This is a genomic window from Traorella massiliensis (genome assembly GCF_900104665.1).
Taxonomy (GTDB): domain Bacteria; phylum Bacillota_I; class Bacilli_A; order Erysipelotrichales; family Erysipelotrichaceae; genus Traorella; species Traorella massiliensis.
The window spans coordinates 480,948-563,444 of sequence record NZ_LT629968.1; the positions used below are offsets into that span (position 1 = coordinate 480,948).

Annotated in this window: 72 protein-coding genes, 3 rRNA genes, 1 pseudogene and 1 other annotated feature (1 of these 77 cut by a window edge); of the genes and pseudogenes, 55 read left to right on the forward strand and 21 right to left on the reverse strand. The window is 34.2% G+C overall.

What is annotated here, in order from left to right; translation table 11 throughout:
- The 6 genes from coaE to nagB form a co-directional block, all read left to right on the forward strand.
- Nucleotides 1-328 carry the 3' portion of a dephospho-CoA kinase gene (gene coaE, locus BQ5367_RS06880; protein ID WP_071441862.1) on the forward strand. The gene continues 275 nt to the left of window position 1, outside the view, so the window shows 328 of its 603 coding nt (coding positions 276-603); its start codon lies off the left edge, out of view; its stop codon occupies nt 326-328.
- Nucleotides 321-1,484 (forward strand): DnaD domain protein, encoded by a 1,164-nt coding sequence (locus tag BQ5367_RS06885; protein WP_071441782.1) that lies wholly within the window; start codon nt 321-323, stop codon nt 1,482-1,484. Before coaE ends, BQ5367_RS06885 begins: the two co-directional genes overlap by 8 nt.
- Complete coding sequence (locus BQ5367_RS06890; RefSeq protein ID WP_071441783.1) at nt 1,484-2,392, forward strand: ATP-binding protein; 909 nt, start codon at nt 1,484-1,486, stop codon at nt 2,390-2,392. Before BQ5367_RS06885 ends, BQ5367_RS06890 begins: the two co-directional genes overlap by 1 nt.
- A 59-nt stretch (nt 2,393-2,451) precedes the next feature.
- The gene (pfkA, locus tag BQ5367_RS06895) at nt 2,452-3,414 is read left to right on the forward strand and encodes a 6-phosphofructokinase (RefSeq protein ID WP_071441784.1); all 963 of its coding nucleotides are present in this window, start codon (nt 2,452-2,454) and stop codon (nt 3,412-3,414) included.
- A gap of 18 nt (nt 3,415-3,432) precedes the next feature.
- Nucleotides 3,433-4,848, forward strand: a complete 1,416-nt coding sequence (pyk, locus tag BQ5367_RS06900; protein WP_071441785.1) for a pyruvate kinase — start codon at nt 3,433-3,435, stop codon at nt 4,846-4,848.
- Nucleotides 4,849-4,991: 143 nt separating this feature from the next.
- Nucleotides 4,992-5,714 (forward strand): glucosamine-6-phosphate deaminase, encoded by a 723-nt coding sequence (gene nagB / locus BQ5367_RS06905; RefSeq protein WP_071441786.1) that lies wholly within the window; start codon nt 4,992-4,994, stop codon nt 5,712-5,714.
- An 87-nt stretch (nt 5,715-5,801) separates the two neighbouring features.
- Here the strand turns inward: nagB and BQ5367_RS06910 are convergent, their stop codons facing one another.
- Together BQ5367_RS06910 and BQ5367_RS13925 are read right to left on the reverse strand one after the other, a co-directional pair.
- Nucleotides 5,802-7,469 carry a diphosphate--fructose-6-phosphate 1-phosphotransferase gene (locus BQ5367_RS06910; protein WP_071441787.1) on the reverse strand — a complete coding sequence of 556 codons (1,668 nt, stop codon included), beginning with the start codon at nt 7,467-7,469 and terminating at the stop codon, nt 5,802-5,804.
- A 69-nt stretch (nt 7,470-7,538) separates the two neighbouring features.
- Complete coding sequence (locus BQ5367_RS13925) at nt 7,539-7,664, reverse strand: hypothetical protein (RefSeq protein WP_268874440.1); 126 nt, start codon at nt 7,662-7,664, stop codon at nt 7,539-7,541.
- Between the two features lie 104 nt (nt 7,665-7,768).
- Between BQ5367_RS13925 and BQ5367_RS06915 the strand changes: the two genes are divergently transcribed.
- The 10 genes from BQ5367_RS06915 (at nt 7,769) to BQ5367_RS06955 (ending at nt 16,754) form a co-directional block, all read left to right on the forward strand.
- On the forward strand, nt 7,769-8,197 hold the full coding sequence (locus BQ5367_RS06915) for an Hsp20/alpha crystallin family protein (protein ID WP_071441788.1): 429 nt from the start codon (nt 7,769-7,771) through the stop codon (nt 8,195-8,197).
- Between the two features lie 170 nt (nt 8,198-8,367).
- Nucleotides 8,368-9,378 (forward strand): ABC transporter substrate-binding protein, encoded by a 1,011-nt coding sequence (locus BQ5367_RS06920; RefSeq protein WP_071441789.1) that lies wholly within the window; start codon nt 8,368-8,370, stop codon nt 9,376-9,378.
- A gap of 14 nt (nt 9,379-9,392) precedes the next feature.
- Complete coding sequence (locus BQ5367_RS06925; RefSeq protein ID WP_071441790.1) at nt 9,393-10,463, forward strand: ABC transporter ATP-binding protein; 1,071 nt, start codon at nt 9,393-9,395, stop codon at nt 10,461-10,463.
- Nucleotides 10,460-12,133, forward strand: coding sequence for an ABC transporter permease (locus tag BQ5367_RS06930; RefSeq protein ID WP_071441791.1), 1,674 nt, complete (start codon nt 10,460-10,462; stop codon nt 12,131-12,133). Before BQ5367_RS06925 ends, BQ5367_RS06930 begins: the two co-directional genes overlap by 4 nt.
- Nucleotides 12,134-12,395: 262 nt before the next feature.
- Nucleotides 12,396-12,923, forward strand: coding sequence for a GNAT family N-acetyltransferase (locus BQ5367_RS06935; RefSeq protein WP_071441792.1), 528 nt, complete (start codon nt 12,396-12,398; stop codon nt 12,921-12,923).
- A 199-nt stretch (nt 12,924-13,122) separates the two neighbouring features.
- Nucleotides 13,123-13,884, forward strand: a complete 762-nt coding sequence (locus tag BQ5367_RS06940; RefSeq protein ID WP_071441793.1) for a response regulator transcription factor — start codon at nt 13,123-13,125, stop codon at nt 13,882-13,884.
- A gap of 31 nt (nt 13,885-13,915) precedes the next feature.
- Nucleotides 13,916-14,170 (forward strand): Ku protein, encoded by a 255-nt coding sequence (locus tag BQ5367_RS13930; RefSeq protein WP_268874441.1) that lies wholly within the window; start codon nt 13,916-13,918, stop codon nt 14,168-14,170.
- A gap of 19 nt (nt 14,171-14,189) precedes the next feature.
- The gene (locus BQ5367_RS13935) at nt 14,190-14,693 is read left to right on the forward strand and encodes a Ku protein (RefSeq protein WP_268874444.1); all 504 of its coding nucleotides are present in this window, start codon (nt 14,190-14,192) and stop codon (nt 14,691-14,693) included.
- On the forward strand, nt 14,693-15,583 hold the full coding sequence (locus BQ5367_RS06950) for an ATP-dependent DNA ligase (protein ID WP_071441794.1): 891 nt from the start codon (nt 14,693-14,695) through the stop codon (nt 15,581-15,583). The genes BQ5367_RS13935 and BQ5367_RS06950 overlap by 1 nt, the downstream gene beginning before the upstream one ends.
- 55 nt (nt 15,584-15,638) lie before the next feature.
- Nucleotides 15,639-16,754 carry a CAP domain-containing protein gene (locus BQ5367_RS06955; protein WP_071441795.1) on the forward strand — a complete coding sequence of 372 codons (1,116 nt, stop codon included), beginning with the start codon at nt 15,639-15,641 and terminating at the stop codon, nt 16,752-16,754.
- 116 nt (nt 16,755-16,870) lie between these two features.
- Here the strand turns inward: BQ5367_RS06955 and BQ5367_RS06960 are convergent, their stop codons facing one another.
- On the reverse strand, nt 16,871-17,806 hold the full coding sequence (locus BQ5367_RS06960; protein ID WP_071441796.1) for a hypothetical protein: 936 nt from the start codon (nt 17,804-17,806) through the stop codon (nt 16,871-16,873).
- A 232-nt stretch (nt 17,807-18,038) separates the two neighbouring features.
- On the opposite strand from BQ5367_RS06960, the gene BQ5367_RS06965 reads away from it, so the two are divergent.
- The 14 genes from BQ5367_RS06965 (at nt 18,039) to BQ5367_RS07030 (ending at nt 33,537) form a co-directional block, all read left to right on the forward strand.
- Complete coding sequence (locus BQ5367_RS06965) at nt 18,039-19,019, forward strand: LCP family protein (protein WP_074022002.1); 981 nt, start codon at nt 18,039-18,041, stop codon at nt 19,017-19,019.
- A gap of 268 nt (nt 19,020-19,287) precedes the next feature.
- Complete coding sequence (locus tag BQ5367_RS06970) at nt 19,288-21,147, forward strand: polysaccharide biosynthesis protein (RefSeq protein WP_071441797.1); 1,860 nt, start codon at nt 19,288-19,290, stop codon at nt 21,145-21,147.
- A gap of 147 nt (nt 21,148-21,294) precedes the next feature.
- Nucleotides 21,295-21,810 (forward strand): antiterminator LoaP, encoded by a 516-nt coding sequence (gene loaP, locus BQ5367_RS06975; protein WP_071441798.1) that lies wholly within the window; start codon nt 21,295-21,297, stop codon nt 21,808-21,810.
- A gap of 80 nt (nt 21,811-21,890) precedes the next feature.
- Nucleotides 21,891-22,505, forward strand: a complete 615-nt coding sequence (locus BQ5367_RS06980; protein ID WP_071441864.1) for a sugar transferase — start codon at nt 21,891-21,893, stop codon at nt 22,503-22,505.
- The gene (locus tag BQ5367_RS06985; RefSeq protein WP_071441799.1) at nt 22,502-23,287 is read left to right on the forward strand and encodes an NAD-dependent epimerase/dehydratase family protein; all 786 of its coding nucleotides are present in this window, start codon (nt 22,502-22,504) and stop codon (nt 23,285-23,287) included. The genes BQ5367_RS06980 and BQ5367_RS06985 overlap by 4 nt, the downstream gene beginning before the upstream one ends.
- Nucleotides 23,277-24,200, forward strand: a complete 924-nt coding sequence (locus tag BQ5367_RS06990; protein ID WP_071441800.1) for a glycosyltransferase — start codon at nt 23,277-23,279, stop codon at nt 24,198-24,200. The genes BQ5367_RS06985 and BQ5367_RS06990 overlap by 11 nt, the downstream gene beginning before the upstream one ends.
- Nucleotides 24,201-24,210: 10 nt before the next feature.
- On the forward strand, nt 24,211-25,197 hold the full coding sequence (locus BQ5367_RS06995; RefSeq protein ID WP_161940476.1) for a glycosyltransferase family 2 protein: 987 nt from the start codon (nt 24,211-24,213) through the stop codon (nt 25,195-25,197).
- A gap of 14 nt (nt 25,198-25,211) precedes the next feature.
- Nucleotides 25,212-26,216: a glycosyltransferase gene (locus BQ5367_RS07000; RefSeq protein WP_071441801.1), complete on the forward strand. Its 1,005-nt coding sequence runs from the start codon at nt 25,212-25,214 to the stop codon at nt 26,214-26,216.
- Nucleotides 26,217-26,221: 5 nt separating this feature from the next.
- A complete protein-coding gene (locus BQ5367_RS07005; protein WP_071441802.1) occupies nt 26,222-27,736 on the forward strand; it encodes an O-antigen polymerase in 1,515 nt (504 codons plus the stop codon).
- The gene (locus BQ5367_RS07010) at nt 27,729-28,829 is read left to right on the forward strand and encodes a glycosyltransferase (protein ID WP_071441803.1); all 1,101 of its coding nucleotides are present in this window, start codon (nt 27,729-27,731) and stop codon (nt 28,827-28,829) included. The genes BQ5367_RS07005 and BQ5367_RS07010 overlap by 8 nt, the downstream gene beginning before the upstream one ends.
- Before the next feature lie 2 nt (nt 28,830-28,831).
- Nucleotides 28,832-29,935 (forward strand): non-hydrolyzing UDP-N-acetylglucosamine 2-epimerase, encoded by a 1,104-nt coding sequence (gene wecB / locus BQ5367_RS07015; RefSeq protein WP_071441804.1) that lies wholly within the window; start codon nt 28,832-28,834, stop codon nt 29,933-29,935.
- A gap of 12 nt (nt 29,936-29,947) precedes the next feature.
- Nucleotides 29,948-31,138: a polysaccharide pyruvyl transferase family protein gene (locus BQ5367_RS07020; RefSeq protein WP_071441805.1), complete on the forward strand. Its 1,191-nt coding sequence runs from the start codon at nt 29,948-29,950 to the stop codon at nt 31,136-31,138.
- A complete protein-coding gene (locus BQ5367_RS07025; protein WP_071441806.1) occupies nt 31,135-32,121 on the forward strand; it encodes a nitroreductase family protein in 987 nt (328 codons plus the stop codon). Before BQ5367_RS07020 ends, BQ5367_RS07025 begins: the two co-directional genes overlap by 4 nt.
- A 12-nt stretch (nt 32,122-32,133) precedes the next feature.
- Nucleotides 32,134-33,537 (forward strand): lipopolysaccharide biosynthesis protein, encoded by a 1,404-nt coding sequence (locus BQ5367_RS07030; protein ID WP_071441807.1) that lies wholly within the window; start codon nt 32,134-32,136, stop codon nt 33,535-33,537.
- Nucleotides 33,538-34,012: 475 nt separating this feature from the next.
- Here the strand turns inward: BQ5367_RS07030 and BQ5367_RS07035 are convergent, their stop codons facing one another.
- The 14 genes and pseudogenes from BQ5367_RS07035 to BQ5367_RS07090 form a co-directional block, all read right to left on the reverse strand.
- The gene (locus BQ5367_RS07035; protein ID WP_071441808.1) at nt 34,013-35,176 is read right to left on the reverse strand and encodes a Fic family protein; all 1,164 of its coding nucleotides are present in this window, start codon (nt 35,174-35,176) and stop codon (nt 34,013-34,015) included.
- Nucleotides 35,177-35,348: 172 nt separating this feature from the next.
- A pseudogene (locus BQ5367_RS14015) lies at nt 35,349-35,498 on the reverse strand (hypothetical protein); the annotation flags it as partial.
- Between the two features lie 600 nt (nt 35,499-36,098).
- Nucleotides 36,099-36,740, reverse strand: coding sequence for an RloB family protein (locus BQ5367_RS07040; protein ID WP_161940477.1), 642 nt, complete (start codon nt 36,738-36,740; stop codon nt 36,099-36,101).
- Complete coding sequence (locus BQ5367_RS07045; RefSeq protein WP_071441810.1) at nt 36,733-38,001, reverse strand: AAA family ATPase; 1,269 nt, start codon at nt 37,999-38,001, stop codon at nt 36,733-36,735. Before BQ5367_RS07045 ends, BQ5367_RS07040 begins: the two co-directional genes overlap by 8 nt.
- Before the next feature lie 392 nt (nt 38,002-38,393).
- Nucleotides 38,394-38,570, reverse strand: a complete 177-nt coding sequence (locus BQ5367_RS13505; RefSeq protein WP_154667084.1) for a hypothetical protein — start codon at nt 38,568-38,570, stop codon at nt 38,394-38,396.
- Nucleotides 38,571-38,582: 12 nt separating this feature from the next.
- Entirely contained in the window at nt 38,583-39,653 is a 1,071-nt protein-coding gene (locus BQ5367_RS07050; RefSeq protein ID WP_071441811.1) for a glycosyltransferase WbsX family protein, read from the reverse strand.
- A 20-nt stretch (nt 39,654-39,673) separates the two neighbouring features.
- The gene (locus BQ5367_RS07055) at nt 39,674-40,687 is read right to left on the reverse strand and encodes a glycosyltransferase family 2 protein (RefSeq protein ID WP_071441812.1); all 1,014 of its coding nucleotides are present in this window, start codon (nt 40,685-40,687) and stop codon (nt 39,674-39,676) included.
- Nucleotide 40,688: 1 nt separating this feature from the next.
- The gene (gene wecB, locus BQ5367_RS07060) at nt 40,689-41,825 is read right to left on the reverse strand and encodes a non-hydrolyzing UDP-N-acetylglucosamine 2-epimerase (protein ID WP_071441813.1); all 1,137 of its coding nucleotides are present in this window, start codon (nt 41,823-41,825) and stop codon (nt 40,689-40,691) included.
- A gap of 3 nt (nt 41,826-41,828) precedes the next feature.
- The gene (locus tag BQ5367_RS07065; protein ID WP_071441814.1) at nt 41,829-42,971 is read right to left on the reverse strand and encodes a polysaccharide biosynthesis C-terminal domain-containing protein; all 1,143 of its coding nucleotides are present in this window, start codon (nt 42,969-42,971) and stop codon (nt 41,829-41,831) included.
- Nucleotides 42,968-44,830, reverse strand: a complete 1,863-nt coding sequence (locus tag BQ5367_RS07070; protein WP_071441815.1) for a glycosyltransferase — start codon at nt 44,828-44,830, stop codon at nt 42,968-42,970. The genes BQ5367_RS07065 and BQ5367_RS07070 overlap by 4 nt, the downstream gene beginning before the upstream one ends.
- 1 nt (nt 44,831) lies before the next feature.
- The gene (locus BQ5367_RS07075) at nt 44,832-45,875 is read right to left on the reverse strand and encodes a nucleoside-diphosphate sugar epimerase/dehydratase (RefSeq protein ID WP_074022003.1); all 1,044 of its coding nucleotides are present in this window, start codon (nt 45,873-45,875) and stop codon (nt 44,832-44,834) included.
- On the reverse strand, nt 45,868-47,064 hold the full coding sequence (locus tag BQ5367_RS07080; protein ID WP_071441816.1) for a glycosyltransferase family 4 protein: 1,197 nt from the start codon (nt 47,062-47,064) through the stop codon (nt 45,868-45,870). Before BQ5367_RS07080 ends, BQ5367_RS07075 begins: the two co-directional genes overlap by 8 nt.
- A complete protein-coding gene (locus BQ5367_RS07085; RefSeq protein WP_071441817.1) occupies nt 47,061-47,927 on the reverse strand; it encodes an NAD-dependent epimerase/dehydratase family protein in 867 nt (288 codons plus the stop codon). Before BQ5367_RS07085 ends, BQ5367_RS07080 begins: the two co-directional genes overlap by 4 nt.
- Complete coding sequence (locus tag BQ5367_RS07090) at nt 47,924-48,538, reverse strand: sugar transferase (protein WP_071441867.1); 615 nt, start codon at nt 48,536-48,538, stop codon at nt 47,924-47,926. The genes BQ5367_RS07085 and BQ5367_RS07090 overlap by 4 nt, the downstream gene beginning before the upstream one ends.
- A 416-nt stretch (nt 48,539-48,954) precedes the next feature.
- Between BQ5367_RS07090 and BQ5367_RS07095 the strand changes: the two genes are divergently transcribed.
- Genes BQ5367_RS07095 through BQ5367_RS07115 form a run of 5 tightly spaced genes read left to right on the forward strand, consistent with a single transcriptional unit; the run spans nt 48,955 to nt 59,385 of the window.
- Nucleotides 48,955-49,560, forward strand: coding sequence for a hypothetical protein (locus tag BQ5367_RS07095; protein ID WP_071441818.1), 606 nt, complete (start codon nt 48,955-48,957; stop codon nt 49,558-49,560).
- Nucleotides 49,557-56,234 (forward strand): SpaA isopeptide-forming pilin-related protein, encoded by a 6,678-nt coding sequence (locus BQ5367_RS07100; RefSeq protein WP_071441819.1) that lies wholly within the window; start codon nt 49,557-49,559, stop codon nt 56,232-56,234. The genes BQ5367_RS07095 and BQ5367_RS07100 overlap by 4 nt, the downstream gene beginning before the upstream one ends.
- Nucleotides 56,235-56,249: 15 nt before the next feature.
- Nucleotides 56,250-57,818 (forward strand): isopeptide-forming domain-containing fimbrial protein, encoded by a 1,569-nt coding sequence (locus tag BQ5367_RS07105; RefSeq protein ID WP_071441820.1) that lies wholly within the window; start codon nt 56,250-56,252, stop codon nt 57,816-57,818.
- Between the two features lie 18 nt (nt 57,819-57,836).
- Nucleotides 57,837-58,712, forward strand: coding sequence for a class C sortase (locus BQ5367_RS07110; protein ID WP_071441821.1), 876 nt, complete (start codon nt 57,837-57,839; stop codon nt 58,710-58,712).
- The gene (locus BQ5367_RS07115; protein WP_071441822.1) at nt 58,696-59,385 is read left to right on the forward strand and encodes a class C sortase; all 690 of its coding nucleotides are present in this window, start codon (nt 58,696-58,698) and stop codon (nt 59,383-59,385) included. Before BQ5367_RS07110 ends, BQ5367_RS07115 begins: the two co-directional genes overlap by 17 nt.
- Before the next feature lie 11 nt (nt 59,386-59,396).
- On the opposite strand, the gene BQ5367_RS07120 is transcribed toward BQ5367_RS07115, so the two are convergent.
- On the reverse strand, nt 59,397-60,257 hold the full coding sequence (locus tag BQ5367_RS07120; RefSeq protein WP_071441823.1) for an arginase: 861 nt from the start codon (nt 60,255-60,257) through the stop codon (nt 59,397-59,399).
- Nucleotides 60,258-60,385: 128 nt separating this feature from the next.
- Between BQ5367_RS07120 and BQ5367_RS07125 the strand changes: the two genes are divergently transcribed.
- From BQ5367_RS07125 to BQ5367_RS07145, 5 genes are all read left to right on the forward strand, one after another.
- Nucleotides 60,386-61,321 (forward strand): tyrosine-protein phosphatase, encoded by a 936-nt coding sequence (locus BQ5367_RS07125; RefSeq protein WP_071441824.1) that lies wholly within the window; start codon nt 60,386-60,388, stop codon nt 61,319-61,321.
- Nucleotides 61,314-62,108 carry a Cof-type HAD-IIB family hydrolase gene (locus BQ5367_RS07130; RefSeq protein WP_071441825.1) on the forward strand — a complete coding sequence of 265 codons (795 nt, stop codon included), beginning with the start codon at nt 61,314-61,316 and terminating at the stop codon, nt 62,106-62,108. Before BQ5367_RS07125 ends, BQ5367_RS07130 begins: the two co-directional genes overlap by 8 nt.
- A gap of 76 nt (nt 62,109-62,184) precedes the next feature.
- Complete coding sequence (locus tag BQ5367_RS07135; RefSeq protein ID WP_071441826.1) at nt 62,185-62,478, forward strand: helix-turn-helix domain-containing protein; 294 nt, start codon at nt 62,185-62,187, stop codon at nt 62,476-62,478.
- A gap of 19 nt (nt 62,479-62,497) precedes the next feature.
- The gene (gene rdgB / locus BQ5367_RS07140; RefSeq protein WP_071441827.1) at nt 62,498-63,082 is read left to right on the forward strand and encodes an RdgB/HAM1 family non-canonical purine NTP pyrophosphatase; all 585 of its coding nucleotides are present in this window, start codon (nt 62,498-62,500) and stop codon (nt 63,080-63,082) included.
- Nucleotide 63,083: 1 nt separating this feature from the next.
- A complete protein-coding gene (locus tag BQ5367_RS07145; RefSeq protein ID WP_071441828.1) occupies nt 63,084-63,584 on the forward strand; it encodes a tRNA (cytidine(34)-2'-O)-methyltransferase in 501 nt (166 codons plus the stop codon).
- Nucleotides 63,585-63,717: 133 nt separating this feature from the next.
- Here BQ5367_RS07145 and BQ5367_RS07150 read toward each other — a convergent pair whose 3' ends face one another.
- Complete coding sequence (locus tag BQ5367_RS07150; protein ID WP_071441829.1) at nt 63,718-63,963, reverse strand: DUF3892 domain-containing protein; 246 nt, start codon at nt 63,961-63,963, stop codon at nt 63,718-63,720.
- Between the two features lie 108 nt (nt 63,964-64,071).
- On the opposite strand from BQ5367_RS07150, the gene BQ5367_RS13510 reads away from it, so the two are divergent.
- From BQ5367_RS13510 to ftsW, 5 genes are all read left to right on the forward strand, one after another.
- Complete coding sequence (locus tag BQ5367_RS13510; protein WP_154667085.1) at nt 64,072-64,218, forward strand: hypothetical protein; 147 nt, start codon at nt 64,072-64,074, stop codon at nt 64,216-64,218.
- Nucleotides 64,219-64,228: 10 nt separating this feature from the next.
- Nucleotides 64,229-64,678, forward strand: coding sequence for a RidA family protein (locus BQ5367_RS07155; protein ID WP_071441830.1), 450 nt, complete (start codon nt 64,229-64,231; stop codon nt 64,676-64,678).
- 39 nt (nt 64,679-64,717) lie between these two features.
- The gene (locus BQ5367_RS07160) at nt 64,718-65,215 is read left to right on the forward strand and encodes a competence protein ComK (RefSeq protein ID WP_071441831.1); all 498 of its coding nucleotides are present in this window, start codon (nt 64,718-64,720) and stop codon (nt 65,213-65,215) included.
- Nucleotides 65,216-65,231: 16 nt separating this feature from the next.
- Nucleotides 65,232-66,095: a YitT family protein gene (locus BQ5367_RS07165; protein ID WP_071441832.1), complete on the forward strand. Its 864-nt coding sequence runs from the start codon at nt 65,232-65,234 to the stop codon at nt 66,093-66,095.
- 71 nt (nt 66,096-66,166) lie between these two features.
- On the forward strand, nt 66,167-67,252 hold the full coding sequence (gene ftsW / locus BQ5367_RS07170) for a putative lipid II flippase FtsW (RefSeq protein WP_143052362.1): 1,086 nt from the start codon (nt 66,167-66,169) through the stop codon (nt 67,250-67,252).
- Between the two features lie 7 nt (nt 67,253-67,259).
- Here ftsW and BQ5367_RS07175 read toward each other — a convergent pair whose 3' ends face one another.
- On the reverse strand, nt 67,260-68,462 hold the full coding sequence (locus BQ5367_RS07175) for a PucR family transcriptional regulator (protein ID WP_071441834.1): 1,203 nt from the start codon (nt 68,460-68,462) through the stop codon (nt 67,260-67,262).
- A 106-nt stretch (nt 68,463-68,568) separates the two neighbouring features.
- On the opposite strand from BQ5367_RS07175, the gene baiCD reads away from it, so the two are divergent.
- From baiCD to BQ5367_RS07205, 6 genes are all read left to right on the forward strand, one after another.
- Complete coding sequence (gene baiCD / locus BQ5367_RS07180) at nt 68,569-70,497, forward strand: bile acid Fe-S flavoenzyme BaiCD (protein ID WP_071441835.1); 1,929 nt, start codon at nt 68,569-68,571, stop codon at nt 70,495-70,497.
- 259 nt (nt 70,498-70,756) lie between these two features.
- Nucleotides 70,757-71,830 carry an undecaprenyldiphospho-muramoylpentapeptide beta-N-acetylglucosaminyltransferase gene (gene murG / locus BQ5367_RS07185; RefSeq protein ID WP_071441836.1) on the forward strand — a complete coding sequence of 358 codons (1,074 nt, stop codon included), beginning with the start codon at nt 70,757-70,759 and terminating at the stop codon, nt 71,828-71,830.
- Between the two features lie 5 nt (nt 71,831-71,835).
- Nucleotides 71,836-72,744: a UDP-N-acetylmuramate dehydrogenase gene (murB, locus tag BQ5367_RS07190; protein ID WP_071441837.1), complete on the forward strand. Its 909-nt coding sequence runs from the start codon at nt 71,836-71,838 to the stop codon at nt 72,742-72,744.
- A complete protein-coding gene (locus tag BQ5367_RS07195; protein WP_071441838.1) occupies nt 72,726-73,505 on the forward strand; it encodes a cell division protein FtsQ/DivIB in 780 nt (259 codons plus the stop codon). Before murB ends, BQ5367_RS07195 begins: the two co-directional genes overlap by 19 nt.
- 54 nt (nt 73,506-73,559) lie before the next feature.
- Nucleotides 73,560-73,919, forward strand: a complete 360-nt coding sequence (locus BQ5367_RS07200) for an Asp23/Gls24 family envelope stress response protein (RefSeq protein WP_071441839.1) — start codon at nt 73,560-73,562, stop codon at nt 73,917-73,919.
- 7 nt (nt 73,920-73,926) lie between these two features.
- Nucleotides 73,927-75,555 (forward strand): DAK2 domain-containing protein, encoded by a 1,629-nt coding sequence (locus BQ5367_RS07205; RefSeq protein WP_071441840.1) that lies wholly within the window; start codon nt 73,927-73,929, stop codon nt 75,553-75,555.
- 55 nt (nt 75,556-75,610) lie between these two features.
- On the opposite strand, the gene trpS is transcribed toward BQ5367_RS07205, so the two are convergent.
- Complete coding sequence (gene trpS / locus BQ5367_RS07210; RefSeq protein ID WP_071441841.1) at nt 75,611-76,600, reverse strand: tryptophan--tRNA ligase; 990 nt, start codon at nt 76,598-76,600, stop codon at nt 75,611-75,613.
- 30 nt (nt 76,601-76,630) lie between these two features.
- Nucleotides 76,631-76,830: a binding site (T-box leader), on the reverse strand.
- A gap of 94 nt (nt 76,831-76,924) precedes the next feature.
- Here trpS and spx point away from each other — a divergent pair.
- From spx to rrf, 4 genes are all read left to right on the forward strand, one after another.
- Nucleotides 76,925-77,362 (forward strand): transcriptional regulator Spx, encoded by a 438-nt coding sequence (gene spx, locus BQ5367_RS07215; RefSeq protein WP_071441842.1) that lies wholly within the window; start codon nt 76,925-76,927, stop codon nt 77,360-77,362.
- Nucleotides 77,363-77,644: 282 nt separating this feature from the next.
- Nucleotides 77,645-79,180 (forward strand): 16S ribosomal RNA (locus tag BQ5367_RS07220).
- Nucleotides 79,181-79,409: 229 nt separating this feature from the next.
- Nucleotides 79,410-82,301: ribosomal RNA gene (locus BQ5367_RS07225) — 23S ribosomal RNA — on the forward strand.
- Between the two features lie 53 nt (nt 82,302-82,354).
- Nucleotides 82,355-82,468, forward strand: a 5S ribosomal RNA gene (gene rrf, locus BQ5367_RS07230).
- Together the 16S, 23S and 5S rRNA genes form the textbook arrangement of a ribosomal RNA operon.
- Nucleotides 82,469-82,497 lie beyond the last annotated feature (29 nt).

An 82,497-nucleotide genomic window follows, 5' to 3' on the forward strand; every position in this document is an offset into this window, starting at 1 on the left:
CATGCATCCTTTGATCTTAAAACGTTTAGAAGGTATCAGATCTTCTTTGAAGACAATTGCTTTTGTAGAAGTTCCTTTATTATATGAATTGGGATGGGAAAAATATTTTGATTGTGACTGGCTGATTGTCGCAAATGAAAAGATGCTGGTTGAGAGATGTCTTATGTATCGTCAGATGGATGAAAAAGCTGCTCTTGCACGCATTCAGGCACAGATGAGTGTTGATGATAAGAAAAAAAAGGCAAAGGTGATCATTGAAAACAATGAGGATCTAGAGAGTTTATATCGAAAGATCGATGATCTTTTAGAAAGGAGCGAATATGAGTGAAATGAAGTATCAGATCGAACAGATCAAATCAATTGATTCTGAAGAACTGGCAAGTTTTGCGATTCTTTATGCTCCTTTGATGAAGCCTCTTTCCTATCAGTTTTATCTTTTGATGAGCGGTATTTTAGAGAGCCATGGCAGAATTAAAAATGCCCGTTTTTTCTGTGAAACATTGCACTGTACTCCCTTGGAACTGACAACTGCAAGAGAAGAACTGGAACGTTTCATGCTTATCAGAACATATCAGAGTGAAGATCAGAAAAGTTTGATCATTCAGCTAAGACCGATCAAACGTGGTTTTAAGTTTTTAAATCATGAAGTCTTAGGACGTTATTATCTGATGAAAATGGGCTCAAAAGCTTATCAGTTTGCGCTTCTATGTTTCAAGGATCCAGCTCTTTCACTTGAGGGATATGAGGATATCAGCAAGCCATTCCAGGCATCTGATATGAGCGAATATTCAATGAAAGAAGAAAGTGAATTTCAAGTATATCGTATTCAGCGAAAAGAAAAGAAGGGCGGATTTGATACTGCTCGTTTCTTAAAAAAATGCAGTCGTCTCATTTTCCCAACGGATCAGCGAAATAAAGAAAACTTAAGTGTCATTGAGGAAATGGGAAGCTATTATCATGTATCTATTGATGATATGATTACTTTTGTCGGCAAGGCAACTCCTAGCAAGACAATGAAGTTTAACCCTTTGAAATTCAAAGAACTGGTACGCAAAAAATATTTACCTTTACAAGAAGAAAATGAAAATGAATATGATATCAATCCTGTACGTTTTCTTCAGAAAAAGCAAAATGGTGTTATGCCAAGCAATGCAGATGCACGTCTTCTTGAAAATTTAAGTGGGCAGTTTAAGTTAAAGGATGAAGTGATCAATATCATGATCGAACATATCTTAAATAAAAATGATAATCGTTTAGATAAGAACTATGTAGAGAAGATAGCGGGAACATGGGTCAGAAATGGAATTGATTCAGCTGAAAAAGCCTTTGAGGCTTGCCGTCCAAAGGAAAAGAAGAGCGTATCTAAAAAGAAGGTAGAGAGAAAGCTTCCAGAGTGGTATACACAGGAAGAAGAGGATTATGAAGCAGCCAGCGAGGAAGAAATTGCGGAATTTAAGAAAATGCTGGAGGAATTGGAGAAATAATGGAAGAGATCAAGTGGAATATTCAATTGAATGAACAGCAGGAAAAGACTCGTCAGGAAAATATTGCCTTTTGTTTGCATGATGCCTTTGTTTTAAATTTTCTTAAAGAAAATGGTTTGAATGAAAGCTTTGTAAAGGAACATTCCGCAAAGTTAAAACAATGGGCAGAAAATAAAGCGATTTGTGCAAAATGTCAAGGACTGGATCATTGTCAGTTTGATCATGGGAAAACCTTTGAAATTATGATCGATGATGGATTTTTAACACAAGTTTATAGTAAATGCCGATATTTGAAGGAAGAAGAAGAAAAAAGTCAATATTTGAAGAATTACCGTCTTTTCCATGGAAATAATGATATGAAGCTCAGAGATTTTTCAATGCTTGATATAAAGCGTAGTGATTCTAAGGAGCTTTTAGAAGTCAGTAAGCTTTTGATGCAAAGTGAACATGAGAGAAAAGGGATTTATCTGCATGGAAAACCGGGGATCGGTAAAACATTTTTAATGAACTGTATGGCGAATCTTTATGTGAAAAAAGGTAAAACGGTGGCTTTTGTTAATTCAGCGACATTGATCAGTGATCTTAAAAATGGTTTTGGAGTAAGTGGCATGGCAGAAACGACATTAAATGTCTTAAAAAACTGTGATGTCTTGTTTCTTGATGACATTGGCGGTGAAAGTATCAGTGCCTGGAGCAGAGATGAAATTTTAATGCCGCTTTTAAATGAGCGAATGGAAAAAAATAAGAAAACGTATTTCACCAGTAATTATAGTTTTAATGAATTAGAAGAACATTTTAGTATTGATTCTAGAGGGAATGTGGACAGGATCAAGGCCAATCGGCTCATGGAAAGGATTAAAGCGGTTTCAGCTGAAAAAAACCTGAAAGGTGTGAATCGGCGCTTGTAATTCGCTAGTAAATAGATGAAAATAATGGTAAAATAGCAACGTGCTAAGGAGATGAAGTTATGGTAAAGCGGATCGGGGTTCTTACTTCCGGAGGAGATGCTCCGGGAATGAATGCAGCAATACGTGCTGTCGTACGTGTTGCCAATAGTGCCAATATTGAAGTTTACGGCATCTATGATGGATACCGGGGACTTGTAGAAGGGTATATCGAGCCATTGACACGTTCAGATGTGTCAGATATTCTGGATCGTGGCGGTACGATTCTAGGATCAGCCCGTTTACCTGAGTTTAAAGATGAAAAGGTTCAAAAAGCTGGTATTCACCAGTTGAAAAAAAGAGGCATCGAAGCCCTTGTTGTTATCGGGGGAGATGGTTCTTATCGTGGTGCATTAGCTCTGAGTCAAGCGGGTATCAACTGTATCGGACTCCCGGGAACGATCGATAATGATATTTCCAGCACTGATTTTACGATTGGTTTTGACACAGCCTTGCATACTGTAGTTGAAGCTGTCGATAAACTGCGAGATACTTCCAGTTCTCATCATCGCTGTAGTGTAGTGGAAGTGATGGGCAATCGTTGCGGGGATCTGGCTTTATGGGCAGGAATTGCTTGTGGAGCGGAAATCGTCGTAACTGCACAGACAGGATTTGAAGAAACGGAAGTTCTTGAAAGATTAAAGGAATTTGATGTCGTAAAGAAAAAGCGCCATGCAATTGTGATTATTTCAGAGAAGATTACCGATGTAGATGCCTTTGCGAAAAAAGTGTCATTGAATACAGGTTTCTCAGGAAGGGCAACGGTACTTGGTCATGTGCAAAGAGGTGGAAGCCCTACGCCACAGGATCGTGTATTGGCTAGCCGTATGGGGGAAAAAGCAGTTGATCTTTTGATTCAGGGAATCGGAGGACAATGTGTAGGAATTAAGGATAATCAAATTATCTCAGTTCCTATTGAAGAGGCTTTAGATATTCCTCGTTCGAGCAGAAAGAAATTGCAGCAGCTTTTCGACCGACTTGTTTAGTGAGGAGAAAACAAAAACATGGAAAGAAAAACAAAGATTGTTTGTACGATTGGACCTGCTACAGAATCAGAAGAAATGCTTGTCAAGATGGCAAAGGCAGGTATGAATGTTTGCCGTCTGAATTTTTCACATGAAACTCATGAAGAGCATTTAGCTCGTATTAACCGTATCCGTAAAGTTGAAAAGGAGAGCGGTTGTAAGTTTTCAATTCTTTTGGATACAAAAGGACCGGAAATTCGTACAGGAATATTTAAAAATGGACAGGAATCTTATGCAAAGGGTGATATTGTAACTCTTTGTAAAGAAGAAATTGAAGGAACGAAAGAGAGATTCCATATTCAATGTCCGGAAGTATTTGATGATGTTGAAGAAGGCGGAACGATCTTGATCGATGATGGTAAAGTACGCCTGACAATTCTTGAAAAACATCCAGGTGAATTGGTTTGTCGTGTTGAAAATCCAGGAGTGATCAAAAACCGCAAAGGATGTAATGTGCCAGGTGTTAAGTTATCAATGCCTTTTATTTCTAAGAAAGATGAAAGTGATATCCGTTTTGCATGCCGTCAAAATCTTGATTTCATTGCTGCCAGCTTTACAAGAAGAAAACAGGATATCCTGGATATTCGTAAGATTCTTCAGGAAGAAGGTAATGACCGTATTCAGATTATTGCAAAGATCGAAAATCAGGAAGGTTATGACAATTTGGATGATATCTTAAATGTTGCTGATGGTATCATGGTTGCCAGAGGTGACTTAGGAGTTGACGTTTCTGTAGAGTTAGTTCCTATTTATCAGAAGATGATGATCAAGCGTGCAAATGAATATGGTAAGCCGGTTATTACGGCCACTCATATGTTAGAGAGCATGCAGAACAACCCTCGTTCAACTCGTGCAGAAGCAAGTGATGTTGCTAATGCTATTTTGGACGGTACAGATGCCATCATGCTTTCAGGAGAAAGTGCTGTAGGCAGCTATCCTTTGGAAGCTGTAAATACAATGGTACGTATTTCTACTGCTATGGAAGAAATTCTTCCTTATCGTGAACGTCTTGAAAAGGCGATTTCTACTTCTAGAAAGACAATTGAAGATGCAATTGGTATTGCAGCAGCAGACTCTGCTACTTCATTAGAAGCAGCTGCGATCATCTGCTTTACATCTAGTGGAAATTCAGTAAAACGTATTTCTAAATATCGTTCAAAATCACCAATTATTGCAGTATGCTTCGAAAGAGATGTTGAAAGAAGCTTGGCATTACAATGGGGTGTTACAACTTATTTAAGTGATGTTCAGAATACACAGCTGAATGAATGTGAATTGGCTCGTCGTATCGCTAAGGAACATGGCATCAAGATTGGTGAAACGATCATTTTAGTTGCCGGTTATCCACAGGGTACAGGTGCTACGAACACATTAAAAATCATTGAAGTACGATAAAACAAAAATAAACAAAAAAATATGTTTGAATTTGAATTAAAAAATCAAAATCAAACATTTTTTTATAATTATTAAAAAAATTATTTAAAAAAATATGTCATTTATACAAAGAATCTGTTATCCTAAAAGTGGAGGTAGCGAATATGAAAGTAATAGTAAAAGATAATTATGAAGAAGCGAGTTTAGAAGCATTTAAAGTAATGAAAGAGGTTGTGGTTAATAAACCAAATGCTGTTTTAGGTTTAGCAACAGGATCGACACCATTAGGACTTTATAAGAATATGATCGAAGATCATAAGGAAAATGGTACATCTTACAAGAATATCACAACATTTAACTTGGATGAATATGTAGGTATCGATCGTAATCACCCTGAAAGTTATTATACATTCATGAACAAGAATCTGTTCAGTGGTCTGGATATTCCAGCAGAAAATGTACACTTGCCTTATGGTGATAAAAAAGAAGACTGTGATGCTTATGAAAAAGCCATGGAAAATTACCAGGTAGATATTCAGCTTTTAGGATTAGGTGGAAATGGACATATTGGTTTTAATGAACCAGGTACTTCTTTTGATGAAACCACTCATATCGTAGAGCTTCAGGAAAGAACAAGAAAAGATAATGCCCGTTTCTTTGAAAATGATATCAATCAGGTGCCAACTCATGCGATCACAATGGGTATTGCGACAATCATGAAAGCGAATAAAGTATTATTGATTGCCACAGGTGAAAACAAGGCAGATGCAGTGAAGGCCATGATTGAAGGTCCAAAAGATACAAGCTGTCCGGCAAGTGCTTTACAGGATCACAAAGATGTTATTGTTATTCTGGATAAAGCGGCTGCCAGCAAACTTACAAAATAAGAATCTAAAAAGACTTATGGAAATCATCAATCCATAAGACTTTTTTTTAGCATGTAAAAAGGTGATCATAGCAATCACCTTTTATATTTATTCTAATGTACCTTTTTCTAAAGCAAGTGTCTTTGTTGTGATATCACATACTTCTGCTGGTCCATAGTACTGAATAGCACCCGGATAAACAAAGCAAGTATTTTCAGCCCATTCTTCACGGTGAGCTTCAAAATATTTAAATGGCTTACCTTCAAGTTCTACAAGAGCTTTTTTGATAACTGGCTTATCTTCACCATGTCTTCTTTCGATATTCATCATCTTTGTGATTGGCATACCACCGGCAACCCATTCACTTGCTGGCTTAGAAAGATTTGATACTTTTGATAAATAACCATTATAGCCATACTGAATCAGCATGAAAGCATTGTAGCCTAATGAGTAACAGTAATCAGCATCAAAGTTAGAAGGGAAAGCACATCTTCCTTCGTATCCTAAGAAATGATGTAAGGTACTGAACTTACCTTTATATGTACCGGCTTTCTTTCTCTCTTCTAATTTATCTTTAACTAAAGCTGAGAACAATTTTTCTGATTCGATCAAAGAAACCTGAACATTTCCATGAGGATCTCTTTCAAGGAATAATTGCTGCTGGATACTTACTGGCAGAATAGCGAAGACTTCCATTGATTCTTTTGTCAGACCTTTTTCAATGAAAGCATATTTATCATCCCAGGTAGGCAGGGCATTGAAAGCGTCAGCCTTGCTTCCGGCAAGAAGTTCATTGATTTCATGAATCAATACAGAGAATTCAGGTACAAATTCTACAACTCCTTCAGGAATGATCGCAACACCGAAGTTCATACCTTTAGCAGCTCTTTTTTCAACAGAGTCAGCAATGTAATCAGCAATCTGCGAAAGTGACATTTTCTTTTCTGCAACTTCTTCAGAAATCAGACAGATATTTGGCTGAGTTTCTAGCGCACACTCCAAGGCAACATGAGAAGCACTGCGTCCCATGACTTTTACAAAGTGCCAGTATTTCTTAGCCGAATTGGCATCTCTTTCAATATTACCAATGATTTCGCTATATGTCTTTGTAGCTGTATCGAAACCAAATGAACATTCGATATCTTCATTCTTCAAATCACCGTCGATCGTTTTAGGGCAGCCGATGACCTGAACACCTGTGTTGTGAGCTGCAAAGTATTCTGCAAGTACCGCAGCATTTGTATTAGAGTCATCACCACCAATGATAACGATTGCTGTAATACCATGCTTTTTACATACTTCCGCAACAATTGCAAACTGTTCGTTTGTTTCAAGTTTTGTTCTTCCTGAACCGATGATATCAAATCCGCCTGTATTTCGGTATTCATTGATATATTCATCATCAAAGATCAGATAATCATCTTCAATCAGTCCAATTGGACCATTTTTAAATCCATAAAGAATATTTTCTGGATTTGTAGCTTTTAAAGCATCATAAAGACCACAAATAACGTTGTGTCCGCCTGGGGCCTGTCCACCTGAAAGAATGACACCAACGACCTGCTTTTTAGCTTCAGAAGTATTCTTTCCTTTCTCAAAAGTAATTTCTTTTTTGCCATAAGTGTTTGGAAAAAGTGCTTTGATCTTATCCTGATCAGCAACACTTTGAGTTTCTTCGCCTTCCTTCACACAAATATCGGCAATACCATTACGAAGCATTCCCGGTAGTTTTGGAGAATACTCATATCTTGCTTTTTGCAGTGATGAAATTTTCATAATTCCTCTCCTTTTCTTATTCACATACATCTAAATTTTATGATATTTCGTTTAAAAAGTAAACTGTTTTTACATCTTAAATAAGAATAATAATAACCAATGTTCCATCATAGAACATGTATAAGGACAATAAATCAAAGGATGGTTAGATTTATGAACAAAATTATGACACATTGGACAATTTGTCGTAATCATTAGCAATCTCCTCTTGACAGTGCTAAAAAGATGACTATAATCATAAGTGTAATCAGGAAGAACATACTAGATTACAGAGATGATATCTAAAGGAGGCGTTAGTTATGTTACTACCTAGATTATTTGATGATGATTTGTTTGATGATGTATTTGATGACTGGATGCCAAGCAGGCATGTATTTGGAAAACATGAAAGAAACTGGATGAAGACGGATATAAAGGATGCAGGCGATTCTTATGAACTGGATATGGATCTTCCGGGATTCAAGAAGGAAGATGTCAAGATTGAATTGGAGAATGGATACTTGACGATCAGTGCGGATAAGAACCATGAAGTGGATGATAAGGATGACAAAGGCAACTATATCCGACAGGAAAGATATTATGGATCATGTTCGAGAAGCTTCTATGTAGGCGAGGATGTAACGCATGAAGATATCAAGGCACGATTTGAGAGTGGAGTCTTGCATTTGAACATTCCAAAGAAAGATCAGCCGAAGGTAGAGGAAAAGAAATATATTTCGATTGAGTAAGTCATTGACTTACTCTTTTTTTGTAATAAATTGAGAAATTATTTAAAATTCATATAGTATTTATCGAATTGTGTCGGATATTTCCATTTGTGATTGTTTTGTCGGATATGAATGCGGTTTCATATCGTTTAAACTTAAAGCATAAACATATATGAAAGGAAATAAACGATATGAAAAAATTATTAACACTATGTTTATCCGTAAGTATGCTTGCAGGGTTGAGCGCATGTTCGACACCGCAAGAAAACACGAGTCAGGAATTGGTGATATATTCACCGAATTCTGATGGTCTCATTGAAGCAACCATTCCATTATTTGAAGAGGAAACAGGGATTACGGTTCGTCTTCAGCAGGCAGGAACAGGCGAGCTGATTAAAAAACTTGAAAGTGAGAAAAATGATCCTATTGCTGATGTCATGTTTGGCGGAGCTCATTCTCAATTCATCCAGAATGCCGATTTATTTGAAGAGTATGTATCTGTGAATGACAAGAATCTCATTGAGAGTTATCAGAATACTTCTGGTTTCACGACAAGTTATGTCTTAGATGGCAGCGTATTGATCGTAAATAAGGATCTGATCGGGGATATTAAGATTGAAGGTTATGAAGATTTATTAAATCCGGCATTAAAAGGTAAGATTGCGACAGCGGATCCTTCCAGTTCATCAAGTGCTTTTGCACAGCTGACAAATATGTTACTGGCTCAGGGTGGCTATACTGATGAAGAAGCATGGAAGTATGTAGAAGAATTATTTGTCAATATTGATGGCAAGATTGAAGGAAGTTCGAGTTCAGTATATAAGAAGGTAGCAGATGGTGAAATGACAGTGGGTTTAACGTATGAAGATCCTGTTTTGACACTGATCAATGATGGTGCCAATGTGGATATCATTTATCCTGAGGAAGGTTCGGTATTTCTTCCAGCTACCAGTGCTATCATTAAAGATGCGAAAAATATGGAAAATGCCAAGAAGTTTATTGACTTTATTACAAGTCAGCAAATGCAGGATATCTATGGTACAGAAACGACCAATCGTCCGGTTTTAGAAAATGCTAAGACAAGTGATACGATGAAACCGATGAGTGAAATTCCAACATTAATCGAAGATATGGATTATATCAATGAACATAAGACAGAAATCGTTGATAGATTTAAAGATATCTTTGCTAGTATTAACTAATTGCGAGGTTTTAAATGAGTAAGATTAAAATTGAAAATGCATTAAAAAAATATGGAGATCACACAGTGATCTTTTCCCTTGATCTTGATATCAAAGATGGAGAATTATTTACTTTATTGGGACCTAGCGGATGCGGAAAAACAACTTTATTACGAATGATTGCAGGTTTTAATTCAATTGAAGGCGGGGATTTCTATTTTAACGATCAGCGTATCAATGATATGGAACCAAGCATGCGGAATATTGGAATGGTTTTCCAGAACTATGCGATATTTCCACATATGAGCGTTCGCCAGAATGTTGAGTTTGGTTTGAAACAGCGTAAGCTGAATCGTGATGAGATTACAGAAAGAGCAGATCGTTTTTTAAAGCTGATGCAGATCGAAGAATATGCAGATCGGATGCCCGAAAATCTTTCCGGTGGTCAGCAACAGCGTATCGCATTGGCAAGAGCTTTGGTCATTGAACCGGATGTCTTGCTGATGGATGAACCATTAAGCAATTTGGATGCGAAACTGCGTTTAGAAATGCGTGAAGTGATTCGATCTATTCAGAAAAATGTTGGAATAACCACTGTTTATGTAACTCATGATCAGGAAGAAGCCATGGCAATCAGTGATACGATTGCTGTGATGGATCATGGTGTCCTCCAGCAGATTGCCTCACCAAAAGAAATCTATCATCGTCCATCAAATGTTTTTGTGGCTACTTTTATTGGCAGAGTGAATATAATGGAAGGCAGCTATGATCATGATAAAAGAATCTTAAAACTTCAAGGGGGATTTGAAATGACCTATGAGGGTGATTTTGATTCACAGAATGTTTTGGTTGCGATACGTCCTGAAGAATTTGAGATAAGTCAGAAAGCAGAAGGTCTTCATGGAGTTGTAGAAGATGCGGTATTTTTAGGGCTGAATACTCATTATCATTTACGCTTGGATAATGGTGAGCGTATTGAAGTAATAAAAGTCAGTTCGATGAATGAAAATTATATGCTTGGTGAAGATGTATATTTAAAGATATTAAGTGAAAAAATCAATTTATTTAATGAGGATGGCAGTGTCAATCTGCTGATACGATCATGAAAGCGCTCTTTAAGCACAAGCTTGACAGCTGGGCACTGATCACACTTGTATTATTGCTTTTATATCTTATATTTATGGTCTATCCGGTGGGAAATCTATTGATTCAATCCGTTATTGATAAGACGACACAGGCTTTTTCCCTAAATAGTTTCATCAAATTTTTCTCAAAGCCGTACTATCTTTCAACTTTGTTTAATAGCTTTAAAGTATCGCTCATTGCTACCTTGCTTTCTTTATTAGTAGGAACACCTTTGGCTTATTTCTTTACTGCTTATCAGATCAAAGGAGCTAAGGTCTTGCGTATCCTGATCATTATTGCTTCTATGTCAGCCCCTTTTATTGGAGCTTATTCATGGATCTTGCTTTTAGGAAGAAATGGCGTGTTAACACAGCTGATTTATTCAATCAGCGGGATCATGCCTCCGGATATCTATGGTTTTACGGGTATCTTGCTGGTATTTACTTTACAGCTGTTTCCATTGATCTTTCTTTATGCATCAGGTGCTTTGAAAAATGTAGATCACTCGCTTATGGAAGCAAGTGAAAATATGGGTTGTACAGGGATCAAACGATTTGTTAAGATCGTATTGCCACTGATCACGCCTTCACTTTTAGCGGGTGCTTTACTGGTATTTATGAGAGCTTTGGCTGATTTTGGGACACCGATGCTGATTGGCGAGGGTTATCGAACATTCCCGGTTCTCATCTTTAATGAATTTTTAAGTGAAGTAGGTGGGGATGACAGTTTTGCGGCAGCGATTGCAGTTATAGCGATCCTGATCACTACCGCTGTCTTCCTTGTTCAAAAGATTATTGCCAGAAAGAAATCATTTACGATGAATGCCCTTCATCCGATCACTCCTAAAAAACTGAATGGGATCAAAAAGATATTTGTTTATCTGTTTAGTTATGGTGTTGTTGGCTTGGCGATCATGCCGCAATGTTATGTGATCTATACTTCTTTTATCAATACAAAAGGTATGGTCTTCCAAAGCGGATATTCTTTCGATAGCTACATTTCAGCTTTTGAGACCTTAGGTAATTCCATTCAGAATACAATTCTGATACCGGGCATCTCTTTGGTTATCATCATTCTGATGGCTGTGATGATTGCCTATCTGAGCGTTCGTCGTAGAAATGCTGCCACCTCGTTTTTGGATATCTTAAGCATGATTCCTTATATCGTACCAGGTACGGTAGCAGGCATTGCCCTTCTTAGTGCGTTCAACAGCGGTATCTTTGGTTCTGGTGTATTAGCCATCAGTGCCACGATGTCGATCATGGTGGTGGCTTTGGTTATTCGGCGTCTGCCTTATACGATACGAAGCAGTGTAGCGATTCTCTCACAGATTCCTATCAGCATTGAGGAAGCAGCGTTAAGTTTAGGAGCCAGTAAAATGAAAACCTTCTTTAGGATCACGATTCCGATGATGGCCAGCGGGATCATCTCAGGAGCGATCTTAAGCTGGGTAACGATGATATCGGAGCTTTCAACAGCCATCTTGCTTTCCACCTATAAGACGCAAACACTTAGTGTGGCAACCTATACAGAGGTGATTCGTGGCAACTATGGTGTTGCTGCTGCTTTATCAACGATTTTAACAGTATTGACGGTCATATCGCTATTGATATTTATGAAATTATCAAAAGGCGAAGATCTGTCGATTTAGGAAAGACAGAATCGAAAATAGCGTAGCCCGCAAAGCTATGCTTTTTTCCATTTTATAAAAATATTTGATAGTGATTTAATGAATCTTCATGCGTTGTGTAATCATAAATAGGATGATAAAATAGTTTTATATAGTTTTTATGGGAGAGTAAGATATGATTGATATATCACATATTATAAATATTTCAAACTGGGGTGGAAGAGAATAAAAGCCTGCTTCATTGATTAAACGGACGATAGAAATTTAAGGAGAATAATGAAGTATGGAAAAATTAGTTTTTAAGGCAATTACTGCCGATGATGAAAAAAAAGTATTTATAAATGAGGTTCAGGATGCTTTTCAAAAAGCTTATGTAAGAGAATTTGGAAAATACGATAAACTCGTTCTGCCTGTTGAAGATATTGAAGAATCTTTTGAAGCGAAAGGATCTGAAGCATATATCGTAGAAATTGATGGTGAAAGAGTGGGTGGAGTGATCATAGTAATTGATGAGATTACAAGATGTAACTCACTACCTCTTTTATATGTGAAACCAGGATTACAGAATGCTGGAAATGGATTTAAAATATGGCAATCTATTGAAGAATTACATCCTGAAACAAAAATTTGGGAAACTCATACCCCTTATTATGACAAACGAAATATTCATTTTTATGTAAATCGCTGTGGTTTTAAGATCGTAGAATTTTTTAATCCCAGACATAAGGATCCCCATCAAACTAAAGATACTGCTGGAAATATTCCACCGGAGAATAATTACTTTTTTCGATTTGAAAAAGAAATGAAGTAATAAATTTGTAATGTAAGTAAAAGCGTAATTGATTCATTCACTTACGCTTTTCGTTTATTTCTAAAGTTCATATTGGAAGATCGTGAATACTTTATGCATTATCTAACAAAAAAAGAACAATCAGTGATATACTTAAAAAAACGATACCTCGTATTTGTTTAACAAAATAATGAGATATTGAATAATTGCGAGGTAAAATATGTTTAAAATATTAATTGTAGAGAATAATGAATATCATCGAAAGAACTTGATGAGCATGATTGATGAACTAGGTAATTTTATGATGGTGGAAGCAGGTGATACTGATGAAGGTGTTGAAAAGATTCGAAAGATGAAACCGGATATTGTCATAAGTGATATTGACCTGTCATTACAAAACGGTTTAGAAATGTTTGAAAAGACAAAAGAATACAGTTATGGTGCTATTATCATAACGAGTGTTCAAAGCTTTGAACTGATCCAAAAAGCCCTTCAGACAGGAATCAGTGATTATCTTTTAAAACCTGTTAGTCAAAAACAGTTAAAAATGGCACTGGAAAGAGCCATCTTACAGCATCGACAGCTTTTATGTTATGAAAGAGCACTAGAAAAAGAAGTGATTATAGAGAAACATATTCAAGAACCTATGTTTCATACAAAAGATTTGCTGGTAGAGAAAATGCTTATTTATATTCATGATAATTATATGCATAAGATCGTCTTAAATGATCTAACAGAAGAGCTTCATTATAGTCAGACTTTATTGAATAAAAGATTTAAAAAAGTTACATCGATGACTTTTTGTGATTATTTAAATCGTTATCGAATTACAAAAGCAATTGAAATGATGAAAGAAGGTCAAAAATATATTTATGATATTGCTGCTGGCTGTGGCTTTCATGAATATAAATACTTTTCGGTAGTCTTTAAGAAATATACCCATTGTTCATTAAAAGAATTTATGCAGCAGATTGAAAATTAGAAAATCTCACATACTAATGGCGAGGTGAGTTATGGCAGCTGCACATAAGGGAGCTATCAGTTTTGGTTTGGTACATATACCCATTGAACTATATAAAACAACCCAGCCGAATGAAATAGCTTTTAATCAGTTATGTAAAGATACGCATGAACGTGTTCGATATAAAAAATATTGTCCTAGCTGTAGCAAGGAAATCAAAAATGATGATATTGTCAAAGGCTATCAGTATGAAAAAGATCGTTATGTCATCATGAGTCAAGAAGAGATTGATTCTTTAAAGGCGTAAAAAAGATCGTACGATTCATATTTTACATTTTACATCTCTTTCTGATGTCAGTGATTTATATTTTGAAAAGAATTATTATGCGATACCGGAAAAAAGTGCTCAGAAGGCTTATGAACTTTTATATAATGCTCTTCATTCACTTAAGGTCATTGCAATCGGTCAGTGTGTAATTGGCACGAAAGAGACCTTAGTGGCGATCATGCCTTTTGAGGAGGGACTTATGGTCAAAACACTGTTTTATGAAGATGAAATAGCAAAGATGCCTAAAGATATCGTCCATCCGAAAATATCAGCAGCAGAATTGAAAATGGCAAAGCAACTCATTGAAGCGATGAAAGAATCCTTTGATCCTTCGCTGTATCATGATTCTTTTCAGGAAAAGCTGAAAAATGTCATTGAGGCTAAGATACATGGTCAAAAAATCGTATCTGCAACGCCGATGGAAAAAGAAAGTGCTATTGATCTCATGGAGGCTTTAACGCAGTCGTTAACTGCGAAAAAGGCTGAGAAGAGAGCCCATTGATGAAACGTGATCTTTCAGTAATGCTTATCGGTCAGGAAAAAGAAGCTTTTGATAATGAGGAATGGATCTATGAATTAAAAATGGATGGAATTCGTGTATTAGCTTATATAGAAGATCATCAGGTGGATCTGCGTAATAAACGTAATCTTAAGCTGATTCAGAAATTTCCAGAAATGAAAGATCTGGGAAAATATGTTCAGAAAGACTGTGTACTTGATGGTGAACTTTATTATTATGATCATGGATGTATTGATTTTTCAAAGATTCAAAGAAGAGCGCTTCTGCATGATCCCTTCAAAATACAGATGGAAAGCCATCAAAACCCAGCGGTATTTACAGCTTTTGATATTCTCTATTATGATTCAGAGTATGTAATGGATCGTCCTTTAATGGAGCGAAAAAAGATATTAGAGAAGTGTATCAAGAAGGAGAATGCTCATTTCAGCCGTTCTCGTTATATACATAAAGAAGGCTGTTTACTTTATGAGAAGACGAAGGAAAAAGAATTAGAAGGTATTGTTGCGAAAAAGATGGATCGTCTTTATAAAAGTGGTAAAAGAACCAGAAATTGGATCAAGATCAAATATTTAAAAGATGATGATTTTGTGGTTGTTGGCTATAAAGTGAAGGAGTCTGGAATTTCATTGATTTTAGCTCAATATGATCAAGATGAGTTAATTTATATCGGTCAGGTGATGACATCGTTATCAAGACTGCCAAGGCATCAAGTAAAAAAAGAAGCTGTTTTTGATATATCAGATGTAATATGGCTGAAAGAGGAATTATGTGCCAGGGTAAAGTTTATGGAAAAAACTGCATCGGGTTCATTGCGTCAGCCGGTACTGGTGGATTTTGTTTATGATAAAAGGGCACAGGATTGTCGATTGTGATGAAATCGTAATCTTTTTTGTCTATGATCATGATAGAATAATGATGAGGTGAATCATGAAAAAAGGTATCAGTATATTTGTTGTGCTGTTATTATTAACAGGCTGTTTTCATTCCGAAAAGCTTCTTTTAAAAAATGAGCAGGTCATCTATGAATATGGTGAGGATATTTTTATTGATCCTAATGATTTTTTAGAGGAGCTGGATGAGGAAATCATTGATGAGATTGAAGTCATAAGCGAACAGGAAAATCTTATGATTGAAGATCAAAGACTTGTTTTGGCTGATGAGGAAGGAAATGAAAAAGAATATGTAGATGTGGGTGAGTATGATTTAAAATTTGTCTATGAAAATGAGGAAAAAGAGGTTAAGGTCGTTGTAGAAGATACGACAGCTCCTAATTTTACTGATTTTCTGGGTGAAATTAAAATTGAACAGAATGCCTTGAATGTTGATTTTAATAAATTTTTCAAATGTGAGGATCAAAGTGGGTGTACCTTTACCATTCAAAATGAGGTGGATCTTTCTACGATTGGTGAATATGAGTTAGAAGTGCTTGCGAAAGATGAGTATGGTAATGAAAATAAGGCTATATCAAAGGTCATTGTTGTTTCTTTGGATGAAGCACTGGCAGGAAATGTAACTTTGGACTTGGAGGGAACGGTTTATCAAAGTGAAGCTTTAGGTTTAAAAAAACAAGAATTGGCTGAAGCAAATAAACCTTCTTCTAATAATCCTTCAACAAACAATACTGTTCAAAAGCCAAGCACTTCACAAAATCAAAATAATGCTTCTGGTTATGCTGATAGTTATGCAAATGAAGTTTTAACCTTAGTAAATACACAGCGCTCTCAGGCAGGGTTAGGTGCACTTAGCTGGGATAGTAAGCTTGCAAGTGCAGCTAATGTTCGAGCAAAAGAAATCGTTTCATTATTTTCACATACACGCCCTGATGGCAGCACTTGTTTTACAACTGTAGAAAATGATGGCAGTTATATGACCTTGGGTGAAAATATTGCATATGGCTATACCAGTGCTTCGTCGGTGATGAATGGGTGGATGAGCTCACCTGGACATCGTGAAAATATTTTGAACGGTTCTTTTACAAAACTAGGGGTTTCCTGTTATTATGAAAATGGTACGTATTATTGGGTGCAGATGTTTGGGGGATAATGAAGTTATTAGAGATTATATTAAAAGTTATGATCTAAATGGTATTTCAAAAAGAAGTCAATTGTTATTTTGATACAATTGCTTCTTTTTTTTAATGATTGTTTGCAGCAAGTATTTTAAGAAGGGTCTTTTAAATATTGACGATATTTTTTTCTTTTTTCTTCTGGAATCTGCATCATATCAAATACTTCTTCAGCAGTAAAATGATGGCTATTCATCATATTTTGAATGAATTTAGAAAATTCTAAGGTTGTTTTCTCAATGCCTTGAGCCAATCCTTCAGCTTTGCCTTTTTTCAATCCTTCTTCTCTGCCTCGATTTGCCACATACTCATCTAAATTACACATTTCTCGGATCTCCTTTCTCAATTCCTCATTCATTTTAATGCCATAGTCTTTTTCTAGAACTTCAATTTTTCTTTTTTCTTTGATATTTCCATCAAATAATGTCTGCAAGAAACCTAAGCATTCATTCTTGCTTTCCTCACCTAAGTAAAGCAGGATCACTGACAGTTTGTCATAGTCTTTTTTTCTAAGCTTATTGTATCCAAGAAGAACTTTTTTGTCCAGTGAGATTTCTGTTATGCTGCCTCTTTCTTCCTTGGGAGGATTCAGACAGATCCAGATTGAATAGACCTTCTTGAGATTTTCATAATGGGAACCTCTGATCTGATCCTCATACTGCATGGAAAGCATCGTTCCGCCATAATAGACCCCTCTTGCCGATAAAGGATAGCCGGGATAGAAGTCATCCTGAATTTCGATATTGATGTAGAAGTCGATATCCTGATCACTCTCAGGCAGATGTGCCATAAAGAAGATATCAAAAACGACTTTTCCTTCTTTCAGAGTATCATCTTCAAACTGGGTAATAAAAGGTGACAGACGGTGGACTTCTTTCTGATTGACAGAGATGTCATGGATACAGTCAGAAGCGATGATGCCGATTGGAATCTTCTTAAATTCTGAGATACAGTGGTGAAGGATATAAGCAAGAAAGAGAGGGCGTGAGAGAACATATTTGCTTTGATAGTCATAGCTTTTATGTTTCATTATAACTGTTACCTCCTACTATTCTTATATGCATCAAAACCATAAAATTCCTAAAAATTTAAAAAGAAAATTAATTTTATTTACGTAATTTTAAATGATCTATATATAGAAGATGATTCGTTTATTTTCCTGAGGAACTTGTTAAGAAATATGTGATTTCGTGTTAGATTTTCAAAAAATAGTGATTTATCATTGAATTAGTGCTACAATATGCGGGTATTTGGAGGTACTTATGACTATTAAAGCAAAGAAAAGACTGGTCATTGTATTATCAATTGTTCTTGTATTGATTATTGGTGTTTTTGCTGGTGTTAATTTATATGCAGATTCTTTATTGAATCGTATGGGGCGTACAGATGCCTTTAATAATGATGACGTTTATTCTTATGAGTCAAACCGCAACGTTGATAATATTGCCCTTTTAGGGATTGACGCTGATGAGGGGAGTGGAGCACGCAGTGATGTGATGAAGATCATTTCACTTGATTTTGATAATGGTAAGATCAAGATTTCTTCAATTCAACGTGATAATATCGTTTATCAGCCATTAATGGATCGTTATGAAAAGTTAAATCATGCTTATTGGCGTAGCGGTGTGCAGGGAACACTAAGTTCGATCAATTATAACTTTGATTTGGATGTGACACAGTATGTATTGTTTGATTTTGATTCTGTAGAGGAAATCGTTGATATCTTGGGTGGTGTTGACATTGAGCTGTCTGCTTCTGAAGCAGGGTATTTAGGTTTAGGCGGTGCCGGTACTTATCATTTGGATGGTGCCCAGACATTGAGCTTTTCACGTATTCGTTCAGTTGACAGTGATTATGAACGTATGTCACGTCAGAATCGGGTCATTGATGCTTTGATTTCTTCATTGAAGGATCGCTCACCGATTGATTTATTGAATATTGTGGATGATGTTTTACCATATATTGAAACAAATCTTTCTAATGGGGCGATCAAAAGTTACGTGACACGTCTTTTAGGTTTTGATCTGAGCAATATTGAACAGTATCAGTTCCCCAAAGATGGCTATGAATCACAGCTGACTTCACTTACATTATATGGTTATTCACCACAGTATGTTTTAAAAGATTTTAGTGGTGAGGTTGAATCTTTGCATCGCTTTATTTATGGTGAAGATGATGATTATACTGCAAGTGAAAGGGTATTAAAGGTTGAAGAAGATATTTTAGATCTTGCAGGATATTAAGTTCTCATATTGATGAGAGCTTTTTTTAGAATTTTTATGAATGATAATCTAAGGAATTACATTCAAAATTAAAAAGATCAGCAGGAGTCTTTTTTGTGCATGTGTAATGAAATAAGTGCTTAAATAGGGTGAAATATAATGGTTACTATTTGCGATAAACGCCTGAGAATTGTTAAGGATTGTAAGGAAAAAATGTGACTTTAAAAGGTTTGAAGTGTTGTTTAATAGGGTATTATATGTTAAAATCTTTATGATTGGGGGAGAAAAAATGCTTGATTGGTTTTTTGAAAATCAGTTTTATAAGAAGCATCGAGAAAAAATACAGATCGTTTTAGATTTACTTATTGTCTGTTTTTCTTATATTCTTGCATATTGGACAAAGTTCAATTTTAAATTTGATTTTCATTCCTTGGTGATTTATAAATTAGTATTATTTGCGATTGCCGTATTGTTGATTTATACGGTATATTTTATAGCGTTTGGGATATATAGAAGTTTATGGAAATATATCGGAGTCGTTGAAATCGTGCGTCTGACATTGGCAGATGGATTAGCAACGATTACGATTATGGTTCTTACATTGTTTTTGAATAAAAATCTGGATTATGTAAGTATTGAATTGGTAGCGGGATGTTTTGCGGCTTTGATGATGTTTTCACTTCGTGCCTTGTATCGTCTGTTTAGAAGATATACTTCTCGTGCTGGTAATATGAAAACAGCAGTGATCATTGGAGCTGGTGATGCAGGGAATATTTTGTTGAAGGAAATTAATCAGAATGAAAAGCTGAAATATAAGGTTGTTGGCTTTGTAGATGATTATAAAAAGAAATATATGATTGAAGGTCTCTCGATCTTAGGAACATGTAACGATCTAAAAGAAATAAAGGAAAAGTATCAGGTAGAGGTTGCTTTGATAGCGATGCGTAATGTATCGAAGAAACAGCTGAGAAGTATCGTGGAACAATGTCAGAATGTTCATTTGCCGGTACAGATGATGAGTGAAAGTATTTTTGGTAATCAGCTGAAAAAAAGAAATGTATTAAGTGATGTTAAGATCGAAGATCTTTTGGGTAGAGGGGAAATTCATCTGAATCAGCATGAAATTGCTTCCTATATTACAGATAAAAAGATTCTGGTGACAGGTGCTGGAGGAAGTATTGGTTCAGAGCTTTGCCGGCAGATCTTGAAGTTTAAGCCAAAGGAACTTGTCATGCTGGATATTAATGAGAATGATCTATATCTTTTGGAACAGGAGTTTAACCGTGATCGTGATCATGGAAAATTGAATGAAGAAATTAAAATCGTTTCAATTATTACATCGATTCGTGATCCGTTGGGCTTGGAACAGGTGTTTAAATTGTATCAGCCGGAGGTTGTCTATCATGCGGCAGCGCATAAACATGTGCCTTTGATGGAAACAAGACCGATGGAAGCGATTAAGAATAATGTTTTTGGAACTCGAAATGTGATTTTGGCTTGTATTGAACATAAGGTATCACGCTTTATCATGATTTCTACGGATAAGGCTGTAAACCCTACTAATGTGATGGGGGCTACGAAGCGTATGACGGAGATGATCTTACAGGCTTATGGTGATAATGGTGTGACGAAGATGGCAGCCGTTCGTTTTGGAAATGTATTAGGCAGCCATGGTTCGGTCATTCCGATCTTCTCGAAGCAGATTGAAGAGGGAGGGCCGGTTACCATTACGGATAAGAACATTATTCGTTACTTTATGACGATTCCTGAGGCTGCACAGCTTGTCTTACAGGCAGGTTATTATGCAGATAAGGGAGAGATCTTTGTTTTGGATATGGGTGAACCTGTAAAGATTCTTGATTTAGCAGAGAAGATGATCAAGCTTTGTGGACTTGAACCGTATGAGGATATTGAAATAAAAGAGATTGGTTTAAGACCTGGTGAGAAGATGTTTGAAGAGCTTCATTTAGGTGGTGAGACATTCTCTAAAACGAAGAATGATTTGATTTATCGTAATGATGTGATGCATATTTCACTGGATGAATTAAATAAGCGATTGGATGTTTTAGAGGATCTGATCAAGGATGAAGAAAATGCTGGTATTATAAAAAATACGATTTTAAGCCTGATTATTACTGACAATCGTTAAAGATTGAGGTATAATATTTAAGTTGCGACAAGAATGTGAAGCAGATCAATCGTTGCCCGGCGCACGTTGTATGCTTGCAGGATCATCATTGAAACAGTTCATATGAATGAATATGAATGGGCGAAGCATATCCAAAAGGAGACCTGTATGGAGAAATGGTATGTGATTCAAGTAAGGAGCAAAGCAGAAGAAAAGATTAGAAGAAGCTGTGAAATGCTGATTTCTAAAGAAATACTGAAAGAATGCTTTATCCCGAAAAATAAACGAATGAAGAAGATAAAGGGAAACTGGATAGAGATTGAAGAAATACTATTTACCGGGTATGTGTTTTTAGTGAGCGATGATCCTGATAAGCTATATCTTGAATTAAAAAAAGTGCCGGATCTTACAAAGATGCTGGGGCATGTAGATGGAGAGATATTTCCGCTTTATGATGATGAAGTAAAATTTTTGAAGTCATTGAGTGATTGTGGGCATGTTGTGGAAATATCAACAGGTTTGATTGAGAATGATGAAGTGCAGATCGTTTCAGGTCCTTTGAAGGGAAGAGAAGGAATTATTAGAAAGATTGATCGGCATAAACGTGTTGCGTTGATTGAGGTTGAGCTTTTTGGCAAGACTACACAGGCTAAGGTAGGTTTGGAAATTGTAAGTAAAACTTAAGATAATTGCGAATTATCCAAAGTTGAGTGAAAGCATACTGAAAGATGTATGTTTTTTTGTGTGGGAAAGGAATGGGAAAAATGTATCGGAATGGATTGAAAAGAGTGCTTGACTTTATATTGAGCCTAGCGGGATTGATTTTGCTCTCGCCGGTGCTTTTGATTATTGCATTAATTATAAAGCTGACTTCTCCAGGCCCTGTTTTCTTCAAACAGAAACGTGTGGGAAAGAACAAGACCTATTTCAATATACTGAAGTTTCGAACGATGCGTACCGACACGCCTAAGGATACGCCAACACATCTGCTGGCTAATCCGGATCAGTATATTACCTCAATCGGAAAAGTACTGAGAAAGACATCTTTGGATGAACTTCCACAAATCATCAATATCTTAAAGGGAGATATGTCGATCATCGGTCCTCGGCCTGCCTTATGGAATCAGTACGATCTGATCGAAGAAAGAGAAAGATATGGTGCCAATGATATTCTTCCAGGACTGACAGGATGGGCACAGATCAACGGCAGAGATGAACTGGAGATCGATGTGAAAGCAAGACTGGATGGCGAGTATGTAGAAAGAATGAGTTTTCTGTTTGACTGCAAGTGTTTCTTTGGAACGATCACATCTGTACTGAAACATGAAGGAGTGGTTGAAGGAGGAACGGGAGAGCTCAAGAAAGAGGTACAGCCATGAAAAGGGTCCTGATCACGGGTAAAGGGAGTTATATAGGAACTCATTTCAGAGATGAGCTGTTGAAATATCCTGAAAAGTATGAGGTTGAAGAATTAGAGATGAGAAATGATGAATGGAGAAATCATGATTTTTCATCTTATGATGTCGTTTATCATGTGGCAGGGATTGCTCATATTAAGGAAGTTAAAGAAAATGAGCAGCTTTACTATCATGTAAACCGGGATTTGGCTTATGAAACTGCAAAGAAGGCAAAGGAATCAGGAGTGAGTCAGTTTATATTCATGTCATCAATGAGCGTATATGGATTAAATTATTCAGATACCCCAATTCTTTTATCTACAGCATGTAATCCTAATACATATTATGGAATCAGTAAATATGAAGCAGAAAAGCTTTTGATTGGATTGGAAGATGATTCATTTAAGGTATGTATCGTAAGGCCACCGATGGTATATGGTGATCATTCACCTGGAAATCTTACAAAGCTGTTTAAAGCGGTAAGAAAAGTGCATATATTTCCTACGATTAAAAATCAGCGTAGTTCAATTACAGTAGAAAAACTTATTGAGTATATAAAGAAATATATTGATGAAGAAGTAGATGGAATACATCTTCCTCAGAATGATGAGTATATGTGTACATATGAAATAGTAAAACAAAAGATGGAAAAAGAAGGCATTTATGTTTTTTATACCTCACTTTTTAATCCGATCATCAAGCTCATGATTGGAAAAGTAGGGTTAGTAACAAAGTGTTTTGGAGATTTGATTTATGAAAAATAATTTAATTTTAGTTTTGCTATCTTCTTATAATGGAGAAAAATATATAGAAGATCAAATTATTAGTATTATGAATCAAAATCAATTTGTTGATTTACTAATTCGTGATGATGGCTCAAAGGATAATACTGTAGCAATTATTAAAAAATTACAAAAAAAATATCACGATAGAATAAAGCTAATTGAAGGAACAAATATAGGATATATTAAAAGTTTTTTTGAACTAATCAAAATAGCTCAAGGATACAAATATTACTCATTAAGCGACCAGGATGATATTTGGCTACCTAGAAAACTAGATACTGCTATTGAATGGCTAGAAAAAGAGAATCAAAATATTCCTTTATTATATGCTTCAAGCTCGTATTTAGTTCATGACGATTTAGTTCCTTATGGTACAACTCAAAAAATGATTACTCATTTAACTTTTTATAACACTATAATTCAAAATTTTCTTCCTGGACATAATCAAGTTATGAATCAAATGCTTTTAAATGAATTAAAAAAAGATATCGATTATTCAAAAATTTATGTCCATGACTCTTGGATAACTAATGTTGCAATCATTAAAGGAAAAGTTCTATTTAATAATGAATCTTTTGTATATTATCGTCAACATCAAAGTAATGAAGTTGGATTTGGTAAAGGAAAAATTGGTTGGTTTAAGGAAAGAATAAAAAGAATAAAGAATAAAGATAATTTGAAATATGCCATTCAAATTAATGAATTTTATAAAACATATAAATCATATTTAAATAAAGATTATTTAACAGAACTAGAATTTTTTATTGAAAGCAATAAGTCATTATTAGATAGATTTAAATTTATATGTACAACAAAGTTATATCGTCAATCGAAGATGCAAACAATGTTATTCAAAATTTTATATTTAACAGGTGGATATAAAATTAATTGAGGTGATTAAATTGAAAATAAGTGTAATAATTCCTGTATATAACGTAGAAAAGTATTTAAATAGATGTGTGGAATCTATATTAAATCAAACGTATAGAAATTTAGAAATTATTTTAATAGATGACGGGTCAACAGATAAATCTAGTCAATTATGTGACTTTTTTAGTACAAAAGATAGTCGAATAAAAGTTATACACAAAAAAAATGGAGGATTAAGTTCTGCAAGAAATGTTGGTTTAGATAATGCCACAGGTGAATACGTTTATTTTATAGATAGTGATGATTGGATAGCTAATGATACTATTGAGTACTTGTATGAAACATGTAAAAAATATGATGCTGATATTTGTTCTGCAAAATATATGTTAACAGGTAATGAAAATAAAAATTTTCCAGAAATAGATGAAGTCATAGAAATCGTATATGAAAGAAATAAGTTACAATACTATCTTGATTCTGCGTTAGATGGTAAAAACTTAGAAATTCCAGTTTGTACAAAATTATACAAAAAGTATCTATTCGACAATATACGATTCCCTGAAGGACAAATTTACGAAGACATATACACGAATTATTTGCTTATAGACAAAGCGAACAAATTAGTTACATCAAATAAATTTATATATTTTTATTTTCAGCAAGGAACAAGTATAACACGTTCAAAGTTTACTGAAAGAAATTATGATTTAATTAATGTGTGTAATCAAGTTGAAAATGCATCAAGACTAAAAAATGATGAAAATTTAATAAAATCATCCATTGTATTTACATGTAAAAATTATTTATCATTATTAATACGAATGAATATCTATAACATAAATGATTCTAATAAAATTAAAATTTGTAGAACATATATTAAAAAAAATCTGTATTTGGTTTTAAAATCAAAAATGACAAAAATTCAAAAAAGTGTAATTCTTGTTTTATGTATGAATTATACGTTATTTAAATATTTTGTTAAATCATTTTATACAAAATATAATCAAAGTAAACTTTAATATAAGGTGAAAAAATGTTTAAAAATATAAAAGTAAGTGTAGTAATCGCTACATATAACGGATCTAAATATATAATTGAAGAACTAGAATCTATCATGAATCAAACAATCATTCCTGATGAGGTTATCATTAGCGATGATTGCTCAAAAGATAATACAGCTGAATTAATTAATAATTTTATTATTGATAATAGTCTTTCAAATTGGAAATTAAATATAAATAAGAAAAATAAAGGATTCTCCAAAAATTTTATGGACACTTTATATTCCGCTTCAGGTGATATTATCTTTTTAGCAGACCAAGATGATATTTGGATGGACAATAAAATTGAAAAAATGTTAGAAGTTTATTGTTTAAATGAAAATGTGAAGTCTGTTGCTTCTGAATTTATTTTTATTGATGGAAATAGCAATAGCATTGAAGCTCCTAAAAAAGTTCCTAATGTCAAATGTAGATTAGATAATTCATTAATTAAAATAAGACCAATAGATAATGTTATTTCATCATATATCAGAGGGTGTACAACTTTTGTAAGTAAGGATATTGTTGATTATATTAAAAATAATAATCTAGATAAATTATGTAGCAATTATTTACTAGGACATGATTGGTTATTATGGATGATTTCTTCTTTAATGGGAAATACTTATATTCTATGTACACCATTAATCAAATATAGATTTCATGACTCAAATTCTTCTTTAACAGCATTGCAAAGAAAAGAATTAATTGGTGATATTTCAAAGAGAATAGAAGGATTGGAAAAATCAATAAAATTACATGAATATATTATCAATAATAAGAATAGTTATATAAATTTAAATGATAAGACTTTTAAATTTATAAAAGAAGCAATAAAATTTGAAAAAAGGAGATTAAAATTTTTGTTGAATAAAAATCTATTGGATTACTTATTGTTGATAAAAGATTTAGGTAAATATAAGAGATATTATAGAGACTTTAATAGAGGTATTAAAGTTTATATTGGAGACTTTTTGTATGCTTTTAAAAAGAGGTGAAACAATTGAAAAAAAATATTTTATTATATTCTATAAGTACTATATTGCTTTTAATAATACCACTTGTAAATAATATTAGTTTTACTTTAGGTAGCTTAATATTATTTTTTGATGCTTTAATTGTATATTTTTATATATCATTAAATAAGAAAAATTTTTATTCTTTAAACTCTATTTTCTCAGCTATATGGTTGGGTACCATTTCTCTATCAAATTTAAAGATACTTTCATACCAAAGAATTTGGAGTAATGAAACATGGCTATATTTAGCATTGGGATTTTTAATTTTTAATATATTTATTGAAATTGGTAATACGAAAAAAAATAAAAGAATAGATAGTATTTTAGAAAATTTAAATTTTGAAAATTTTAATAATAAATACTTATTTTTTGTCTGTCTATTATTTGGATTCATAGCAGTATTTGGATTCATTATGACGGCTAAAATATGTGGATATATACCTTTCTTTTCATATGAATATAACAATTATAGTAATTTTTATACTAAATATTTATTACTTTCTCATTTTTCTATTATTAATATTCCCCTTACTTATTACTGCTACACAAAAGAAAATAATATTGTGAAAAAAATATGTTTAATTTTTATCATTTTTGTACAAGTTTTTTTAATTCCAACCTTGGCAGTCAATAGAGGAATATTCTTAATAGGAGCACTATTGCTTACTGCTACTGTTTATTATCTTGGAAAAAGAACTTTCTTAAAAGTAGCTATTTGCTTAATTTTTGCATTTGCTGGATATGAAATTGGGTCTCTTGGTAGACATTATACAAATGAATTATTAAGCTCAAGTTTTAAACAAAACGAAAGTGAAATTATTGAAGAAAATAATCAAAATAATGAGATTTCTGAAGAAAATCAAAATAGCGAAACTATAAAAGAAAATAATTCATCAAAACAAAATGATACGATATTAGAAGAAACCATACCTACTAATGAGTATAGTGAGTATTTAGAAAAAGTAAATGACAATACCTATATTGTACATAATACAAATAATTCATTGTCAGATATCACTTTTAAAATACCTGAAAAAATATTATTTATATACTCTTATTTAACTGTCAGTCATGATAATTTTGACTTGATCGTAAAATATAATGATGAATATTCTTTAGGAATAAGACAATTGTTAGGGTTTGATTTTATATTGAAAAGAATTATACCAAATTACAAAGAATCATTAAATTATTATTATGTGCAATTTAACCTAAATACTAATAATTTTTTAGGCACTTCTATTAGTGATTTTGGAATTATAGGATTAATTATCTTTTGTGCAGTTTTTGGATTTATTTCTGGATTTATTGAAGCTTCATATCTTAAATCAAATAGAATTATAGATTTATTAATATTAAGCATCCTATCATATTGTGTCGTTTTATCTTTCTTTTCGAATTATACATGTCAAATAATATTTATTATTAATTTCGTGTCATTATTTTTTATAGTAGCAATTTTAAAATTATTAGAAAGAGGTTTTAGCAAAAATGAATGACATAATACTTATTACTAAACATGATATTAGTTCAGCGTATTCATGTTTGCATTACTTATCAAATGAGTTAAGAAAAGAGAAAAAAATTACATTATGGTCCTGCACATCTAAAGAAAACTTCAAAAGAATAGATGATGGATTCAACTATTCTTTTTTAAATTACTGGTATGGCAGTATAAAATCAGTTCGATTAATTTTTATTTATTTTCATGTTTTCTTTTTAATGATGAAAAAAAAGACAGATATTATTTTAAATGATATTGATTTTTTCCCAATTGCATATCTTGTAAAAAAAATCAAGCCACAAAAAAAATTAGTTCTGTATCATACAGAACTATATGAAAAAGATGTTAAAACATTTAAATATATTCAGGATTTTTATGAAAAGCATGCTAATTTTCCTGATTTTATAATTGAATGTTTAAATGAAAGAGCAATTTATAGAAAGAAAAAATATAAAATTAATAAAGAAATATTTGTGATTAATAACACGTTACCCAAAATGAACTACAATGTTGATCGTTTAGTAGATTTGAAAGTGCAAAAAAATAAAAAAATTGTTTTTTATGCTGGAGGATGTAATCTAGATCGAGATTTAGGTAAATTTATTAAAGAATTAAGTAAAGTTGATGGAATCTTTTTTTTAGCATATTGTTATGGAAATAAAGAAGAACTTAAATCAGTAAATGATATGTGCCAAAAATATTTTATAAATGAAAATTTTAAAATAAATTCAGCAATTAGTAGAACAGAATTGTTAAAAATCATGCATTCAGTTGATATAGGGATAATTTATTATGATCCAGAATTTAGTATCAATCATTATTATGCAGCACCTTCAAAATTTTTCGAATATATATCTTGTGGATTAAATGTAATCTCGACAAATAACGAAGGAATTAATCACATAATAAATGAGAATGGTTTTGGCATATGTATAGAAAGTGGTAACTCGATATCAATAGCATTGTCTACTCTATTAAAAAGAGGGTTAAAGGATCGGAATGAAATCATTGATATATTTAATAAAAAATATTGCTATGAAATTGACTCAAAAAAAACGATAAATGAGTTAAAAAGGGTGTTGAATTAGATATGAAAAAGGTAATGTTAGTTTTTGGGACACGACCAGAAGCAATCAAGATGTGTCCACTAGTAAATGAATTAAAAAAATGTGAAAAAGAATTCAAAACTATAGTTTGTGTAACAGGACAGCATCGTCAAATGCTGGATCAGGTATTAGATGCATTTCATGTGGTTCCTGATTACGATCTATCTATTATGAAAGATAAACAGACTTTGTTTGAAGTTACAACTAATATCCTAAACTCAATTAAATCAGTTTTAGAAGAAGCCAAGCCAGATGTAGTTCTTGTTCATGGAGATACCTCTACAACCTTTGTAACTGCACTAGCTTGTTTTTATTTGCAGATTCCTGTGGGTCATGTCGAAGCAGGACTAAGAACCTATGATATTTATTCTCCTTTTCCTGAAGAGTTTAATCGACAAGCTGTAGGAATTATTGCTAAATATAATTTCGCACCCACAGAAATAAGTAAACAAAATTTATTAAATGAAGGGAAGAAGGAAGAAACAATTTTTGTAACCGGAAATACTGCAATTGATGCATTAAAAACTACAGTAAGAGAAGATTATTCCCATCCCGAATTAGAATGGGCAAAAGATTCTAAATTGATTATGCTAACAGCCCATAGAAGAGAAAATTTAGGGGAACCAATGCATCATATGTTTAGAGCAATAAGAAGAATCATTGATGAACACGACGATGTTAAAGTGATATATCCTATCCATATGAATCCAGTTGTACGACAAGCTGCAAAGGAAGAATTAGGAGATAGCAATAGGGTACATATTATAGAACCGTTGGATGTATTGGATTTTCATAATTTTCTTGCAAGAAGCTATATGATCTTAACTGATAGTGGCGGAATACAGGAAGAGGCTCCTTCACTAGGAAAACCAGTATTGGTTATGAGAGATACAACGGAAAGACCTGAAGGAATCAAAGCAGGAACATTAAAACTTGTAGGAACGGATGAAGAAACAATTTATAGTAATTTTAAACTATTATTAGAAGATGAGAATGAATATAAAAAGATGAGTAATGCATCTAATCCGTATGGAGATGGCACTGCTTGTGAACAAATTGTTGAAGTATTAAAAAATAAATGTTTATAGTGAGGAAAATTTATGAAAAAAATATTTGTTGCTGCACATTATAATTTAAATAATGGTGATAGAGCAGTTTTAGAAGCTACAATTCAAAAAATCAATGAAATTTGTCCAGATGCTTCAATTACAGTATCTGCCTTTGAACCTAATACTTTAATTGATGATAGATTTACAACAGTAGGATGGCCTATCAAACAAGATATTATTTCTCGAAAATTATTTAGCTTATTGACTAAACTAAATAAAGTACATATTATCAAGTTTCTACAACCATTTATTATTGATAAATCATATCTGAACTTTTTAAAAAGAGCGGATGTTGTATTAATTTCGGGAGGGCATCATTTAACTGATATCCTAGGAGATTATACTTTTTATACATTAGCAGTAAATTTTTTATTACCAATTTATAATAAAAAGAAAATATATCTTCTTCCACAGTCAATTGGACCTATCGATGTAAATAACAAAGAAATAAAAAATGTAATGTCATATATTTTAGATAACTCAAATCATATTGCTTATAGAGATAATTCATCAAAAAAAATTATTGATAAATTATCGAATAATGCTAACAAAGAATATGTTCCTGATATTGTATTTTCTTTAAAAAATGATAAATTAACAAAAGAAGCAAAAACAGTAGGCATTGCTCTATATTGTAACTATTCTGGAATTAAAAAAGAGGAATTGATGCCGAAAGTAATTGAAAATTTGATAACGACTATTAAACATTTATTAAGAAAGGGATATAATGTGAAAATTATCCCGATGGAAATAAAGAATTCAGCCTCTGATGATAGAGTGGTAGCAAATCAAATTATTAATGAAATAGGTAACGAAACATATGGAAAAACGTTATGTATAGAAGAACCTGCTACAAGTAATATAGTTGATATTGTAAAACTATTTTCATCAAAAGACTTTATAATTGCCTATAAGACTCACTCGGTTGTTTTTTCGTTAATAAATCATGTACCTGTAATTGCAGTTGCATATCATCCAAAAAGTATTGAATTTATGGAGAGCGTTGATTTATTAGAATATGCTATTGAAGATAGTAAAGCAGATTCTGAAAAATTAGAAAAAATTATTAATTCAATTGAAAAGAACCATGAAGAAATCGTTCGCAAAGAAGAAATTGGAGTTAACCAAAATTTAGAAATTATTCAAAATTACCTGGTTAATTTATTAGAGGATAAAAAATGATGAATCTACGAAATATTACTTTAATAAAAAAAAATAGAAAATTCAAATATTCAAGATATGTAAAAAAACAATTAGAATATGATGTCAATAAGTATTTAAACCAATATACTACTCCTCTCTCTTTAGAAAAAAATAAAACCACTTTAGAAAGAGAAATTATGGTATTAAGTCATACTCTGGAAAAAGGATTGTCTCATAAAGAAATTAAACCATTATTTGGTTATAAAGTTATGACCCAATTATGTGAATATATTAAAGAATATTCTCAAACGACTGGTTTAGATGAATATATTTTAAGTTTAGGTGTTTCTATTTGGATGGAATATAATAAAGTAAATTCTAATCTAAATGACAAATTGTTTGAAATTCCTGAACATTTAAAAAAATATTGTAACTCTGAAGTAGGAGCTTTTGAAACCAGTAAAGACAATTATTTTAAATATATAAATTCAAATTTTGAATCTTTTTCTAATTCAAGAAGATCTGTTCGTTTATTCGATACAAAAAGTGATGAAATTCCATTAGAACTAATAAAAAAAGCTATTGGATTGGCTATAAATGCTCCAAGTGCTTGTAATCGGCAAGCTGTACGTGTTCAAATAATAACAGATAAAGAATTAATAAATAAAATTTCCTCTATTCAAGGTGGTAACAGAGGATTTGGAGAAAATTCAGGTGCTTTATTAATTATTAAATCAAATTTAAATTATTATTATCCAAACGAAAGACGTATTCCGATGTTTGACTGTGGCTTATTCACAATGAATTTATTATATGCGTTACATTTTTATCAATTGGGCGCTTGTGTTTTAAATGGTTCTTTATCTGAAGAACAAGAAATTAATCTAAAAAATGTAGTTAATATTAACGATAACGAAATAATTGCATCAATTTTAAGCGTTGTAAATATTCCTGATGATGAAACTATTAAAATTGCATGTTCTTTTAGAAGAAAACCAGATGATATTATAGATATAAATTAAGAGGGTGAAACTTTGTCTAGGCAAAAAGAATTTGTTACCAATACATTAATTTTAACAATAGGAAAAGTTTGTACACAGTTTATTAGTTTCTTTTTATTGCCTTTATATACAGCTTTACTAACTCCTGATGAGTATGGTGTAGTAGACTTATTAAACACATATATTGTTTTGTTGGTGCCATTAATTAATTGGCAATTTGAACAAGGCCTTTTCAGATATTTATTAGATTGTAGAAATGATTCTGGTACGCAAAGAGAGTTATTTTCTACTGTAATGATAACTAATATATTTCAAGTTATAATATATTACATTTTATTTAATTTATTATTAGTCTTTGTTGATATTAATTACTCATATTTTTTAATTTTTGATGTAATTTGCAGTATTATTCTTAATACTTATTTGCAGTACTCAAGAGGTGTAGGTAATAATATAGACTATTCAATTGCTAGTTTTCTTTCAGCTGCATCTACAATCGTTTTGAATGTTATATTTTTAGTTGTTCTAAAAATGAAAGTAGATGGAATGTTTTTAGCAATGATTTTATCTAAAATTATTGGTATTTGTTATTTATTTATTAAATTGAAAACATGGAATATATTTTCAATTAGGTTATTTAAAAAGAATCATTTTAAGAAAATATTAAGATATTCTCTTCCTTTAGTACCTAATCAGTTATCATGGTGGATTGTAGGAATTTCAGATAGAACTATTGTCAGCTATGTTTTGGGTGTATTTCAAAATGGTATTTATTCTGTTGCAAATAAATTTCCTTCAATTATAGTAACATTTTACAATATTTTAAATTTATCTTGGTCAGAAACAGTTGCTTTACATTTTAATGATGAAGATGGAGAAGAATTTCTCAATGATTCAATGAACAAAGTTTTTGTTTTCTTTTCATCTTTGTGTTTGGGATGCATTGCATGTATACCATTAGTATTTAATATATTAATTGATCAGCAATATAATCAATCTTATTTTCAAATTCCTATTCTTTTGCTTGGTGTTCTATTCCAGATTATTGTAGGATTATATAGTGCAATATACATAGCACTGAAAAAAACAGTTGAAATTACCAAAACATCGACACTTGCTGCAATTATAAATATAATCGTAAATCTTCTTCTCATTAATTTTATAGGCCTTTATGCTGCCTCTATATCTACATTTGTAGCATATTTTGTTTTAGCAATTTATAGATACATAGATGTAAATAAAATATTAAATTTAAAAATTGAATTTAAGACCATCATAATAACAATATTTACAAGCATTATTATTATTTTCTTATATTATGTAAATAATATTTATTTAAATATATTTTCGTTAATTATTGCAGTTTTATATGCATTGTATAATAATGCCTATATTATAAAAATTGTTTTTAAGAAATTAATTAATCATCTAAGTTAATATGTAATCAGTTTTTACTATTAATAAATGTAAAAAGGTATGGGTAAGTAACTTTAATAAAGTACTTACCCATACCTTTTTCAATATATTAAGCCTGAAGGCACTATTTCCACCGCTAAAGAACCTTATAGTAAAATCCTATGATCACAACTGGTCCACAAAATTACATAAGATACATTGTTTTGCACCCTAAGATATAATTTTGACTGGTAACAATAACTACCAAACCTTGTTTATTTCTGTAAGCCGTTTTTTTATTCTTAGTTACTAAGGAATCTTTTAACATGAAAATAGAAATCAGAATGCACCTCTCCTTTTCTTTAGTTATTTTTCCGCTACGTGCAATGAATATGACGATGTAATAAAAAACTATATTATAAAAATTAATGAAGGTAAGAAATATAAAAAAATCCGAATAATTGTTCTTTATCATACGAACATTATTCGGTTTTTTTATGTAAATAATTAAATAGAATTAGTTATCATTCACTTTATATTTAATTCTTGTTCCATAGTGAATAGATTGCAATAATCCTAAATCTGTAAACTTTAGTACAAATGATCGTATAGTTGCATATGCTGCATCACCATAATCTTTTTCAAGTTGTTTTGTTGAAAATTCTTCCATTCCATAACAAGACAAAACAAATTTCCACAGCTTTGTTTCTTTTTCTGTTATTACTCCTTTTTTTACCTCAGCTTCATAAACAGATAGAACATTACTTGTTCTAGATTCTTCTATGATCTTATTATATACATTATTTATAAAATAAAGAATAAAGGGTGTAACATCAATTTTACCACTATATTTTTTATTTTCTTCTATAGTCGTATAAGCTTTATAATACAATTTGCGGCTTTTTTCAATTTGACTTGAAAAAGGAATAAAAAGAGTTGATTGATATCCTTTCTGAATCAAAAACCATAAATGTATAAGACGTGCCATTCTTCCATTTCCATCAAAATATGGATGAATATAAGCAATATAAAAATGAATGATTATTGCTTTAATAAGATCATTTATATTATCTTCTGTATTAATAAAGTCAACAAGAGATTTCATAAAATCTGGAATTTTTTTATAATCAAGTCCTATATGCTCAATACGATTACTAACGATATAAACACTATCATGACGATAATAGTTTCCTTCTTTTAATTTATTATCATCCGACAAGAAATTTCCAATTGCCATCATGTATAGCTGATAAATGTTTTGCTCAGTAATTTTATTATCAGTATTTGCAATAAATTCAATGCCATTTTTAATCCCTAAAATTCTATTTTCTTCTTCATCTTTTGGAGCTAAACCTTTCAAGATTTTTCGTACACTTTCTCTATTAAAATCAATATTTTCAATTGCAGACGATGATATAATCTCATCTTCTGCAGCTTTTATACCATAATATTGATTTTGAGAATGTAAAAGTAGTTTTATGACGTTTTGATTTACAGTAGCATAATTTTCTAAAAAAACGATAGGATGATGATCAAAATCAGTGAGAGATAATGTTTTATAATACAATTCATCTAAAGTATTTAAAAAATCTTTAAAATCATTACCATATTTATAACTCATTTTCTTGTAATCAGTAAAATGCTGATCTTTAAGTATATTTACAAAAATATTTATATCCATATACATTTCTCCTTTGTGATATCAATTGGTATCAATTTATATCAGTATAACAATAAGGCAATTAACTGTCAATGATGGAAATAACATCTGATAGACTTTATCTTCATCTAGGTCTTTCACGTTTTCCCAAAGAGCAGAATGACTATCAAATGGCGGATACTTCGGTGCGTCTCTAGCGATTTAACCGGTGCACAATGACTAAGTCAATAGGGTTGAAATTTAGAGATCCTTGCTCTTCTTCTATGATCGAGTTTCTTATTTTCTTCAAATAATAGTAATAAGAGGCTTCAGAAACATCATTTTGTTGACACCATTTTCTAACTGATAGCCCACTACCTCAACATACTTAAATGATCTGCATCCATTGTTTCAATCAAACTTTGTCATTGATCGTTTGAATATGAGTTCTCATCAATAAAGTCACTTAATATTTCGGTCATAGGGCGACACCTTAAAATAGAATTATATGCTCCATAAAGTCCTCCTGGAATTAGAATATAAATGTAGACAGATATTAAATTCTAAGGAAAATAGAACTTTTTATGTCTAAAGATAAGTACATCGCTCGTCTTAACCATCAGGGAATGGCTCAAAGAAACATTTGTAAGACACTTAAAGTTTCAGATCAACGTGTACGAAATAAACTAATAAAGTTAGTTGAAAGAACTGAACCTTGTCTATGATGATGTAAAAGATATGAATGATGGCTCATTTGATGAAGTGTTTACTAAAAAAAACAGAGAAGGTGAATATTCCGTAGTGGCGGAGCCACCTAATAGGCTAAAATTAGTCTACTCAAAACGTTAGAGAAGTCTTCCTAATATTTTCAAGAAGTCCATTAAATCTTATATGCGCATAGTAATATTAAATACTTGTTCTCTGGCAATGATTGTCCAGTCAAATTTTCTTTTATAATACCTCTCTATTCATTTTCTAAAAAACCGATTTCTTTAAAAATCTTATATACATCTGTACTAGGAGAAAATTCTTGCTTATATTTTTCTCGTTTATTTTCAAGGTTGAAAATTTCTAGCTTTTCTGCATTTTGAATGGCTTGGTACGTTTTATTACTTATTAATTCATAAACTGAATCTAGATTTTTAGAATAATTGGGTATATATTCTTTGATCTTTTGGATTACCTCATCATTTGAATTATACTGAGCAGTTGAATAAACAAAATGGCAGAGATACCAGATTTCAAAACAAGGATTCGAGATAATAAGTTGAATATGATTCTTCTTTGCCTTTCTTAAAGCTTTGAAAATTTCTGTTTCTTTTTGTTTATTAATATCAGAATCAACCAAACAATATGCTAAATCACCATCATTTTGATTTAAATCTAAATCTTCATATTCTCTAATTAAAGTATTCACCATACCTAAAGGATTAGTATAATTTCCTTTGCAAAAACGTACAACATATCTGTCACTATTTAGGTTTCTTAAATATAGTGTTTCTGTTTTATTATTTCCTTCGGTAGAAAATAGTAAAACATTTTTCCTTTTTCTACTCCTGCTATTTCTTTGCTTAGCTTTATATCCGATCTGTTTTGATTTAATCACATATATCACCATCCTGAACATTAGGTATAGATCCGTATCTTCCTAATAGATAAGCCTTACGAATATCTTCCCTTGTTCTAGGTGAGAATTCGTCTAAAGAATATAGTTCAGAAATACCTGTATTATTATTCTTTTCTACAAAATAAATTTGATCTCTTCGAAGTATTTTTAAATCTAGTAAATCCATTGTATGTGTTGAAATAACTAATTGAGCATTTGCTTTATTTATTTCAGAATTATTAAATAATCTAATTAGATATAGTACGATCATAGGATGTAAGCTGTTATCAAATTCATCTATACATATTGTTTCACCTGTATCAAAAGCTTGTTTGATAATTGGACTCATATAAAATAGATTTTGAGTTCCAATAGACTCTTGATTAATATTTAAGGAATGATATTCAATGTTACCATCAGCTTTTTTTATCTGATGAGTAGTATTGATCTTAAGTTGTTTAAGATTAAAATTTGTATTTTGACTAAATATCTCCTGCATATTTTCAGGCAACTGTTCTTTTTTCAGTTCTCTAGATTCAAATTCAAAATCATGTATATTAATGTCAGCTTCCTTTAAAACCTTATGAATAAAATTGTGTAACGAATGATCAGAGTCATTTTCAAGCATATAACCGATTTTGTTAAAATTTCTATAATTTGATGTATAAACATTAATAGAAGTTTGAAACCATGTAAATGGTATTCTTGTTTCTTCACAATTCCAAGCTGTAGCTGTAGCTAAAAAGAGTTTATTTTCAGTATTCATCTTTGTCAAAGGTAATAATTCTTTTTTTAGTTTTGGATTTGTAAATTTATATATTTCTTCTTTATTTTCATCTCTTTCAAAAATAACAGATGCTTTTGCTGTTTTATAGACATATAAATATTCTGTAATGATTTTGTGTTGTGTTGCTGAAAAACCATATACATATTTAGTTGCATCAACTATAAAAACAAATTCAAAGGAAGTAGGACTATTTTGTGCTTTTTCATCGAATTTATAAGGAACAATTGAAGTCATTACTTCACCAATTTGACGTTGGTTTGAGTTTCTTACTAGCAAAATAGAAACTGTTAATGCTTGAAAGATATTGCTTTTTCCCGCAGCATTAGCTCCAAACATAGAAATAACTTTTAAACATTTATCCTTTCCTATTAATGAATAATTATTTTTATGTTCAGAATCAGTAGAAGCTTCTAAAGATAATATTGTTTTATTTTTAAACGATTTAAAATTTTCTATACTGAATTGTAATAACATACCCACCTCTCCTTTTCTATAGTTATTATATCAAATATCTCTAAAAATATAAAATATTATTTATAAAAATGGTAAAATAATGCAAATTATTGAATAATATTTCTAGATATTTTAATTAATGAGTTTTACGACATGTCCTTTCTTCATAGAATCGTTTAACTGAATATAAGACTAGCAACATTTCATTTTATACAAATATAATGTCGAATAATAATAGCATTCAAATTGATATACTATTAAAAAAGTATACTTGAATTATGCCTTAATCATATATTAATTGATTAGATATCTTTACTATCTTATTTTTACGACTCTAACTTATTTGAAATGTTTTAAAAAATATAAAAAGGCATGACTAGGTAGCTTATATATTGCTCCAAATCATGCCTTTTTTATATATCAAATATGTGTACCAAATCATACTCCTTTGTTATTTCATCGGGAGATAAACATAAATGAATGTCTACAGAGTATTTATCTTCTAGCCATTTTTTTGTTTTTAACATTTGGGTAGTATCTCCCCCACGATTTATTAAGCAATCTTTCCTATTAGCAAATGCAACTTTCATAATATTCTCCTCTTACTTATCTAAATCTCTTATCCACTCTAAATATTTAAATTTATTCTGTTCTGTGGGTTCTAAAATCATTCCTTCTGCCCACTCATTCCAGGCATTAATGAACAAATATTCACAACCTTTAATTTTTTTGATATATTCATTAAATTTTTCCCTCTCTGGAGAACTTATAATATAACCTCTAAAAGAGTGTCGAGGTGTATTATCCCATTGAAAAAAAACACCTGGTATGAGCGTTGATTCTATTTTGTAATTCAACATAATATCATATAATGTATTACCATCGTATGTTCTAACATATGATAAGAGTTTCTTTTTTGCAAAGAATTCTTTCAACTTCATGTTAATCCATTTTGGCTTATATTTAATTGAATCTATATACATTGTTAGTGCCATAGCAGGTTCTCTTAAAAATATAAATTCTGTGCATTTACTTTTATTATTTTTTAATTCTTCTAGCCCATTTGGATAGCTTTGTCCATGATATGTTTCTATAATACAAATACCATCAAATCCGTGTTTAATGCATTCAGTATTGAAATAATCAAGCATCGCATTTTTTTCGGGAAAATCTGATTTAAAAATCATTAGCAATGGTTTGTTTTTCCTTTTTTCATATCGTTCATCTTTAAAAAAATGTAATAAATATTCAAAATGTTCCTTCCAATCATTTTCTGTACCATATTTTTGCTCTACTAATACTTCAGATGTTCCATTCCAACTTCTAATCCATGAATGATTGGCCCAGCAAAAGAAAAACGGTTGATTAATCGTTTTATCTTTAAGTAGATTTTCTGCAGGCTTCTCTAAAAGTTTTTTTCCACAGAAATAATAGTGATAATAAATCATGCCGTCTACACCATACTCATTCATCAATTTTGTTTGCCAAACAACTGTTTCTTTCTCTAATAAATTGTAATAATTATTATTCAGTGGAATAAGCGGCTGTTCATGCCCATCAAATAGTGGTTTTGCCTTTTTCACATTAGTCCATTCTGTAAAACCTTTTCCCCACCATTCATTGTTTTCTTTTATTTCATGAAATTGAGGCAAAAAAAATGCAAACTTTTTCATAAAGCTCTCCTTTAAACTTTTTAACGATTGATCAATTTTTTTATTAGAATTTTATATTTTTTTAGTGGCGCAAAATTATAAAAATAATATAATAATTTAGGATTAATTTTATAAAGTAGGATTTTTAGTTTTGTAAATTGTGACAACTTTTTTGAATGATGACAAATTCTTAAGCATTTATCAATTTCATTATTCCACATGGATATTTCTTTTTTTGAAAGAATATTTGGAATTAAAAAATATTTATATCCTGATAGTATTGCATCTAAGTATCCACATGCTGCATCAATAAGATAAACCGAATGTTCTTTTTCATATAAATCAAAGACTCGCTTAAAAACTTCGATTTGTTCTACATCTTTTCTACTTGGGGTTGAACGCATTAAGCTATTCTTTGATTCAATTACATAATATTTAATTTCATTGATATAAATAACTCTTCTTGTATTTTTATAAACATCATAAAGAAAAAGAAAGTCTTCACAACGTGATATACTTTCATTAAAACGTAAAGAGCCAATACTGCTTTTTTTAAATAATTTATTAACCAAACTTCCATTAATACGTTTATTTTCAAACAAATATTTTAAACATTCATCATTGAGATATAAGTGAGAAAATCCTTCTTCGTCATCATTATTTCTAATAAATTGTTTATTTTCATCTAAGAATGAGTAACCACAAATAGATAAATCAGCATTATTTTCAATAATATTTCTGAGTAAGAATTCATACATATCCGTAGAGATATAGTCATCAGAATCAACAAAACCAATATAATTGCCTTTACAATTATCCAAACCAATATTTCTTGCATGGGAAGGACCAGAATTTTCACAATAATAGCAACTGAATCGATTATCTTTTTGACAAAATTCATTTATTATTTTTGATGAACTATCTATTGATCCATCATCTATCACTAATACTTCAATGTTTTTAAAAGATTGATTTCTTATACTTTCTAAACAATAACGAATTGTTTTTTCTCTGTTATAGACTGGGACAATTATACTAATTAAAGGTTCAATCATCTTACTTCCTCCACACCATCTTATTAACTATTCCCGTATAACTTTGGATTAATTTTACTACCTTATTGCTTACATCTTCTATATAATTTGGTACTGGAATTCCTAAATCCCCATTCTTATTCATTTCAACTGCTAATTCAACTGCCTGCTCGACTCCGCCTTCAGATATTCCTGCCAATACAAAACAAGCTTTATCTAAAGCTTCTGGTCTTTCTGTACTTGTTCGAATGCAAATAGCAGGGAATGATTTACCTATAGAAGTAAAAAAGGATGACTCTTCTGGCAATGTTCCTGAATCGCTCACAACTGCAAATGCATTCATTTGCAGATTGTTATAATCATGAAATCCTAAAGGTTCATGTAATCTTACTCTTTCATCTAACTTGAAATTTCTCGCTTCCAAGAATTTTTTACTTCTTGGGTGGCATGAATATAAAATAGGCATATCATACTTTTCAGCTAGTCTATTAATTGAAGTAAATAAATCAACAAAGTTTTTTTCAGTATCGATATTTTCTTCTCTATGTGCACTTAATAAAATATATTTATGCTTTTCTAATCCTAGCTTTTCTAAAATTTTTGATGATTGGATCTGTTCTAAATTAGCTGTTAGAACCTCTGCCATTGGTGATCCTGTCACATAAGTTCTTTCCTTTGCGGTTCCTTCGACATTCAAATACCTTCTTGCATGCTCGCTATAACACAGGTTGACATCGGCAATATGATCCACAATTCTTCTATTTGTTTCCTCAGGAAGACATTCGTCAAAACATCTGTTTCCTGCTTCCATATGGAAAATTGGAATATGAAGTCTTTTTGCACTGATAGCACTTAAACAGCTATTTGTATCTCCTAATATAAGTAAAGCATCTGGTTTTATTTCGGCCATTAGCTGATAACTCTTAGCAATGATATTTCCAATAGTTTCTCCTAAGTCTTTACCTACAGCATTTAAATAATAATCCGGCTCTCTTAATCCTAAATCTTCAAAGAAAACTTGATTTAAAGAATAGTCATAATTCTGTCCGGTATGGACTAGTATTTGATTAAAATATTTATCGCATTTTTTTATAACTTCTGATAATCGTATAATTTCTGGACGAGTACCAATGATTGTCATTAGTTTTAATTTATTCATGCTTTAGACCTCCTCAAAATAAGTATCTGGTTTATTAGGATCAAAAGGTTCATTTGCCCACATGACCGTTACCATATCTGTATCACCTAAGTTTTCGATGTTATGAGTGTATCCTGTCGGAATATCAATCACTTCCAGTTTTTCTCCTGATACAAAGTACTTTATAACTTTATCATCATTTATTTTTCTGAATCGAATAACACCTTTACCACTAACTACTAAAAATTTTTCATTTTTTGTATGATGCCAATGATTTCCTTTTGTAATACCTGGCTTTGATATATTGATGGAAATTTGCCCATGTTCTTTTGTTCTTATAAACTCTGTAAATGATCCTCTGTTATCAATATTCATCTTTAAAGGATAATTAAACTGATCTTCAGGTAAATAGGAAAGATAAGTAGCATAAAGTTTTCTAGTAAATTCATCAGATTGATCAACTATTGATAAATTATTTCTGTTTTCTTTTATCTGATAAAGCGTTTCTTCCAATTTCTGTAACGATATATTATAGATTTTTTCAACCCCATAATAAGTACCATCAATAATAAACGGTCTCTTGTTTATGCAATTGAGTATTTCATCTACAACATCATCAATGTAACAAAGTGGAATAACAGCGTTTCTATCGTTCACATGAATCGGTAAATCATGAGCAATATTGTAGCACCATGTCGCTACAACACTGTTATAATTAGGTCTACACCATTTTCCAAAAAGATTTGCAAAGCGATAAATATAAATCGGATTCCCATTTTCTTTTCCAAACTTCAAAAGTAAATCTTCTCCTTCTTTTTTACTTTTTCCATAATCGTTATCACGATCTGCCTGAATGGAGGAAGAAACTAAAATAGAAGCTTTATTGTTATTGTTCTTTAGATAAGTACATAATGTTTCAGTAAATCCTGCATTGCCTTCATAAAATTCTTCAGCTCTTGTAGGGCGATTAACACCAGCTAGATGGATGACAAAATCACAGTCTGTTGTATATTTTTTAAGATCCTCTCTAGTTGAATCTATATCATACTCGTAGATTTCATCAATAGATAGATTCCTGGTTTTATCTTTGCCGTCTTTAATGTTGTATAATGTTGAAATAAGGTTTTTACCAACAAACCCCTTTGCTCCTGTTACTAAGATTTTCATTCAACTTTTCTCCTTTTCTCATTTAAATCAAACAATACATATAATGCAATTACATGAAGAATCACACATAGAGGATGAAATAAGTATGGATTTGATAAAGAAGGATAAAGGAATGCAATTGAAGCGATACTAAAGATTGCAATAAGATTGTCTTTTTTTGTTATAAAATACGCCTTCCAATAAGTAGCAATATAACTTAAAAAAATTAAGATACTGAAAATCCCAAATTTATGTATTACATTAACATATGATACTTCCATACCATAATTAAATTCTGTTGATCTTATTAATCCATTTGAAAAACTTGCTCCTAATCCTTTCCCAAAAAAAGAAAAATCTTCAGCAGCTAAAAAGATTTGTTCTATTCTAATACTGTTTCCAGAATCGTTTGGATCAAATATTTTATATACTATTCCTTTTGTTTCATACGAAATAAAAGAAATAATTACTATTAAAGCTAAAATAATACAAATAAATAGAATCGGTCTTTTAGAAAATAAAGTAATTCTTTCTTTTATCCATAATAAGAGGGTTATTGCTGTAATCGCAATAAAAGCTAACTGAAAACCACCTTGTTTTATACAAATGAATGTAGCTATAAAACTTAATAAATATATAATTAAATTTCTAAATATATTTGACTTTGTTAAAACATAATATAAAGAAATTCCTGTACTAATATAAATTATTACTTGATTACCATATAAGATGTTAGTCCCATTCCCAGCATAATCACATAGTAATGGAAATGAAGCGATAAAATTAATAGGATACTTGATAATAAAAAGCCAAGTAAAAATAGTCAAAATCACAACACAAATAGAATAAGTAAACAGTCTTTTTATAATTTTTTTCTTATTTGGTTTCCATATATTTAAGACAATAAAAAATGAATAAAGGGTCATTCCAGCAAAATTTCTAACAATATAAGAAAGCTGATTTCCTCTAATAAAGCCTAAAATCACTCCATATCCCCAGCACAACAATAAAATAATACAAAAAATATTAAAAAGATTATTTTTGAATTTTAAATTTTTTGGTTGTCGTATAAATGCTTGAATAACATAGATAAAAAAACAGAAAAAATAAATTATGTAAAGATGCATTGTTGAAAAAGGTATTATACAAAATAACAATAACATCAATTCAGGAAGAACATTAAAGTTTTCTCGCTGTAAATACCTGTAGAAATACTGACAAGACATATTAGCACGGAATAGTATTTTTTCTAATAAATTAAGTGCTCCTGTTTGATTTGAATCGTGTATTCTATGTTTAATTAAATCTTCATTTAAAAAAAATGTACTCCCATTTTTTTCACTTAATAAACCTATCCATTGGTCGTGAGCTTTAACATTTTTTGGCATCTTCATTATTTCTTCTTTTAAGTCTTTTCTAAATGCCATTGCGCATCCCCAATAATTACTCTTCAATAAATTATTAAAAAACCCTTTTTTGTATTTGATAATATTTTTTTTAATAATTTTGTTATCTTCAAAAAAGCACATATTATGCATAACTACTTTAGTTGATTTATTTTTTTCAAAAATCTCAATTACTTTTTTTACTTTATCCTTTTCCCAAATATCATCTTGATCTGACAAAAATATAATTTCATTATTACATTTTGAAATTGCATATAGAAAATTTTCTTTAAAACCTTGCTTTGGACCATCATAAAACTTTATTTGCTTGTAATTTTTCATTAAATTTAAAATAATGTCTTTTGTTTTATCGATGGATCCATCATCAGAAATAATTAACTCATCCTCTTCTTTCAACTGTTTTACAATACTCAAAATCTGTTCTTTGATGTATTTTTCACCATTATATGAAGCAAGGGCAACGGAAATATTCATTTTATTCGTTCCTCCACTTTTCAAGTTCTTCTCTAACTAAAGGAACTTCCAATAGTTTATTTTTCACTGCTTCTACATCCATAAGTTTAGTGTTGTTTGAATTGAACTGTTTCAGTTTAGATTCATGTAATCCTTCACTGAAGTATTTATCGTAGTTTAAATCTCTTTTATCGGCTGGAACGCGATAGAAATCACCTAAATCAATTGCATGAGAACATTCTTCATCAGTAAGTAATGTTTCATACATTTTCTCCCCATGTCTAATTCCTATTACTTTGATTTCATTATTGACTTCAAATAGTTCTTTAGTAGCCTTAGCTAGCACATCAATTGTACATGCAGGAGCTTTCTGGACAAATATATCTCCGCTTTCACCATGTTCAAAAGCAAATAAAACTAAATCTACCGCTTCTTCTAAAGTCATTACAAAACGTGTCATTGTGGGTTCTGTTACTGTTAATGGGTTATCAGCTTTTATTTGACTAATAAAAAGAGGTACTACACTACCTCTTGAAGCTAATACATTTCCATATCTTGTACACATGATTTTTGTTTTATTTGGGTCAACAGTTCTGGATTTTGCGACAATGACTTTCTCCATCATTGCTTTGCTTGTACCCATTGCGTTCACTGGATAAGCCGCTTTATCTGTACTTAAGCATACAACTTTTTTTACCCCGCACTCTATAGCTGCTGTTAGCACATTTTCTGTTCCTAATACATTCGTTTTAACTGCTTCAATTGGGAAAAATTCACAAGAAGGAACTTGTTTTAGTGCTGCTGCATGAAAAATATAATCAACGCCATACATTGCATTTTTGATTGAAGACAAATCCCTTACATCGCCAATATAAAATTTGACTTTATTTGATACTTCAGGATACTTCGCTTGAAATTCATGACGCATATTGTCCTGCTTTAATTCATCTCTAGAAAATACTCTAATTTCTCCAATATCTGTTTTTAGAAATCTATTCAACACAGCATTTCCAAAAGATCCTGTTCCTCCAGTGATTAACAATGTTTTGCCTGTAAATTCACTCATTTTTTATTTCCTCCATATATTTTTCTAACTGATTCAATAATGTTTCTTTATTGAAATTTTCATTTCCGTATTTCAGAGCATTATTTTTGAATTCAATTCTTTCTTTCTCTGTTAAGTTTATAAATTTCTCGCAGACATCAACCAAAGCATCGACAGAAACGTTTTCACTTACAAGCCCAGAATTTGATTCAAGAATAATTCTTTTTCCCTCACCGCTAACACATCCTATAATAGGTACACCACAAGCCAAATAAGTTTGTAGCTTTGCAGGAATGGTCATTTCAAATACCGGATCTGGTTTTAATATTAATAAAGCAGCATCTGCTTGTGCTAAATAATCTGGAATTTCTTTTTCAGGTTTGAATCCGTGAAAAGTCACAACATTATTCAAACTGTAAGAATCGGTTAATCTTTCAAGTTTTTCTTTTTGTCTGCCATTTCCAATAAAATGCCAATGTAAAGGTTCATTTTTTAATATTTTTGCTGCTTCTATTGCTAAATCAATACCTTGCGCTTCACCAATATTACCTGTAAAAACTATATTTAACTTATCGTGATTCAATAAATCATTCTTTTTTTCACTTTTACTAACGCTTGAATATTGTGGCCAATATAAAACTTTATCTTTATTCTTAATTCTTCTTTTAATTTTATCTACAAAGCTTGGACTAGCTGCTAAAAGCAAGTCGCAGTGTTTATAAATATAATTTACAATATGACTAATACATCCAATAATTAAAGGATTATCTATTCCAGTTACTGCAATGATATTTTCAGGCCATAAATCTTGAACATTCATAATAATAGGAATATTTAATCTTTTTTTTAACTTTATTGCAGGGAGTGCAACAGTTATTGGCGATACTTCAAATACATATATCAAGTCAAAATCACCTTTAATTTGCTTTGACTTCTTACTGGCTTGATATATAAAGCTCAAGTAATTCAAAATAAGGTTTATAGAACCTTTTTTTCTAGCTCTAAGAGGAGCACGAATGATCTTTATATCATTCCATAATTCATCCTCATTGCCCTTAAATGAATATCTATCAAAGTATTCACCATCAGGATAATTCGGTTTTCCTGTAAAAACTGTTAACTCATGACCTCTTTCTTTTAAATCTAAACATAATTGATTAATTCTAAAATTCTCTGGATAGAAATATTGCGAAACGACTAATATCTTCATTCGTAATTCATCTCCGTCAATTGAATTGATTCTTCAAAAGAATACTTATCGTAATCTTCTTTATATTTTGATAATTCTTTATCTATCGTTAAATTTCCATATACTTTATTGATATATGTCTGCTTGTTGAAAAGCTTGATAAATGGATTGAAGATTCCTGTAAACCATATCTTATGATTGTGGATCTTTGCGATTTCTTTGATCATTTCTACACTGCTTACATATTCACGATTCTGTGGTAAGTAAATTCCACTCTCTTCGTTATCGATCATCAGCCGTATGAATTCAATCAGATTCCCTAGATAAAGCATGCTTCTTTGATTTCTAAATGTTGGAAAGATAGGTGTCTTTCTTGCAAATTTAGCCATCAGTGGATAATTGCCTTTCGAATTTGGTCCATAGATCATAGGCGGACGCACAATAACAACTTTAAAGTTGTCATCCTCTAAAGGTCTTATCTTAATTTCTGCCTGTTTCTTGCTGTTTCCATAGAAATTATCAGGAGTCAATGGTGTTTCTTTTGTAATCACTCTGTCTTCACCAATTTTCCCGCTTCCGTAAACAATAATGGAAGACATAAAGATAAACTGCTTTACACCATTCTCTTTTGCTTTTTTGGCAGTCTCATAAGCTAATTCTGTATTGACTCGATAATAAAGTTCTCTTTGACTCTCATCAGGTGTTGAGTGTGCCAGTCCTGCCACATGATAAACGACATCATAAGATGAAAAATCATGATTTCTCCATTCATCATTTCTCATCTCTAATTCTTCAACTTCATACTTTTCAGGATATTTCAACAGCTCATCTCTGAAGTGAGTTCCTATATAGCTCCCTTTACCGGTGATCAGGATCCTTTTCATGACTGTACCTCTTTCTTGAGCTCTCCTGTTCCTCCTTCAACGACTCCTTCATGTTTCAGTACAGATGTGATCGTTCCAAAGAAGCATTTACAGTCAAATCGAAAACTCATTCTTTCTACATACTCGCCATCCAGTCTTGCTTTCACATCGATCTCCAGCTCATCTCTGCCATTGATCTGTGCCCAGCCTGTCAGTCCTGGAAGAATATCATTGGCACCATATCTGTCTCTTTCTTCGATCAGATCGTACTGGTTCCATAAGGCAGGCCGAGGACCGATGATCGACATATCTCCCTTTAAGATGTTGATGATCTGTGGAAGTTCATCCAAGGATGTCTTTCTCAGTACTTTTCCAATAGAAGTTATATACTGATCCGGATTGGCTAACAGATGTGTTGGCGTATCCTTAGGCGTGTCGGTACGCATCGTTCGAAACTTCAGTATATTGAAATAGGTCTTGTTCTTTCCCACACGCTTCTGTTTGAAGAAAACAGGGCCTGGAGAAGTCAGCTTTATAATTAATGCAATAATCAAAAGCACCGGCGAGAGAACAACTAATCCCACCAGACTCAATATAAAATCAAGCACTCTTTTCAATCCATTCCGATACATTTTTCCCATTCCTTTCCCACACACAAAAAAACATACATCTTTCAGTATGCTTTCACTCAACTTTGGATAATTCGCAATTATCTTAAGTTTAAAATTTATGATTACAAAAAAATAATATAAAAATCGTTATTTTTAAGTAAAAAAATGATAAAAAGTATAAATAAATCTTTAAAAATGAAATTGAAATAGAAAAAAAACTATATTATAATTTTTATGGAAAGTGAAAGAAATTATTTATATTTTAAATCATACATAAAATTATTTATGATCAGATAAAATTTAATAATTATGAATGAAATTATAACGATTTCGTTCGTTGCATAGAATCTTTGAGAGGAAGATTTTATTAAAAAAATAAAAATAAAATGAGCGAATGAATATCTTTACATTTTAGTTTCCATAGGGGGAGAAGATTGATGAAAACTATTGCAAAGACAGGGGAAAGATATGAATTAAAATCAAAACATAAGTTTCGTTATTTTATCATCATTTTATGTGGTTTTCTGGTTTTTAATGCTATCGTTGAACCAATTAAGCATCTTCTTGCCAATACGATTGAAGAAGGAGCAGAGGTTTCATTAGGGATTTCAGGGTTGAAAGCATTTAGTGAAACAGAAGATGGTTCGCTTCTGTATATTGGTCATGACGATGAAGCAATCGGCTGGAAAGTCGTCAATAAAAATGTTCATAAAGATGATACTGAGGCAATTGCCCTGTCTGTTTCTCATGAGTATGTTGTTGATGACAGGGGTGAAACTTTTTTTGAAAATGTCTTATCTTTAGAAGAAAGAAATCATGTATTAGAACTTCAAGCTGTGGCTGAAAATGATAATATGTGGGAATTTGGAATGCTGTTTTCTAAAAATGCCATTCTGTTTACAATGCCTGCTGAAATTCATGCGGATCAGCTTTTAAAGGTTGCAGTATCTTCAGATTTAAATAAAAAAGCAGCAATATTAGCAGTAAATGATCATGTTAATGCTGTTCGAGAAGATAATCATATTTTTATAGTGGGGAAATGAATATCCTCAGTTTTTCGCATGCTTCTGCCCAAAGTATTTATGAATCAGCGAATCGTCTTTCAGCGTTGATTCTTAATGAAAATAATGAAGTTTTATATTATGGAAAAGTGAATGAAGCAGATGCATTAACGACGACACTAACATTGCCTGATCTTGAGGCTGGAGATTATTCTTTGCTAATATTTGCGGAAAAGGAAAACGAAGCTTATATATCTAATTATGTAAGTGCGTTTAGCGAGTTATCATTTACAATAAATCCTTCTGTTAGTGGGAATCATGATGAAACTGAAGAAATATCTTATTTAGATGAATTATGTAGTGATGAGAATTGTTCTCATGTATATCGTGATCTTGATGGTGAATTGTTTTCATTATGTGCAAGAGGAGAATACATGCTGAGACAGAAAAGCATGATGGCAATAAATGATGCAACGGATACGAATTTGGCATTAAATAAAACGGTTATAGCTCGATCTGCTTTTACAGATGAACAGAGTGATGTTTACGTACAGCAAGCATTAACATATGCTGTTGATGGAGACACCAGCTTAAATAGATATTCTGATTTTGGTGATATGAATACTACAAAAAAAATGTCTGTTTATTTACAAGTTGATTTAGAAGAAATATCAGCTGTAAATCAGATAAAATTATTCCGTTATTATGGCGATGGTCGGACTTATGATGCGACTGTCATTGCAATAGCCAATAGTGAAGATGATTTTAAAAATGGGAATGCTGTCATTGTGTATAATTCGGATTCAGGAAATGTTCATGGTTTTGGAGAAGAAGCCTATGCAATAGGAAAAGAAAACTTTGATGAAAGATATTCCGAGACTTCTAAGGGTCTGTCAATAGATTGTACAGATATCAAAGGAAGGTATGTGCGTGTATATGGTTATGGTTCCGATGCATATGCAAGTGGAAGAAATCATATTGTGGAATTAGAAGTTTATGGTCATGCAGATGATCCGTATTATAATGAAGGAATCTATTTTACAAGTATTTCAGATTTATATAATGATTCAATGCTTTATCAGGACCACTCTTATTATAATGGAATGGATGTTGTTCGTGTGGATGCGATATTTACAAACACTGCCGGTTCAAAAAAGCAGTACCGTATGGTAGAACTTCAAAATGGTATGTTTAGTACGGTTGTGCCACCGAAGCTTAACAATGAAGATCCATATAAATATCTGACATTTAGAATTTATGAAAAAGATGCAGAAGGGAATATTAATCCACATGATTTAGGTATTATCTATGATTTTACAGTAAGCAATGATCAGGATGATCAGATTACTGATGAAAATAATGGTTCATTTTCATTGGTGTCAAAACTAAGAGATTGCTATTATTGGACAGGTGATCTTTATACCTCTTATTGGAGCGGACATCCTTCTTCAGATGAGAAGATTCTTGATGAACAAGCAATTTATGTTGATAAAAACGGGATAGATTCATGGGAAAAAGTTTGGATCACATATACAACTGTAAATGAATCTGGTGATCGAATTGCTGTTTCTGAAGAAGTAACAAAAATGACCCGTACGGATAATATTATCTATTATCTTTTTGATAATAATTGTGGTGTCACTGAACATACTTTACTTGCAATTTCGAATCAGCCTCTTGCTGCAGAGGGAAATATGATTGAAAGTAATGATGCAGAGATTTTCTATTTTCTATACAATATTTCTTCAGATGATAATATGATTATTCTTCGAAATCTGGATAATTATGAGCGTATATGGGGAACTTATCTTGCTGAAGGAGAACGTTATCTAGCTTTTCGAGATCAGCTTTATGGACAGGAAGGTGCTTTGATTCAGGAAAATGATCAGCTTCAATATCGAATAGGAAACAGCACAGATTCTATGGAAGATGTATGGGAAAATATGATTCAAAATACAGATCCGGATAGCAATGCTGACTTATACAAGCTTTTCTTTACAGATAAAAAAATCCCTGAAGAGGTGCACTATATTCAATTTAGGATCATGAATGGAAACACTTTAAAATATCAGTCGGATGTTTTAGAAATTGATGATGCCTATGCTTATCCTTGTTTTTTTGCCGATGTTTATCAGAAATCTAATAGCAGCTATCAAAGTGCTGAAGGCCATATCAGCGGTGACTGGACATCTATTTTTGGTACAAATTATCATGGTGAAGAAAGTGTGAATGTGCCTTTACAGACAAACACGACTTATGATTCTGATCATTTCTATGCTTCGGCAACGATCTATGATTACTATTCTGAATATGAATTACAAGGTAAGGACATTACTACTTCAAATGGCACTATAACAAGTACGGAGAATATTGAAGGCGGATCTACTTATGATTATCCGGATGCAGGAAGTATTTTTAATACAGCTATTTCTGATTATTTTAAAGACTTTGAAAATGTTTATCCATTTTATTTTGGACAGAATAGAAAAACAGCCTTAAATAGTGATGGATATAATAAAGATGTAAATGGAAATAATGATCCATATCAGCTTGGATATAATGACTGGACAAGCGGTTTTCAATATTCCTTTGGTTATGTGGATAAGACATTGAATGAAGATGGGGAACTAACAACACAAGGAGTTGCCTATCCACAGTTTGATGAAAGTTTTATAAGAGGAGATAATTCTTTAAAGACTTCTTTAGGTTATGTTTATAACGATGTAGAATTTCCGTTTTTCTTTAATGATGAAACTGGGTATTGGGAATATAATAGCAGTGATGAAAACCATGCTTTACGTTTGAAAGAAGATCCTAAGACCGGATATTATCTAGATCATACACAGGAAGGCGTTAGAGTAAATGACGAATATAGTTTTAATGGACAAGGATGTGGATTCTTTCCATTTAATGATCCGGTAGAACAAGATGTTCATTTGAATCTTTTGTATGGTATGAAAATGGACATTGAATTTTATATCACTGAAGATGGAACTATTATGATTCGAGATGATCAAGGTAGTCTGGTCAGCCAGGATATCATCTTTAAATTCTCCGGAGATGATGATTTTATGGCTTATATCGATGGACATCTGGTCCTTGATATAGCGGGTGTCCATAATCCTCTATATGGTGAAATCAATTTTAACAGTGGAAATATACTGACTCATCCTTTGAATGAAGATTATACACCGAATGAGACACAGACTCATATGCAGACCAATTTATATGAAATAGAGTCAGATGGACAGCGATTATTTACAAAAGAAAATTTGTCTGAAGGAACTCATACTATGACGATTTTCTTTATGGAACGTGGTATGAGTATTTCAAATCTGATGATGTCTTTTAATTTCCCACGTTCAAATCAGCTGGATGTCACGAATAAAGTGGATATGAGCTCAGCTAATCCGTTTTTTGAGGAAGCATTGGAGAATATCGGGAATTTTAAATATACGATTTATCAGCAAACAACAAGTGGCGATATTTTAAATGTTGAAGATTCTGCCGGTTATCTTCATAATGATTCAGTAGTTGCTTTCAATGACTTCACAAATATTATTTATCAAAAGGAAAATGAAGTCATTCTACAGCCTTCAAGCGATGAATTGATCAATGGAAGTCTTGATAATGTTTTAAAGCTGGAAAATATATCTAGTGGCGAAAATTTGAGTCGAGCTGATATGCAGGAAAAAATCATATCAGACAATCAATACTGGGTAGAGATTCCTTCCCAGGATGGGACTGCTGTTGATTTATCAGGAACGGAATATTTACGTATCAATATGTACTATGATTATGACAACGCATTTAGTACAGGAAATGATATTCATATTCGTTTAGTGGATGATTATGGAAATTTAATTCAATCTACAGTAAATCAGCTTGCTTATGGCAATTTTACGACTTCAATTGTCCATAATGAGTGGGTAACGCTTCGTCTGGATCTGAAAAAGTTAGCAGGATCCGTAACGAATTTTGATTTTTCTAAAGTAAAGCTATTACAGATTGCATTTGCAAGGGATGGCGGCGTGCTTTATTTGAATAGTCTTGATTTCAGAGGTGCGATCATTGAGGAAGAATCATATGGATTTAATGTTTCCAATAATCAGATATCTGATTATGGTTCTTTGGCTGATGAAGATGTTATTAATTATAATAAGGCTTCACTTCAGCCTGCTTATGGAGCGTTCTTCTATGTCAATGATATTGGTGAAGAAGATGTAAAGAATGGAAATCCAGTCATGGTTTATGAAAATGGTGAATTTGAATTGGGAGATAATTGGAAGGCATCTTTTGTAGATAAATTTCGAGAAGGCAGTTATTTACAGATTATTCAAAGCAATGGTTCCAAATTAAATTCAGCTTTCAGAACTAACTGGTCAATTCTTCAAGATGCTGTTTATGATACTCATTCAGAGTCGTATACTTCAGGTTATGTTGATGATAATTGGCTGGCTCTTTATCCAGGACAGCATTCAATCATCAATGATCCGAATATACAGGATAATACAATTACGCATGTGGAAGGATATGTTCCTTCAGATGATCGTAATGTTGCCAGTGTTGATGAACATGGAGCAATAAGTTATATCTATCCTAGCAGTAATCGTGATAATCATACAAGCGGAAATAATGATACCTTTGTTTTCAGAGGATATTATAATCCTGATAATGCACAGAAGGGAAATGTTCATTTAACAGTTGCGTTTGAAAATGAATTGATCACGGGTGGTATCGTTATTACAAAGATTATCAATTATGATGATGAAAGAGTTGCTGATGAAGATCATACGTATACTTTCCATATTCATTATGAAAATATAGCCGGAATGGATCTTGAATCAGGAATTTCTGATCTTTATGAGGATAGCAGTTTGACTCAGACAGTGAGTATAACTGTTCCAAAGCATGTTTATGAAGAGGGGATTGAACAAGTAAGCCTTGCAATTTATGGAATTCCTGTAGGTACAGAATATACTGTACATGAAGTTAATGAAGAACCTGAAATTTTAGAAGCAGGTAAGGTTTATGAATATGTAAAACCTGATAATAGTGACTTTATAGATGACTGGAATGAGAGTGAACATACAGAAATCAATACAGATGATCATGGTGTTATTTCAACGACTCAAGACTATAATGTGGGCAATGCTGTTGTAAAACAGAAAGTATTAAAAGGAACTGTCAAAGAGAGTATTCAGGAACTTCGTTTTACAAATTATCAGCGCTATCCTTCTACTGAAATTCAAATTGTTAAAGAGCTTCAAAAGAGTGTTTATAAAGAAGATAAATTGTTCCTTTTCCATGTTCATGCTACATGGAAGGAGAATGGAGAGACAGTTACTCAGTTAATTACTCCTTATGTAGAAGTGAAAGCAGGACAGACAAGTGGAAAGATCGTAATATCAGAATTACCGGAAGGTGCTTCTTATGTGATTCATGAAGTAGATGAAAGTAGTCTTGTATCAGTAACAAAGCAAGATTATTGCACAACAATTGGTACGGATGAACCATTAAACGATGTAGAAAGTATTACACATTCACATGAAAATGTTGAAATTATAGAAAATTATGAAATAGAGACATGTGGTACAGTAAGGTATGCAGCAACTGGGATTACGAATATTAGCCGTCAGACTTTTACCTTTACGAATAAAGGTCCTAATCATCTAACGGTATTGAAAACAGATACTGGATCAAATCCATTAGCGAATGCAGGATTTACTCTTTATGATGAAAATGGAAAAGTGGTTGAATCACAGAAAATAAGTGAATATTATCGAAGGAATCTAACCAATACAAATGATTTGCAGATTAGTATTGATGGAAGCATATATTCGGTTTATGAAGCAGGTAATGAGAAGGTATATTATACGCCGTTGACTGATGAAGAAATAAGTGCTTATTTAAGTGGAACACTTGAAGATAGTGAAGAAGTAGTTGCTTTAGTTCATTTTGATGATCTAGCAGATGGCAGATATTACTTAAGAGAAACATTGTCACCAAACGGCTATTCAGGCATTGATAGAAATACACGTATTCAATTTACATTACCATATGATTCATCAGATGGATGGACAAGCAGTTCGATTGATGGTGTAAATTGTGATACTTCCAATGGTGTTTTAAATGTACAATATACGATAAAAAATAAGATGAATACAGGTATTTTTCAGTTTTATAAGGAAAATAAAGAAGGAGAACGTATGCAGGGGGTAACTTTTGCACTGTATCGCTTAAATTGTAATGATGATAGCCATGATCATGAATCTGATTTAATTAAAATCGATGAAAATGGCGAACTGGCAGCAGATTATCCATACTCTAACTGTTGGTACCAAATTGCAATTGCGGATACAAATCAAAACGGTTTTCTTTCATTTAATGGGTTAAGTCCAAGTAATACTTATAGACTGATAGAAGTGAAAACCGATGATGGTTATAGCTTGCCGAAAGGTCAATGGATTATAACCTATGATGCAGTTAGACAGAATTTTACGGTATCTGGAAATATTGATAATACGCCGGCATTCAGTGGTCAAGGAACGGCTGCTGATCCATATATAGTAAGAAATTACAAGATAGGGGATCTTCCTTCTACAGGAGGAAGAGGCTGGTTATACCTGTTAGGTGCAGGACTCATGTTATTTGTGATGATTTACTGGAGCTATATAGGTATTTTAAGGTGGAAACACAAAAAAGCTTGTAAGTAAGGAGGGAAAGAAAAAATGAAAAGAAAAACAATTTACAAGTTCTTATGTTTATGTTTGACATTATTAATGGCTGCAAGTGCGTTTATGCCTGTAAAGGCATTGAAAAGTACTGATACTGCCAATGTCACGATTTCGGAGATTGATGCGAATTATGGAGCAACTGTGACAGCTTATAAACTGATTAATGTGAATTTAGATTCTAATGGAAATCCTATGGATCCTGCTTACAAGTGGGACAACGCTGTAGCAGACTGGCTGTCAGCTCATGAATATGGGGATTATGTTTCTGCTGACGATAATGTTACAGATACTTTTGAAAAGTTAGAGGATGATAGTACTGAAATAAAAACACTAGTAGATGATCTAGCTAGTGCGATTCGTGAAGGTACCCTTACCGTTGCTCCACAGACTTCGGTAGATGTAGAAAAAGGGACTACTGAGGCAAATTATACTTTAGAAATGGGAGCTTATCTTTTCTTAGTGAGTGATGGTGTTAAAATATATGCTCCGGGATTTGCAAGAGTTTATCCAGAATATGATGATGAGCATAATCAGTGGGTTTTGAGTGCAGATACATTAAATATTTCATTAAAAAGCAATGAACCAGCCATCACAAAAACGGTGAACGGTGAAGGCGTTAGTGTTGCAGTAGGGGAAACAGTAACATATACAGTAACAATTGACGTACCACAGTATGGTGAAACAGTATCTGATACAAAGAAAGCATTTGTAGTTTCAGATGAGATGGCATCAGGACTTACTTTTAATGATGATGTGAGAATTACGGCAAAACTTAATGATGCAGATACGGATATCAGTCAGTATTTTACACTTTCTCAAGAAGAAGGAAAACTATTCGTATATACTGCAAAATACGATGAACTAAAAGCAGTGATCGGTGATGTAACTCAAATCACTTTGACTTATACTGCTACGGTTAACAATACCGCTTATGCTGCTGAATCATTATTGAATGAAGCTTTCCTTACGTATGATGTAAAACCTTATGTAACTGCTGTTGATCTTAAAACAAAAAATGATACAGTACAAAGCTATACATATGGTCTTGAAATTACCAAGCAGGTAGATACAGTAGGCGATTTAGTAAATGGAACACAATTTACCTTAAGCAATGCTGAGGGGACAGAATTAAAGTTCAATCAGAAAGATGATTATTATTATTTAGATGTGAATGGAAATGCCACATTAACTGTAGATGCAGCAGGTAAGATAAAGATTCATGGGCTTGATCTAGGTACGTATACATTAAAAGAAATTAAAGCACCAGAAGGATATACAGTTCCAAGTGAAGTTACAACGATCGTATTGACGGATACTGCTGAAAATCTTGGTGAGCTAGATGCTGTCAATGTTAGCGGTCCTAATGTAAAAGAAGATGGTACTGTAATAGATGCAACTTATAAAAATCAGTTAGATCTTATTATTATGAACTATAAAAATGATTTTAACCTTCCTACTACCGGTGGTATGGGTACGATGATCTTTACAGTTGCTGGCATCCTGCTGATGGGTGGCGCCGTTATCTTGATGGTATTTGTTCTTAGAAAGAAAAAAGAACAGTAAGATTTATAGGGTTTGTTTATGAAAAAAGAAAATAAATCTCATATCACAAACCCTCTTCTTTTCCTGATGTCAATCATCATTTTTATGATTGGCATTGGGATTTTTGCGTATCCGGCTGTTAGTAATTATCTTGCACAGATCAATCAGCGTGAAGTGATTACGGTTTATGATAACCAGATTGATGAAAGTCATCAGGAAGAAATAGAAAGACAGTGGGAATTGGCAGAAATATACAATGATAATCTTGCAGGTGATCCTTTGCATGATCCTTTTATTCCTGGCAGTGGCTATGCATTACCCGACAATTATCTTGAAGTACTAAATGTGAGCGGGGATGGTGTGATGGGGTATATTGAAATTCCTAAGATCAATGTGTATTTGCCAATCTACCATGGAACAGATGAAGAAGTTCTTCAAAAAGGGGCAGGGCATCTGGAAGGGTCTGCTTTGCCAATCGGCGGTAAAGGAAGAAATAGTGTTATTAGCGCACATCGTGGTTTACCAAGCGCCGAACTGTTCAGTCGTTTAGATGAAATGGAAATTAGCGATGTATTTTATATTCACGTTCTTGATGAAATCTTGGCATATGAGGTTTATGGAATAGATGTCATTGAGCCTGAACAGCTAGAAGAGCTGAGCTTTGTGGAAAACGAAGATTTAGTAACATTGCTTACTTGTACACCTTATGCAGTAAATACACATCGTCTTTTAGTACGTGGTCAGCGGATTGCTTATATTGAAGAAGAAGCTGATAAAATTCGTCAACAAGCACATGATGGAATTTCTAAATGGTTATATGAATATCTGTTTGCGATTCTTTTGGGGATCATCCTATTAATAGTGATTATATGGCTGTTAAAGAAAAAGAGGAGATCATATGAGCAAGAAAGTTAAAGTGATCCTATTGATGCTAATTTTTATCGTAGGACTGGGCCTATTTCTATATCCAGCTATAACAAGCAGGATCAATCGTACTCATTTAAAAAGAGAAGTGGAACACTTTGAAGAAGAATTAAATGAAATTAAAGAGAATCATGATTTTGATCAATTATATGAGCTTATGAAGGCTTATAACGATCAGCTTTATGAAGAAAGACAGATTCATTTGAATAGTGAGGAAGCGTATGAGATTCCTTGTATGGATCTTACGGTATATGGCTTTGAAAATAATATGGTTGGATCACTGTATATTGAACGTATTGATTTAACTGTTCCAATTTTATTAGGAGCTAGCAATGAAAATATGTTCGAAGGAGTAACTCATTTATCAAATACATCATTACCTATTGGTGGAATCAATACGAACTGTGTCATTTCAGGACATCGTGGTATGGTGTCTAAAGAAATGTTTCGAAATATTGAAGAAATACAGATAGGTGATTTAATTCAAATCACTAATTTTTGGGAAACCCTGACTTATGAAGTGAAAGAGGTAGAAGTCGTTGAAGTTACCCAGACAGAGAAACTTTTTATTCAGGAAGGGAAAGATATGGTCACTTTGATTACCTGTCATCCTTATCAAGTATTTAATCAACGGTACATGGTCTATTGTGAGCGTGTAAAATAAAGAAGTACGTTTTATCCGTACTTCTTTTCTAATAATATTTTCATGTCATTGATCAGTTGAACTGTAAATTTAGCTGTTACATCATCTTTATCATGAACAGTGTTAAACTCTACGATATCCATTGAAGATACAGGTAAATTGATAGCTAATTCACTGAGGATCTGATTTGCCTGGTGAGGTGTGAAACCATCTTTTACAGGGACTGAAACACCTGGCAAATACAGTGGATTTACGGAATCAATATCGAAGCTGACATGTACATGTTTAAGATGTGATAAATAATCAATACATTCCTTTAAACAGTTATCTAAGCCTTTTTCCTTTACATCTTGATAGCTAAAGTGCTTAATATTTAACTCTTTTAAGAATTCAGCTTCTGGTGGATCTACATCCCTTAACCCGATATATACAATATTTCCTGCTTTTATCTTTGGTTCGTCATTCAGAAAGTCTGTTAAGCTTTTTTCACCCATGCCAAGAAGAGCAGCTACTGGCATACCATGAATATTACCTGTAACTGTTGTCTGATCCGTATTGATATCTGTATGTGCATCAACCCAGATCAATCCGATTTCTCCATAATGTACGGCTGCAGCTGAAACAGTACCCATAGCAGCCGCATGATCTCCTCCGATAAATAGAGGAAAATCATTTTTCTGAAGAATTTCGTGATAACTGTATTGTGCAATCGCATCACAAGTTTTCACGATACTGTTAAGATTTTTTAAGTTATGCTGATGTGTTTCATCTGTGATGATTTCATCCAAAACATTCATCTTTAATCCATAGTTTTCCTGAAGATATTTTAGGCTTGTTTTTAAGCCATCATCATTGGCCCCCATTGAAAGGGGACATCCAAATAATTGAATCATTTGATAACTTCTCCTCCAATATATTCACTATTATATAGTATTTTGAGATGATTTCAATAAAATTAAATTTAAAATTTGTAGAAGTTTTAAAAGTAAAATATTATAATGTTGGCTGTAGGAGGAATAATATGAAACTAATAAAAGAAAAAGAAACGTTAATATTTGATCCTCAAAGAAAAGGACGTTATAAGATTCAAAAATTAGGAGAAAAAGAAGCTGTTTTTCATGAAGGAAAACTAATCTTAAATGAAACGGATATTCATCCTATATATGAGGTGACATTTGATGATGAGCATAGAATAGTAGGTGAAACACTCATATCAGATATAGATATTATGAATTTCAGAGATATTGGCGGTTTTGTGAATGAAGATGGCTATCAGGTAAAATATGGCTGTTTTTATCGTAGTTCACCGATTCTTTTAGATACATCTGTGAAAAAAGAATATTTTAAAAAGTTGAAGATTCAGGCAATTCTTGATTTTAGAAGTGATGAAGAGGTAAATAGATGTCAAGATGATGTATTAGATGGTGTTAGCTATTTCCATAAAAGTGCTATTCATGATAAGGAATATGATAGTAATTTTGATATGGGATCACTTTTAAAAGATGATAATGCGAATGAACTTTCTACATATATGAAACGTGTTTATGTGCAATTACCCTTTGATAATGAAGCTTATAAAACAATGTTTGATTTAATGCTTCATGAAAATACACCTTTTGTCTTCCACTGTTCAGCAGGAAAGGATCGTACAGGAGTAGGGGCGTATTTGATATTAAAAACGCTGGGTGTCAGTGATGATGTGATCATGGATGATTATATGATGAGTAATGTATATTTATATGAAAAAAATAAAGAGTTAATAAAGCATTACGGAGATATGTCGAAAGCTGATGAAATCTTTGGTGTTATTAAAGAAAACCTGATGTTTACGATGAAGGCAATTGCTGGTAAATATGGTGATTTTAAAACTTATTTGAAAGAAGAATATGATATTGATGATAAAAAGATCGAAAAGCTGAAGCATTTATATCTCTATGAGGAAAAGATTCATGATTAAAATGTGTGTGTTTGATGTTGATGGTACTTTGTTTGATTATTACAATAACTGTGTACATGCATCTACGATAAAAGCTTTAAGAAAATTACAGGAAAAAGGTATTTTGATTGCAGTTGCAACAGGACGTGCTCATTATGGATTAGGAAAAGCTTTGAATGATTTACATTTTGATTATATTTGTGCAGTTAATGGGGCAGTCATAGCTGATGCAAACCAGCAGGTGCTCATTCGTCATGATTTCACAAGAGAAGATGTGGATCAGATCAATGAGTTTGCCCATCAATATGATGCTGGATTGGCATGGAAATTTATTGACCATGTTTATATCTACCAGCATAAAGAAAAAATAGATTGGTATGAGGGGCAAATTCACAGTGATATTGGTTTAGATCCATTTATTGATTGCCCAAAACAAGATCGTCATCTAAAAGATGATCTGCCACAAAGTGCGAGCATCAATGCTCCCTCAGAAAAGATAGAAGCTGTATTTGGAAATTCAAAGTGGCTTTCTTTTCTTAGATGTTCAGATACCGGTTATGATGTTGTTTTAAAGGGAATGAATAAGGGAGTTGGATTATCAGAATTGATGCAGCTAACAGGTTTAGATAAAGATGAGATCATGGTTTTTGGGGATAATTATAATGATATAAGCATGTTTGATATTGCCGGATATCGCATTGCCATGGGTAATGCAATTGAGGAAATTAAAGAAAAGGCAACTTATGTTACTGCGGACTGTGCTCATGATGGTATCTATCAGGCATGTCTTCATTATCATTTGATTTAACACGCAATTGCGTGTTTTTATATATGCACATAAATGATGTTGTGTTGACTGTTAGAATGATGGTGGAGGTGATAATATGCTAGGTTTACGAATAAAACAGCTTCGCTGTGGCAGTGGCTTAACAAGCAGTCAGGTTGCTTCTTATCTGCATATTGATTTAAAGTTATACATTCTAATAGAAAATGATGAGACTATGGTTAATGCAAAGATCGTAGATAAGCTTTGTGCTTTATATGGCTGTGATGAAAAAGTAATCTATGATGCACAAGAGAAACTTATATGTCCTGATATGAGCCATCTGCAAGGTGTTTCTCTTGAAAAGATTGCAAATGTAAGAAAATTATACGCCCGTTATGTGAATGTGCTATAATACTTGCGGAGGTTTTTGTATGAAGGAAATACTAATCGCAACAAGTAATAGTCATAAGGTTGAAGAATTTAAAGAAATGCTGGAACCATTAGGTTATCAGGTAAGATCATTAAAGGATCTTCCTGAAAAGATCGAGATCAATGAAACAGGAAAAACGTTTGAAGAAAATAGCATGATCAAGGCAATGACACTGCACCAGGCTTTAGGATGTGCGGTCATGGCTGATGATAGCGGGTTGATGGTGGATGCCCTTGATGGTGCCCCAGGAGTATACAGTGCCCGTTTTATGGGAGAAGATACAAGTTATGATCTCAAAAATCAATATATTATTGATGCGGTAAAAGGAAAAGAGCGAGGTGCACAATTTGTTTGTGTCATCAGCTATGTGGAAAAAGATGGAACAGCGACAAGTTATAAGGGAGTCGTACGTGGTGAAATCAATGATTGTATTCTTGGAGATAAGGGTTTTGGCTATGATCCTATTTTTTACTATCCGCCATATCACACAACGCTTGCCAATGTGAGCGAAGAGATGAAAAATGCAGTATCTCATCGTGGTATTGCTTTAAGGGCATGTGTTGAATATCTGAAAGGACGTGAATAGGATGATTCATGTCGTTTTATATGAACCGGAAATCCCTCAGAATACTGGGAATATCATGCGTACCTGTGCTGCTACCGGAGCTCATCTGCATCTGATCGAACCACTAGGTTTTTCCTTAGATATAAAAGCTGTTAGAAGAAGCGGTATGGATTATATTTCACATTGCGACTATAATGTTTATCAAAACTGGGAAGAATTTATAGAAAAAAATCCGAGTGATCATTACTATTATTTGACCCGCTATGGAAAAAAAGCTCCTAGTGAATTTGATTTTACTCAGGATAAAGATCATTATTTCATTTTAGGAAAAGAAAGTACAGGGATCCCTCTTGAAATACTACGTAAAGATAAAGAACACTGCATGCGTTTACCAATGAAAGCAGATGCACGTTCTTTAAATTTATCTAATTGTGCCGCTATCATTGTCTATGAATGTCTGCGACAATTAGACTATCCTGAATTAAGTCCTGTAGAAGTCATTAAAGGTGAAGACTGGTTATAAAAATCAAATGTTGACTTGTATTTTTAAAGGATAAGAACTTGGGGACGGATCACATTCATTTTCTTATCATATAGTATACCAAAAGGTCATATATGTTTTATAAACTAAAAGAGGGGGATATCCCCCTCATGTTTTAGAACTCTTTTAATTTAGAAAGATTTGTATTCTTATCACCATCGTTAACACCACGGATATGACGAGCGCCATCTCTTCCTGTAAAAGGCAGTGCATTGGCAATATTGCCGGCTTCGACGGCTTCTAATGCTTGCTCATAATCATACACTTTTCCTGAACTTGTTTTAAATTCTTTTAAAGTGCCATCACTATTCTTGCGAACAGCTACAAACTTTTCTTTTTTGTTTTCAGATTTTGTTTTCATCAACTTACCTCCTGATGTTATTGTCGTACAAATCTTACGCATTATGCACTTCAAAATATGGAAATCTGAGTGAAGTTTGTGTATAATACTAACATGTGAGGTAATGGTATGAATGAAAATTTAAGTGATTTCTTATCAATATTGATCTTGCTGAGTGTTCCTATGCTCTTTTTAGTTATTTTTTTAAGAAATCTGTTTAATCATAAGAAAACAAAAAAGAAAGAGAAAGTAGGAAAATATTACCCAGAGTGGTAGAGGAGAAAGTATGTTTATAAAATCTTTTGAAGCAGAAAATGGTCCTGCAGCTATTGGCCCTTATTCACCTGCCGTTAAATTAGGCGATTTTGTATATGTCAGTGGTCAGCTTCCTATTAATGAAAACAATGAAATAGATGAGTCGATCGCCCTTCAGACAAAAGCCTGTCTGGAGAATATGAAAAAACTTTTAGCCACACAGAATTTAGAATTACGACATGTTGTGAAGACAACAGTATTTATGACTGATTTAGCTGATTTCGACAAATTTAATGAAGTATATGCACAGTATTTTGAAAAGCCATATCCTGCAAGAAGCTGTGTTCAGGTAGCAGCGCTTCCTAAGGGGGCAAAAGTAGAAATTGAAGCATTGGTGATTGATACTCTTGTTTATGAAGCTAATATGAAAAATAAGTCTTGTTCTGGATGTCAGGGTTCTGATTGTTCAGGCTGTCGCTAATGAATAAGCTTTCCTTGCATTAGGAAGGAAAGGAGAAGTATGACGCATATTTTTATGATTACAGGAAATAAGAATGGCTGTGAGATCGTCTATTCACAAAATCAAGAGATAAAAACATCACTATCTCAATGCAAGGCTTCTAAGATGATTTATCAGATGGCTCGTGCTCATTATCGTCCTGTTATGCCAACGGTTAATTTGATAAAAAAGATGTATGGGTATTCTCAAAAAGTGCCTGTTCTTATCGAGTATAATCGTATTCTTTTTTTCCCTACTATCAGTATGAGAGATCCATCATGCTGCTGGATCAATTATTATTGTGTAACAGACATAAAAGGAAATAAAGAAAAAACTGAAATAACTTTTTGTGAATATTCAATCGTTCAAAGAAAACATGCACAGCAGTGGAGCTGTGTTTTACCGATTGATAAACGAGTTATAAAAAAACAGATGAAACGCTGTCATGAAATTCATTCTTGTTTTAGAGGAGATAAAATTATTGAATTGGTAGAGGATAATATGATTTCAAATATATAAAATTCAGGAGATAGATATGGATCAAAAGAAATTCAAAAAGATATTTTTAAGAGTTTTTTACATATGTCTTGGAAGTCTGATCATGGCGGCTAACATTAAAATTTTTGTAAGAGCCGGTAATTTATTCCCAGGAGGTTTTTCAGGTTTGACTGTACTTGTACAGCGTACGATTGAACGCTATACAGGTGTTGAACTGCCATATTCTCTTTTAAACTATACATTAAATCTTTTTCCGGCTTTTGTCGGATTTAAAATGGTAGGAAAGAAGTTTACGTTATATTCATGTGCTGTAATTGCTTTATCAGGCTTTCTGGTAGATGTCATTCCCCAGCAGACAGTAACGATTGATCCACTGCTGATTGCGGTTTTTGGAGGAATTTTAAGTGGAACATCTATTGGTCTTACATTAAAAGGAGGAGCAAGTTCAGGCGGAACCGACTTCTTGGCAATGTATATCTCTAAACGCTTTGACACTGAAAGCTGGAATTATGTTTTGGGATTTAATGTCATTATGCTTGTGATAGCTGGAGCTCAGTTTGGATGGGATGGGGCTTTATATTCGATCATTTTCCAGTTTGTGTCGACACAAGTCGTTTCAGTGATGCATGTGAAATATAAAAAAGTTACATTGAATATCATGACTACCAAAGCAGATGAGCTTGAAGATCAGCTTCTGGTTTATACGCATCATGGTGTGACACGTTTTGAAGGTATTGGCTGTTATTTAAAAGAAAATGTAACGATGCTCTATACGGTAGTTTCTAATGAGCAGCTTAAAGATGTCATGAGACTGGTACATCAGGTTGATGAGCATGCCTTTGTCAATGTTATCAAAACGCAGGCCTTGGAAGGAAGATTCTGGCAGGCACCTATTGAATAAAGAGATTGTGAATGCAATCTTTTTTTAACATTTTTCAAAAATGAGGCGAATATAATAAAATGAGGTGGTTTGTGTTTCATAAAAAAACATATCTTTTTACGATCCTTGTTTTTGCAGTGATGTTTTTAGGACTTATGGAAGTGTATAGCGCATCATTGATGTGGGCACAATTCAAATATCAGGATGGTGCGTATTTCATTAAGCGACAGATCATATTTGCGTGCATTGGTGGCATTGGTTATATCATAGCCAGTCAGATTCATTTAAATAAAATAGAAAAATATCATCGCTGGATCATGTTAATCACATTAGCAGCTATGATCCTTGTGCTGATTCCTGGAATTGGAGTAGAACGTAATGGATCTCGCAGCTGGTTTAAAGTAGCGAGTTTATATGTACAGCCTTCAGAATTTTTGAAGTTTGCGATGATCCTGACAAGTGCTCATTATTTATCAAAGAAAAAACGAATTATATCCTTTATAAAAGATTTGTTTCCTTTGCTTCTTATTGTTTTAGGAGGCTTTGGCTTGATCATGCTGCAGCCGGATTTTGGAAGTGGTATCGTCATGCTTTGCAGTATTATCGTGATGGTGTTTGTGGCGGGGTGTCCCTATTCCTATTTTATCAAGGGCGGTATCATGGGGATAGGTGCTTTAGCGGCTTTAATTTTATCGGCACCATATCGGTTAGAGCGAATTACTTCTTTTCTGGATCCTTGGAAAGATCCTTTAGGCAGCGGGTTTCAAATGATTCAATCTCTTTATGCAATAGCGCCAGGTGGCTTGTTAGGAAGAGGATTCAATACATCCATTCAAAAACAGTTTTATCTCCCTGAACCTCAAACAGATTTTATTTTTTCAATCTTTGCAGAAGAATTTGGATTTATTGGAGGAGCAGCCTTGATCCTCATGTTTTTTTTGATCGTATATAAGGGAGTTGAAATCAGTATTCAGGCAGATTCATCTTTTGAAGGATATATGGGAATTGGAATGATTTCACTATTTGCAATTCAAGTGGGGATTAATTTGGGTGTTGTGGTAGGTGCTTTTCCAGTGACGGGCATTACTTTGCCGCTATTTTCTTATGGCGGGAGCTCATTTGTCGTAATAATGACAATGTTAGGATTTATTTCAGGTATTTCTCATTCAAGAAAATAAATTCATATTATTTTTCTTTTCTTGAAAGTAATCGATCAATTTTTATGCTTAATGCCAGTTTTAATCTTGTTTCATGATCATTTAGATCAATATCACAAATTTCTTCAATTTTTTTTAGACGATGAACGATCGTATTTCGGTGGGTATACATTTCTTTTGACATATTGGTTATATTGCCACAGCAAAGTAAAAACATATGAATTGTTTTTAAATATTCTGTTCCATATTTTTTATCATATTGCTGGAGCAATGATAAAGCAGAAGAACAATATTGTTTTAAATCACTGTATTCGGCTAATGTGTTCAACATATCATCAACCATGATATCTGGATAGTAAAAGATGGTTCGATGATCTACAAAATGTCCAACGCTAACGGCTCTTTTGGCTTGCTGGTAATAATCATAGATTTCCTGGATGTTTGAAAAAGCACTGCTAAAACCTGCTTTATAATTATGGGTTTCAAGAATAGAGGCATATCTTCTTATTAAAAAATCAAGTTTATTTGTTGATGTATTGATCAATACTGCTATTTCATTTCTTAAATCAACGGCAAAAGAATGGGGAGAGAGTTTTTTGAAATGTTGTTGAAGATAGAGGAGCTTTGATTCAGAGGTCATATTACAGGGAACAGAAACCATGAAAAATGATCCTTTTTCATAATCAAATAAGGTGCTTAAAAATTTATGAGAATAAATCTTTTTGTCTGTTAAGATTTGTCGCAGGACTTTTTTATAATCTTCTTCAATGATTGGTCTATTTGCTGAACGCTGTAATTCAACAGCAAAGGCATCGCATACCAGTTTAGTTAAATCGAATATATTTTCACTAAATTTCATTTTATGTTCCAAACAGACGATATATCCGAGGATTTTGCCCTCACAAGCTACTTTGCTAACGATTCGTCTCATCTGATGAGCCTGATACTGCGTCAGGATCGGTTCATTTCCAAACATGACTTGCTGCATGCTGTGTATGACTTCTTTTTCATCACTATATTCTTTTGAACGGGAATTGCCGGCTAAAAAATCATTCCAAATTTCATCTTCAATGTTTTCATCACTGCAGACCGCTAAAAGATTCATAGTTGCGTCCATTAGCATCAAAGGGTTACCTAAGATGCGTGAACCTTCTTCTACGATTTCTTTTAACGAATGGTGGTTGGCCAGTAAATTGAATAAGTTTTTAATATTATTAAGATCATCATTCATTTGTATAATCCTCCAATATCCTAGTAAATAATATTGTATAATATAACAACGATAATGAAAAGCATCTTTGTTAAAATATTAACATACAGATAAAGGAGGAACGATCATGTACGATCATTTATTTAGTGAGATTCAGATTCGTGGATTGAATCTGAAAAACCGAGTTGTTTTTCCTGCGATGGGATCAAGATTCTGCAGCGATGACGGATATCTTTCTGATCAGGGAATTGACTACTACACTGCACGAGCAAAAGGAGGATGCGGTTTAATTGTTACAGAGGCTGTAGCTGTATGGAAACCAGGAAGCGTCTTCCGTATGCTTCAGATCAGTGATGATAGTTATATTGCGCAATTAAAAAAGCTGACAGAGAGCATTCATGCTGCTGGCGGGAAAGCTTGTATTCAGTTATGGCAAGGTGGTTTGGCAGCAAGTCAAACACCAGGTTCAGTGATCGTTATGCCAAGTGATTTACCTTTAGGTGAAGGCAAAGTGCTTCCAGGGGCTAGTAAAGAGACGATTCATGAGATTGTAAAAGCTTTTGGAGAAGCCGCAAAACGTGCTGTTGAAGCTGGATTTGACTGTGTGGAGTTTCATGCAGCGCATAATTACTCTCCACATTCTTTCCTTTCGCCAGCTTTTAATCGTCGTGATGATGAATATGGCGGATCATTAGAAAATAGAGCCAGGTATTCAATTGAAAGTATTCGTGAGATCAGAAAAAACATTCCTGAGGATATGCCAATTTTTATGAGGGTCCCAGCTAAAGATGATGAATTGCCAGGGGGATTGAGTATCGAAGATGTCATTGAATTTTGTAAGATGGCAAAAGCGGCAGGAGTTGATGTTTTGGATGTTTCACGCGGAAATATAGTAACAAGTGCTATGCGCTATGAAGTACCACCGCTTGATATTCCAAGAGGATTTAATGTTGATAATGCCGCAACGATTCGCAAAGCAACAAAAATGCCAACAATAGCCGTAGGCCGTATCAATAATGCTGATTTAGCAGAATCGATCATAGCCGAAGATAAAGCAGATATGGTTGTAATGGGACGAGCCCAAATTGCCGATCCTAATTTCTGTAATAAAGCAAAAGCCGGCAATGTTGAGGATATCTTAAATTGTATTGGATGTAATCAGGGATGTTATGAAAATTGTCTGATCGGAGCGCCAATTACCTGTCTTAGAAATCCTTCAGTAGGAAAAGAAGCTGAATTTGCAGCCCTTAAAAAAGTATCTGATCCTAAAAAAGTACTTGTCATTGGTGGCGGAGTCGGCGGTATGGAAGCAGCAATGATGGCCCATACGTTAGGACATGATGTGACTCTTGCTGAGGCTAGTGATAAGCTGGGAGGTCAGTTCTTACTTGCTGGAAAAGCACCACGCAAGCAAGAAATTGAAGCTGCGACTATAAAACGTGAAAAGCAGCTGCAGCGAGCTGGAGTAAAAATTGAATACAATACAGTTGTAGATAAAACGTATTTAGAAAGCTTTGCTCCAGAAGTGGTTATAGCTGCTGTTGGTGCAAGCCCGCTCATTCCAGATATTGAGGGAGTGAAGGGTAATAATGTTTACAATTTTGTCGATGTGCTTAATGGTACAAAAACCGTTGAAGGTCATGTAGTAGTTGCTGGCGGCGGTCTTGTAGGATTGGAAGTAGCGGAATATATACGTGAAAAAGGCAACGAAGTTACCGTAATAGAAATGCAGGATAGTGTTGCGAAAGATGTAGGTGCAGGAAGAAAAACAGATATTTTGATTCATGTAGCGGCTTCAGGCATAAAAACGGTTACTGATTCAAAGTGTGTGAAGATTACTTCAAACAGTGTATGGGTTGACCAGAAAGGTGAAATAAAAGAAATCCCATGTGACAGTGTCGTACTTGCTGTAGGAAGCAAGTCAAATCCAACTTCCTGGATCGAAGAATATTGTCAAAAACATGCAGTAGAATACAAGGTAGTCGGTGATGCCGTGAATCCACGTCGAGCTATTCAAGCAATTCATGAAGGTGTAGAAGCTGTGATTAACATTTAAGCAAGGAGGATCAACTAAACTCTTAAAGTCAGAACGCTTTAAGAGTTTATTTTTTTGAATAGATATTTACAGGTCAATAAAAGAATGATTCATATTTTGATAATTATATAGAAAAAATTGAGTGATTAAAAAGAATATGAATAATAACAATTTTGAACTGATTAAAAAAGACAAATAAAGTAAACTGCAAAATTTATTTCTAGTATTTCTCATTCAAAAATGTGATGACACGTGCTATAATACACAAGAGGTGTATTTCATGAGGATTTTGATTGCAACAGGAGGTACAGGTGGACATATCTATCCTGCACTGGCTTTAGCAGATGCTGCGAGAAGCCGATATGAAGACTGCGAGATACTGTTTGTAGGAAATAAAAATCGGATGGAATCAAAAGAAATTCCCCAGCACGGTTATCGGTTTATCGGATTAGAAGCTAGTGGGTTGAGTGGTAATATCTTAAACAAGCTTAAAGCTCTTGGACAAATGAGCACTTCCTATGTTAAAGCTTTAAAAATCGTAAAAGATTTCAAACCGGATATTGCAATTGGTTTTGGAGGATATGTCAGTGCTCCGGTCATGATGGCTGCGCATACTAGAAAAGTGAAAACCATGCTTCATGAACAAAATTCTATCGTTGGTAAGGCAAATAAGTTATGTATGAAATTTGCAGATGCGATCGTTATCTGTTATGAAAAATGTTTTGATGAATGTGATCGAAGCAAGACAAGGCTTTTGGGAAATCCACGAGCAAGTATTGTGAAAAAACATCCTTTTGATCAGGAATATTATAACTCTTTGAATTTAGATCCTTCTAAGCCTCTGCTTTTAGTTGTGATGGGTTCATTAGGTTCTACTAGTGTTAATGAAGCTATGATACAGGCATTGCCGGAAATTGATTCAAAAAATCAAATTCTTTTCGTGTGTGGCAGAGGCAATTATGAAACGGTTAGCAAGGCAATGAAGCGTGATAATATCAAAGTTGTGGAATATGTCGATCAACTGGCAATTCTTGAAAAAGTTGATTGTATTATTTGCCGTGCTGGAGCTACAACAGCAGCGGAAATTACAGCGTTTGGAATTCCAAGTATCTTGATTCCATCACCGTATGTCGCAAATAACCATCAGTTTTACAATGCAAGTGTGCTGGTTGAGAAGAAATGTGCTTTCATGATTGAAGAAAAAGATCTAAATGCGAATACTTTATTCGAAAAAGTATCACGAATATTAAAAAATGAACGTTTAAAAAATGAAATGAAGAAGAATGCCCGAGCGGCTGGATTTCCTAATGCCAGTGATGATATGCTGGACTGGATCGAAGAATTGGTAAGGTGAAGAGAATGAATGAATGGATCAGCCATTTAAATGAATATTGTGATGTATTAGAAAATGAACCGTTGGCTTTGCATACAACCTATAAGGTAGGAGGCAAGGCACGCTATTTTGTTTATCCTAAAAATGAAATTGCTTTAATGCGTCTTTTAAAAGAGACAAAGGAAAACCAGATCAAAACAAAGATCATTGGTAAAGGAAGCAATTTATTGGTGAGTGATGATGATTATGATGGCATGGTGATTTGCTTAGACAGATACTTTAATGAAGTTATATTTGAAAAAAATAAGGTGAGTGTTTATGCCGGACAAAGTATTATCTATCTTGCTCATGAGGCGATGAAACGAGGTTTAAGCGGACTTGAATTTGCAAGTGGTATTCCGGGAACAGTTGGTGGTGCTTGCTTTATGAATGCGGGAGCCTATAAAAGTGAAATGAAAGATGTGGTTGAAGCTGTTTGGGTTCTTAAAGAAGGAAACTGTGTATGGATGAGTGTCGAAGAATGCGAATTTTCTTATCGAAACAGCATTTTCAAAAGAAATCCGGATTGGGTCATTCTTGCAGTTCGCTTCCATCTGACACCCAAAGATCCGCTTGAAATCAAGGAATTAATGGACAGTCGTCGTCAGCGTCGTATGGCATCTCAGCCATTGGATAAACCAAGTGCAGGCAGTGTGTTTAAAAATCCGGAAGATATGCCGGCATGGAAGTATATCGAAGAGAGCGGATTAAGAGGAAAGTGTATCAATGGTGCTAAGGTGAGTGAAAAGCATGCGAATTTTATTGTGAATGAGAGGGAAGCGAAAGCACAGGATATCTATGATCTGATAGAATTGATTCAAAAATCTGTCTATGAGAAATTTAATGTTTTTCTGAAAGCAGAAGTGGAGTGTTTTAATTGGAAGAGAAGATCTTAAGCATTGAGGAAAAACTGCTTCGGCAAGCTGAAAAAAAGCGCCGAAAAAAAAGAAAACGAAAACTGATACGTCTCGTTTTTCTTCTTAGTGCCCTGTGTCTTTTGATTTTATATCTATTTAGTGATATGTCAAAGGTAAAATCACTGACAGTGTTGAATAATATTTATTATTCAGATGAACAAATATTAGAAAAAGCACAGTTGGATTACCACTCTTCATATTGGCTGACCATACGCTTTTGGGTCAATCATCTTCTTGAACAAGATCCACTCATTAAAGATGCTTCTTTAAGTAAAGATCTTCAAGGTGGCTTTACGATTACAGTTGAAGAAGAAAAGATTATTGGTTATTTAAATAGTGATCCATCGCAAATTCTGATACAAGGCACTGGGATGCAGACTATTAATGATATCGAACTTCAAAATGTACCTCGACTTGGCGAGTTTACGGATGAACAGCTCCAAATGCTTGATGATGGTTTTGAGGATGTAGATACAGAGATTTTATCAATGGTAAGCGAAATCCTGCCACATTCGGAAAGCTATAATGCCAATATGGTCAGAATCGTCATGAATGATGGCAATCGGATTACAACGAGTTACAAGGGTATTTATTTATTAAATAGCTATAAGAAGATTTTACCTCAGCTTGAAGGAACACATGTTTGCCTTTTTATGGATGAATACAGTGGAAATATTATTAAGCAAAATACAGATTGTATCAATACTTCAAGCGAAGAAAATCCACAAAATAGCGAGTAAACTTTGCCTTTACATGATAAATGGTTTATAATAATATAAAATGGAGGAATTTGTATGTCTATTTCAAAGAGTACGCAATATGGAAATATTAATATTGCGATAGAAGCGATTGCATCACTGGCAGGTGGAGTCGTTACAGAGTGTTATGGTGTAGTTGGGATGGCTAGCCAGAAAGTATTTCAGGATGGATTAGCTGAGATTTTGAAAAAAGAAAACTATTCAAGAGGTGTTATCGTGCATGAAAACGAAGGACATCTTGATTTGGATCTATATATTATTGTAAGTCATGGCGTAAAGATCAGCGAAGTTGTTCATGAAGTACAGAAAAAAGTAAAATATGTTTTAGAAAAATCGCTTGAACTGGAATTCGGCAATATCAATATTTACGTTCAAGGCGTTAAGATGATGAAATAGGTGGATTATGGAAAAGATAGATGCGTTAACATTTAAGAGAATGATTGAAAATGGCGCCATCCATTTAGGCAATCATTATACAGATATCGATGCTTTGAATGTATTCCCGGTACCTGATGGTGATACTGGAACGAATATGTCGATGACATTTTCAGCTGGTGTTAAAGATGCTCTGGCTTGCGGGTCAGATCGTGTAGACGAAATTGCGAAAAGGCTTTCTAAAGGACTTTTGATGGGTGCCAGAGGAAATTCAGGTGTCATTTTGTCACAGATTTTCAGAGGTGTTTATCAGAGCTTTGATGGAAAGAAGGATATTAATGGCTTAGAATTGGCTGAAGCTTTCGTCAATGGGTCTCGAGTTGCTTATAAAGCAGTTATGCGTCCAGTAGAAGGTACGATTTTAACGGTGATCCGTGAATCAGCGGACTATACTTTAGCGTTTGCAACAGGTAAGGAAGATGTAACACCATTAGAAGTGCTGGAATATTTAGTGAAAGAAGCCGATGAATCATTAAAGAGAACTCCGGAACTTTTACCAGTGCTTAAAGAAGTAGGCGTTGTTGATAGTGGCGGAGCGGGTCTTCTATTGGTACTACAAGGTTTTGCGATGGCTTTAAGAGGCGAATTTCTGGAAAGAAGTGAAGCCAGTGCAGTTGAAGGTGCTCAAAGTGCAGTAGAAAGTGAAGAATTTGGTTATTGTACTGAGTTTATCATTCAATTGAGCGACCAAGGTATGAAGACGTTCAAAGAAGATGCATTAAAAGAATCGTTATCAAGAATTGGTAATTCATTAGTAGTTGTTCAGGATGATGATATTGTTAAGGTGCATGTTCATACATTGACACCGGGAGATGCTTTAAATCTTGGACAGCGCTATGGTGAATTCTTAAAGCTGAAAATTGAAAATATGTCTGTTCAGCATGAAAACATCATGGTTAACGCAAAGGAAGAATTTAAGGATCATCCAGAAAAGGAATATGCGATCATTACTGTTGCTGCTGGAGAAGGTTTAACGGAAGTCTTTAAAGAGCTTAGAGCTGATGTAGTGATCAGCGGCGGTCAGACGATGAACCCTTCTACTGAAGATTTTGTGGAAGCCATTAATTCATGTAATGCACGTCATATCTTTGTATTGCCAAATAATTCTAATATTGTATTGGCGGCTCAGCAGGCCGAAAGCATCTGTGATGCGGATCAGGTTGAGGTGATCGTTTTACCAACGAAGTCAATTCCACAGGGTTATGCAGCTCTCATTAATTTCAATCCGGAAGTAGATGCACAGACAAATCGTGAAAATATGATGGCAGCAGTAGAACATGTGAAAACAGGTCAGGTAACTTTCGCAATCAAAGATACTACTTATGAGGGACTTGAAATTAGAGAAAATGAATATATGGGTATCAAGGAAAAAGATATCATTGTATCGCTTCCTGATAAAACAGCTAGTACCCGTTATTTGCTTTCAAATATGATTGATGAAGATAGTGAACTGGTAACACTGTTTACAGGCGAAGATGTTAGTGAAGAAGAATGCAGTGAAATCGAAGAATATTTGGAAGAACATTATCCAGATGTGGAAGTAGAAGTGATTGATGGCGGACAGCCAGTGTATTCTTTTATTATCAGTGTAGAATAAGGAGCGAATGTTCGCTCCTTTCTTTTGTTTAAAAAAAATCACCTTTATGAGGTGATTAATTGAAAATCTGGAAGCCTAATTTCTTTTTTACTTTTCTTACTTTTTTAAAGGCTACGGCTTGTGCTTGTTCCTTGCCGTTTGCAAGTACTTTTTCACAGATGCCACTCGCTAAAATATCACGATATTTGGCTTGCAGTTCAGTTAAGAAATTTTCAACAGTAGCTCCAATTTCCTTTTTTAATTCGCCATACCCTTTGCCTTGATAGCGTTCTACGATAGAATCGATAGCTTCACCACTTAAAGCAGATTGGATTGTAAGCAGATTGGCGAGGCCTGGCTGATTTTCTGGATCATATTGGATGATGCCAACTGAATCAGTGACAGCTGACATGATTTTTTTTCTAGCAAGCTTTGGATCATCCAAAAGATAGATGGTGCTCTTATCATCATTTTCAGACTTGCTCATTTTCTTTGTAGGCTCTGTTAGTGAATAGATCTTGGCACCTACTTTCGTTACAAGTGGTTCAGGAACAACAAAGGTTTCACCATAGCGATTGTTGAAGCGGATAGCTATATCTCTTGTTAATTCAACATGCTGTTTCTGATCGATTCCTACTGGCACATAGTCAGCGTCATAAAGTAAGATATCAGCTGCCATTAAGCAAGGATAAGTAAATAAACCTGCTGTTAGATTCTGTTCGCCTTTAGCTACCTTATCTTTATATTGGGTCATGCGCTGTAATTCTCCCATATATGAATGACAAGTTAACATCCAGCCAAGCTCAGCATGTTCATGAATATCGCTTTGAAGAAATAAAGTTACTTTTTCTGGATCAAGGCCAGAGGCCAAATATAGGGCAATCAAATCTTTGGTATTTTTTCTTAATTCTTTTGGATCGTTAGGCACAGTTATGGCGTGCAAGTTAGCGATGAAAATAAACATTTCATATTCATCCTGATATTTAATAAATTCTCGAATTGCGCCAATGTAGTTTCCTAAGGTTAGCTTACCTGTTGGTTTGATGCCACTCAACATTCTTTTCATAAAATTCCTCCCTAAATAAAAAACGCCCCATACTGGGACGTAAAAATACGCGGTACCACCCGATTTGCTCATATAAGAGCCACTCTAAGATAACGGATTTACCGTTTGCTAACTTGTGCCAGCAAATGCTCCAAAACCCCAATTTCAGATATTTCTTTGTATTCCTCTCACCTAACGGAATATCTCTGAATGTCCCAAAATATCTTACTTCGTTTTTTCATAGCTTTATTAATATGATACACGTTTTTTTTTGAAAAAACAAGTGAGAAAAACGATTGAAATTATTTTATTATCATATATAATTAAAATAAAGGAGGGATGTGCTTGATTATTTTATATACATCTCCGGGCTGTGCTTCTTGTAGGAAGGCCAAACAATGGCTCAAGGATAATGACTTAAAGTTCGTTGAGAAAAACATATTTACTACATTGCTGAAAGAGGATGAAATCAAATATCTTTTGTCGAGAACTGAAAATGGAACAGAGGACATCATTTCTACACGTTCAAAAGTTTTTCAGGAAATGGATGTGAATCTAGATGATATGGGATTAAATGAATTAGTTCAATTTATTCGTGAAAATCCTAGTATTATGAAAAGACCTATTATATTGAATGAAACTAATTTGGTCGTAGGTTATGATGATGATGAAATTACATCATTTATTCCAAGTGAAGTAAGAAAGGCGGCAAGAAAAGCATGCAGTCCTAATTGTGCAAATTATGATGTCTGCGGCTATGTAAGAAAAGAGGATGAAAACTAAAAAAGCAGTGTAGACTGCTTTTTATATATATAATATATATTAAAATATATTAAAATATAAATTGTAAATAAAACAATTCTACCGATTAACTCCATTCGTAAATATTAAATGAAAAAAAACAAAAAAAGTAAAAAAAATATTGACAGAGGGAGGGGGAGGTGGTATTATATACAAGCACTCGCAAGAGAGCGCACGGTCTTTGAAAACTGAACAAGAAACGTCAATTTCGAAAGAAACAGAAAAAGGAAACAGCGAACGCAAGTTCGTTCATAAAGAGTCAATCAAATGGAGAGTTTGATCCTGGCTCAGGATGAACGCTGGCGGCATGCCTAATACATGCAAGTCGAACGCCTGAAGGACAGAGCCTGCTCTGTGCGGAAGGAGTGGCGAACGGGTGAGTAACACGTAGACAACCTGCCTGTGAGACCGGGATAACGGATGGAAACGTCTGCTAATACCGGATAGGTAGAGAGGAGGCATCTTCTTTCTATTAAAGTCGGGACACGACGCTGACAGATGGATCTGCGGTGCATTAGCTAGTTGGCGGGGCAACGGCCCACCAAGGCGATGATGCATAGCCGGCCTGAGAGGGTGGACGGCCACATTGGGACTGAGACACGGCCCAAACTCCTACGGGAGGCAGCAGTAGGGAATTTTCGGCAATGGGGGGAACCCTGACCGAGCAATGCCGCGTGAGTGAAGACGGCCTTCGGGTTGTAAAGCTCTGTTGCAGGGGAAGAACGGCATGAAGAGGGAATGCTTCATGAGTGACGGTACCCTGCCAGAAAGCCACGGCTAACTACGTGCCAGCAGCCGCGGTAATACGTAGGTGGCAAGCGTTATCCGGAATTATTGGGCGTAAAGGGTGCGTAGGCGGCGGATTAAGTCCGGAGTAAAATTGTGGGGCTCAACCCCATCGAGCTTTGGAAACTGGTCGGCTGGAGTGCAGGAGAGGCAGATGGAATTCCATGTGTAGCGGTAAAATGCGTAGATATATGGAGGAACACCAGTGGCGAAGGCGGTCTGCTGGCCTGCAACTGACGCTGAAGCACGAAAGCGTGGGGAGCAAATAGGATTAGATACCCTAGTAGTCCACGCCGTAAACGATGAGAACTAAGTGTTGGGGAGACTCAGTGCTGCAGTTAACGCAATAAGTTCTCCGCCTGGGGAGTATGCACGCAAGTGTGAAACTCAAAGGAATTGACGGGGGCCCGCACAAGCGGTGGAGTATGTGGTTTAATTCGACGCAACGCGAAGAACCTTACCAGGCCTTGACATGGGGATAAAGGCCCTGGAGACAGGGAGATAGGTATATCCCGCACAGGTGGTGCATGGTTGTCGTCAGCTCGTGTCGTGAGATGTTGGGTTAAGTCCCGCAACGAGCGCAACCCTTGTCTTCAGTTACCAGTATTAAGTTAGGGACTCTGGAGAGACTGCCGGTGACAAACCGGAGGAAGGTGGGGATGACGTCAAATCATCATGCCCCTTATGGCCTGGGCTACACACGTACTACAATGGCGGCTACAAAGAGCTGCGAGCAGGCGACTGCAAGCGAATCTCGGAAAGGCCGTCTCAGTTCGGATTGAAGTCTGCAACTCGACTTCATGAAGTCGGAATCGCTAGTAATCGCGGATCAGCATGCCGCGGTGAATACGTTCTCGGGCCTTGTACACACCGCCCGTCAAACCATGGGAGTTGATAATACCCGAAGCCGGTGGTCCAACCGCAAGGAGGAAGCCGTCGAAGGTAGGATCGATGACTGGGGTTAAGTCGTAACAAGGTATCCCTACGGGAACGTGGGGATGGATCACCTCCTTTCTAAGGAGAAAGCACGGAGAAGTTTCTTGTTCAGTTTTGAGAGAGCGAAGCTCTTTCAGGAAGTCGTTCTTTGAAAACCGAATAACAGAAGATAGATATAGAAAACATGATCTTTCTGAAATAGTTGGAGATGAAAATCGAGAACAGTTAGAAAACAGTAACTCAAGAAACCAAAGGAAATTGGTAAGCGGCAAGGAGAAAACCTTGGAAAAAAACGAAGACTTAAGGTGATTAAGTTAATAAGGGCGTACGGTGAATGCCTGGCCACTGGCAGCTGAGGAAGGACGCATCAAACGGCGAAACGCCACGGGGAGCGGTAAGAGCGCAAGGATCCGTGGATATCCGAATGGGGGAACCCGGCAGCGGCAATGCGCTGCCATCCGCGGGTGAATACATAGCCCGCGAGAGAGCAACCCGGGGAATTGAAACATCTTAGTACCCGGAGGAAAAGAAAATAAGAATGATTCCGCAAGTAGCGGCGAGCGAACACGGAGGAGGCCAAACCAGAGGAAGCTCTGGGGTTGTAGGACTTCAGATAAGAGACGGCGAAGACTAGCAGAACGGCATTGAAAGGCCGGCCACAGGAGGTGCAAGCCCCGTAAGCGAAAGTCGGAGCGCTCGAGAAGGATCCTGAGTACGGCGGGGCACGAGGAACCCAGCCGGAATCCGCCGGGACCATCCGGCAAGCCTAAATACTCGCCAGTGAGCGATAGAGAACCAGTACCGTGAGGGAAAGGTGAAAAGAACCCCGGGAGGGGAGTGAAAGAGAACCTGAAACCGTATGCTTACAAGAAGTCAGAGCCCGTTGAGGGGTGATGGCGTGCCTTTTGTAGAATGAACCGGCGAGTTACCGTAGCGTGCGAGGTTAAGCAGGAGATGCGGAGCCGAAGCGAAAGCGAGTCTGAAGAGGGCGCAAGTACGGTGCGGTAGACCCGAAACCAGGTGATCTAGCCATGATCAGGTTGAAGTTGAGGTGATACTCAATGGAGGACCGAACCGACCCCCGTTGAAAAGTTGGCGGATGAATTGTGGCTAGGGGAGAAATTCCAATCGAACCTGGATATAGCTGGTTCTCCCCGAAATAGCTTTAGGGCTAGCGTCGGAGAAGAGATGCGCGGAGGTAGAGCACTGAATGCATGATGGCCCCATCCCGGGGTACTGAATGCAATCAAACTCCGAATGCCGTGCATTATATCCGGCAGTCAGACTGTGGGTGATAAGGTCCATGGTCGAAAGGGAAACAGCCCAGACCGCCAGCTAAGGTCCCAAAATATATGCTAAGTGGAAAAGGATGTGGGGATGCACAGACAACTAGGAGGTTGGCTCAGAAGCAGCCACCCTTCAAAGAGTGCGTAACAGCTCACTAGTCGAGTGACCCTGCGCCGAAAATGTACCGGGGCTAAGCATATTACCGAAGCTGCGGATTTACTGGAGACAGTAAGAGGTAGGGGAGCGTTCCATGGGAGCGGAAGCCGTACCGGAAGGAGCGGTGGATCGCATGGAAGTGAGAATGCCGGTGTGAGTAGCGAGATGCAGGTGGGAATCCTGCACACCGATAGCCTAAGGGTTCCAGGGGAAGGTTCGTCCGCCCTGGGTAAGTCGGGACCTAAGACGAGGCTGAAGAGCGTAGTCGATGGACAACAGGTAGATATTCCTGTACCCGCGTAGGAATGAAGGAGTGACGGAGAAGGTTAGTCTGCCCCGCTTAACGGATTGCGGGACAAGCATAGGAGCAGGCGCACAGGCAAATCCGTGCGTCAATGCAGAGATGTGATGTGGAGCGAACGCTTCGGCAAGTAGCGAAGGGGATGATACCGGCTTCCAAGAAAAGCTTCTAGTGTTAATCCTGCAGCGGCCCGTACCAAAACCGACACAGGTGGGCAAGGCGAGAAGCCTGAGGTGAGCGAGAGAACTGTTGCCAAGGAACTCGGCAAAATGACCCCGTACGTTCGCAAGAAGGGGAGCTCAGAAGAGCCGCAGTGAAGAGGCCCAAGCGACTGTTTAACTAAAACACAGCTCTCTGCAAAGTCGCAAGACGAAGTATAGGGGGTGACTCCTGCCCGGTGCCGGAAGGTTAAGAGGATGTGTCAGCGGAAGCGAAGCACTGAATTGAAGCCCCGGTGAACGGCGGCCGTAACTATAACGGTCCTAAGGTAGCGAAATTCCTTGTCAGGTAAGTTCTGACCCGCACGAAAGGAGTAACGATTTGGGCGCTGTCTCGGCAGCAGACTCGGTGAAATCTTAGTCCCGGTGAAGATGCCGGGTACCCGCAACTAGACGGAAAGACCCCATGGAGCTTTACTGCAGCCTGATATTGAGCTTTGATCACATATGTACAGGATAGGTGGGAGACAAAGAGACCTGCACGCCAGTGCAGGAGGAGTCGCTGTTGGGATACCACTCTTGTGTGATTGGAGTTCTAACCTGCTTCCGTGAACCGGGAGAGGGAGAGTGTCAGGCGGGCAGTTTGACTGGGGCGGTCGCCTCCCAAAGAGTAACGGAGGCGCCCAAAGGTACCCTCAGATTGGTTGGAAATCAATCGGCGAGCGCAAATGCAGAAGGGTGCTTGACTGCGAGAGCGACAACTCGAGCAGGGACGAAAGTCGGGATTAGTGATCCGGCGGTGCCGAATGGAAGGGCCGTCGCTCAACGGATAAAAGCTACCCTGGGGATAACAGGCTGATCTCGCCCAAGAGTTCACATCGACGGCGAGGTTTGGCACCTCGATGTCGGCTCATCGCATCCTGGAGCTGAATTCGGTTCCAAGGGTTGGGCTGTCCGCCCATTAAAGCGGTACGCGAGCTGGGTTCAGAACGTCGTGAGACAGTTCGGTCCCTATCTGTTGTGGGCGCAGGAAATTTGAGGAGAGCTGTCCTTAGTACGAGAGGACCGGGATGGACCTTCCGCTGGTGCACCAGTTGTATCGCCAGATGCACAGCTGGGTAGCTAAGAAGGGAACGGATAAGCGCTGAAGGCATCTAAGCACGAAGCCGCCTCCAAGATGAGATTTCCCATACGCAAGTAGTAAGACCCCTGAAAGACGATCAGGTAGATAGGTCAGGGATGGAAGCATAGCGATATGCGGAGTTGACTGATACTAATAGGTCGAGGACTTAATCACAGAAGGAAGATCAAATCAGCTGTTATTCGGTTTTGAGGGAACGACCTCAGAGATCTGGTGGCGACAGCCAAGTGGACACACCTGTACCCATCCCGAACACAGAAGTTAAGCACTTGCACGGTGACAATAGCCGGGCCTGCCCCTGTGAAGATAACTCGCTGCCAGATGATCGGCTCACTCTTGTGAGTCTTTTTTT

Coding starts and splice junctions, on each gene's coding strand:
- BQ5367_RS06885 (WP_071441782.1), top strand. CDS start 321: ATGAGTGAAATGAAGTATCAGATCGAACAGATCAAATCAATTGATTCT.
- BQ5367_RS06890 (WP_071441783.1), top strand. CDS start 1,484: ATGGAAGAGATCAAGTGGAATATTCAATTGAATGAACAGCAGGAAAAG.
- pfkA (WP_071441784.1), top strand. CDS start 2,452: ATGGTAAAGCGGATCGGGGTTCTTACTTCCGGAGGAGATGCTCCGGGA.
- pyk (WP_071441785.1), top strand. CDS start 3,433: ATGGAAAGAAAAACAAAGATTGTTTGTACGATTGGACCTGCTACAGAA.
- nagB (WP_071441786.1), top strand. CDS start 4,992: ATGAAAGTAATAGTAAAAGATAATTATGAAGAAGCGAGTTTAGAAGCA.
- BQ5367_RS06910 (WP_071441787.1), bottom strand. CDS start 7,469: ATGAAAATTTCATCACTGCAAAAAGCAAGATATGAGTATTCTCCAAAA.
- BQ5367_RS13925 (WP_268874440.1), bottom strand. CDS start 7,664: ATGATTACGACAAATTGTCCAATGTGTCATAATTTTGTTCATAAATCT.
- BQ5367_RS06915 (WP_071441788.1), top strand. CDS start 7,769: ATGTTACTACCTAGATTATTTGATGATGATTTGTTTGATGATGTATTT.
- BQ5367_RS06920 (WP_071441789.1), top strand. CDS start 8,368: ATGAAAAAATTATTAACACTATGTTTATCCGTAAGTATGCTTGCAGGG.
- BQ5367_RS06925 (WP_071441790.1), top strand. CDS start 9,393: ATGAGTAAGATTAAAATTGAAAATGCATTAAAAAAATATGGAGATCAC.
- BQ5367_RS06930 (WP_071441791.1), top strand. CDS start 10,460: ATGAAAGCGCTCTTTAAGCACAAGCTTGACAGCTGGGCACTGATCACA.
- BQ5367_RS06935 (WP_071441792.1), top strand. CDS start 12,396: ATGGAAAAATTAGTTTTTAAGGCAATTACTGCCGATGATGAAAAAAAA.
- BQ5367_RS06940 (WP_071441793.1), top strand. CDS start 13,123: ATGTTTAAAATATTAATTGTAGAGAATAATGAATATCATCGAAAGAAC.
- BQ5367_RS13930 (WP_268874441.1), top strand. CDS start 13,916: ATGGCAGCTGCACATAAGGGAGCTATCAGTTTTGGTTTGGTACATATA.
- BQ5367_RS06950 (WP_071441794.1), top strand. CDS start 14,693: ATGAAACGTGATCTTTCAGTAATGCTTATCGGTCAGGAAAAAGAAGCT.
- BQ5367_RS06955 (WP_071441795.1), top strand. CDS start 15,639: ATGAAAAAAGGTATCAGTATATTTGTTGTGCTGTTATTATTAACAGGC.
- BQ5367_RS06960 (WP_071441796.1), bottom strand. CDS start 17,806: ATGAAACATAAAAGCTATGACTATCAAAGCAAATATGTTCTCTCACGC.
- BQ5367_RS06965 (WP_074022002.1), top strand. CDS start 18,039: ATGACTATTAAAGCAAAGAAAAGACTGGTCATTGTATTATCAATTGTT.
- BQ5367_RS06970 (WP_071441797.1), top strand. CDS start 19,288: ATGCTTGATTGGTTTTTTGAAAATCAGTTTTATAAGAAGCATCGAGAA.
- loaP (WP_071441798.1), top strand. CDS start 21,295: ATGGAGAAATGGTATGTGATTCAAGTAAGGAGCAAAGCAGAAGAAAAG.
- BQ5367_RS06980 (WP_071441864.1), top strand. CDS start 21,891: ATGTATCGGAATGGATTGAAAAGAGTGCTTGACTTTATATTGAGCCTA.
- BQ5367_RS06985 (WP_071441799.1), top strand. CDS start 22,502: ATGAAAAGGGTCCTGATCACGGGTAAAGGGAGTTATATAGGAACTCAT.
- BQ5367_RS06990 (WP_071441800.1), top strand. CDS start 23,277: ATGAAAAATAATTTAATTTTAGTTTTGCTATCTTCTTATAATGGAGAA.
- BQ5367_RS07000 (WP_071441801.1), top strand. CDS start 25,212: ATGTTTAAAAATATAAAAGTAAGTGTAGTAATCGCTACATATAACGGA.
- BQ5367_RS07010 (WP_071441803.1), top strand. CDS start 27,729: ATGAATGACATAATACTTATTACTAAACATGATATTAGTTCAGCGTAT.
- wecB (WP_071441804.1), top strand. CDS start 28,832: ATGAAAAAGGTAATGTTAGTTTTTGGGACACGACCAGAAGCAATCAAG.
- BQ5367_RS07020 (WP_071441805.1), top strand. CDS start 29,948: ATGAAAAAAATATTTGTTGCTGCACATTATAATTTAAATAATGGTGAT.
- BQ5367_RS07025 (WP_071441806.1), top strand. CDS start 31,135: ATGATGAATCTACGAAATATTACTTTAATAAAAAAAAATAGAAAATTC.
- BQ5367_RS07035 (WP_071441808.1), bottom strand. CDS start 35,176: ATGGATATAAATATTTTTGTAAATATACTTAAAGATCAGCATTTTACT.
- BQ5367_RS07045 (WP_071441810.1), bottom strand. CDS start 38,001: ATGTTATTACAATTCAGTATAGAAAATTTTAAATCGTTTAAAAATAAA.
- BQ5367_RS13505 (WP_154667084.1), bottom strand. CDS start 38,570: ATGAAAGTTGCATTTGCTAATAGGAAAGATTGCTTAATAAATCGTGGG.
- BQ5367_RS07050 (WP_071441811.1), bottom strand. CDS start 39,653: ATGAAAAAGTTTGCATTTTTTTTGCCTCAATTTCATGAAATAAAAGAA.
- BQ5367_RS07055 (WP_071441812.1), bottom strand. CDS start 40,687: ATGATTGAACCTTTAATTAGTATAATTGTCCCAGTCTATAACAGAGAA.
- wecB (WP_071441813.1), bottom strand. CDS start 41,825: ATGAATAAATTAAAACTAATGACAATCATTGGTACTCGTCCAGAAATT.
- BQ5367_RS07065 (WP_071441814.1), bottom strand. CDS start 42,971: ATGAAAATCTTAGTAACAGGAGCAAAGGGGTTTGTTGGTAAAAACCTT.
- BQ5367_RS07070 (WP_071441815.1), bottom strand. CDS start 44,830: ATGAATATTTCCGTTGCCCTTGCTTCATATAATGGTGAAAAATACATC.
- BQ5367_RS07075 (WP_074022003.1), bottom strand. CDS start 45,875: ATGAGTGAATTTACAGGCAAAACATTGTTAATCACTGGAGGAACAGGA.
- BQ5367_RS07080 (WP_071441816.1), bottom strand. CDS start 47,064: ATGAAGATATTAGTCGTTTCGCAATATTTCTATCCAGAGAATTTTAGA.
- BQ5367_RS07085 (WP_071441817.1), bottom strand. CDS start 47,927: ATGAAAAGGATCCTGATCACCGGTAAAGGGAGCTATATAGGAACTCAC.
- BQ5367_RS07090 (WP_071441867.1), bottom strand. CDS start 48,538: ATGTATCGGAATGGATTGAAAAGAGTGCTTGATTTTATATTGAGTCTG.
- BQ5367_RS07095 (WP_071441818.1), top strand. CDS start 48,955: ATGAAAACTATTGCAAAGACAGGGGAAAGATATGAATTAAAATCAAAA.
- BQ5367_RS07100 (WP_071441819.1), top strand. CDS start 49,557: ATGAATATCCTCAGTTTTTCGCATGCTTCTGCCCAAAGTATTTATGAA.
- BQ5367_RS07105 (WP_071441820.1), top strand. CDS start 56,250: ATGAAAAGAAAAACAATTTACAAGTTCTTATGTTTATGTTTGACATTA.
- BQ5367_RS07110 (WP_071441821.1), top strand. CDS start 57,837: ATGAAAAAAGAAAATAAATCTCATATCACAAACCCTCTTCTTTTCCTG.
- BQ5367_RS07115 (WP_071441822.1), top strand. CDS start 58,696: ATGAGCAAGAAAGTTAAAGTGATCCTATTGATGCTAATTTTTATCGTA.
- BQ5367_RS07120 (WP_071441823.1), bottom strand. CDS start 60,257: ATGATTCAATTATTTGGATGTCCCCTTTCAATGGGGGCCAATGATGAT.
- BQ5367_RS07125 (WP_071441824.1), top strand. CDS start 60,386: ATGAAACTAATAAAAGAAAAAGAAACGTTAATATTTGATCCTCAAAGA.
- BQ5367_RS07130 (WP_071441825.1), top strand. CDS start 61,314: ATGATTAAAATGTGTGTGTTTGATGTTGATGGTACTTTGTTTGATTAT.
- BQ5367_RS07135 (WP_071441826.1), top strand. CDS start 62,185: ATGCTAGGTTTACGAATAAAACAGCTTCGCTGTGGCAGTGGCTTAACA.
- rdgB (WP_071441827.1), top strand. CDS start 62,498: ATGAAGGAAATACTAATCGCAACAAGTAATAGTCATAAGGTTGAAGAA.
- BQ5367_RS07145 (WP_071441828.1), top strand. CDS start 63,084: ATGATTCATGTCGTTTTATATGAACCGGAAATCCCTCAGAATACTGGG.
- BQ5367_RS07150 (WP_071441829.1), bottom strand. CDS start 63,963: ATGAAAACAAAATCTGAAAACAAAAAAGAAAAGTTTGTAGCTGTTCGC.
- BQ5367_RS13510 (WP_154667085.1), top strand. CDS start 64,072: ATGAATGAAAATTTAAGTGATTTCTTATCAATATTGATCTTGCTGAGT.
- BQ5367_RS07155 (WP_071441830.1), top strand. CDS start 64,229: ATGTTTATAAAATCTTTTGAAGCAGAAAATGGTCCTGCAGCTATTGGC.
- BQ5367_RS07160 (WP_071441831.1), top strand. CDS start 64,718: ATGACGCATATTTTTATGATTACAGGAAATAAGAATGGCTGTGAGATC.
- BQ5367_RS07165 (WP_071441832.1), top strand. CDS start 65,232: ATGGATCAAAAGAAATTCAAAAAGATATTTTTAAGAGTTTTTTACATA.
- BQ5367_RS07175 (WP_071441834.1), bottom strand. CDS start 68,462: ATGAATGATGATCTTAATAATATTAAAAACTTATTCAATTTACTGGCC.
- baiCD (WP_071441835.1), top strand. CDS start 68,569: ATGTACGATCATTTATTTAGTGAGATTCAGATTCGTGGATTGAATCTG.
- murG (WP_071441836.1), top strand. CDS start 70,757: ATGAGGATTTTGATTGCAACAGGAGGTACAGGTGGACATATCTATCCT.
- murB (WP_071441837.1), top strand. CDS start 71,836: ATGAATGAATGGATCAGCCATTTAAATGAATATTGTGATGTATTAGAA.
- BQ5367_RS07200 (WP_071441839.1), top strand. CDS start 73,560: ATGTCTATTTCAAAGAGTACGCAATATGGAAATATTAATATTGCGATA.
- BQ5367_RS07205 (WP_071441840.1), top strand. CDS start 73,927: ATGGAAAAGATAGATGCGTTAACATTTAAGAGAATGATTGAAAATGGC.
- trpS (WP_071441841.1), bottom strand. CDS start 76,600: ATGAAAAGAATGTTGAGTGGCATCAAACCAACAGGTAAGCTAACCTTA.